This window comes from Caballeronia udeis (assembly GCF_044909315.1).
Taxonomy (GTDB): domain Bacteria; phylum Pseudomonadota; class Gammaproteobacteria; order Burkholderiales; family Burkholderiaceae; genus Caballeronia; species Caballeronia udeis_A.
The window spans coordinates 115,344-230,686 of record NZ_JBIYEB010000008.1 but is presented as its reverse complement, the minus strand read 5'-3'; the positions used below and the strand labels follow the sequence as shown (position 1 = coordinate 230,686).

The following is a 115,343-nucleotide window of genomic DNA, read 5'->3' as shown; positions in this document are numbered from 1 at the left end:
GAAATCGATACGCCCGCATGGTTGTCCCTGGCTTTCGCCGAGCGCGGGGTCCGGCGCTTCGGGCCGGGAGAGAGTAACCCGCGCATTGTCGAATATAACGGCCACACCAATCTGGCGGGCTGTGACGACAAAATCTCATGGTGCTCGTCGTTCGTGAACTGGTGCCTCGCAAAAGCCGGGCATCGCGGCACAGGATCGGCCCTTGCGCGTTCGTGGCTTGAGTGGGGCCGGGTCCTCGAGAGGCCGGCTTACGGGTGCCTCGTTGTCTTGTCCCGCGACGATCCCGCTGGCTGGACCGGGCATGTCGGCTTTTATCTTCGCCACGACGCCGAAACCATTTACCTCTTCGGCGGCAATCAGCTTGGAGAAGTACGCGAGCTTGACTACCCGTTGGAGTCGGTGCTGGGCTACCGCTGGCCTGACTAAAAGACACACGAACCAATATCCCGCTCACACGGGATCGTGACAGCACACGCAGATCTTGTTTCCGTCCGGGTCCCGAAAGTACGCACCGTAGTAATGCGGGTGATAGTGCGGCCGCAAGCCCGGTGGTCCATCGCACCGGCCTCCGTTCGACAGCGCAATGGCGTGGCAGCGATCAACGGTATCGCGGTCATGCGCCAGAAAGGCGGTCATTTGTCCGTTGCCTGGACTGGCGGCGTTTCCATCGAATGGCGTTCCGACCAGGAACAAGGGGCGCGGCGCGCCGGTTGCGACCCAGCCTGCCCAGGGTTTGTCATCGTCGCGGAATTTCAATGACAGCCTTAGCGCCTCCATGATCGGCGAGTAGAAACGGAATGCGCGATCGAAGTCGGTGACGCCTACATGGACGTGTGAAAACATCTGGCCATCCCTTCCAATGGTGAGTGAGGGCGACTGGGCGCCGTAGCATCATGACCTCGCCAGTGCCGGTTGCTGGCAAGCCGTGGCATAAGCCTACCGGGCCTTGTGGCTTTGCCTTGGCCGGCACTGCACCGGTTCAAGCACTGAGCGGCTTCGTCGTTCTCACCAGAACAGCTTCCACGCAGCCGAACGCGATCAGCGGAGCGATAGCGCCGGCAGGTCCGGCTATTTCGTAACCAATCCTCGCACAGACGTAAAGGAGGACCAGCATGCTTTGCATCATGCCTGGAGCGCCTGCTGCGCGATGCTGCGACCCATGGTGGTATCCGATCCAGAAAGCCAAACGCGTGGCGATCCAGACCACCGTGGTTGCAACGACCGCGCGCATGGCGTATCCGTTGGCGCAGTAGAACGCCAGTGCGAACAAACCTGGGATAAACAGCACCAGTTGTTCCAGCGTGTTCTGGAGATAGCGCAGGTTGATCGTCATGCGCCGTGTTGCATAACCCGACAACGGATCGATTGCCGGCGAACGCAAGCGCTCGTGCGCAACCGCTTCAATGCCTGTGAGGAAACAGAACAGGATAGCGAAACAACTGCATTTGAGAGTGAACACAAGCCGGGCGAGCGGTTCCTCCATGCCGCCAAGCGGCGGCATGAAGTAGTACACGCCAAGCCACAAGGCGATAGTGACAGGGAACGCTATTGCGATTTCCCGGATCAAGGTCGATTGGTGCCGGCGGATCTCGCCGGCACCTGCAGATTCAAGGGTTTTCTTCATGGTTGTCTCCCCGAGGCCGGGCGGCCAAAGTTAGCATAAGCACTTTTGACGGCCCGTCAACGCGGCGGAACCCGCGGTCAGGCGGCGCGGGGCTCCGGCGTTTTGGCGCCAAGCCTTCATCCGGCTGGCAATTCCGGTCAGGGATTGGATGCACACGGGAATATGTGGCTGTCGGAAAACAGCACCGGCAAGCTGCAGCTGTTCGCCAGCACGTGTTTCGAATCATGATCCGCACCCGGCACCAGCACAAGACTTTGATCCAGATTCGCCGGGTGACGCATACGCATGTAGTTCATATAGGAAACGCTGCGGCTGAGGCGGTCGGATCCCTGCAGTTCACCCTCGCAAGACCGGTCCAGTTCACTATGATTCGGGTCGTTGTCCGCCGTTCCTGCAAGGTAGACAATATCGCGCGCCGCGTACGCCGCTTCAATGGCTTTCGCGGATTGACCGCTTGCATAAGGCGGTGCGTTATCCAGTCCATAACGCCACTTCGTAACGCCGGGGCAGCTAGCCGTATCGACCGCTTTGAATCCCCCTGCAGCGGATGGCCGGAGGTGGTCGAAATAGAGAAAACTGCTGGGTTCCACCACCACGTAACGGGTATGTATTCCTAGCGCCGTCAACGCTTTCTCGCCGTGCCCGACGGCTGCGTATCGTTGCACGAGTTGCGCGCCCGCTGAATGGCCAACGAGTACAACGGACCGCAAATCCGGGTATTGGGCACGATCTGCAAAGTGGTCGAGCAGGCGATCAAGTACCTCAAATCCGCTGACGGGGATGGGCGACAGCGCCGGCGAGCCACGTGACCAGTCATGCATCTTCCAGCGCAATACGGTAGCAGGCAATCCGTGAGCCGCGATGTCCTGCGGGGTCAGGAACTGAGGGCCGACGATCAAGGTTTTCCCGGTTACTCCCGCCATCCTCGCGGCCTCAACGGTTGAGGACCAGTTCGATTTCGCATTGCGGCTTTCCCCATGCACGATGATGACAACGCGCTCCACACCCGCAGCGTTGGCATTCAGCGGAGTGGTGGAATACGCGGGAATGGTGCCTTTGCCCGACGCCGTCTCAACGTCGAATTGCTGCTCTGGCGTAGCCCGGACAGGTTTGCCCGGTCCGGTCTTGCTGTCTTTGGCCGGGCTTGGCGTGTCAGAGACCGGTGCAGAGAGCGTTGCGGGCGTGTTCGTGGCTTGAGCGTTGGCTTCGTGGGAAGTTGTCAGCCCGAGTGCGACGCTGCATGACAAGGTAAATAAAAGCGCCAGTCTCATGCGGTTCCCCGAGTGTTGAACAAATCGCGTTAAACGTAAAGGGCCGGGAAATCCGTCGCTGTAAAAAACGTCCGTAAGATCTGAGCCTCATTGCAGGCGGTGTCAGAAGCCAAGACGGGGTTGCTTGACGCGTCCGGGACAATAGGTAATCTGCACAAGGAACTTAGGCAGGCCAGGCTGCAGCTAGCCGCTGCACAGGACTTATCGCGTTACGAGTACAGATTGCCTGAGAGCGGCGCACCCTGAATAGGGGCGGCACCGTTTAGAAACAGATCAGTGATCCTGAGCATATCGATTCGGGACAATGCGATAAACGCATCGGTGTCCACCAGCCAGAAGATGCTGCTCGCGTGTGGCGATGGCATCGTCTCCTGCCACCTCCTGAAACAAGCGCAGCTCCGAGCGGCAAAACCCCTGGCACGTTCGCGCCGCGGCGCAGATCGGGCAGTGGTCTTCAATCAGCAGCCAGTCATGGCCGTCGCGTTCCACCCGCGCCATGTAACCCTCGTCGGTGCGTAGCGCCGCAAGCCGTTTCAGCCGCTCCGGCAATGTCCTGCCCGCGCGCGCAGCCGCATAGAGCGCCCGCGAGTCCGCTTCGCGCTGCGCGATCAGACGATCCATTCCGTCCTCGCCGAATATCTGCCGGATCGACCCGATCAACTGCACCGTCAGTTGCGCATGCGTGTCCGGGAACCTGCGGTTGCCCGCCTCCGTCAGCGCCCAGTTCTGACGCGGCCTTCCCACGCCCGCTATGGCCTCCTGCTGACCCTCGATCAAGCCCGACGCCGCCAGCTTCTGTACCTGCTGGCGGGCGGCCTCGGGGGTCATGTCGAACGCTTGCGCGAGGGTCGCGGTAGACGCCGGCCCCTTCGTCTTGATGAAAAACAGAATGCGATCCGCAGTCGACAAACCACTTGAGTTATCCAAGTCAATCCTTGTGTAATATAAGGCGCCCGCTTAATATGCAAGCTAATGTTTTGATAATAGGCCTAAGCGGCCCTACTGTCGAGGTTGAGGAAAGCCCATGCCTGTTGCCGATACACCCCATACCATCCCTGCTGTCCCTACAACCCATTCGACGGTCCAACCTCCCGCAGTTCAGCCGGGCACCGCAGCCTGGAGCGACTTGCTGCGAGGCGGGAACGGAGTCCTTGCGCTGGCCCTGACCGGCGGCGTGGCCCTTTACGCGGTCAATGTGCATGTTGTCTCGACCGTGTCGCCGTCGGTGGTGCGGGACATTGGCTGACTCGATTTCTATGCCTGGAACACGACCTTGTTCGAGGTGGCCTCCATCGTCGGTGCGGCGTTGTCCGTGCGGGTGCTGGCAGCGTTGGGTCCTCGCGGCTCGTATCTCGCGGCGCTGGCCGTATTTGCGCTCGGTTCGGCCATGTGCGCGGCGGCGTCCTCCATGCCCTGGATGCTTGGCGGGCGCAGCGTGCAGGGGCTGGGCGGCGGCACGCTGGGAGCCCTGAGTTACGCATTGATCAGGGTCGTGTTCGCGCCGCCGCTGTGGCCGCGTGCCGTGGCGCTGGTATCGGGAATGTGAGGCGTGGCCACGCTTTGCGGACCCGCCTTGGGGGGGCTTGTTCGCCGAAGCGGGACATTGGCGCTGGGCCTTCTGGACGTTGTTGCCGCTGTGCGTCCTGCAAGCACTGCTGGTCGCGGCGCGCCTGAAGCCGCATGCGAAAGCGCCGCCTGCGGACAGTGCGGCTCGCATTCCGGGCCCGCAAATCGCGCTGCTGGCAAGCTCGGTCATGGCCGTGGCGGCGGGGAGTTTATCGACCTCGCTGGTCTGGCAGGCGGCCGGTGTCGCGGCGGGGTTGATGCTGGGTGCAACGGCTATCGCGTGGGAGCGGCGGGCGGCAGTGCGATTGTTGCCCCGCGGCGCGACCGTACTCGGCACCGCGCTCGGCGTGGTCTATGCGAGCGTTGCGTTGTTGCTGGCGGGTACTACCACGGAAATCTTCGTGCCTTATTTCTTGCAGACGCTGCACGGCCATACGCCGCTGGCAGCGGGTTATCTTGCAGCCGCAATGGCGGGTGGATGGAGCCTTGGTGCCATGCTTTCCTCAGGTCATGAGGGCCGCGGTGCTGCCCGTTTGCTGCATGCCGGTCCAGCACTGTGCACGCTCAGCCTGCTTGCGCTATCCATCCTGATGCCGCTTGGCGCGGGGTTGCAGCCGGGCTTGCGCACGCTGCTATGTGGCCTTGCTTTAGCGGGTGTCGGGGCTGGGGTGGGTATCTGCTGGCCGCATTTGCTGACGCGCGTTTTGACATTGGCGCCGCCGGGCGAAGGAGGGACCGCATCAGCCGCGATCACGACCGTGCAGCTCTATGGCATGGCGACCGGCGCGGCCGTCGCGGGATTGGTCGCGAATGCAGCGGGGCTGCTAAGTCCCGGTGGTGTGGGTGGTGCGCAATCGGCTTCGGCATGGTTATTCGCAAGCTTCGCCGTAGCGCCTGCGCTAGTGATTTTGTTGGCGCGGCGAGTTACAAAGACGCGAGTGGCGTACGAAGCGATCTAACCAAGCTAGCGAAGCAAACCATTCGATGGATGCGCTCCAAAACCTTTCAATTCGCCTTGGTCGCGAGGTTCGCAAGGACGCCAGCGCGTTAAATGCCAATCGGCCTTTTGAATAACGGATTAAGCCTGTATAAGCATTAGGCCGCTGATTGACCGAGTGCGGATGCTGTCCTTACAGATTTTAATAAAGCAGCTTGGCAATCCAATTTGTTTGCGGTCGATCGCCTTGCCGTCTTAAGTCCGCCATTCGTTCTTTGTAAATGTCACGTCATCGTTTGCAACGGAATGTATGTAATGTGAAGTGTGTCATCCACCGGTGGCAAACCTGCGTTAGACAGTGCGTGTCTTAGGTCGAAGCTAACCTGACAAACTGATAACTACCGGAGGTTGCACCATGAAGGTAAGCTTGCGCCGCACCCAGGCAGCCGTACTTTCTGCCATTGCGTTGTTAGCGGTGGTCCCCCTGCAGGGATGGGCTCAATCCGTCCCGTCGCCTACCGCTCCCGCAGCATCTGTCATCGATCCCCCGGGCCGTGTCGCCCGTCTCAACTACTTCGACGGCAGCGTGACCATGGAGCCGGCCGGTGCAACCGACTGGGCTTATGCCGAACTGAATCGTCCGCTCACCACCGGCGATCAGTTGTGGGTGGACACTGGTGCGCGAGGCGAACTGCACGTTGGCTCTACCGCGCTGCGGTTGAGTCAGCAGACCGCGTTGAGCATCGTCGATATAGATGACAAGAACCTGCAGTTGAAGGTCACGCAGGGCACGCTGTCCACCCGCGTGAGGGCATTGCCCCCCGGGCAGACTGTTGAAATAGACACACCGAACGTCGCGATGCAGGCGTCGAGCCCGGGCGAATTTCGTGTAGACGTTGCGCCCGACGGTAGCTCGACCACGGTGACGCTGCGAAGCGGCACCGCCAATCTTTATGGCGACGGCGGTGTATTTCAGATGACCGCGGGCCAGCAGATCACGTTCACCGGAGTGAATCTCCAGCAACAAGCCGGCGGACCCGCACCCGCTCCCGATGCCTTCGACCAATGGGTCATCAGCCGCGATCGTTCGGAAGATGCTTCGGCGTCCGCACGATATGTATCGCGGGAAATTCCCGGTTACGAGGACCTGGATGCGAACGGTACGTGGCGCAGCGACCCGAACTACGGCGAAGTGTGGGTTCCGACCGTCGCGGTGACCGCGCAATGGGCGCCTTATCACCAGGGCCATTGGACGTGGATTGCGCCGTGGGGCTGGACCTGGATAGACGACGCTCCCTGGGGCTTCGCGCCGTTCCACTATGGCCGCTGGGCGTATCTGGGCAATGCCTGGGCATGGGTGCCGGGACCGGTTGTCGTCGCACAGCCGGTGTATGCGCCGGCGCTGGTGGCGTTCGTTGGCGGCGGAGGCGGAGGGCACTGGGGTGTCGACCTGGCCATTGGCGGCGCCGTAGGCGTAGGGGTAGCCTGGTTTGCATTGGGGCCGCACGAACCGTGGCATCCGGGCGCGGGTTATAGCCCGAGTTACTACAACCGGGTCAACAATGTGAACATCACGAATGTGCACAACACGACCATCGTCAACAACATCACCAACGTTCACAACACCTATATCAACCAGCGTGTGCCTGGTGCTATCACGGCCGTGCCGGCCGATACGTTCGTGCATGGCCAGCAAGTGGCGCAGGCATCGCGCAGGCTGACGCCGCAACAAATAAGCGGCGCGCAGATCGGGGCAGGCACAGCGGCTATTGCACCGGTACGCGGCAGCTTCACGGGTGGGATGCGCACCGCTTCTGTAGGCACGCCAGCGATGGCCATGCAACGTCAAGTCGTCGCCACTCGCGCACCGGCTGTTCCTGCCGCCTACCGCGACACGCTTGCCCAACACTTCGCCAGCAGCGGTGGGCGTGTTGCCGGCGCCGGTGAGCCGATCGTGCGTACGACCGTACCCGCAGCCTTCGTGCGTCCGTTGAACCACGGTGCGGCCGCGGCGCCGTCGCCGCAAGGCTATCGGCTGGTGAACCGGGCGCAAGCCCGTCCTGTCGGAGCGCAAGGTGCGCCTGCCGGGAACGTTCAAGCGAATGCTCCGCGCGAAGAAGCGCGTGCGCCGCAAGCTGTGCGTCCTGCCGAACCCGTGCAGCAGCGGGTACCCGTAGCCGCTGAAAATGGCGCGCCGCGGCCACCGGGCGAAAACGCCGGTCACGAGCCTGCTGTTCATGCAGAGCGTCCGGCTCAGAACGAGCCGCAAGCCCCCCGGCAAGAGCAAGCCATGCGCGAGCCGAACGTTCAGCAACAGCATGCCGTGCCGGAAGCCGCGCCTCGTGCAGAGGAGCACGCGCGTCCGGTCGAGCCGCCAGTCTCTCATGTGGAAAGGCCGCAGCAGCAGGAAAGACCGCAGCAGCAGGAAAGGCCGCAGCCTGCGCGTCCGCCGGCTCAGCAGGAAGCGCATCGGGCGGAGGCTCCGCGTCCGGAACCGCATCCGCCCGCACCCAAGGGTAACGAGCATCACGACGAGCATCCGAATTGAACGGATGATTTGCTGATGACCCGGCAGCCGGTTTTGTTCGCCTCAACGAGCACGACCGGCTGCCCTTCGCTATACGGAAGTTGTGAAGAGAGGCAGGCGCCAAGCGTTAACCGCCAAGCGCACTTGGCGACTGTTAGCTACCCACAGGCATCGGGTCAGTAACAGCTTGCACACAAACACCACACGCAGACCGACCAGGTTTTTTCCTGATCTCCAGTGCTAAAGGGTTTTTGTCGACCGGCCAAGCGCTGCGATAATTCCGGACTTCCTGTCAGGGTGCTCGTTCTCGCCTTGCGGGACCCGCACTAAACCCCCGTTGCCACACGAATAACCAGCCTTAATGATGGAAGCCTGAGCCATGTCGACTGAAAACGCCCCCCACGAGCATGCGGTTGAACATGCAGCGCATTCGGGTGATCCGCTATCCCGCTGGGTTGCTGTGTTCACCGCCATTCTCGCGGCGCTCGCGGGTCTCTTGCACTACGAGGAAGGGGTCTTGCAAACCCAGTCCCTGCTGTTCAAGAACGATGCCGTGCTGCTGCAAAGCAAGACCAGCGACGAATGGAACCTGTATCAGGCGCAATCGAGCAAGGGACATCTGATGGAGCTTGCCGCTGAATTGTCGGGCCCGGACAAGCAGGCGTACTACCGCGACCAGATCGCCAAATACGAGCTTAGGAAGAAGGAGATCCAGGCCAAGGCGCACGACATGGAAAAAGAGGTGGAAGAAGCCAACCTGCAATCCGAGCGCAAGGGGCATCCGCAACACATGTTCGGTCAGGCGCTCGCGTTGCTCAACGTGGCCATTTCGCTTGCGGCAATCACATCGCTCACGGGCAGCCGCAAGCTGTTTGTTGTTGCGGGCCTGGCGGGTGTCGCGGGTATCGGCGTGTCGATTCTCGGGTTCCTGAATATCTGAACCAGAGGGCTTGTCCGGCTAACTGGCGTGCGGACCAGCTAGGCGCCCGGACACGTCGCGGCGCGATGGTTCAGGCCTTCATGTTCAACGCTAAACGCTGCTTTGACCTTGTCGTCGTTTTGCGTAATACGCAGCACGTAGATGCTGTCGTAATCCGTGCTCGCCCAATGAGGCACGCTTGCCGCGTCGCCGCCGGCGTCGCTGACAATCTTGCGGGCAAGCGCCTCGATAATCTTGTGTTCCCAGGCGACTACCATCAGGCTGCTTTTGTATTGAGGTGAGAGCAGGGTCGCATTCAGGTCGTCGGTCCTGGAAAATCCAATCGATGCGTTGACGGGCAGACCAAAATAAATCGCCGTCGGTTCGATCGTCGCCAGGGGGCGGACATAGTCATACTTCGTGCCGCCATCGTTCTTTTGCCTGGCCGGATCAGGCGCAAAAATGAAGTCCGGCTTGCCGTATTTACTTTCGATGACCCGAGGCAACGCGAGCGCACGGTTCAGCCCCTGGCAACTTAGCTGACCGAGTCCGGCGGCGGGTTTTTCTCCGTGCCGGACCATGACGATCGTTTCAACCGTGTCGCCGGCGGCGCAGGCCGGTATCGATGCAAGCACGGTGACGGCGAGCACCAGCGATAGAACGCCTGACGGCGGGCGGCTGCAAGTTTTCATGAGTGGTTGGCCACGTTGCGTTTGAGCCGCGATTCTAGCAATTCCCGGCCCGGCATTTATCCGGCAACCAATCATTCGTTATCGCTTCACTGCAAGATAGGCGCGGCTAAGGGTTGGCCGGCTATGCACCCACAACCTCGATGCGAGCCACGACGCGGGACGGTCACGCACTTCAAGCCGATAAATCGAGCGTTCGCCGGCCTCTTCAGTCCCGCGAACGTTGGGACCCATCTCGCACGTATAGAAGTGTCGAAAGCCGGCTTCGCGGGCGACTTGCCGGTAGTCGTCGTCGTAAAAGCCTTGAGGCCAGCAAAGGTGGTCGGACGCTTCGCCCATGCGCGTCTCGAGCGCTGCCCGCGCAGCCAGGAGGTCGCGCCGCAACCCGGCACATTTCTCTTCGCGGTTGCGCGCAATCTTGTCCCAGCGCACATGACTGTGCGTGTGGCTATGAAATTCGAACGTCCCGGCCCGACACATTGCGTCGATCTCGGACCATCGCAAGATGGCGCGATCTGCTTCTCCGTTCTGGATAGCGAGATCACCTTCGTGATGACTGAGCAACTCAGGCAGCTCGCCGCCTGAGTGCGCGTGCACGCGCGGTGCTCCGTCGCCGGGCCAGCTCGTGACCAGGAAGCACAGTGCGGTAAAGCCGTACCGCTGCAGCACCGGATGGGCATGCACCCAGTTGTCGAGATAACCGTCGTCGAAGGTCAGCACGATCGATTTGGCCGGCAACGGCCCGCCGGCCAGATACGCGCTCAACTGCGCGGCCCCCACGGTCTGGTAACCCGCTTGCGCGAGATAAGCCATCTGTGCCGCAAAGCGTTCGGGCGAAACCGTGATCATTCCTGGCGACGTGCTGATGTGGTGATACATGAGCACAGGCACCGCACGCGCTTGCGCTTTCCCTTGCTCTCTCACGCGTGAAGCCGCCGTTCGCTGATGCCGCGCTCGTAGAAGTCGATGGTTTCGTCAGCCATGCCGTCGACCGTAAAGCTGGCGTCGGTCAGGAGACGCCCTGCAACGCCGAGTTGCACACGCAGCCTCGGGTGATCGATCAGGCGGGCAATGGCCGTTCGCAGCGCCTCGATGTCATGGGGCGGCACAAGCAGGCCGTTCACGCCGTGCGTGATCAGTTCCGGCACGCCATCGACGTTCGTGCCGATGACCGGCAAGCCCGCTGCCATGGCCTCTATATACGACTGCCCCAATGCTTCCTGATGCGTGGGCAGTACGAAGAAATCGCAGCCCCGCAGCACATTCGGAATGTCCGTGCGAAAGCCCAGCAGATGGACCCGATCGCTAATCCCGAACCCGTTGACAATATTCTTGATCTTGTCGAACCAGGGCCCGTCTCCGGCCATCACGACATGCAGGTTCGGACGTTCTATGAGCATGGGCCGGACCGCATCGATCAGATCCTCGTGGCCTTTTTTATCGCGCACGATGGCGACCATGCCCGCGATGATCGCGTCTGCACCGAGCCCGAGTTCATCACGCAACGTGGAGTGCGAAAGGGCCGGCGGCCTGACGATGCCGTCATAGATAGTTTCAACGCGGCTCTTCGATACCCCCGCTGAGATCAGGTACTCGCGCACATGCCGGCTCACTGCAATGACGCGATGCGGAATCCATGTGTAGGTGGCAAGCGAACTGATGGGCAGGGCGAGGTGGCGCGTGCGGACCACGAGCGGCGTGCCGGCGAGCCGCCCGGCGGTTCCCGCAACAATGCTGTCATGGCCGCTATGCGTGTTGAGAACGTCGAACTTGCGGCGGGTCAGCAGTGACTTGATGGCCAGCATGGACGGAACGTCCGCGCCGCCTTTCATCCTCGCGTGGTGGACGGTGAAACCTTCCTCTTTTGCACGTAGGCCGAGGCGAGCGCCGACAGGACAGACGACTTCCACGGCGTGGCCCCGGGCGCGCAATACGATCATTTCCTTGAGCGTCCTGTGCTCCTGGCCGCCCCAGCCGCCCGACGACTCGCTATGTAATATCCGCAATGCTTTCATCTGATCGCTGCTCCCCGGCAATGCGTAATCGTTCTGTAGCGCTCGTAATATATAGTAATAATCCGAGAAAAATGCAGTCGAATTCAAAAAAACTTGACAGCTGCGCAGACGTTACAAAGCCTTACGCAGCCTGTGCGCCGACAAACGGAATAGAGGCACGGGTGCAAACGTTTGCGAATTATTCGGACGTTTCTTTTGATGCCGCGATGATTGAATGGACGCTTCAAAACCACAGTTAGCCCACGTGAATTCATTCGGAGTCGGAACGAAATTCCGTTGCCTGAGGAAGCTCAAGCGCGGACTCGGCTGTAAGCCATTGAACTTAGTGTCGGAAGAGCTGTCGGCGCGCACCGCGATGTTTGCCGTAGATTCATAAAGACATATGCAGTAAATATGGCAGTAGCCTATAGAATATATTTTACATTTCGATCAACGCTTTGTAGGCTGTGCGCTTTCCTGGTCGGTCAAGTCGGGTCGGTACGCCAGGAAAATTCACTTGGGCTTCTTGGCCTGACAGGAGCGTTGAATGTTTCAAGCAAGGCCGCGTCACCTTCTATTGCGCATGTCGCTTGCAGCCCTGTGCTGCGTTTCCTGTACCCACGTCTTCGCACATGAACTGGTGCTGCATCGCTCCTCGCCGGACAGCGCCGAGGCCATGGAGGTATCGTCGGTGGGTGACGGCGTGGTGGAAGACCTGCCTTTGCAAGGCGGGGGTTTCCAGCGTGTCATGTATTCCGCTGCCAGGCGCGAAACAAAAGGCATCATCGTGATGTTTCCCGGGGGCACCGGCGAGATCGACATAGAGAAGAGCGGGCACGTCAAGAATGCGAAGAATTTCGTCGTACGCTCGGACGACCTATGGCGTGACCGGGGTTATGGCATCGTGCTGGTCGATGCGCTGGACCACCAGTCCATGCGAGGGCAGCGCAGTAGCGCCGCGTACGCAGAGGTAACGAAAAAGATCATTGAGTTTGCGTATAGGCAGGCGAATGTCCCTGTATGGGTGCTCGGTACCAGCCAAGGTTCCATTGCCGCCATGAATGCTGCATCCCATGCCGGAAGAACGCAGCTCGCCGGCCTGATCCTGACCGAGTCCGTGTCCATTCTCGGCGGTTCTCACGAAACTGTCTTCGATGCACATCCTGACGATGTCCGCGTGCCTTCGCTTGTTGTCGCAAACGAGGATGACAGATGCAAGGTCGCGCCGCCGTCCATGGCGCAGTCAATCGCGCAATCGATCCGCCGCGCTCCGACAACCGTCATGACTGTCAGCGGAGGCGAGCAACGTACCCAGGATGACTGCGGCTCACTGACCCCGCACGGCTACTACGGAATAGAAGAAAAGGTAGTCAACGGGATCGTGGACTGGATGCAGAAAACGCAAAACCGGCCTTGATTTGAAGGGGTATTGGCCACGCGCAAGGTGAACGCACGATGAGTCGTCGCGATTGCCCCGAACCGGGATCCGGGTTCCACGTTTGACTTATGATCGAGGCCTTCAAACACAAAGTTGCCGGACATGATCCCCGACGTTTCCCGTGATGACCAACCTACGTTGACCGGTCCCAGCATCGAGCTTCGTCCTCTGCAGTCATCGCATCAGGAGGCGCTGGTGGCTGCCGCGACCGATGGAGAATTGTGGACCATGAAGGTGACTGTCGTTCCCGGTCCGGAGACGGTAGGGCTATACATTGCCACTGCGCTTGCAGGCCGGCAAGCGGGCACGGTGATGCCGTTCGCTGTCGTCAAGCGTGAGACCGGGCAGGTGGTCGGCAGCACCCGGTTCTGGAAGATCGATCACGTTAATAGAAAGCTCGAAATTGGTCATTCCTGGCTGAGCGCCTCAGTGCAACGATCGGGCGTCAACACTGAAGCGAAGTACCTTCTCCTGACCCACGCGTTCGAAGCCATGAACGCTGTGCGCGTCCAATTCACAACCGACGAGCTCAACGAAAAATCCCGGGCGGCGATCCTGCGGATTGGCGCAAAGCAGGAAGGCATTGTCCGCCACGAGCGCATCATGCCCGATGGCCGCAAGCGCAACTCGGTGCGGTTCAGCATCATTGATTCCGAGTGGCCGGAGATAAAGGCATTACTGCAGCAGAAGATGCGCTTGAAATAAAACCTGACCGGCCGGCAGCAGATTATGCAGTGCAGCAAAATGCTTCGCTGTTACGCCCTGGGTCATTCCGAAAGCCATATTGAATATGAAAGGAATTAGTAGGCTTTAATTAATATAACGATAATATTCATCCGCGTCAGGTTCTCAAAATTAATATCGCAAAGTGATTCGGTTATATTTACCCAGAATATTAACAAAAGGTAACGTCATACGATTCCAATCAGTTAAATAATGATTCATTCGTTTTCGCTGGCCAAATTGAGAAGAAAATTCCGTGTTCTCGCCTCTTCTGGGATGGCGGCCGTTCAGCGCATAACGTGTGAGGAACTATTACTTATTTCCAAGTCTTTGCGAACGTTACACGGATGAAACGTTTTTTTGCGAATATAATTCGTCCATCCAAAGCGGACTGTAACTAATACCAGACCGCTGAAAGAGGATTTCCATCTCAGGCAAATTGACTGAGATGGAATTGAACGCTGCTTTCAACGCGCGAAACCTGCGCGAATGCTCCGTGGACGGATATCGCGGTGCAACATTGACGCAGCTTGTTGTTTCGAACAACCCGTTGTCTCCACGGCATGACGTCCTCAGCCAGGGTGCGCGTTCCTGCGCCCTGCGAGTAGTCACGCGCGCGGCGCCCAGGCGACCGGAAGAGGTGAGCCGAAGCACGGATGGGCGATCAGGCTTGCCGTCATCCATCAGCGCTGTACCTCGTTTCGATTACATGGGCATGATTTCTGATTCTTATAAATAGGTGTGCAAACGATTTAAACGAAACCAACAATTGTTGCGTCGCTGAAGATGCAGCGTGCGGCAGCTGACGTCCGTCCCGTAGAGGTTGACGAAACCTTCGGGCGGGGGGTAAGCACGCGCGCGGCCCAGCCGCAGCCGGACATGTGGCAGCAGGACGATGTAGCCTGGCCGGACTCCTCGAAGCAAGCCCAGTTTCCTGTCTTTGTGACCTCGTCAAGACAGGCGGGACAAATTCGCCATTAATTAGGATGACAGACTATATGAAGCGCTATTTCATGTAATTGGCTGGTTCTCCAGGCACGAGAGTCCTGGCCATCCGGGAACGCGCGGAGTCACGCGCGCGTTCGGCATTGACATGCCCAAGGGTGCCGTTCTTGCAGCGCGACAGTGATCAGCAGCATCCCCCGGTCAAATCTCTTAGCTCCACAAAAAACGCGAACGCGGGACGACTCCGGTCGATCTTGTCGATCCTCGGGGAAAACTTGTAGTAATACGACAGGGACTATGATGAAATATTTAAGACTACTTCCGATTTCGGTCGCAACGACACTTGTCTTCTTAGGTGCCGGCAACGCCCAGGCGCAAAGCAGCACCATCACTGTCAGCGGCGTGAAATACACGTTCTGCGGGAGTGAGAACGACAACTGCACGTTTTCCGGCAAGGGTTCCGTGGTGTTCGGCTCGGTTCCGCCCAACTCGCCGACGACCATGTTGACCAGCCCGCGCACCTTCACGAACGGGGTCGGCTGTTATGTCGGCGCTGTTTCGCAGACCGATCCGGCTTACGGCTATGGAAAATCGTGCTGGGTCAGCCTGGCAACGACCACGAAGCCGGTTACAACTTCGCCCGTTACAACACCCCCCGCGACCACCACTCCGGTGACCACCACTCCGGTGACCACCACTCCGGTGTCCACCACCCCGGTGACGACCGCTCCGGTAACGACTACCCCGGTAACGACTACCCCGGTGACCACATCGCCCACGACCACATCGCCGGCTACGACGACATCGACCCCGGCTGCTTCGGCCATTTCATGCGGCTCGCCTGCACAAACGGCAGGCGGCACCGCTAATGGGTTGATCAGTGCTGACACGCTGACAACCGACGGCATGCGCATCTACCCGAATAACACGGCATTCAGCGTAGCGGTCACGACCAACGCGCCGAACGCGGACACGGTCATCTGGTCGATCGCCGACGCGAACGGTGCGATCAAGACGCAGGGCAGCTTCGCCGTGAAGTCCGGTGCGCAGACCGCCACGATGTCGTGCAAGTCGACATGGTCGGGCTACGGCTCGATCACGGCCACGTTGCAATCCAATGGCGGCACGTTGCCGAACCTGGGCACGCGTCCCATGGGCATTGCAACATTCGGCGTGTTGCCCAACCTCGCGTCCGTGCTTGGCACGGTCACGTATGCGCATCAGGACCAGCATCGTTTCGGTATGCAGGGTTTCAACGACAACATCAATGCGTTGCACGACCTGGGAATTTCCTGGACCATCGACGATCGCGAAGTGTCTGCCATGGAGCCGAATGGCCCCAACACCTATACGCCGAGCGTGAGCGACCTGGACCCGTTCTACAAGCAAAACCCCGACCAGATGCGCATTGTGCGTCTTGACGGACTGCCGGCATGGGATTCGAAGACGGGTCAGTTCAACGACATGGCCTATGCGCCGTCGAACATGACCGAGTTCCAGAATTACATGGGCCGCGTGGGTACCGATACAAGCCTGATCCGTGCCGCGGTTTATCCGAACCAGCAGAGCAACTACTACCAGGTGACGTGGGAACCAGGCTGGATGGACAGCAACGCGAATTTCATCGCGATGTACAAGGCCGCTTATCAGGGCTTGCATTCGACCGATCCGAACGCCGTCGTGATGGGTCCGACCAATCCCTTCCCGGCCAATTGCCCCACCGCTTGCACGGGGGGTTACCTGCAAACCTATGGTGCACTCGGCTTGTGGAACTATGTCGATGCAATATCGACGCATGGTTACTGGAACGCAGGAACCTATCCGGCGCATCCGCCTGAATTGCAGGACTCGGATCCGAGCCCGGCTAACCAGGCCAACGCGCTCGACAACCAGGTGACCCAGCTGCGCGCCATCATGCAAGCCGGCAAGCCGAACATGAAACTGTTCGCCACCGAAGCGGGCACCAGCTACGATCCGGGCATCAACTACGGACCTACGTCACCGTCGCAGAACCAGTTGTTTGCTCAGGCGGCTGTTGGCGTGCGCTCGCACATCATCATGCTCGGCGGCGGCGCGCAGGTGACCACGCTGTTCTATGGTTCGGACTATCCGGGCGAAGTCGGCTACGGTACGTTCTTCGACCTGAACGACGCCCAGGGCGCGTACGGTGCATCGAACCTGTCACCGAAGCCCGAAGCACTGGCATTCGCCACGATGACCCGCGCACTTGACGGCACCAACACGCTTGGCCGCGTGACGGGTACTCCCGCCGGGACCTTTGCCTACGCATTCCAGCAACTCGGTAACGGCAAGGTTGTGACGGCATTGTGGGCCCACAGCAATGCGCAATGGCCGGCATCGGGCGGACTGTATAGCCAGACCTACTCGACGACCTACTCGCTTCAGGTCGACGCTGCAGGCGCATCGGGCAACGTGACGGAGATCGACGGTTACGGCAACATCAGCACGCTGCCCTATACCAACGGCCACGTGACGCTGACGCTGACTGAAGTCCCGCAATACATCGTCTCGAGCAATGCGACGGTTGCCAAGGCCAACTCCACGGTTCCGGTCGGCTACACGGGTCAGTAACCCAAGTTGCAAGCACGCTTGATGGGCAGCTGCCAGCAAGAGCCGCCCATCAGCAAAAAGCCAATGCCTCGCGGTTGAACGCGAGGCATTGGCTTTTATGGTTTCCGCTCAGGATCAGATTCAAGTTCAGGTGAGCAGGCTTTCTGCCGGCACGTAGGTAAAACCCAGGGCGCGTGCAACGGCCTTGTAAGTGACCTGTCCCTCGCACACGTTCAAGCCGGCCCGCAGATGCGGATCATGGGACAGCGCGCGCCGCCAGCCTTTGTCCGCAATCGCCAGCGCGTGCCCGATCGTCGCGTTCGTGAGAGCGAAGGTCGAGGTTCGCGCCACCGCGCCCGGCATGTTGGCCACGCAGTAATGCACGACGTTGTCTACGACGAAAGTGGGATCGGTATGCGTGGTGGGCCGGGACGTCGCGAAGCAACCACCCTGATCGATAGCGACGTCGACAACAACCGCGCCCGGCTTCATATGCGAAATCATGTCGCGGGTCACGAGCTTCGGCGCGGCGGCACCCGGAATAAGCACGCCACCGATCAGGAGATCGGCGGCGTGTGTCGAATCCTCGATCGTCTGCGCGTTCGAGCACAGCGTGGTGACGCGGTTGCCGTAGATCAGGTCCAGTGCGCGCAGACGATCGATGTTCTTGTCGATTATCGTCACGCGCGCACCCATGCCCACCGCAATCTGCAACGCGTTGGTCCCGACCACGCCGGCACCAATGATCACTACATGTGCGGGAGCAACGCCGGGCACACCGCCAAGCAGCAACGCCATCCCTCCCTTCGATTTCTCCAGATGCGCCGCACCTGCCTGGATCGACATACGGCCCGCGACTTCGCTCATGGGAGCAAGCAGAGGCAAACCGCCGCCCGGACCCGTGATGGTTTCGTAAGCAATGCATACCGCCTTGGAGCCGACCAGTGCGCGTGTCTGCTCCGGGTCAGGCGCCAGATGCAGGTACGTGTAGAGAATTTGTCCCGCGCGCAGCATCGCGCATTCGGCGGGCTGGGGCTCCTTCACCTTGATGATCATCTCGGCACCCGCGAAGACTTCCTGCGCCGTGTCGACCACCGTAGCGCCCGCAGCCTTGTAGGCATCGTCCGATAAACCGATCTCCGCGCCCGCCGCTGTCTGGACGACAACTTCGTGCCCGTGAGATACCAGCTCACGAACCCCCGCGGGCGTCAGCCCGACCCGATATTCATGGTTCTTGATTTCTTTAGGCAGACCGACATGCATGATTGACTCTCCTCCAGAGAAGGCCAGTTGCCGGCGTCCGCGGCCATGGACACCCGGGCGAACCCTTGCACGCGGATACCAGGCGTCTCCGCAGCCGCCAAGGGCGGTACTACTGCAAGCCAGGGCAGCCGCCGCCGCATTGACGGTGTCCTATGCAAGATACTTTTGCGTCTTGCCGCGACGCTACTGCTGATCCAGGATACCGCCCAGTGTGATCGCAAACCGATGTCCCAGGACGATGAATGAGCCGGGGTTTTCCATGAGACATCCGAGGCGTTTCCTGACCGCGCCGATCCGTTCGCAAGGGCGTTCGCGGCTGGCGGCGTCGAATCTTCCGACACTACGAATTGCCGGCTAATCCTGCTGAGCGGCCGTCGAACCCATGTTTTTGCTCCAGGACATTCATGGTTGAGACACCGGATTCCTGCTAGTTGAAAGCAAGGCGCGAGCCCACCCAAGGATCCAGGCTCACGGCGTCACTCTCGCGATGCCGGTACCGTCAACGCCTCGCCCGTACGCGCATGTTGTGCATGTGCAAGGAGCTTGGTGGTCCATTGCACTGCCATGGCAAGGATTGCTGCCTCGGCGAACGCAAGCGAAGCCGCTTGTCTGGGAAGCGTGAAAATAAGGCATAGGCAGAACGCGGCGAATGAAAACCGGCCAAGCACCATGCCTCGCAAAAGCGACACCACGAAGTCCGGGCCATGCGCCCGATGAGACGAGACAGAAAGCACGATCCCCAATAGCGGGAACACCGCAAGAAGACCGCTCCATTTGGGCCCAAGCGCGGACGACAGCGTGGTGACCGCGACGGTTAGCGCCGCGCCGGCAATCATGCGTCCGGTGAGATCGTTACGGCCAAGCGGTGCAACGCGGGCAATGGCGTTGCTGCGAGGGAGAAACGTTTGTCCAAATGCGACGGCGATCAGTGCGGCTGCCATAGCCCAGGCTGGCGATGCCGGCATGGAAGCCAGGGCTATTGCTGCTACAAGCCAGCTTGCCAGACCGGTCGTCAGCGCGATGGGCCAGGACCGTGACCGGCAGGTCCATGCATAGGCGAAGTTGAATGCTTCGGAGGCGAGTATGGCGGACAGCGACAAGGTCGCCGCATGCGCTCCGAAAACCGGTCCGTGAGCCAGGACCAGCAGGAACAGGATAGGCCCGGCAACAAAGGGCAATCCTGCAAGCCAGCCTGCGATAGTGGGACCCCACCATTTTCCCGACATGGAAACGACCAGGAGAAAGAAGGGGACCAGCGTCAGCTTTAGCGCGAGCATGGCAAGCCAGGCGGATTTAAAACCGGATCGTACACGAATTCGTCTTGGGCTTAGCCGGAATGGAGGCGATGTTTATTGAAGGGCCTAAGAAGCTTGGCGCGCTGACAAATTGCTGCGCTCGTGCGCTAAGCTCGGCGCCACGATAAACACACGGCTAAAGACTTGCCGCATCAAGCCGATGTGCGCAACCGGGAGCGGTTGCGCACATCGGCTTGGCGGATCGCTAGAAGAGGTGTTGAATCCCGGCGTATGCACCGGACTGGCTGTGGCCGGGGAGCGGGTTGTCGGTGGCGGTGGTATCGCCAAAGGAATTGGCGTTCAGGCCGAAGTTCGCATTGGCGCTGTTGCGGGCGGTCGCAATCTGGAAATCCAGCAAGGTGCGCTTGGTCAGGTTGTACGTGCCACCAATCGTATAGAGGGTTGCGTTGCCACCGCCATTGTTTGCATTGACGTGATACACCGCGGCAATCAACGCAGCCGCCGGCGTAGCCTGCCACGTCACGCCGCCCCATTCCTGGCTGGTGGTCGTGATGCCGCCCGACAAGACGCCGGAAGTCGAATGAGATTGCTGATAAACCACCTGGATCTTGAATTTCCCCAAGAACACGTTAATGCCGCCAAAGTATTCGCGGGAGAAATTGAAGACATCGTCCAGGGTTCCGTTAGCGGCGTCGCGCCATTCGTCGTAGATCGCGCGGATCTGGAAAACCGGCTGCGTATAGGTGAGCTGGATAGCGTCAGCGCGGCCTTGTCCGGTCGTGCCGTTGCCATTCCAGTTGGTCGCGTTGGAGAGTGCGTATTGCCCGCTGATGTCGAAGCCGGCAATGGTCGGTGATTGGTACGAGATGTTGTTGCTCGTATGATTCCAGTTACGGCCGCGAACCAGCGATGCCGACGACCAGTTGCTTTGACCAAACGGATCGAAGTCCCAGACGCCGTTCGAGAGGAAAAGCTCCTTGCCGAGCAGCACCGTACCAAAGCGGTCGTTAGCAATTCCTACCGTGGCATACCGGTCGAACAAGCCATTGTTTGAAGGGCCTTGACCAGTCATGGTGTTGAATGCGCCTTCGAGGTGGAATACGGCCTTGTTGCCTCCTCCCAGATCTTCCATGCCCTTGATGCCCCAGAGGCTCGTTCCCCAATCGCCGCTTTCCGCCCTGAAGCGGCTAGCGCTTCCGGTCGATGCGCCGGTCACGGGGTTTTGTCCCGTGGGTGCGCCGTTCACATATTCCACCCCGGCGTCTATGCGTCCATACAGGGTCACGCTGCTTTGAGCACGCGCGGCCGTGACGCCAGTAGCCAGCACCGACACCAGCGCAACGGCTGTGAGCTTGTTCATGTCTCCTCCAATAGTTCATTTGACTGCGTCGCCGCTTCACCCGGCGTTTTTATCGCGCAGCCGTCGTCATGTCCTGGGCATTTTATCCAGCTAACAACGGGTAAAAAAGCCCCGGATTTCTTGGGTAAATCCGGGGCTGGCCGTGGAGGCAGGGGTAGTACTTTCCCCCACGGAGAAAATAGTTATTAAGTTATTCAAACATCCGCTTCAGATAAATGCGTTTGAAGAGAATAGTTATTTGTTGAGATACGAACAATCTCGCATGTTGGACGGCAAGAAGCCTGACCGGTTGGCGGAGGACACAGGAACAGAGCCATGGCGGACCCGGCAATCACGCGTAGGCTTGTGCAGGTGCGCCAGGCGCGCGAGCCGCGTTGTAGAAGTCCGCCTCATAGCCGGTTTCGTCAATTCTGCAGCGGCCTTGAATGTCCCTGTTGCTGGACATCAACGGGCATTTTTCGAAGACCAGCGCGATCCAGTCAACAAACACGCGGACCTTGGGCGCCAGGTGACGATTGTGCGGATAGACCGCGGCGATAGGCATGGGACGCGGTTTCCACTGCGGCAGCACTTCAACCAGTTCGCCGGACCGCAGGTGCGGCAGCAGCATGAACTGGGGCGCCTGAACAATCCCGGCGCCCTTTACGCCGCACATCACGTAGGCTTCGGCGTCATTCACGGCCAGCGCACCCTGCATCTTGACCGCGGTCGTTGTCTGGTCGACTACAAAATTCATGTCCTTGATGCGACCCGTCCTGTTGGAGAAATACTGTACCGCCAGGTGTTGCCGCAGGTCGTCCAGATTCGCCGGCTCGCCATGACGCCCGATATAAGCGGGGCTTGCTGCCGTCAGCGTCTGAAGCTCGCCCAGGCGCCGTGCGACCAGACTCGAGTCCTCCAGCTCACCAACACGAATTGCACAATCCACTCCGTCCTGCACCAGGTCCACAGGTCTGTCTCCAAAGCCGACCATGAGGTCGATGTCGGGGAAGCGCTCGCGGAACTCGAGCAGCCGGGGCATCACGATCAACCTGCCGATGGATCCCGGCATGTCGATGCGAAGCTTGCCTCGCGGGCCCTTTCCGGAATTTGACAGGGAGTCCTCAGTTTCATCGATCTCCGCAAGAATACGGACGCAACGCTCATAGTATTCAGCGCCTTCAGGAGTCAGGTTCAACCGCCTCGTCGTGCGTTGCAGGAGGCGTACACGCAGGTGTGCCTCCAGGTTCTTGATGATCGTGGTGGTGGAGGCGTGCGGCAGGCTCAACGCATCTGCCGCACGGGAAAAACTGTTCATTTCCACGATCTTCGTGAATACCTGCATTGCCTGTAGCCGGTCCATGTTGTCTCACCTTCAGCGCTTCGCCGCTCAAGCGACAGCACGCTGTTCAAGCAGAAATGGGCAGGGTCGAAACGCGATTGTTCCGAGCGAGCGAATTGTGTTCTGGATTATAACCATTTATCAGAATTGCGCTGAAGTCCACAATCCGATCCATCGTAACTTTGGCGGAATGGCGCAAAACGCGTCACACAAAACATGCAATCGACGAGCGATCCGACGCTCAGCATCGAAGACGTATCGATCACGGGTCATGCGCAGCTCATCAAGGTGCGCAGCTATCTTCCGGCCTCGAAAGGCGCGCTCCTGCCGATCGTCATTTATTTCCACGGCGGTGGTTTTGTCCGCGGCTCGCCGGACGACGCGGAGATTGCCGCGGCGACGATTGCCCGGCATACGCAAGCGTGGGTGGTGTCGGTGGGTTACTCGCTGTCTCCCCGGTTTCCATTTCCCGCCGCGCTTGAAGATGGCTACCGCGCCACGCAATGGGCAGTGGCCAATGCGCGTGCACAAGGCGCGGATGCGAGGCGCATGGGCGTGGCGGGTCACGATGCCGGCGGCAATCTTGCGACCTGTCTTGCAGCGGTTGCGCGGGATCGCGGTGAGTTCGCCTTTGCGGCGCAGGCGCTGCTAGCGCCTCTGCTTGATCCCAGCATGACGCGGATGGCCAGCGAGGACGAGATTGTCGATCCGGATCTCGGCGCGAATGAATGTGCGCAATGTTATCGAGCCTATTTGCCCAATGCATCGCAGTGGCTGCATCCGTACGCGGCCCCCATCGAGTCGCGCCGGCTGGCGGGTTTGCCGCCGGCGCTGATCGCCAGTGCGCAACACAATCTGCTGCACGTTGAAGCCGAAAAGTATGCGGGCGAGCTGATTGCCGCCGGGGTGCCGACCGAGGTTACGCGGCATCGCAACGCTTCTCATCATGAGCTCGGGACGCATCCGGCGGCGTTAGCCGATGTCGTGGCGTTTTTCCAGAAACGGCTGCCTGTCAAAGCGCACAGACGCTAAGCTCTCCTGGTGATTCATAAAAATTCATAGCGATTTAATCGGAGCAAAAAATGTCCATCACACGTAATCGGAAATACGCTGCGCTAGGCGCAACGCTCGTCCTGGCCGGGGCAGGTGCATTGACGGTATTGCATGGCCACGGCGATTCGCCGGTCAACTCGGCGGTTGCGGCGTCCAATGCCGCACCGCCCACGGAAGTTGATGTAGCTGCGGTTGTCGCCAGGTCGGTGACGGACTATCAGAGCTATTCCGGACGTCTGGAAGCGATCGATAAAGTGGAGATCCGGCCGCTTGTGCCGGGCACCATTGTCGCGGTGCACTTCAAGGACGGTGCGTTGGTCAGGAAGGGCGACCCGCTGTTCACTATCGATCCGCGCCCTTACGTGGCGGAGGTGGATCGTGCGTCGGCGCAACTGGCTGCGGCCCAGGCGCGCAACGGCTATACCGGAACTGACGCCGCGCGTGCGGACCGCTTGCTGGTGGATAACGCCATTGCCAAGCGTGATTATGATCAGGCGCAAAACGCCGCGCGTGAAGCGCAGGCGAACTTGAAGGCCGCGCAAGCGGCGCTCGAAACCGCGAAGATCAATCTGGGTTACACGAATATTGTCGCGCCGGTATCGGGCCGCGTCTCGCGTGCCGAGATGACCGTGGGCAACATTGTCTCAACGGGTTCGAGCGCTCCGCTGCTCACCACGCTTGTATCGGTCTCGCCCATCTACGCATCGTTCGATGTCGACGAGCAAACGTATCTGCGCTATCTAAGCCACGACTCGCGGGCAAGCGTGCCGGTCTCGCTCGGACTGGCGAACGAGGACGGCTACTCGCGCGAGGGCAAGGTCGACTCGGTGGATAACCGCCTTGATACCGGCTCGGGAACGATTCGCGTAAGAGCGCGGTTCGACAATGGCGACGGCGCGTTGCTACCCGGTCTCTATGCACGCATCAAGGTGGGCGGCGGCGCTCCGCATCCTGCCGTGCTGATCGACGATGCCGCGATCGGCACCGACCAGGACAAGAAGTTCGTGATGGTCGTGGATCACGACAACCGCGCGCAGTACCGCGAGGTAACGCTGGGTACGCAGAACGATGGCCTGCGCGTGATCGTCAAGGGCCTTCAGCCCGGTGAGCGGATTGTCGTCAACGGCTTGCAGCGGGTGCGTCCGAATGAGGTCATCAAGCCGAACGCGGTGGTCATGTCCGGTACTTCCACAGCGGTCAAGGACGCTTCATAGAGCGTGTGCTTCCAGGTAGCGCCGCCAGTGCCACCCGAACGCTCATGCAGCCTCTCATGCAGACAAACAAACCATCATGAACATCTCCAGGTTTTTTATCGACCGCCCTATTTTTGCGGGCGTGTTGTCGACGATCATTCTGCTGGCCGGGGTGATCGCCATGTTCAACCTGCCGATCTCCGAGTATCCGGAAGTCGTGCCGCCTTCGGTGATCGTGAACGCCCAGTATCCGGGCGCCAATCCGAAGGTCATTGCCGAAACGGTCGCGTCGCCGCTTGAGGAGCAGATCAACGGCGTCGAGAACATGCTGTACATGCAGTCGCAAGCCAACAGCGACGGCAAGCTGACATTGACCGTTACGTTCAAGCTGGGCATGGACCCGGACAAGGCGCAGCAGCTTGTGCAGAATCGCGTCTCGCAAGCGCTGCCGCGTCTTCCCGACGACGTGCAGCGGCTCGGCGTGACGACCATCAAGTCGTCGCCGACGCTGACCATGGTCGTTCACCTGATTTCGCCCGGCGGCCGCTACGACTCCACATATTTGCGCAATTATGCGTTGATCAACGTGAAGGACCGGCTCGAACGGATCCAGGGCGTGGGGCAGGTCGACTTGTGGGGCTCAGGCGATTATTCGATGCGTGTGTGGCTCGATCCGCAGAAGGTCGCCGAGCGGGGCATGACGGCCACTGACATAGTCAACGCGATCCGCGAGCAGAACATCCAGGTGGCGGCGGGCGTAATCGGGTCGTCGCCGACCACGGCGAATGTGCCGTTGCAATTGAACATCAATACGCAAGGACGCTTGCAGACCGAAGCGCAGTTCCAGGACATCGTGCTGAAGACTTCGCCTGATGGCGCTGTCACGCATTTGCGCGATGTAGCGCGTGTGGAGCTGGCTGCGTCCGACTATGCGCGGCGTTCGCTGCTTGACAACAAGTCCGCGGTGGCCCTGACGATCTTTCAACAGCCCGGCGCGAATTCACTGCAGATATCGGATCAGGTCCGGCAGGCAATGAAGGAGATGCAAGTCGACATGCCGCCGGGCGTTGAATACTCGATCGTCTATGACCCCACGCAGTTCGTGCGCTCCAGTATTGACGCGGTGATTCATACGCTGATCGAAGCCGTTGCGCTGGTCGTGCTGGTGGTGATCGTGTTCCTGCAGACATGGCGTGCATCGATCATTCCGTTGCTTGCGGTGCCGGTGTCGATCATCGGGACATTTTCACTGCTGCTGGCGTTCGGATTTTCCATCAATGCGCTGTCGCTGTTCGGCATGGTGCTGGCGATCGGCATTGTGGTGGACGACGCGATCGTGGTGGTCGAGAACGTCGAGCGAAACATCTCGTCCGGACTTTCAGCGCGGGATGCGACCTATCAGGCCATGCAGGAGGTGAGCGGACCGATCATTGCGATCGCGCTGACCCTGGTCGCCGTGTTCGTGCCGCTCGCGTTCATGTCGGGTCTGACAGGGCAGTTCTACAAGCAGTTTGCGATGACCATCGCCATCTCCACGGTGATCTCCGCGTTCAACTCGCTGACCTTGTCGCCGGCGCTGGCAGCACTGCTCCTGAAGGGACACGATCAACCGAAGGACTGGCTGACGCGCATCATGGATCGCGTGTTCGGCGGGTTCTTCAGGCTCTTCAACAAGGTGTTTCATCGCGGCGCTGAAAACTACAGCAAGGGCGTGGCGACCTTCGTCAATCGCAAGGCGGTGATCCTGGGTATCTATCTGGTCCTGCTGGGCGGCGCGGTGCTGATGGAGAAAATTGTCCCCGGTGGTTTCGTGCCGGCGCAGGACAAGCAATATCTCATTGGCATTGTCCAGTTGCCCAACGGCGCTTCGCTCGATCGTACGGAGGACGTTGTCCGCCAGATGGGCGAGATCAGCAAGAACGTCCCGGGCGCAATTTCCGCCGTGCAGTTTCCCGGTCTGTCGATCAACGGCTTCACCAACTCGTCCAGCGCGGCCGTCGTGTTTTTCGGGTTGACGCCGTTCGATGAGCGTAAATCAGGTTCGATCACTGCCGGCGGTGTGGCAGCCGAACTCAACAAGCGGTTTTCCACGATCAAGGGCGCATTTATAGCGGTATTTCCACCGCCGCCGGTCCTGGGGCTGGGAACCTTGGGCGGCTTCAAACTGCAGATCGAGGATCACCAGGCATTGGGCTATTCGGCATTGAACGATGCGACGCAGGCGTTCATCAAACGCGCGGCGCAGACGCCGGAACTGGGACCTTCGTTCTCCAGCTATCAGATCAACGTGCCGCAACTGAATGTGGATCTGGACCGGGTCAAGGCGAAACAACTGGGGGTGTCGGTCACGGATGTGTTCAACACCATGCAGGTCTATCTCGGCTCGTTCTATGTGAACGACTTCAACAAGTTCGGCCGGGTGTACCAGGTGCGCGTGCAGGCAGATGCGCCGTTCCGTTCAAACACCGACGCGATTGGTCTGCTCAAGACCCGCAACGCCAGCGGCGAAATGGTGCCTTTGTCGTCGCTCGTCAAGGTGACGCCGACGTTCGGGCCAGAGATGGTCGTGCGCTACAACGGCTACACCGCAGCCGATATCAACGGTGGCCCCGCACCCGGTTATTCGTCCGGTCAGGCACAGGCGGCTGTCGCGCGTATCGCAGCCGAGACGCTGCCACGGGGCTTCAAGTTCGAATGGACCGATCTCACCTACCAGCAGGAATTGGCGGGCAACGCGGCGCTTGTTGTATTCCCGATCAGCGTGCTGCTCGTGTACCTGGTACTGGCTGCTTTATACGAAAGCCTGACCTTGCCGTTGGCGGTGATCCTGATCGTGCCCATGAGTATTTTCTCCGCGCTGCTGGGTGTGTGGCTGACTCACGGCGACAACAACATCTTTACGCAGATTGGCCTCATGGTGCTGGTCGGACTGTCCGCCAAGAACGCGATTCTCATTGTGGAGTTTGCACGCGAGCTGGAGATGCAGGGACGCTCCATTGTCGAAGCGGCAATTGAGGCAAGCCGCCTGCGCCTGCGTCCTATCCTGATGACGTCCATCGCTTTCATCATGGGCGTGGTGCCGCTGGTGATGTCGTCAGGCGCGGGGTCGGAAATGCGCAAAGCCATGGGCATTGCCGTGTTCTTCGGCATGCTCGGCGTGACGCTCTTCGGGCTGCTGCTTACTCCGGTGTTCTATGTGGTGCTGCGCAAGCTCGCGGGCAACGAACATGTAGTGGACAGGCATGGCTTGCATCCGCACATGCGCGGTATTGACGCATCGGTCGAGGCTTAGCGGACATTCAAGGGACATTCAATGAACATGACAAATACATGCTTGAGCAAGCGGGGTTGGGGACTGCCGGCATTGCTGCTGGTGCTGGCGGGGTGCTCGCTTGCCCCGGTGTATGAAAAGCCCGACGTGAACGCTCCGGCCGCGTTCAAGGAAACGCCGCTTCAATCGAGCGCTGCGGACGAGGGCACGTGGAAAACCGCGCAACCGTCGGATCATATTGCTCGCGGCCAATGGTGGATGATTTTCGATGACGCCACGCTGAACGATCTCGAGCAACAAGCACTGGACGCCAACCAGAACCTGAAAGCGGCGGTGGCGCGCGTGAAGGAATCGCGAGCGATTCAGCAGTCGGCCCGCTCCGGCTTGTTTCCCTCGATAGACGCGGGTTTCGGGCCAACGCGCGAAAAGGTGACTCCCGCGTCGCTGCTTGAACCTGATGGCGTCAACGTGCCGTCGCAGACGTTATGGCGTGCACAGGCCACGGCTTCCTATGAGGCAGATCTATTCGGGCGGGTGTCCGATTCAGTGAAGGCTGCCGGTGCGGATGCCGAGCAAAGCGAGGCATTGCTTCGTTCAGTGCAGTTGGCTTTGCAAGCGGACGTGGCGCAGAATTATTTCAACTTGCGTGAACTGGATTCGGAGCTTGAGGTTTATACGCGAACCGTTGCCCTCCGTGAACAAGCGCTTGAACTCGCGCAGCATCGTTTCAACGAAGGGGACATCAGCGAACTCGACGTGGCCCGGGCGCAGTCCGAACTCGCCACCGCCCGCTCCGACGCAATGACGGCGCAGCGGCTGCGTGCGTCCTCCGAGCACAGCCTTGCGGTTCTGCTGGGAAAGGCGCCGGCACAGTTCTCCATGGCGGCAAACCCGCTTGTGCCGGTGCAGATCCGCATTCCTCCCGGCTTGCCGTCTTCACTGCTGGAACGCCGGCCGGACATTGCGGCTGCTGAACGCGCGATGGCCGCGGCCAATGCGCGGATTGGCGTGGCCAAGTCCGCCTACTTCCCGTCCCTGTCGCTCACGGGCTCGGCAGGCGTTGAATCCGCCACGCTAGGCGATCTCTTCAAATGGTCAAGCCGCGCTTTCCTGCTTGGACCGCTCGCCGGGACCGCGCTCACCGTGCCTCTCTTCGATGGAGGGCGGCGCAAGGGCAACCTCGCTAACGCTCGCGCTGTGTTCGAGGAGGACGCGGCGAACTACCGGCAGCAGGTGCTGGTTGCGTTCCAGGAGGTCGAGGACAACCTGTCGGACCTGCGCATCCTGGAGACGCAGACACGCACGGAAGCAGAGGCCGTCAGCGCGTCCAATCGTGCTGCCACGATTTCCAGGACGCAGTACACGGAAGGCGCCGTCAACTATCTCGACGTGATTGATGCAGAACGCACCGCGCTTCAGACGCAGCGAGCCGCAGTGCAGTTGTCGGGTGTGCAGGCAGTCGCCACGGTTAACCTGATCCGGGCATTGGGCGGCGGCTGGGGAGTGGGGCCGGTCGATTCTGCAACCGCAAGCTCGTCCGGATCGAGCATCGCGCAGCGCTGATTGATGACACTAAGTCTGCGCCAAGGCGAGTGCTTAAGCGTGGCGATTGATCATCGCCCAAGGCGGACGGGAACCACCGTCCGCCCGCCTGAGTATTTCTTGCGCCGCTAAAGAGAATAGAATCTGCACGGGCGGAGTCTCGCTTGACGCACGAGGCCGGCAACAACCGATAGAGGCGCGCGAACGATCATCCGTTTTGCAGTCGCAGAAGATTCGCGCAAGGACCCGGGGGCATGTAACCCATTGCCTGAAGTCGCCGAACTAGCATACAGGTCGCCCTTTATCATCCGGCACCGCGACACCGCTTGACGACGATTACAGATGCCTTTCGAGGAGAAGCGTCCACAGATGGATATTAATTTTGAATGCACGATGTGCGGCAAGTGCTGCCAGAACCTCAAGCTGCCTTTGAGCGTCGACGAAGCGCTCGCATGGCTCGAGCGCGGCGGCGATGTCCAGTTTCTCTGTGAAGCCGTTCCCTGGCCCGATGAGCCGCCAGCCGACAACCTGCAGGCACAGCATAAGCGGCGCCGGTCGTTCGCTGCTTCTAGCGGCGAATTGCCCGTGCGGGTCGTCGTGGTCCTGGCGGCATCGTTCGACGGTCCGTGTCCGAACCTGCAAGCGAACATGAGTTGCGCCGTGTATGAGCAACGCCCGACTGTCTGCCGCATCTATCCTGCGGAGATCAACCCGTTCATCGAGCTGAAACCTGAGCAGAAGGAATGTCCGCCGGAAGCATGGACGCCGGACAAGCCGCTTCTGATGAGCGGGCTACGCGTGGTTGATGCCACGACGTACGAGCTGATCGCCAAATCGCGGGCGGCAGACGTTAGCGACGCGCTGACCAAAGCGCGCGCCTGCCTGGATCTGGGCATAGATGCGGCGGCGCTGGCTAACGAGGGTTTGGTGGTCTACTCTCCGCCCGGCGCCCTGACTATTGCCGCGTTGAAACGCGCTCGCGACAGCGGTGATGCGAGCGAGGATGGACTGCAGTGGAAGGTCGTGTCGAACCGTCGCGAAACGGTGGACACGCTTACGTCCATAGGCGCGGCAGGGGTCCATTATGTGAAGACGGACGCGCCGGCGTTCGATTACCTCGGCTTCTTTCCCGCGTCGCCTTGATCCTCGATCAATGCCCGGACCGATCGATCAGGATGGGTCCTGGTTCATACGCAGGCTAAAGTCCAAAGCCAAGTCCAAGTCTAAGTCGCTTCCCGGACGGCACGCAGGAACTGCTGCGTGCGCTCGTGTTGCGGTGCGCCGAAGAACTGCTGCGGCGGCGCCTGCTCAATGATCTTGCCCTGCGAAAAGAAGCACACTCGGTCCGCAAATTCCTTGGCGAATCCCATCTGGTGAGTCACCATCAGCATGGTCAGGTCGTGCTCGTGGCCGAGCTTCCGGATCACGTTCAGCACTTCGCCGCATAACTCGGGATCGAGCGCCGAGGTCACTTCGTCGAACAGCATCACTTTAGGCCGCATTGCCAACGCTCGCGCAATGGCTACGCGCTGCTGCTGCCCACCCGACAACTGCGAGGGATAGTGATTGCACTTGTCGTCAAGCCCGACCATGGACAGCAGCTCGCGGCCTCGCTCATTCGCATCGCGCTTCGACATGCCGAGCACCCGTAGCGGCGCTTCAATCGTATTTTGCAGCGCCGTCATATGCGGGAACAGGTTGAAGCTCTGGAACACCATGCCGATCTTGCGGCGCACTTCACGCACATGCCGGTCCGATGCGGGCACCAGCACGCCATTGCGGCGCATGTGCGTGAGCGGCTCGCCTTCCACTTCAATCAGACCGTCGCTTAGAGGATCAAGTGTCATCAGCACGCGCAGCAGCGTGGATTTGCCTGATCCGCTGGGTCCGATGATCGCGACCTTCTCGTTGCGGGCGACTTCCAGATCAAGCGCGTCGAGCACGGTGAGTGAGCCGTATCGTTTCGTGACGCCTGCAAAGCGCACCATTGGCTGGTTGTTGGGCGCAACGGCGTCTGCGCCAAGTGCGGGGTCTGGATCCCGTTTCATCTGCTTCTCCTGGAGTTCCATCAGCATGTCCCTGCCGGTCGTTCGGATAGAACACGCGTCATGGCAATCTCACGCGATGTTCGAGATGACGCACACCCGAGGCGAACGTCACGCTGATCAATAAAAAGAACAGGCCGGTCATGGTGATCGGTTCGAGATAGCGGAACGTTTCCGAGCCGATGTTCTTCGCCTGCTGCATCAGCTCGACCACCGTGATGGCGGACAGCACGGGCGTGTCCTTGAACATGGCGACCAGATAATTCCCGAGCGCCGGAATGACAGGGCGAATGGCCTGCGGAAGAATGACGCCGCTATACGTGCGCCACGGCGACAGCGACAATGCGCAGGCTGCTTCCCATTGTCCACGCGCCACGCCATTCAATCCGGCCCGATAAACCTCGGACACGTAGCACGCGTAATGGACCGCAATGCCGATCGTGCCCGCGGTCAGTGCGGACATCGTGAGACCGTAGAGCGGGGCCACATAGAACAGCACATAGACCTGGATCAGCAGAGGTGTACTGCGAATGAACTCGACAAAAAACCCCGTCGCCCGAGCGAGCGGCGTGATGGCGCTGCGGCGCAGGATGGCGAGTACGAGTCCCAGCACCAAAGCAATCGCAAAGCCGCCCAGCGTGATGCCGATCGTGTACATGGACGCGCGCAGCAATTCAGGCAGGATGTGCACCGCGTACTTGACGTCGAAGAAGGAATTCATTTCGCTATCCTCTGCGCGATACCGTGACTGACGCGGCGTTCGAAATGACGCATGACGGTTACAACAATCTGCGCCATGACGAAATAGATCACCAGCGTCAGCGCAAAGATCTCGGCGGTCTTGAAGGTTGCTTCGTCGAGCTGGCGCGCGCGAAAGGTCAGGTCGGAGAGTGTGATCAACGAAACCAGCGAAGTCCCCTTCAACAACTCGATCATCAGGTTCGTGGCGGGTGGCAGCGCGTTGATCATGGCTTGCGGCAGCACAATGCGCCGCATCCTGACCGACGCGGGCATATTCAACGCCAGCGCCGCTTCATATTGGCCGCCTGGAACCGAACGCAACGCACCGCGAAGGATCTCGGAGCCGTAGGCGCCGTAATGCAACCCCAGCCCGACGATGGCAACGGTGAACGGAGTCAGTTCGAGATTGAACGGCGGCAGGGGCAGCACGAAGAAAAACCAGAATAACTGCACCAGTAGCGAGGTACCGCGAAATACTTCCACGTACACGTTGCCGATCCAGCGCAAGACTCGCCACGCCGATGTGCGCAGGACAGTCGCCACACCGGCCATCACGATTGCCAGCAAGATGCCGGCCACGGCAATCTCGACGGTGACGAGCGTGCCCTTCATCAGGAGGGGCAGGAGTTCATGCAGGTCGCCCATGGCGTTCCTCGCTTAAATGCTGGCGGCGGTGCGGGCCGGCACGTGCCGGCGCGTCAAACGAAGCCGGTCAGCCGCCGCAAAGCTGCGCGGCGGTCTTGTCCGGGAGGTTGCTTTTATCGAAGCCGAACGGGGCGACCGTCTTGAGATGATCCGGCGTGCCGAGCCATGCCTTCAGTTGCTGGTTGACCGCGTCGCGCAGGTCCGTGTCGTCCGGGCGGAACGCCAGCGCGCCGTAGCCGGTGTGCTTGGGATCGTCAGTGAACTTGGGTATGGCTTCAACCGTCGGACCCGCCTTGGCCGCGAGTCCCTTCATGGTCAGCTCGGTGCCGGCGGCAGCGTCGGCGCGGCCCGCCCGCACGGCTTGCAACTGTGCGGTGGTGTCGGGTACCTGCAGCAATTGCCCGTCCTTCACCCCGGAATTGCGTGCGTAACCCAACTCGACCGAGCCCGCCATGACAGCCAGTTTCGTGTCGGGGTTCTTGCCCACGTCAGCGTAACTCTGCAGGTTCTTCGGATTGCCCTTCAAGGTCAGCAGGGTGTCCTGGATCTGGTATTGAGGATTCGCGAAGGCGACTTGCTTGCAGCGCTCAGGCGTGACGTACATGCCGGCTGCAATCACGTCGAAGCGGCCCGCGCGCAATCCGGGAATGAGCGAACCCCACTCGGTCAGGACCGCGTCGACTTTCTTGACGCCAAGCTTGGCGAACACCTTCTTCGCAATCTCGGGCGACTCGCCGGTGACGGTGCCGTCCGGCGTGGTGTACGCAAAGGGGCTTTCGTTCGCGTAGCCAATGCGCACTTCGCCGGTGCGCTGAATGCGCTGCAAGGTTGTTTCAGCGTTCGCGGCCGCTGCATGGGCTACCAACCCCGCCGCCGCAGCAATGGACAGCGCCCCCAGCATTCCAGACACTCGTTTGAGTTTCATGTCGATCCGTTTCCGTAGCGTGGTTGATCGCGCCGCATCCGCGCGGCGCCAGTGGCGAAAAATGCTCGCAAACCCTTGGTTTTATTCCGGTTTCGAGGTCGCGTTACACCGCCATGAACGCAGCATACAAAGCCATATTTTTGTTCTAATTGCTCTAGGACAATAATTTTCGCGGCGGCTTCTGCGCCACTATAAGACCTATTGAACGGAGGCAAACGTGAACGAGCGGTGGCGTGACGCGGTGGGCACGGTGCATGGCGTCGAGTCGAAATACAAACGTCTGGTGAAAGCTATCGCGGAAGATATCGAGAGCGCGGCGCTGGCGTCAGGCGCACGCTTGCCGCCGCAGCGCGAGGTCGCGGCAGACCTGGCTATCAGCGTGCAGACCGTGACGAACGCCTATAAGGAACTGGAGCGGCAAGGGCTGATCCGGTGCGAAGTCGGAAGAGGCAGCTTTGTTGCGGCACGCGTGACGGAGACCATGTCGAAGTACATGCTCGACACGGCCGAGCGCGAGGTCATCGACTTTTCGATCGCGCGGATCGTGCATACCCCGGAGCACGATGCCATGTGGCGCAAGGTGTGCGCGACCCTTGCGACGATCGACGACCAGCCGTGGATACGCGCGTTCCGGCCTATCGCGGGGTTTGAGCATCACAGGCAGGCGGGCGCCGCGTGGCTTGCCACGCTCAACATGCCGGCGAATCCCGAGACGCTGCTGGTCACGAACGGCGCCGCCCATGGCATCTTCCTCGCACTGGCGTCGTTCGTCGGTCCGGGCGATACGGTGCTGTGCGAAAGCCTGACCGACCATGGCGTGATTGGCTCGGCCAATGTACTCGGTTTCACGCTCAAGGGGCTGGAGATCGACGAATATGGCATACGTCCCGAACATTTCGAGGAGATGTGCGACGGCGAGCGCGTCAGCGCGCTGGTCTGCACCCCCACACTGAACAACCCCACGGTCGCCCTGATGCCGGATTCGCGGCGGCGCGCGATTGCTCGTATTGCCGAGCGTTATGGCGTGTACGTGATCGAGGACGACGTGTATGGCGCGTTGCCGGCCAAGGCCCAGACGCCTATCGCCAGCTTGATTCCGGAGCTGTCGTTCTACTGCACGAGCATGACGAAGTCGGTGCTGACCGGTTTGCGGACCGGGTATCTCACCATGCCGCGGCGCCTCGCGCTGCGAGCCGAAAGCGTGCTGCGCGTCAGCAGCTGGATGGCGACTTCGCCCGTGGCCGAGGTTGCCACCCGCTGGATCATGGACGGGACTGCGCAACACCTGGTCCAGGTGCAGCGAGAGCGCCTGGGCGCCCGCCAGGCGATACTGCGCGAGGTGCTCGGCCGCTATGTACTGGGGAGTCATCCGCAGGCGTTGTCGGCGTGGTTGAAGGTGCCGGACTACTGGCAAGCGGACCGCGTCACGCGCGAGTTGCGCAACCGGAAGATCGCGGTGACATCGCCCGATCCGTTCCTCGTGCGCGGCGCCGAGAGACCGAATGCAGTGCGCCTGTGCGTGGGCGCCGAAGTGAGCGACCACACGTTTAAAACCGCGCTTGAAACCATAGGCGAAGTGTTCGAGCAGTACCCTCATGTACACGACTTCAGTTGACCCGGGATCAACGCCCGGCACTTGTTGTATCGATTGAACTAGGACATTAAAAAGCGCTTTTTAGGACATTAGACTCGATCGCATCCACTTCATCATGCGATTCCGTTCATGCCCGCTCTCTCGCTTGCCGATGTCTATCGCGCGCGTCGCCGCATTGAGGGGTGTGTGACGCACACACCGCTGCTCGCATCGGCGTCGCTGTCGCGGATCGCCGGCACAGACGTCCATCTGAAGCTCGAAAGCATGCAGCCGACCGGCAGCTTCAAGCTGCGTGGCGCGACCAACGCGCTGGCCGATCTCGCTGAGCGCGGCATCATGAAGGTGGTCACAGCATCGACGGGAAATCATGGACGTGCCGTCGCCTACGCAGCGCGAACGCTCGGCATGGAGGTGGCCGTATGCATGTCGGCGCTAGTGCCGGCGAACAAGGTCGATGCTGTCAAGGCACTCGGTGCGCGTGTCGTGATAGCGGGAAAGAGTCAGGATGAAGCGCAGGTGGAGGCGTTGCGTCTTGCCGGCGAAGAAGGCTTCGCATTCGTGCCGCCTTTCGACAACCTCAATGTGATTGCAGGCCAGGCGACTATTGGCCTGGAGATCATGGAGGCGTTGCCGCACACCGCAAGCATAGTCGTGCCCTTGTCGGGCGGCGGCTTGTTCAGCGGCGTGGCGTTTGCGGCCAAGCGCATTCGTCCTGACGTTGCGATGACCGGCGCAAGCATGGAACGCGGCGCCGCGATGCACGCGAGTCTCGCGGCGCGGCGGCCCGTGCTTGTTGACGAAGTAGAGACGCTTGCGGATTCACTGGGCGGCGGCATCGGCCTGGACAACGAACATACCTTCGCACTGACACAAGAGCTTGCCGACAGCATCGTGCTTCTGGACGAAGCGTCCATAGCGCGGGGCATCGTGCATGCGTATCGCGAAGAACGGCTTGTGATCGAAGGGGCCGCGGCGGTGGGGATTGCCGCGCTGCTTGACGCACGTGTGGAGCTTAAGAGCGGTCCGGTCGTACTGGTCATAAGCGGCGCAAATATCGATATCGGGCTGCATCGCCGGCTGATCCAGGAGGCTTGACATGTCCGCCATCACACTCCTCGGCGAGGCGCAGCTACGTGCGCTCGTGCCACTCGATCTCGCAGCGATCGACCAGGTTGAATCCGCGTTTCTTTCGCTTGCGACCGAGGCGGTGGCCATGCCACCGATCCTGCGTCTCGACCTTCCTGAGCATGCCGGTGAAGTCGATGTAAAGACTGCGTGGCTGCCGCGTTTCGATAGCTTCGCCATCAAGGTCAGCCCCGGTTTCTTCAACAACCCCGCACTCGGCTTGCCGAGTCTCAACGGCCTCATGCTGGTGCTGTGCGCCCGTACGGGACTGACCGAGGCGGTACTGCTGGACAACGGCTATCTCACGGCGGTTCGTACCGCTGCGGCGGGCGCGGTTGCTGCGCGCTGGCTTGCTCGCAAGGACGCCAGGCGCGTGGCTGTCATCGGGGCGGGCGAGCAGGCACGCCTTCAGTTGGAGGCAGTGCGACTGGTCCGCGAGGTCGACCACGTCACTGTCTGGGCACGCGACATGGAGCGCGCGCACAGCTTCGCGAAGGGTACGCGGGACATCCACTGCGAGGTCGCAGCCAGTGTGCATGAAGCGCTTGCGCTCGCGGATATCGTCATCACGACTACACCCAGCCGAAGTCCGCTAATACACGCTGAAGACTTGCACCCGGGTTTGCATGTCACCGCGATGGGATCCGACGCCGAGCACAAGAATGAACTCGCACCGTCGGTTCTCGCTGCCGGGCGCTATATCTGCGACCGTCTTCAGCAAACGCGCATTCTCGGCGAGCTTCATCACGCGATCGAGGCGGGCGTGGTTGCCAAGGATGCCAACTTCGCGGAACTGGGACACGTCATTGCTGGCAGTCGCCCGGGGCGCACGCATGACCGCGACATCACGATCTGCGACCTCACAGGCACCGGGGCGCAGGACACAGCGATCGCAGTATTGGCGCTGCAACGGGCGCGTGCGCAAAACGCAGGAACCATTTTCAACAACGACGTGACGCTCTGAGAGGGGACGATGTCATTCATGACGCAACAAACACAAGAGCAAGCTAGAGGCGCACGCCTCTATTTTGAACAAAGCGAATTCGACGCGCGCATTGCCAAGACACGGCGAGCGATGCAAAAGACCGGGATCGACCTGCTGATCGTCTCCGATCCAACCAACATGAACTGGCTCACCGGCTACGACGGCTGGTCGTTCTATGTGCACCAGTGCGTGCTCCTGCCCATGGAAGGCGAACCGGTATGGTTCGGTCGTGGGCAGGATGCGAACGGCGCCAGGCGTACCGCCTTCATGCAGCACGACCAGATTGTGGGTTACCCAGATCACTACGTTCAGTCACCGGTTCGGCATCCTATGGATTATCTGTCGCGTGAAGTCATTGCAGCGCGCGGCTGGGATAAATGCCGGATTGGGGTGGAGAAGGATAACTACTACTTCAGCGCGGCGGCATACGCGTCGTTGACGCAGCATCTGCCACACGCAACATGGGTCGACGCAACTTCCCTGGTCAACTGGCAGCGCGCCGTCAAGTCGCCCCGCGAGATCGAGTACATGCGCGTTGCCGCGCGGATTGTCGAGAAGATGCACGCGCGCATTCTCGAGCGGGTCGAACCGGGCATGCGCAAGAGCGATCTTGTCGCGGAGATCTATTCGGCGGGCATCACGGGCGTGGAGGGCTATGGCGGCGACTACCCGGCGATCGTGCCTTTGCTGCCAACAGGGCCGGATGCCGCCGCACCGCACCTGACCTGGGATGACTCGGAGTTCACCTCGAATGCGGGAACGTTCTTTGAGATTGCCGGCTGCTTCAGGCGGTATCACTGCCCGCAATCGCGCACGGTCTATCTTGGCCGCCCGCCGAAACATTTCATCGATGCGGAAAAGGCCATATTGGAAGGCATAGAAGCAGGGCTCGCGGCGGCCAGGCCCGGCAATCCTTGCGAAGACATCGCCAACGCGTTTTTTGCGGTGCTGCGCAAATCGGGAATCGAGAAGGATAGCCGCTGCGGTTATCCGATCGGCGCGAGCTACCCGCCCGACTGGGGCGAACGCACGATGAGCCTGCGCCCGGGGGACAAGACGGTCCTCGAACCCGGCATGACGTTTCACTTCATGCCGGGGCTCTGGCTCGACGACTGGGGTCTGGAAATCACGGAGAGCATCCTGATTACCGGCACGGGCGTGGAGACGTTCTGCAATACGCCTCGTCAATTGTTCGTGAAGGAGTAGCAATGCGCGCGTCACCCATTACGCCGACAGTGGATTTCGCAGCCGCCGGCGAACAGCACGGGTTCCTCAAGTTGCCGTATTCCCGCGACGATTCAGCGTGGGGCGCCATCATGATTCCGATCACCGTGATCCAGCGCGGCGAGGGGCCGACCGTGCTCCTGACCGGCGGCAATCACGGCGACGAATACGAAGGGCCGATCGCGCTGTCCAAGCTTGCTTCAACGCTCAAGGCAGGCGATGTCACCGGACGCGTGATTGTTGTCCCCTTCATGAACTACCCGGCGTTCAAGGCCGGCACGCGCACCTCGTCGGTGGACTCGGGCAACCTCAACCGGAGTTTTCCCGGCAAGCCGGACGGCTCGGTCACCGAGAAGATAGCGGATTATTTCCAGCGCCATTTGCTGCCTGTCTCCGACTACGTACTCGATATTCACGCCGGTGGCCGCACGCTGGACTTCCTGCCGTTTGCAGCAATTCATGTCCTGCCTGACGCGCAACAGCAGGTGCGATGTGAAGCCGCGATGCGTGCGTTCGGCGCGCCGTACTCCATGCGGATGCTTGAACTGGATAGCGTTGGACTGTTCGATTCCGCCGTGGAAGAAGCGGGGAAAGTATTCGTCTCCACCGAACTGGGCGGCGGCGGAACGGCAACGGCTGCAAGCGTGGCGATTGCCGAGCGCGGTGTATATGGCTTCCTCGCGCATGCGGGTGTCATTGACCGGGAGGGCATATCGCCGCGCGACGACCTGCGGGGCAACAACCGCACGACGACCCTGCTGGACATGCCGGACGGCACTTGCTACACGACCAGCGAGCATAGCGGTTTACTCGAAATGTGCCGTCATTTAGGGGATTTCATTGAAGAGGGCGACGTGCTGGCTCGCGTCTACGACGCCACGCGTACCGGCGCCCCGGCAGTCGAATATGTGGCGCGCCGCAGCGGCTTGCTGGCCGCGCGGCACTTTCCGGGCCTGGTGCAGATCGGCGATACAGTCGCGGTGGTCGCCGATGTCGTGGAAGGCCATATTCCCGTGGTCATCTGACCGTGATCAAGCTCGACCGCTTCGACATCGCCATCCTGCGCATTCTCGCCCGCGATGGCCGCATCACGAAATCGCGGCTGGCCGAAGAGGTCAACCTGTCGATTTCTCCAGCGTGGGAGCGCGTGCGCAAGCTGGAGGAGAGCGGTGTCATCAAGGGATACAGGGCGGAGCTCGATTGGGTGGGCGCCATCAAGGCGAGCCGGATAGTCGTGGAAGTAACCCTGGCAAAACACACCGCGCACGACATGCGGCGCTTCGAGGAACGCGTGCTGGCCGCGCCGCAAGTGGTCCAGTGTTACGCGACGGGCGGCGGCGTGGACTATGTACTGCACGTGGTCTCGCCGGACATCGATCATTACCAGCGCTTCATCGACTCCTTGCTGATGGATGAGATCGGGATCGAACGCTATTTCACATACATCGTCACGAAGGTCGTAAAAAGCATGCCGGACAGCGTTCCCGACTGGGACTAGACGAATATCGCGAGAAGGGCTCGCAGAACAGAAAAAACGCCACGCAAGGCATATCACATCGAAAAAATCGCACGGCGGCAGGGAAGAAAATGGACGTCATACAGTGCAATCAGGAGCCTCTCATGTTGCTGGGTCATCCCGTCCTGTTCAAGTCGCTTTGTTATGTCGATGGCCGCTGGATTCATAGCGACAGCGCGTCAACCATCGCCGTGCAGAACCCCGCCGACCAGGAGGTGATCGGTCACGTGCCCATGCTGGATCGCACGCAAATAGAAGCAGCGGTTGGCGCCGCGCAGCGTGCATTCGAATCCTGGCGATGGGTGCCGCAAGAGCGCCGCAGCGCGATCCTGCTGCGCTGGCATGAACTGATCCTGCGTCATCAACACGATCTGGCCGCCATCCTCTCGATGGAACAAGGCAAGCCTTTGGCCGAATCCAAAGGGGAAATCTCGTACGCGGCCAGCTTCGTCGAGTGGTACGCCAATGAAGCAAAACGCCTCTGCGGCCGCACGATTCCCACGCATATCAATGGCGCACATCTCGGCACGGTGACGGAACCGGTCGGTGTTGCCGCGCTTATCACGCCGTGGAATTTTCCGGTTGCAATGATTACCCGCAAGGCCGCTGCCGCGCTTGCCGCGGGTTGCACGGTGATCGTCAAGCCCGCGCATGAAACGCCGTTTTCCGCGCTGGCGCTGGCGCAACTGGCGGAAGAAGCGGGTTTTCCCGCGGGCGTATTCAACGTCGTGCTGGGCGAGCCGCAAATGGCGATGGAAACCCTGGTACGCGATGTGCGCGTGCGCTCGGTCAGCTTCACCGGATCAACGCGCGTAGGCGGGCTCGTTGCGCGGGCGGCGGCCGGGTCCGGCATCAAGAAGCTTGCGCTGGAACTGGGCGGCAACGCGCCATTCATCGTGACGGAAGACGCTGATCTCGATCAGGCGGTCAAGGTGGCGGTCGGTGCGAAGTTCCAGACCTCGGGACAGGACTGTTGCGCGGCGAACCGCATCTTCGTGGCCGCGCCGTTATATGAAAACTTCGTTGATCGATACACCGATGCCGTGCGCGCGTTGAAGGTCGGTCCGGCTTTCGAGGCGGGCGTGGAGGTCGGCCCGCTGATGCATCAGGCGGCCTTCAATACCACCGCCGAGCGCGTGGCCGACGCCCGGGCGAAGGGCGCACGCATCACCACCGGCGGACAGGCGCATGCGCTCGGCGGCTGGTTCTTCGAGCCCACCGTCATGGCTGACGCCGCGCCCGGCATGCGTATCTATGATGAAGAGAACTTCGCTCCGACATCCGCCATTTCGCCGTTCAACACACTCGACGAAGTGGTTGCGAAAGCGAACGACACCGAACATGGTCTGGCTGCCTACATCTGCGCCACGCGTGTGGACACGATCTTTCAACTGGTGCGCCGGCTCGACTTCGCGATGATCTCGGTCAACGGCGTCAAGTTCACCGGCGCGCCGATCCCCTTCGGCGGCATGAAGGCGTCGGGCCTCGGCCGTGAAGGAGGATCGGAGGGTTTCGAGCCGTTCGTCGAAACCAAATATTTTTGCCTCGGCAACCTCGGCCTGCCGCTGAGCGTCTGAGCGTCACAGCGTAATTAAATTCAGGGAGTAACTCATGGCACAGCAACTCGACCAGCTGTTCAGCGAAGACCGCGCACACTTCATGCATCCTTCGACCCACGCGCACGATCACGCGAGCGGTGCGCTGCCCGGCAAGATCATCCGGGGAGCGAAAGGTATCCGGATTGAAGATCACGAGGGCAAGAGCTACATAGACGCCTTCGCGGGTCTGTATTGCGTGAACATTGGCTATGGCCGCACGGAAGTGGCCGATGCGATCTATGAGCAGGCGAAAAAGCTGGCGTACTACCACACGTACGTGGGCCATTCCACCGACACCATCATCGAGTTGTCGTCGCGGATTATCGACTGGGCGCCCGCCGGGATGAAGAAGGTCTATTACGGCATGTCCGGTTCGGATGCCAATGAAACGCAGATCAAGATTGTCTGGTACTACAACAACGTGCTGGGCCGCCCGAACAAGAAGAAGATCATTTCACGCCAGCGTGGTTATCACGGTTCGGGCATTGTCACGGGCAGCCTGACCGGTCTTCCGAGCTTCCATCAGCATTTCGATTTGCCGATCGATCGCGTGAAGCATACGGTCTGCCCGCACTGGTACCGGCAGGCGCCGGCGGGCATGAACGAAACGCAGTTTGTCGCGTATTGCGTGGAGGAACTCGAGAAGCTGATCGCGCACGAAGGCGCCGATACGATCGCTGCGTTCATAGGCGAACCGGTAATGGGGACCGGCGGTATCATCGCGCCCCCGGAGGGGTATTGGGCCGCGATCCAGCAGGTACTGAAGAAGCACGACATCCTGCTGATTTCCGATGAAGTGGTGTGCGGCTTCGGCCGGCTTGGGTCGAAGATGGGTGCGCAGCACTACGGCATGCAGCCGGACCTGATCACCGTCGCGAAGGGTCTTACGAGCGCTTATGCGCCGCTGTCAGGTGTGATCGTGGGGGAGCGGGTGTGGGACGTGATCGAGAAGGGCTCGCAGGAACATGGCCCCATGGGACACGGCTGGACTTATTCGGGCCACCCCATTTGCGCGGCCGCCGCTATTGCCAATCTGGACATTCTCGAGCGCGAGAACCTGACACAGAACGCGGCCACTGTCGGCGCTTATCTCGGGGCGCAGTTGCATGCTGCATTCGACCAGCATCCGCTGGTGGGCGAGGTGCGCCAGACCGGCATGCTGGCCGCGCTGGAATTCATGGCGGACAAGCAGGGTCGCCAGCCTTTCGACGCAGCGTTGAAGGTCGGGCCTAAGGTATCGGCAGCCGCATTGCGGCGTGGAGTAATTGCAAGGGCCATGCCGCACGGCGATATTCTCGGCTTTGCGCCGCCGCTGGTGACCACGCGGGCGGATGTCGACGAGATCGTCGGTATCGTGCGTGAAGCCGTAGATGAAATCGCCACGCAGACAATCGTCTGACGTCGCTTCACGTCACCGGACGTAGCATCCTGCGCTTTTCCGGCACTGGAAAGTCAGACCGCCCGCTTGCCGGGCGGCTTTTTTCTCTCAATCCTCCGGATTGGCGATATCGTTGGCGACTATCTGTTCGCCGCGTGCGACGGCCGCCTGGCGCGCCTCCTCTCTCGAAGGGTAAGGTCCGAGCACCGGCGCGCCCTGGAACGGGAACAACAGCCGGCCGTCGGTTTTTCTAATAACCTTTAGTGTTCCTACAAACAATCCACCGGCGTTGATCTGATAGGACGCGTACACCGCGAAGTCTTCAGGGCGCATACGTTTGCCCGATTCCCGGATTTTTGGTTGACTCATGGATAGGACCATTTTTGCTTTTTTCATGGCATTGAACGTGTTGCAATCGAATTTTTAACAGGCATGGCGGGTGTCCGGCCGCGTGCAGAGGCCGTCGATTTCTCCTGCTTCGAGAAGCCATGACATCGACTAAAGTCGCAGAGCATCCAACATTGAGCAATACGAAGTCCCGAGCGCGGCAAGGTGTTTCCGCGCGGCTTACGACGAAGGCGGGTCGCCCGGATCATCCGGCTTGCTACTATCCTTTGCCAGCGCGTCGCGGAACGCGGACAGCCGCTGCTGGTAATTTTCACCATCGCCGTAGGTCAGGAACGCTCTGGTTCTTGGCGGTGCACCGAGCATCTTTCGAGCGTGCTTGATGGGGCACCAGTACTGCTCGGTACGCGCGGCAATTTCGGTACCGTAGGCAAGCAGGCCGTTCGCGTACGCACAGTAGGCGCAGTTGAACTTCTCAATGAAGTTCAGGTAGCTGAGGTGCCACCGGTCCATCACGACATAGTCCGAGCGCCTGACCTTGTTGATCCTGTAGACGGGAAAGCAGAGGGCCTGATAAACGGTCAAGCCGAGGTCGAGGAACAGCAACGGCACGATCAGCCCATAGATGACAGGCGCGACCACGACAGTAGGCGGACGGCTCTTGACGAACCAGTTCAGCAGGCTGGTCTTTGATCGCTGGTGCGCCTCCCTGACCGACTTGTCGAATCTGATCCGTTTTCCCTCCACGCGATAGAACAGGGGTACTTCCGCTTGATGCAAAACGGCCCTGAGCTCATCTTCCAGCCCGTTTATCTGCGCCATCAATTGCCGAACCTTCTCGTCCACATTACCTCCGTGGCAGTGAATACAACGAACGGGGCCGGCCCGGCGACTCACGGCCCTCGCGAATTTTGCGAAAGCGCGGATGGTCAGCGCCAGTAAGGCACCCGCTCACATCAGCGGGGCTCAGCGCGTCCGTTGGTGAGTGCGATGGCTGCGAGGTTTCTTTCGCATCGCCTTCGCCCGGGCTAGCCTTTGCTTCGCGTCACCAGACCACGAGCAAAAATCATTCCGGACAGGCGGCAGAGCGGAGTGTGAAGGTATCGGACTGTATAAAGATGCGCCACGCCGCTGTGCCTCAGCGAAGGCGATGTGTGCACGATATCCGGGTCGTCCCGAAGGTGACCGCCCTGACGGAATCCGACATGGAGGGTGGCAGTCATCTGAGCGGCTCAAAGACCGCATAGCCAAGCTCACCAGGATTCAAGATAGCAGCCCTGGTGTGCCGGTTTTGTTTTCGCGTCTGGTGCTGCTCTTTGCCGCTTCCTGACGTGGGTGTCCTGCGCCGGATTTATCCTTCCGGCACAACAGCCGATTTCTGTTCGCGCTCAGGCAGCTTCGACGCGTGCCCGGGCGCGGAATGTCGTAGGTGACATATTGAGTCGCTTGCGAAAGACCTTGGCTAGCCGTGCACCGCTGCCCATGCCGCTGCGTCGCGCGATCTTGTCGATCGGCAGATCGCTCTCCTTCAGCAACTGGCACGTACGGTTCAGTCTGGCGCACAGCAGGTACTCGGACGGTGTCACGCCCATCTCCTCCCGGAACCGTCTCAGGAAGTTGCGCTTGCTCATTGCCACGGCCCGCGCTGCGTCGGCTACGGAGATCAGGCGATCACAGTTCGCCGCCAGCCACTTCGCAGAAGCAATGACCTTCTCGTTACCCCTTGGTGCAGGAACTGGGGACTCCCGATGAATTTGACCCATCCCGTCATCCTGCTGGAAACGCGCCGTCCAGGGTTGAAGGAATGCAGGGCTGGTGCCCGTGTCCTGCGGTACGCTGGCCGGCGTCTTGCGCTCTTCCACGGCCGCCGGGTGCGAACCGGCTTGAGGTGCAAGCAGCAACCGCACGTTATAGACTCGACCCTCCACGCCGTCCAGCGGCGGCATTTCATTGACCACGTGGAGCACGCCGGTGATCGTGTGTGGCACGCTATCCGACGTACCGTTCGCGAAGTCCTGGAAAAACACGATGCCGACTTGCGCGGTTGCAGTGGCCCAGTTGTAGTCTGGTGCACCCTCGCCCAAACCCAACAGGTGCAGATTGCGTTCAGCGTCGCCCATACAGCCTCCTTGGCAGGAAGGATTGCTTTCTATCGAGGCGGTGGGAACCTGCCGCACCGCGCTTACATACGATCTAATGGCCCTGGCTGAATTCGTTCTTTCCCTGACCGGCCTGACTTTTGCCGATCATGGGTGAAGCTGGTTTTTCCTTATCAAAAGACAATTGAAGGACTGTCTTTTAATTTAAATTTCTCTCATCCCGGAAATTAAAAATAGCGCGTATTGACGAGGAAAAAATGTAATCCGGGAGTTACCTGCGACTCAGCTGGATGAAAACAAAAGCGGTCGTAAAGATAACTACGGGATTCAAGAAACTATTCATTAATTTCCGACCGTGCGCTATCGCACATTCGATCACTCTTTCCCCTTTGCGACCGGCATTCCGGGTACCTTCCGGGCACCCCGGACCGGGCACAGCAACATTCGCGATGATTCATTTTGGCTCCGCAAGCTTTGACGGGCGGTGCAGGACGGCGGGCAACAAGGTAACCATCAGGTCACACAGACAATCCTCCGACAATCAGGGCCGCGCGTCCGCAACGGGACATCTCGCTGAAGCAGCTCGATGTCGTCAAGCGGCAGGGCAAGTCTGCTGATACAAAGCAACCTGTCATTCCCATCAATAATACATTCTTTAAAATTGGGGCTCACCAATTTAAAGATATTTGACAACTTTCTTCACAGCTTTCGTGGCCTGGATGACAAAACTGCCATCTAATTTTTGACACTTAATCTTAATAAGATTAAGAAAACGGGCAAGAAACCGGGCAAGAAGCGCGGCTATGGCAAGGCGAGGTCATGAAGGGACGTCAGCGTGCCTAAAAAGATCCGGACACCGAACGGATCGCGCAAACGTTTGACGTATACGCCGATACCCGTTGTGATATCGCAAAGGTTATGAAGACGGTACTCAAACGCCGCGTGCAGGGCTTGTCTCAAGTCGTTTATCGAAGTCGAACGTGTGCCGGTTGCATGACGATGTCTAAGCTTCTCAGCCAAGCTTCTCGCTCAAGCGCGTTGCCATCGAAATGAAAAATGGCAGCGGTTGTTCCTCACGCGCCAACATCTTGTCCGCATCGGTCAAGCCGGTTGCGCCATCATTTCGCCTGCGTATCATCAGAAGCGTCAAGCAACCTCAAAGGATTCGACTGGTGTGAATGCGAGTGCTTGCAAGGACGCGATCTTGCGCTCGTGCTCAGTGGTGGTTCTGACGGGACGATTCCAAGCAGTGTGTCAAGCAAGTGACCACCAGGCGCCAGGTGTCCTTGCACTGAACTTCCCGCACCGGATCCGCTGCCAGCCGCAAACGCGGCCAGTACCCGGGCCAGGGTAATCCGGACCGGAATCCTGTTTGGAACCTTGGCGTTGTTGTGCTCAGCGCTTATCGCACGCTGCCGGGAATCGCCTTTCAGTGTTAATCAACATGCTCAATCAAGTCATCTGGCCGGAATTCTCCAGGCGATACGGAGAAAAGGCCGACCAGACCATGCGCAAACGATATCGCCATGGAACAGCGGCGCCGTCAGGCGGCGCGACCTTGCTCTATTTCAAAGAATTGTTCTTGAAGCGCTGGGAGGCTCACGGGATTGCCTGCGTCCCCGGGTTCCTCAATCTTCTCATGATTGCCATTGCGTTCTCAGAGTCTTGGCAGGTTGGCCCGAGCTTGTGTGCCGCCGTGCCGTTCGTCTGTCCCAGTGCGTCCGGGTCAAGCAAGGGCGCCGCGTTTCTCGCCAGCAAGCAAGCCGGGATCAACGGCGCAACCGCCGCCAAGATGCTTGCACGAAGGACGATCACTTGCATATACAACTTCTACGCAACTTCCACGCCGGAGGATTCTTCGATGAGCGCACGACCATGCGAACAACATCCCTAGCATTTCAGTGAACGACCTGCGTTCCCGTGTGAAGGACGCTTCGGCTATCTGTACCGACGATTCGAACGGCGTCATGACCGGGACCCTTTCATCGTTTAACAAGGTTGCGAACAAGCATGCAGATGCGACGACTTTCTTTCAAGTTCCCTAGCGTTACGGGCCTGGTCAGTCTTGGGCTGGTGCTCAATCTGTTCCTGATGCGTCCGGCTGCGCTCGGAGAAAGCTACACATCGATGGGGATCGCGCTCTCGGTGCTGCTCACCGGTTTGCATGTGCTGCACAACATGAACAGAACGCGGTACTCCAACGCGGTGATCCGCTGGGACGTCGCGACCCTGCTTGGCTTGCTCGGATTCTACTGGCTGTACATTTGTCCGATCTCGATCGTCTTCGAGATGTCGCAGCTCGACTGGATGTTCAAGGAGTTCATCGCCACGATGGTCGTCGCGCTGGCTTATGGAGCGTTCCTCATCGACGAGGAAGCCAACCGCAGGTTTTTCAGGACGTTGTGCACGGTCATAGCCGTCCTCGGCCTGTCCAGCGTGGTGACCGTCGCGCTCTCGTCCCTGCTCGGGGGCAAGGAGTCATTGTTCCTGTTCACTGTCGACGTGAAGGGCTATACGGAAGTCACATTGCACCAGCAGACCACCACTGGCGCCGTCTACTTCCCGTTCTCCATGCTGTATGGCAACTTTGTTTCAGGCTCGGTGAAACTGGACCGCTATTGCGGGTTCTTTCGTGAGGCCGGCATCTATCAGGCAGTGGCCTGCTTTTGCCTCGCGTACGAGGCCTTCACACGGCGTTCGAAGATGGTCATGTTTGGTCTTGCAGGCGGGACGATCTGCGCTTTCTCGTCACTCGGGATCACGCTGCTCGTGATGACCATCGGCACCATCGCCTTGTTCTCGGGAGCCCGTGTTCGTACATGGCGCGTGGTGCTGACCGCGGTGATGATCGGCCTCGCTTATCCGGTGTCCATGTACACCCCTTATATTGGTCTGGAAGATAAGGCAGTGACGCATGGCTCGTCGTTGTCCGATCGCACGGATTCGATGAAACGGGGTCTTGACGATGTGCGTCGGAACCCGTTTGGCAACGGGCTCTATTCAAGCCTTGCCACGAACGACGGCATTTGCCTGATCGCCGAGTTGGGCATGATCGGCTTGTTTGGATTTGGCTGCCAGGTGCTCTTGTTGTCCGGGTTGAGGCTTGGGCCTGGGATGAACTGGAAGAAGGTCGCGGCATGTACCCCATTATTGATCACCGCGCTGATCTCGCAGCCGATTGCGGGGGCGCCGATGATGTACGTCATTGGCATGGTGTTCGTGCCGCGGATGATTCCGCGCAAAGTCAGGGAGCCGCGCAAAATTGCCGGTTTTCGCGGCTTTCGGGAATCGGTCAACCTGTTTGCCCCCTCAGCGGCGGCTCATCAGTCGGTCGAGAGCCCGATGCCTTCGCCGCCCGTGGTCAACACACCTGATGCCCTGATCACTTGACCACGTTCTGGCTGGCTGCGCTGTCCTTCGACAGGCGCAGCGGAACGGGGCAGTTTGCGATGGTGTTGCCGAACACCGTAGACGCCGCTACCGCATTGATCCCCTGCGCGAAGCCTGCCACATAGTTGCCAGTGACCGTGGTGTTGATAGTGCCGGGGTCCGGCAGCAAAATGCCGATCGTTTCGCCATGCGGAGTCGACGGGGTTGATGTAGTCGATGCAAGCGGTCCCTGCACATGATTGGCCATGATGACGGCGCGCATGGCGGGCCGCGCGTCGTGGCTCGCGCTTGGATCGACGCCGAACTGAATGCCGTTGTTGGCGGCGAGCGCAGTCACGACATTCGCACTCACCGTCACCGCGCCGCTGGCGTCCTCAATATGAAGTGTCCCGTTCGCGCTCGCCGTGTTCGACGTCACCGTATTCCCGTAGACCACCAGTTCCGTCACATGCGCCACGTTGAGCGGCAGATCGAGATGCAGGTTCCGCGGCGTGATCGTGTTGCCTTCTATCACCACGTTCGAGCACATGATGTGCGGTGTATTCACGCCGATCGTTGCATCAATGCAGGTGTTGCCGCGAATATGAATGTGTTGCGAAGGTTTGCCGAGCGGCTGCTTGCGGACGTTTTTGTCCATGCCGTCCTGGTTGTTGACCTGGATGCCGTATGAGGAGCCCTCGAACTGGTTATCGAGGACGTAGAGGCCGGTAAGACCTGTACCGAGCACCCACAGCCCGAAGATGTTCGACTGCAGCTTCGACGGTTCCGTGGTGTGCGCCGTGATGCGATTGCGAAAGAAGCGCTGGTTCGAGGCGTCATTGCAGCCGTTGACAACGCCCTGCATCGGATTGCGTCCGAGGTTGGACAGATCGAATGCGAGCTCCGTCACGAATGTATCGCTGCCGCCCCATTCGAAGGCGTAACTGTCCTTCTCGCTATTGACGGCCATGGTCAGCGTTGCGCCTTCGCCGATGGTCGAGACGTCGCGCGCATAGATGCTGCCATTGGCTCGATACCGATGACCACGTAGAAATACCGTACGACTGTTAGTGGCACGCACGTGTGCGTACATTGCATTGAACGCGGCGGTGTCGTCGCTCACGCCGTCGGCTTTGGCGCCGAACATCATGGGTGTAATGACCGGCGGTTCCCGCATGAGTACGGCGTGCGAGAACGGTGCAATTCCAGCCGTGGCGGAGGCTGCAGTGGCGAGGCGTCCCACAGTGCCGGCCGCGCTTAACAGGGCGGCGTTGATCAGCAAGCGGCGTCGCGAACGTCCTGTAGGGTTCATTGAATGACCGGTGGGAGAAGCGCGGTCCCGGAAGCGTTCGGGACGAGGTGCGAACAGGGAAACCCGATGTTAACGGATAACGGCCCCGAGCGGCCGCTTCAATCAGGACGCCGCGGCTTCGGGCAGTGCCGACAGTTGCGTGACGGGGGACAGGACGATCACCCCTAACTGGATCGCGAAGGCCGCGCTCGACATCAGCAGGCACGCGCCCACGCCACTCTGCGTCGCGAGGGCAGCGCCCAGCAGCGCGCCGACGGGACGTGCTCCATAGGTGGCGGTGCTCATGATGGCCGACACCCTGCCGAGCATGGCGTGGGGTGTGATCGCCTGGCGCAATGTGGTTGATCCGATCGTCCACAGCACAGGACCGGCGCCGAGCAAAAAGAAGCTCACGCAGGCCATCCATACGTGCGGCAAAAATAGTGTGGCGCTCATCAGCACCGATGCCAGGAAACCAGACAGCGGGCCGATCACGAGCGTCCGGCCGAAGGAAATCCGCCGGGACACTTCAGGCCCCGCCAGCGCACCGGCCACCATGCCCGTTCCATAGGCCGCGAGACTCACGCCGATCACCCATGACGACATATGCAGATGGCGGGCCGCGTAAGCCACGTAGACCGCTTGCAAGACGAAATACCCGAGGTTGAAGAAAACCGCGGTAAGGAGAATGGGGCGAAGCAGCGGGTCGCGGAATACGAAGGCCGCACCCTCGCGTACTTCGGCGAGGAAATGGCGCCCGGTCCCGGGCGGATGCGCCGAGATGGGCAACGCACGCAGCAGCGCGACGGCGAGGGCCGACAGCATGGTCGCCAACGCGTAGGCCCAGCCGGCCCCCACGGATCCTACGATCACCCCGCCTATGGCCGGACCCGCCGAGTACGCCACGCTTCTTGCCAGCTCGATACGGCCGTTTGCCGCCGGCAACGCGGCGCGGGGCACGAGAGAGGGAACGAGCGAAGGCGCGGCGACGCTGTAAGCGACCGTTCCCGCCGCGCCGATAAAACCGCAGACAGCGAGCATCGGCAGGGTGAGGAGGTGGGCTCCGATCAGCACGAGGATCGTGATCATTGCCAGTACGCGAACGGCTTCCGCGCTTGCCATCAGTCCGCGTCTGGAGTGACGGTCGGCATAGACGCCCATTGGTAACGAGAGCAGCAGGAAGGGGAGGGTCTGGGCGGTTTGCAGCAGGCCGGTTTGCGCGGCGCTTGCGCCTAGCAGGAACACTGCAACGAGCGGCGCGGCAGCAAGACTGATCTGTTCGGCGGACTGCGCCAGCAGGTTCGACCACGCCAGACGATGGAATGCGGGCGGTAAGGAAATGCGCTGGTTTGGCGAAGGATGCATGACGTGAGGCTCCTTGGGAGGTGGCCTGATCATCATGCTGTGCCAAGGCGCGCGATACGCCCCGGATCTTGCGCTTACGTTCAGCTACGCCTGGGCCCGGCCGGCGGTCGCAAACCAGACGCCCCCTCAGGCATAGATAATCTCGATCCCGTTGCCCTTGATCCAGTCGACGTATTTCTGTTCCAGCCCGGTGTCCGTGATCAGGTAGTCGATCTTCTCGATAGCGCCGAACGTCGCGAACTCGCGCTTGCCGAATTTCTTCGAATCGGCGAGCAGATAGACGGATCTCGCCGCGTCGATCATCGCCCGCTTCACATGCAAGTCGATGAAGTCCGGATATGAAATACCCGCTTCCATGGAGACGCCGCCGGCCGCGAGAAACAGCTTGTCGACGAACATGCCTTCGAAGAACGCCGACGCTTTCTCACCCGACACCGCAATGGTCTCCGCCTTGAAAATGCCGCCTGTCAGCATGACCCGGTTCGTCGGTTCCCCGCCGAGGATGATGGCGATGTTGAGCGCGTTCGTGACAATGCGCAGGTTCTGCCGCTCCGACAAGGTTCGCGCCAGTTCCGTGGTCGTGGCGCCGCAGTCGAGAATGACCGAGTCGCCGTTTGATATGAACCCTGCCGCCTTGCGGCCGATCCTGGCCTTCTCCTCGCTGGTGGGGAGGATCCCGGCGTCATAGGCGTCCAGCAAGGCCTTGGGCTGCCGCGACGCCAGACGGACGTTGCCATGCACGCGTTCAACCCGGCCGCCTTTCTGCAGTTCATCGACATCCTTGCGGATCGTCGGCATCGAGACGCCCAATTCGCTGGAAAGCTCCGACAGCTTCACCAGTTTCATCGCTTGCACTATCTCGAAGATTTTTTCTGTTCTAGTCCGCTGATCCATGGCTGCTTTCCCTGCGAAGCCGTCTGAGACGCACGCTGCGTCGACCCGCCTATTGTGCCTGATCCCTTCGATCCGAAAGTCTGCCTGCGTGTTTTCCCGAGTCCTTGTATTTTTCATTGATTTTCGATAGAAAGTAAAAGAAACTTAAAGCAAGCAAAAGAGAAGTTCAAGGAGCAGGGAATGGAAAACCCGTACCAGGAATCCGGCGAGGCGTTGCACCGGAGAGCCCAGGAAATCCGCAAGAAGATTTGCGTCATGAACTCGGCCGCCAGGAGCGGCCATACCGGCGGCGACATGTCCGAAGCGGACATTCTCGCGGCGCTCTATTTCCACGTGCTGCGCTACGAAGTGAAGGAGGGTGGATTGGTAAGCTGGTTCGATCAGTTCATCCTCAGCAAGGGTCATGGCGTGGGCGGGCTGTATGCGTGTTTTGCTGAACTCGGCTGGTTGCCGGAGCGTGAGCTTCTCACCTACCTGAAAGATGATTCGCGTCTTCCAGGCCACCCAGTCAGGCAGAAACTACCAAATTGGGTCACGGTGAATACCGGTGGACTCGGTCATGGACTTCCGATCGCCGCAGGTCTTGCGATGGCCAAGCAACGTCATGCCGCAAGCAAAGGCGACTCGGCCGGGCGGGTTTTCGTACTGACCGGCGACGGTGAACTGGAAGAAGGATCGAACTGGGAAGCGGCTATGTCGGCGGCGCATTTCGAGCTGTCGAACCTCGTCGTGATCGTGGATCGCAACCGTCTGCAACTGGCGGATTTCACCCACAACATCATGGACCTCGAGCCACTCGACGATAAATTCAGGGCTTTCGGTTTCGAAGTTCATGACGTGAACGGTAATGAAGTCGATAAGATTTGGAAACTAATAGAAAGTCTGGATCACGTGAACAGAAAGCCGAAAGTGATCATCGCGAACACGATCAAGGGACGCGGCGTCTCGTTCATGGAGAACGTACCGGCATGGCATCACAAGTTCCCGGACGAAGATCAATTGAAGCAGGCGTTGCGGGAGCTTGAAGATGCGTGAGTACGGTGATTTGCGCGACGGCGCGGTGGGCGCGATCGGTCGTCTGACGGAAGCGGGCAAGGACATCATCGTGATGGTCGCCGACTCCACGTCGACCTCGAAAATCGGTGCGTTCATGAAGGCGTATCCGGACCGTGTGGTGAACGTGGGGATCGCGGAGCAGAACATGGTCGGGATGGCGGCCGGCCTGGCGCTCGGCGGCCATACGGTCTTCACCGCCAACGCGGCGCCATTCCTGGTGGGGCGCGCCAACGAGCAGGTCAAGAACGATATCTGCTATAGCGCGACCAACGTCAAGATGCTCGGGCTTAACGCAGGCGTGGCGTATGGACCATTAGCCTCGACTCACCACGCGATCGACGACATCTCGGTCATGAGCGGCTTCGGTACGGTCCAGATCTTCGCCCCTTGCGATGAAGTAGAGACGGCACAGGTGATCGAGTATGCGGCGTCTATCGACGGGCCGGTTTATATCCGCCTCGACAACGCCAAGTTTCCCATTGTTCACGACGCGCAATACCGCTTCAAGCCGGGCCGCCCGGACGTGCTGATTGAAGGCAAGGGAGTGGTGGTGATCGCGCTCGGCTCGGTAGTGGGTGAAGCGCTCGAGGCTTGCGAGGCGCTGAAGGGCGAGGACGGGATCGAGCCGACGCTGATCAATCTTTCTTCGCTGCGCCCGCTCGACCAGGACGCGCTCGCGGCCATCATCGAACGGCATGACGCCGTGGTGACGGTGGAAGAACACTCGTTGCATGGGGGCATTGGCGCGACTGTCGCGGTGCTGCTGGCGCGCAGACGCCTGTCGAAATCGCTGAATATGCTTGGCATCAGTGAAGGCGAGTTTGCGCACTACGGCACTCGCAAGGGCATTCGAAAACACTATCGCATCGACGCAGCAGGCATTGCGCAGACGGTGCGGTCTCTCTACACAAAGTAATACTTGCTGGCACAGGACGGAGATACGGCATGAGCATTCAATACGATATGTCGCTGCGCCACGGCGTCGACTTCGATTTTCGTCTCGACGGGAAAGTCGCGGTAGTGACCGGCGGCCTGGGCGGTATTGCAATGGCGACGAACGCCGCGCTGATCGGCAAGGGCGCGCGCGTCGCCATTCTTTATCCGGCCTTCGAGGAAGCACGCGTGCCTGCCGCCATAGAGGAACTTGGCTCGTCCAACGCCGTGGCGTTTGCATGCGACGTCACGCAGGAAGCGGAAGTGGAAGCGGCCATTGCCGCTGCACACAGGCATCTCGGCGATCTTCATCTGCTGGTCAATGCCGCAGGCTGCATCACCCTCACACGCGCCGAAGACATTGGCTTTGAAGAATGGCAACGGCAAATCGCGGTCAACCTGACGGGGCCGTTTCTTTGCGCGAAGCACTTCGCAAGGCACGTCCTCGCAAGCGGCCACGGCGGGAAGATTGTCAACATCGCTTCGCAGGCGGCGACCGTCGCTATTGACCAGCATTGTGCGTATACGTCGGCCAAGGCGGGCTTGATCGGCATGACCAAGGTGCTTGCGAAGGAATGGGCCGGCCGCGGCATCACGGTCAATACCGTCTCGCCGACCGTCGTTCTTACACCCATGGGCGCGGCTGCCTGGGAAGGAGAAAAGGGCGAAGCGATGAAGAAAACGATACCCGTCGGCCGCTTTGCGTACACCGACGAGATAGCCGCAGCCATCTTGTTCCTGCTGTCCAACGGCTCGGACATGATCACGGGCGCCGACATCATGATCGACGGTGGTTACACCATCTGTTGACGCGCTGACACCGGAATCAAGCGGCTGAAGACCGCATCCTCAGTAAAACCTGCTTGGTAAAACCTGCCTAATAAAACTTGAATCAGGAGACAACAACATGTGGAAAAAACTTGCCTTGTCCGCAGCCGTGGCTGCTTCGTTCGGCCTGCTGGTCATGCCGCTCGGCGCGCAAGCCGCGAGCAAGGGCACCATCGCGATTCTCGTCAACGCGCTCGACAACCCGTACTACGCGGCTGAAGCGAAAGGTGCGGACACCGAAGCGAAGAAGCTCGGCTACGACACCATTGTCCTGTCGCATGGCGAAGACGTGAACAAGCAGAATGAACTGGTCAACCTGGTGATCGGCAAGGGCGTGAAGGGCATCGTGCTCGACAACGCCGATTCGAACAGCAGCGTGGCGACAGTGCGGACCGCGAAGGACAAGCACGTACCGGTCGCGCTGATCAACCGCGAGATTCCGAAGGACGGCCTGGCAATCGCGCAGTTGAGCCACAATAATCTCCAGGCAGGCACGGAAGTCGCGCAACGCTTTGTCGAAACGATCGGTGAGAAGGGCGAATACGTTGAACTGACCTGCAACCTGGCGGACAAGAATTGCGTGACGCGCTCGCAAGCGTTCCACCAGGTACTCGATCAATACCCCGACCTGAAGATGGTCGCGCGCCAGGATGCGAAGGGCGCGTTGCTGCCGGGCAAGCAGGCAATGGACTCCATCCTCCAGGAGCATCCGAATGTCAAGGGGGTGATTGCCGGCAACGGCCCGGTCGCGCTTGGAGCGATCGCTTCGCTGGAGTCGGCCGGGCACAAGGACGTGGTGGTGATGGGTATTGACGGCAGTAACGACGAGCGTGATTCCATCCTGGCCGGCAAGCTCAAGGCGACGGTCATGCTGCAGGCGCAGGGCATTGCGATCCACGGCGTGGATCTGCTCGACAAATACCTCACGACGGGTAAGACCGGTGAGCAGGAGCGCCAGTTGTTCCGCGGCATCCTGATCACGAAGGCCAACGCTTCGAAGGTGAACGACTTCTACTACACCAAGTAAGCAGTGAGTAGTCAGCGTGCGATTGCCGTTGCGGTTGCGGTTGGACAGATCCGCATCGGCATTCGCACGAAGTCTGTTTGAAGTGAGGATGCCATGTTTTATCGAATTCCCGCGCTGCGTACGCTGCTTTTGCCGATCATCCTCGGCCTGGGCCTCACGCTGGCGCTTGCAGGCTGCCACGTAGTCACTGACACCGAACTGGCGGCAATCCGCAGCCAGGGGCAGCACCACGGACCGGATCCGGTGCAGGTCTTCAACAGTCAACTCGTCCCTTATGCCGACAAGAACGCGAAGCCGGCCGCGCTGGTGGTCGGCGCGCTGACGCAGAATTTCGATAGCGCCTGCAAGCAGTACGGCTTTCGCCAGAGCGACGCGTTCCCCTGCAATTTCTGGATCCGGGTGCAGGGCAAGGTGACGCGTATAGACGATTCGTCGCGAGTGGGCAAAGCGTACGTGGAACTCACGCAGGCATCCGGCGGTGAACCGGTGGATATCGTCTTGCAGATGGGGCCGGTGATTGTTGGCACGGGAGTGCGGGACGGCTTCCCGGGCATCAGGTACAGCGACTTCGACGACCAGACCAAGTTTGCCGCGTTCGGACAGGAAATCAACAAACTCGTGGTGGCGCGCGTGCAGCATTCGCTCAAGCTCAAGGTAGGCGACGCCGTCGACGTGGCTGCTGTCTACAGTAGCTGGAGTGAACCCGCGGGTGAGATTCGCGCGATACCGGTGGCCTGGAAATGAACCTCAATCCCGTGCATGTGATCGAGACGAAGGGTCTCTCGAAGACCTATCCCGGCACCGCCGCGCTGGTCGATGTGAACTACAAGGTGCAGCGCGGCAAGGTCAACGTACTGATCGGCGAGAACGGCGCGGGTAAGTCCACGCTGATGAAATTGCTGGCCGGAGCGGAAGTGGCGAGCGCCGGCGAGATCTGGATCGACGACAAGCGCGTGCATATCACCGATGTGCGCAGCGCCGAGCGTCATGGCGTTGGCATCATCTTCCAGGAACTGAATCTCTTCCCCGAGATGACGGTGGCGGAGAACATCTACGCCGGTAATGAACTGACGAGTTCCGGCGTGATCCGCAGCAAGGCCGAGAACCATCAGGCAAAAATCCTGCTGGAGCGCCTGCAGATTCCGATCGACCCGCGCACCCGGCTCGGCAATCTCTATGTGGGTCAGCAGCAACTGGTCGAGATCGCCAAGGCCCTGTCCAAGCACATCAAGGTGCTGATCATGGACGAGCCTACGTCTGCGCTTTCCAAGACCGAAGTCGAAATACTCTTCAAGATCATCCGCCAGTTGAAGGAGCAGGGTGTCACGGTGATCTATATCTCGCACCGGCTGGAAGAGATCATGGCGATCGGCGATTGCATCACGGTGTTGCGCAACGGCCGGCTCGTGGCCGAGGACGAGATCGCCAACGTGGACATTCCGTGGATCATTGAAGCAATGGTGGGGTCGTCGAAGAAGCGCTTCGCATTCGCCCAGCATGCGCTTGGCGAAGAAGTCCTGAAGGTGACGGACCTGGCGCTCAAGCGCTCGAACGGTATCTATGCGCTCGATCACGTGTCGTTCAGCGTTTGCGCGGGCGAGGTGGTCGGTATCTATGGTTTGATGGGCGCGGGGCGCACGGAGTTGCTCGAAGCGCTGCTCGGCGCGCAGCGGCTTGCCATCGGGCAGATCGAACTGGCAGGCAAGCGTATAGAGCGGCACAACATTCCCCAGCGCATTGACGCGGGCATTGCGCTCGTTCCCGAAGACCGGCAGAAGCAGGGCATGGTGCAGCTCATGAGCATTCTGGAAAACATGACGCTGTCCAGTCTCGGCAAATTTACGCGGCGTTTTGCTTTCGGTGCGCTCGGCCGCGCGAAGCAGGTCGATGCCGCCAACGACGTGATCAAGCGCCTTGCCATCAAGGCCAGTTCCGTCGATGCCCCCATCACGTCGCTGTCCGGCGGCAACATGCAAAAGGTTGTCATCGGCAAAGCATTGCTGACATCGCCCAAGGTCTTGCTGATGGACGAGCCGACCCGAGGGATCGACGTCGGCGCCAAAGAGGATGTCTACAAGACCATCAGCGTGCTGGCCCAATCGGGCATTGCCGTGGTTTATGCAACGTCGGAACTCGATGAAGCAATGGCCGTCTCCAACCGCGTCTTCGTGATGGCGAGCGGTAAGCTCACCGCCATCATGGGACGCGCCGAATTCGATAGCGAACGGATCGTGCGCGCGTCGACGCCCGCCACGGCCATCGTCTGAAGCGACTGAGGTTCAATCCATGACAACGCCCCGCAGCGCAGATAGTTCCGTGCAATCACTGCCCGCCAAGCCCGATCGCGAAGCCGCCTACTGGGCCTCGCGCGTGACCGTCAGTATCCTGAAGCTGCGCATTTTCATTGCGCTGTTTGCGATCGTGATCGTGTTCTCGCTCGCCACCGACAACTTCCTGTCGACCGGCAACATACTGATCATGGCAAAACACGTGACGGTGGTCGCCATTCTTTCCATAGGCATGACCCTGGTGATCCTGACCGGGGGAATCGATCTGTCCGTTGGGTCCATCGTCGGGATCAGCGGTATGGCGGCAGGTTATCTGCTGCTCGAGGGCATAAAGATCGGCCATCACATCGTGTTCTTCAATCCGTTCGGCGTGGCGGTGCTCGCCTGCGTGCTCGGCGCATTGATCGGCGCGGTCAACGGGTACCTGATCACCGTGCTCAACGTTGCACCGTTCATTGCGACGCTCGGCATGTTGTATGTCATTCGCGGCGCCGCGCTGCTGGTCAACAACGGCAGTACCTATGCCGATCTTGAAGGCAACGCGGCCCTGGGCAATACCGGTTTTGAATTCATCGGCAACGGGACGATCCTCGGGTTATCCATGCCGGTCTGGATACTGATCGTGCTGGCGGCCGTCACTATCTTCGTGGCTCGCAAGACACCGCTCGGACGACGTATCTATGCGATTGGCGGCAATGAACAGGCGGCGCGTTTCTCGGGCATCCGCACGAATCGCGTGAAGCTGTTCGTTTATATGTTCTCCGGATTCTGTGCCGCTATTGTTGGCCTCGTGATCACCGCGCAGTTGCAGACTGCGCACCCGTTGACCGGACAGACCTTCGAGCTGAACGCAATCGCCGCGGTGGTGCTCGGCGGCACGGCATTGGCGGGAGGCCGGGGCACGGTATCCGGTTCGGTGATCGGTGCGTGTGTGATCAGCATTCTGGGCGACGGCATGGTGATGTGCGGCATCAGCGACTTCTGGCAGATGGTCATCAAGGGGCTCGTGATCATCTTCGCGGTGGTGATCGACCAGTTGCAGCAGCGGCTGCAGTCGCGCATGGTTTCACTGACGGCATAAGCGCGCCTGAAGTGGTGAGGAGATTCAGTAGATTCAGCGCGTTCATCGGGAAAGAGTATGCAAGACACGCAATACGTATTGGCGATCGACCAGGGCACGAGCGGCACCAAGGCGCTTCTCTTCGACGCGCACGGCAAGGTGCATTCGCGCGGTTTCACGGCCGTGCCCTGCACGCATCCGCGCGCAGGTTTTGTCGAGCAGGATGCAGAGGCTTTGTATCGATCGGTGTTGAGTGCGGTCGCGCAATGCGTGGACAGGTTCGAGGGCGATAAGAACCGTATCGGCGGCGTCGCCATTTCAAGTCAGCGCGAAACCGTTGTGCTGTGGAGCGAAGACGGGCACGCCATTGTTCCCGTCGTGTCGTGGCAATGTCAGCGCTCGCTTGCGATCTGCGAGCGTTTGCGCGGGCAGGGCATGGCCGGAGTGATCGCCGACAAAACGGGCCTGCTGATCGACCCGTATTTCTCGGGCACGAAACTCATCTGGCTGAATGAGAACGACGCGCGGGTCAGCTCTCGCATTGCTTCGGGATCGGCCATGTTCGGCACGGTCGATAGCTGGTTGCTGTACAGGCTGACCGGCGGCGCGTCGTACCTCACCGACTATACAAATGCATCGCGCACGATGCTGATGAACCTGCATACGCTCGAATGGGATCGCGAGTTGATCACGCGGTTCGGTCTTGACGGATTGAGATTGCCTGGGCTGCGGCCGTCGGCATCGGACTTCGGGGCGACCGACTTTGAGGGCCTGCTGGCGAAACCCGTGCCGGTCGTCGCCATGATTGGCGACTCGCATGCTGCAGCCGTGGGTGAGGGCTGCTTGCGGCCGGGGCTCGCGAAAGCGACCATGGGAACGGGCTCTTCGCTGATGATGAACGTTGGTTCCAAACCGCAAGCGCCCGCGCACGGACTGGTTTCCACGCTCTGTTTCGCGACTGCCGGGCGGGTGGACTACGCGATGGAAGGCATCATCATCAGTGCTGGATCGACCCCTGCATGGCTCAAGGAGAAGCTTGGCCTCTTCAGCGACTTCGCCGCAGCCGAGCAGGCATTCACCGACTATGACAACGGTGGCGTCTTCCTGATTCCCGCGTTCTCCGGCATTGGCTGCCCGCACTGGAAATACCCGGGCGGTGCGCAGATTGTCGGACTCAATTTTTCCACGTCGTGGCCGCACGTTGCGCGTGCGGCGTATGAATCAATCGTCTATCAGATCAAGGACGTCATCACCGTCATGGAGCAGTCGGCGCAGGTAGAACTGGTCGAACTTTTCCTCGACGGTGGACTTGTGCAGCGGCCGTTCCTCTTGCAGTACCTCGCCGATACCCTCAACCGCCCCGTCAGCACCCTCGCGATGAGCGAGATCTCGGCAGCGGGCGCGGCGGCGCTGGGGGCGCTGCAACTGGGGCTGATCGGTACCCTGGACGCGGGCCAGACCGAGCGCCCGGTACTGCGGCGCGTCGAACCTGGTGCCGGGGTGAAGCAGGCGGCACTGAATCATTCGCAATGGCTGCGCTGGATCGAGCGGCTTTGATCAACCCTATTCGAGAAGGAGCAGACGTGAGCCAGAGCTTGAAGCGGTTCGAGAACAAAGTGGTTGTGGTAACGGGAGGCAGCCGCGGTATCGGCTTGGGAATAGCGGAGCGTTTCGCGCAGGAAGGCGCGAAGGTGTGCGTGTCGGCGAATGAAAAGAGCGTCTTCGACGCCGCCGCGCAACTGCGTGAATCGGGCTATGACGCGATCGCCGTGGAGACGGACGTCACCGACAAAACGCAGGTCAAGGCGCTTTACGAGGAAGTGGCGGCGAAGCTGGGCGAAGTCGATGTATCGATCCAGAACGCGGGCGTGATCACCATCGCGAAGTTGCCGGACCTGAGCGAGGCGGATTGGGACAAGGTGCTCGCGGTGAATACGAAAGGGGTATTCCTGTGCTGTCAGGAAGCCGCGGGGCGCATGCTGCGGGCGGGTAAGGCCGGCCGCCTGATCAATACGGCGTCCGGTCAGGCAAGGCAGGGTTTTGTGTACACGCCGCATTACGCTGCCAGCAAGTTCGGTGTGCTTGGCATTACCCAAAGCCTTGCCAAGGAACTGGCGCCCACGGGCATTACCGTCAATGCATTCTGCCCGGGCATTATCACGACCGACATGTGGTCCTACAACGACGAAGCATGGGGCAAGCTGCTAGGCGACTACAAGCCGGGTGAGCTGATGGCGGAATGGGTGAAGAACATTCCAATGGGGCGAGCGGGAACAGGCGCGGACGTGGCGGGGCTGGTAACGTTTCTGGCCTCCGACGATGCTTCCTATATCACCGGACAGACCGTCAACGTGGACGGCGGGATGTTCATGTCCTGAGTGCCCGGTTGTCGAGTGTGCTGCTGTTCCAGGAAGCGCCGCGGGGCCCTGTCAGGCCGCGTAGCGCTTTTCGCGTTTTGGCTGGCGCTGCCTTAGTTACCTGACGTTCGCGAGCGCTGCAACCTTGCGGATTGTATCGGCGCAAGCGGTTGCAGCTTCAACGCCTTTCACGACGAAATGCTCGCGGAAGAACTTCGTGTGTTCTTCGCCCGAGTGGAAGTGATGCGGCGTCAATACAGCGGACAAGACCGGCGTGCCCGTTTCCAGTTGCACCTGCATCAAGCCGGTGATGACAGCCTGCGCGACGAATTCGTGCCGGTAGATGCCACCGTCCACCACGAGCCCTGCCGCAACAATAGCCGCGTAGCCGCCGCGTTGAGCGAGCAGCTTCGCGTGCAGCGGGATTTCGAAGGCGCCGGCGACTTCGTAGAGATCGACGTCATCGCGACTGAACCCCTGTGCCTGGATGGCGTCGAGGAACGACGCTTTGCATTGGTCGACAATGTCGCGATGCCAGCACGATTGAATGAACGCGATACGTGCACGCGGCCTGGCTGCCGGACTAACGGCGGGATTGCTTTGGAGAGGTGTGGAGAGCGTCATAAATGTAAGCCTGTTTGTGTGAACAGGGCGAAGGACGGCATGGTCCCCAAGCGCAAATGCAGCAAATGCAGCAAATGCTTTCGCGCAAGAGGACACACGCCGTCCCGTTCTCTTTCATCCGGACTATGACCGTCGGCCCCGGGATCAAACCGGGTCTGCTGACCTTTGTGTTTCGCCATGCCTTCAGAGGAAAACCCCGTGCAAAACACAAAGCGCTCGCGGGCTACGCGCAGAAGCTGTGCGCGATTACCGCCGGTGGGGAGTTTCACCCCGCCCCGAGAACTTGTTCGTAGTGAACGGAACGTAAATTATCACGATTCTTAAAACCGCGCCGATACCCAGCGATGGCCATGGGGTCTCTTCCAGGCCATCGCCACGGACGGACACTGCTTAAACCTTCCCGCGCCAGGGCACCAACCGCCGCTCCAGTGCGCGCATACCGAGATCGAAAGTCCACGCGATCAATCCGATCAACACGATGCCCATCACCACGACATCGGTTCTGAGAAAGCTCGATGCGTTCAGCACCATTTGCCCAAGTCCGGCCGTTGCCGCCACCATCTCGGCCGCGACAAGCGTTGTCCACCCAAACCCGATAGCGATCCGCAAGCCTGTCAGGATCTCGGGCAACGCGGCGGGCAGAACGACAAAACGTACGACCTGCGCAAAGCTTCCGCCAAGTGAATACGCTGCGTTCACCTGCTCCGCGGTAGCGCTCCGGGCACCTGCCCGTGCCGCCATTGCAATGGGTGCGAAGCAGGCGAGATAGATCACGATCAGCTTCGCGGTTTCATCGATACCGAACCAGATCACGACCAGCGGTAAATAGGCGAGCGGCGGCAGCGGCCGGTAGAACTCCAACGGCGGATCGAGCAGGCCCCGCGCGATGCGGCTGACCCCCATCAGGATGCCGACAGGCACAGCCGTCACGCTGGCTAGCGCGAACGCGCCGAATACGCGGATGACGCTCCACAGTAAATGCTCGGACAGCGGCAGACCGCCTTGAATACGGCCATTCCATGCGTCGATGAATGCGCTCCACACCGCTTGCGGCGAGGGCAGGAACAGTGGCGCCACCCAATGAAATGACGTTGCCGCCCACCATAGCGCGGCAATGGCGGCCACCGACAGCACGCTCAGGACTGCAGTCGGACCTTCGCCCGGAAGGCCACGCCTTGGCTTGCGGCGGCGCTTTGCCTGAGACACGGTCACAGCAGGCGGCAGCGAGTCGATCGAACTCATCAACCCACCTCCTGCAGCGTAACGTGCGATCCGTCATGCAGTCGCCGAACCAGCCGCTCGCGCCATTCAATGAACGCGGGCGACGACTTCACCGCGCGTGCGTCGCGCGATTCGAGAAATTGCCGCGCAAACGGCAACGCGTGGCTTTCGGCAATGCGGCCGGGACCCGGCGTCATCAGGACCAGCCGCGTTGCGAGGAACAGCGCTTCTTCCACGCTATGCGTGATGAAGAAAATGGTCTTGCGGGTGCGGCCCCAGACATCGAGCACGAGTTCCTGCATGGTCTCGCGGGTGAGCGCGTCGAGCGCGCCCATCGGTTCATCCATCAGCAGCACCTGCGGATCGCTCGCAAGCGCGCGTGCAATCCCCACGCGTTGCTGCATGCCGCCCGAAAGCGCATACACCCGCGCGTTCGCGTGCTTTTCCAGGCCAACCAGGGCCAGCGTTTCGCGCGCTATCTCACGACGCTGCGTCCGCCCGACGCCCTGAAAACGAAGTCCGAGCGCGACGTTGTCAATCACATTCAGCCAGGGCATCAGCGCATATTTCTGAAACACGACGCCGCGTTCGGCGCCGGGCCCGGCAATCAACTCACCATTCAGACGCGCCTCGCCGGCAGTCGGATCGATGAAACCTGCGAGGCAGTTCAGCAAGGTTGTCTTGCCGCATCCGGAGGCGCCGAGCGCGACCACGAACTCGCCGCTGTCGATCTGCAGGTCGACGCCCTCCAGTGCAGCCGTTGTCGCGCCCTCATAGGTCACGCCGAGGCCGCGAATGTCCAGCGTGCTCATCGCGATGCTTGCTGTACGAAGCGTGGGTCGACGCCAACCGAATAATCGGGCAGCACGTTCTGGATCGTGCCTTGCGTCTTCAGGAAGGCCGCAGTGGCGGCCAACGACTTCGCGGCACCAGACAGAGCACCGCCGCCAAGCCAGGCCGGTGAAGCCTGCTCGGTGAGGGTCGGGAAGGCATAAAGCGCAAGACTTGCAGGCACGTCGGCAGCGGTCGCCCCCGATTCCTGCGCCACGTCCTGGACTTCCTTCGACCCGGCTGTCCAGGCAGTTTTGTTGTCGCGATACTCCGCGTCGGTAGCGGCGAGCACCTTGACCAGGCCCGTGACGAATGCACCGTTATCCTGCGCGAACTTGCGGCTGACGGCGAAACCGTCGAAGGTCGCCTTGCCGGTTTCCTTCGCGACTTCACCTGATGTAATCAGCACCTTGCCGTTCTTCTTGACCTTCGCCAGCACCGGGTCCCAGATATAGGTGGCGTCGATATCACCGCGTTCCCACGCCGCGGCCACTTCAGGCGGCCGCAAGTTCAGGATCTTTACCGTCGACGGATCGACCCCGGCGTTTTGCAACGCGACCAGCGCATGGAAGTGAGAGGTGGAGACGAACGGCAGGCCGATCTTCTTGCCCTTGAGATCAGTTATCCTGGTCACGCCCGAGCCGTCGCGGGCAACGAGCGCTTCAGCGTCATTGATGTTGTCGAGGATCCAGAACAGGGAAATGTCCACGCCTTGCGAGAGGCCGGCCGCGATCGGGCTGGAACCGGCTTCACCCAGCTGGATCGACCCGGATGCGAGCGCGCGGATCACATCGGCGCCGCTGCCGAGCTTGCGATACGTCACCTTGTAGCCCGTCGCTTTCTCGACTGCGCCGCTTACCTGGGCGTAACGCCACGGTACGACCATGTCCTGGTAACCGATCACGACTTCGCGTGACTGCGCATGAGCGGCGCTCGCGGCCACGGCGAAGAGTGCAACGCCGGCGCACGCGCGCAGGGAGGAGAGAAAGCGTTTCATCGGAAGCCCCGGTTCAAGTGTGTCTTGTGGAAGGGTTTCGACTATAAGCAATCCGCGCTCAAGCAGTTAGAAGCATTCGTGCGTTGCAAATGACGTTGCTCAAGCGTTGCTTTGCACGTTGTGCCGGAAGTATCGAGCCCGCTTTTTATGCGGTCCTCAGCCGCTTTTCAAATGTGCGCGTGAGCCACGAAATGGGATAGCAGTAGGCGAAGAAGATCACGAGCGTCGCAATGTACGTCAGCACGGTAAAGCTGCTGCGTGCAACTGTACTGCTGGCAATCTGCGCGGTGTCCAGCAGGTCGTGGATGCCGACCAGCGACGACAGCGCGGTGCCCATGGTGATGATGGCGTACACGTTCATCCACGGCGGCAACATACGGCGCACGCATTGCGGCACGACAATTTTCAGCAGGATCTGCCGGCGGGAGAACGCCAGCGAAGCGGCGGCTTCCCACTGCGCGGAAGGGATGGACGCCACCGCGCCGCGAAATACTTCCGCTATGTTTGCGCTCGCCGGCAGGGCGAGCCCAAGCGTCACTTTGAGCCAGTCGGGAAACGGCACAATGGTGCCGAACACATGGATCTCGAAGGGAAAGACATAGGTGGTGAAATAGATCAGCACAAGCCACGGCGCATTGCGAAACGCGACAATCCACATTCTTGCCAGCCGCCCCGCGAATGATTTCGACATCGCGAGCGCGCCCGCAAGCAGCCCGAGCACCGTCCCAATGAAAATCGCGCCAATGCTGATCAGCACGTTCATGGCGAAGCCGTGGAGCAGCGCCGGCGTCCATTCAACGAAGCGTGCCAGCGTCTCGCCACGCGAGCCGGCATCGGGCGCGAGCGACCACAACGCGGCGCCGGCCGCGAGCACGCCGACCACGCCATAAATGCCCGGTGGCAAGCGCGTGATGGCGAGCTTGCCTGCGGTGGAAGCGGAATCAGTAGCCATAGCCGGGAACCCTGTAACGACGTTCGAGCCAGCGGCCGGCTAGCGTGACCAGCCACGTGAGCACGCCGAAGAACGCGAGAATCAGCAGCATCAACGCCAGCACATTGTCGCGCTGGGTCCAGATCATGATGGACTGGTAGGTGACGTCCCCCACCGCGATAGCCGATGCCACCGCCGACGCTTTCACCAGTTCCACCATGTTGTTGACGAGCGCCGGCAGCGCCGCGCGCAACGCGAGCGGCAGCTCGATGCGCCAGAAACGGGTGGCACGGCTGAGCCCAAGCGAAGCCGCACCTTCCAGCGTTTGAGAAGGCAGTGCGTCGAAGCCGGCACGCAGCGCTTCCGCGTGAAATGCCGCCTTGTGCAGCGACAATACGAGCACGACCCAGAAGAAGGGCTTGAACGGGTTATCAATACCGCGCGCATGCAGCCATTGCGTGATCAGCATGTTCAGCACGAGAAACGCGCAGTAGAGCTGCACCAGCGTGGGGGTATTGCGGGTGACTTCGATGAAACCGTGCGCCAGCCCGGAGACCAGCCGGCTGCGGCCGCGCAGTGCGAGCAGCAGCACGAGCCCGGCAACGGCGCTGGCCGTCATGGTCGAGACAATGATCTCGATACTGACGCCCAGGCCCTGCACGAAGGGCACGCGCTCGTAGTCGTCGAGCAGGAAACGGTAGTCAAGCCCAAGACGCGCTGTCGCCGTGATGAAGCCGTGCAGCAGCGTGTCCATGCTAGTTCTCCGCAGACAATTGACGATGCCACTCGGCCAGCGCGGGCGAGGGCGGGTTGAGACCGTTCTTCGCTTCGGTCGCGATAAACCAGCCGTTGCGATGCAGGTCACGCACGAACGTATCCAGCTTCGCGGCGGTATCGTGCTCGCCCTGACGCACCCAGATCACCGACGGTGCCGGCTCTATCTCCGGTTGCAGTGCACGGTAGTCACGCCACTCCGGGTCGCTCTGCAATAACGGATAAAGCAGCGGTGCGGCGTCATGAACGGCGGCGACGCAACTCCCGCCGCGCAACGCGAGCAACGACTGGGACGAGCCTGGGAAGGCCCTCGGAATCGCGCCGTAGCGTTCCACTATGAGGCGAATATAACTACTGCCTTGCGAGATGCACACCGGCTTGCCGCGCAAGTCTTCCCAGCGCGTAATACCACTGGTCTTAAGGGTGATTGCCGTGCCGCCGACCCGGTAGTAGGGCGTCGCTACGTGGTCCAGGATCTCACCGCGCTGGGCGTTGTATTCCATGTTCGCGATCAGGATGTCGACCTTGCCCTGCTGAAGAAACTGAACCCGCGTGGAAGGCAGCACGGACACGAGTTGCACCTTCGCACCCAATCTTTTACCGAGTTCGTTGGCCAGGTCTACATTGAAACCGCGGGGTTGCTGGGTCGCGGGATCGAGTGAACCGAACGGACTGCCGCCGATCATCACTCCCACCGTGAGTTCATGGCGGGAGTTGATTTTGTCGAGGGTGGCGTCCGCGTGTGCGGTAAAGGACGCGGTCATGGCCGATGCCAGCGCAATGGGGGCAATCAGGCGGCGGAGGTTCGTCAGGATCATGGAGATGAAAACGGCAGGAGAGCCGGACAGAATAGGTAATCGCCGGCGCATCGCCAAGGAAGCGAATCTGCTAAGCAAATCACCGGGTGGTGGTTTAAGGCTCCAAAAAAACGCATGCAGGAGTTTGGTGCATCTTTAGCAAGCGGGCTGCTATCGATTCGAGGAATGCTTGGTTATCGAAAAGGGGCATGGTTCTTAAAATCTTCGCTCCAGCATGCTTTCGTGCGCTTTGGAAGGAAACCCGCGATGACACACTTGATGCTTTTGAAACGTGCGGTCAGCGCTCCTGTTCCCTGTTAACAACACCTGAGGAGGTCGCATGAATCGACTAGCGCTCGCGCTCGACCCGCTTCAAGATGCTTCGGCGACGGCGCATGCACCGTCGCGCCAGGGCGGCGCCGCGAGTGCCGACCCCGTGCTGGTTTCATTGCGCGATGTCCACCTCTCCTACGGCCCGGTGCATGTGCTCAAGGGTATCGACCTGAGCGTGCGGCGAGGCGAAGCCGTCTCCATCATCGGGCCTTCGGGCTCGGGCAAGTCAACGCTTTTGCGTGTCATCAACGGCCTGATTGCGCCGCAGCAGGGCGACGTGCACGTCGACGGAATCGATGTCCGCGCGCAGCGCACCGACGCGCAGAAGATCGCGCTGCGCAAGCGCATCGGCTTTGTGTTCCAGCAGTACAACCTATTTCCGCACCTGAACGTGCTCGCCAACCTGACCATTGCACCCATGAGCGTGCTCGGGCGCTCTCGCGCCGAAGCCGAGCACGACGCGCACGCGCTGCTCGCGAAGGTGCGTCTGGCAGACAAGGCCCGTGCGTATCCGGGTGAATTGTCCGGAGGCCAGCAGCAGCGTGTCGCGATTGCACGAACGCTTGCGATGCGGCCCGACCTCATTCTCTTCGACGAAGTGACCTCCGCGCTCGATCCGGAAACGGTGGGCGAAGTGCTGACGGTGATTGGCGAATTGGTGGACGACGGCCAGACCTGTGTGCTGGTCACGCATGAAATGCGTTTCGCCGAAGAGGTTAGCGACGAAGTGTTTTTCACCGAGGCCGGCGTGATTGTCGAGCACGGCGCGCCGTCGCAGATTTTCAGCGCCCCGGAGAATGAACGCACGCGCCTGTTCCTGCAACGGGCACGCGGCGAGGACCGGCGTGCACTGCGCAAACGCTCGCGAAGCGGTGCGGCCCTGGCTTTGGCCACTCCCTGATTCCCGCAAAACCATTACGAACCTATCCTGACATGACCACAACCCCCACACCCGATCAAATTGGCGAACGCCAGGCCGCTGTTACCGCATTGCTGGACCATGTACGTCATATTGTGGAGAAGCAGGGCGTGACGCGCGCCGCGCTCGGTGCCATCAGCAATCACCTGCAGGCGCTTGCCGTGGACCACGCCGGGTTGTTCTCCGCCGCAGATTTCCCGCCGCCGCAAGCGGGCAGCGGGGACACGTCGACGCGATACCGGTTGAATCCCGGCGAGGACGGGTTCGCGCTGTATCTCAACTCGCTGCTGCCCGGCAAGACCACGATTCCGCATAACCACGATACATGGGCGGTCATTGCGGCACTCGAGGGCGAGGAGCTGAATCGTGTCTATAACCGTACAGACGACGGTGCCGACCCCGAGCGCGCCACGCTCGATCTCGACCGTGAAGTGGTGGTGCGTCCGGGCACACCGATCGCGTTTCTGCCCGAAGACATTCACAGCATCCATGTAACGGGTGAAAGACCCACGCTGCATTTCCATCTCTACGGGCGGCCGCTGGAAACACTTTCCGGCCGGCTCGGCTATGAACTCGATACAGGACGTGCGGTGCGCTACAACACAACTCACATGCATCGCGGCACGCAGGCGGTTGGCTGATGACGTCCCCTGCGCAGCGCAAAGCGACGCGTCTGATGCGCGCCGGTGCGCCGGCGTTTATTGATGGCACTGCACCGGTCAATGTGCCGGTCGAGCGCACGAGCACAGTGCGTTTCGAGAGCACGTCGAGTCAGGCGGCGCTGCATAAACGGCGTGAGGCAGGGGAGGCGGTCAGCACCTATGGACGGCATGGCACGCAAACGCACCGGGCGCTGGAAGCGGCCATCGGCGAACTGGAAGGAGCGCGTGACGTGCTGCTTGCCCCGTCAGGTCTGTCCGCAATCTCGTTGGTGTTCATCGGCTTGTTGTCGCCGGGCGATCATGTGCTCATGCACGACGGCGTTTATGGGCCCGTGCGTGAACGGATCGAACCGCTGCTTACGCGGCTCGGTGTCGCCTTCAGCTATTTCAGTGCGGCGGACGGCTTGCCGCATCAGCTGCTTCAAGCCAACACGCGCCTGATCTATGCAGAGTCGCCGAGTTCGTTCCTGTACGAGATCGTGGATCTCCCGGCGCTTGCGGACTTCGCTCACGAACAAGGGGTCTTGCTCGCCGCCGACAACACGTGGGGCGCGGGCTTGCTCCATCAACCGCTGGCGCTGGGCGCGGATATCTCCATCCAGGCCCTCACCAAGTATCTGGGCGGACATTCGGACCTGATGCAGGGCGCGGTATCGACCGTTGATGCCGCAATCGGGCAGCGCTTGAGAGAGGCTCACGACGCACTGGGCTTAAGCGTCAGCGCCGACGACGCCTACCTTGCATTGCGCGGCATCCGTACGCTGCCCGTACGCCTCGCGCAACACGCGCGCGGCGCGTTTGCCGTGGCGTCCTATCTGCAACGCGTACGCCAGGTCACACGCGTTTTCCATCCGGCGTTGGCCACGGATCCCGGACACGCATTGTGGTCGCGTGATTTCCACGGCGCGAACGGGCTGGTCTCGTTCGCCTTGCGTGATGCCGATACCAGCCTCGCAGCCGCTTTCATCGACGCGTTGCAGCTATTCAGCCTTGGCGCGTCATGGGGCGGTTATGAAAGCCTCGCGCTGATCGCTCCGCCGCGGCGCTTGCGCACGCATAGCTACTGGCAGGGACAGGAAGCCGTGATCCGGTTGCATGTCGGGCTGGAAGACGCGGACGATCTCATCCTCGACCTCGCACAAGCATTTCGCAGCGTGCTGTCCTGAATCGCTGTTCACCTCTCATTGCGACCCTGCTCAAATGACCTCAATCCGAAACGATGTGGATGATGTGGCTTTCGTCGATGCCTCCACTGTCCGCGCATGGCTCAATGACGAAGCCGAAATCGCCTTGCTCGATGTCCGCGAAGCCGGGCAATTCGGCGAAGGGCATCCGTTCTTCGCGACCCCGTTGCCCTACAGCCGGCTGGAAATAGATGCGCCGCGACTGGTGCCGGGACCCGGCACGCGGATCGTCCTGCTTGACGATGGCGAATACGCCGGTCGCGCAAGTATTGCGGTACTCGCGGCACGGCGCCTGAGCGCGCTCGGTTACACCAAGGTGTCCGTGCTGCGCGATGGCGCACGCGGCTGGCTGGCGGCGGGTTATACGCTGTTCAAAGGCGTGAACCTGCCATCGAAGACCTTTGGCGAACTCGTCGAACAAGCGCAGGGAACGCCGCATCTTTCGCCGGAGGAGCTTGCGGTTCTGATCGAAGAAGGACGGGCTCATGCGTTGTTCGATGGACGCACGCTCGACGAACATCGAAAGATGACGATCCCCGGCGCGGTTCCCGTGCCGAACGGAGAACTGGCATACCGGATCGGAACGCTTGTAGCCGACCCGGCCACGCCGATCGTGATTCATTGCGCCGGCCGCACGCGCAGCATCATTGGTGCGCAGACCTTGCGCAATCTGGGTGTGCCGAATCCGGTGATTGCGCTGGAGAATGGCACGCAAGGCTGGGCGCTTGCGCGGCTCAAGCTTGAACATGGCAGCGAGCGCCGCTACCCGGATATCCTGAACGAAGCGTCGGTTGCCGAGGCGCGCACGCGTGCGGCTACGCTAGCTGCGCGCTTTGACGTTGCGACGCTCGACGCTTCGGCTGCGCAGGAATGGCTTGATGATCCGGACCGGACGACCTTTCTGATCGATGTCCGCACGCCGGAAGAGTTTGCGCGCGACGGTCTGCCGAGCGCCATCCATGCGCCGGGAGGGCAATTGGTGCAGGCGACTGACCAGACCATTGGCGTACGGCGTGCCCGCGTGCTGCTGGTTGATTACGACGGCGTACGTGCTCCCGTGATTGCTACGTGGCTCGTGCAACTCGGATTTGAAGCCGCGTTGGTCGATGCCCCCAATGCAACTACGCTACACGTCGGCAAGCGGATTGCACCGGTGCAATCGCCCTTGCCGCTGCTCGATACTGTAGCCTTGCGCGAGGCGGCGACGGGCCATGTGCTGCTGCTCGATTTGCGATCGAGCGCGGCTTACCGGCGGGAACATGCTGCTGGTGCGCACTGGTCGATTCGTCCGCAACTCGCCAGCACGCTGGCGGCGCTCAAGGCCGCACCGGGCGACACGCTGCTGTTATTCGCAGATGAACCGGCGGTTGCGAACATTGCGGCAACCGACCTGCGCGAGTGGGGTTTCACCTCGCTGTATCTCGCGGCCAACGGAATCGACACCTGGAAAAAAGCGGGCTTGCCCGTGGTATCGACGCCCGATCTTCCTGCCGATGCAGCGCGTATCGACTACCTGTTTTTTGTTCACGACCGCCACGATGGCAACCTCGACGCCGCCCGCCGGTATCTCGATTGGGAGACGGGTCTGATCGCGCAGTGCGCGCCGGACGAGCTCGCTGTTTTCCGTATCGATACACCCGCTACAGAAAGTCCCAGCCGATGAAATTTCGCTTCACCACCTTATTGAGCTTTACTCTGACTGCGCTTGCACTCTCGCAAGGCGCTCACGCCGACGCCACCCTCGACCGGATCAAGTCACGCGGCACGCTGACGGTCGGGGTCGTGCTCGACGGCAACTACGGTTCACTCGATCCGGAGACTCGCAAGCCCGTCGGCTACAACGTCGAACTTGCCCAGGACCTTGCTAAACGCCTCGGCGTAAAGTTTGAAGCCGTGGAAGTCACACCGCCGAACCGCGTGCAATTCCTTCAGCAAGGCAAGGTTGATGCGCTGATCGCGAGCATGCAATACACCAGGGAGCGCGACGAGATACTGAGTTATGTGCCCACGCCGTTCGAGGAGATCGGCGGCTCGGCCATGGTTCACAAGGGGGCGGGTATTCACAACTGGAGCGATCTGCGCGGCAAGCCGGTTTGCGTTTCGCAAGGGAGCAACTACACGCGCCCGCTGATTGAACAATACGGGGCACAGGTCAAGGGTTTCAAGGGCATGCCCGAAGCGCTGCTGGCGTTGCGCGGCGGGACGTGCGTGGCGTCGGTTCATGTGACCCCTGGCATTCAGGCGCGGCTCGCCAGCACTTCGGGCGAATGGCAGGACTACGAGTCCCCCATCGCTGACCAACTGATTCCATCGCCTTCGGTAATTTGGGTGCGCAAGGGCGAGACAGACACGGTCGCGGCTTTCGACAAGATTGTGAAGGAGTGGCACCGGAGCGGTTTTCTCATCGATGAGGGCAACAAGTGGCATATGCCGCCCTCGAAGCAATTGCTCGCGTGGCATCAGGAGTATTCGTCGAAATGAGTGAAGGGCCAAGGGCCGGTCGTGCCGCACCGGCCTTTCAAACCCGCTTAGAACCTGGCCCGAATGCCGCTGAAGATGGCGACTTGCCGGTTGGTCGATGACGCTGTTCCCGCATCCGCAATAGCGGCGATCTTGCTATAGCCGCTACCTACACGCGTAGAGGCATCGCCGGAGGCCAGCTGGTACACGCCTGACAGATACAACTCGGTCCGCTTCGAGAGCGCGTAGTCCAGGCCCAGCGTGAACTGATGCCAACGCGGCTTGAGCGTGGCGCCGCTGGTTCCCGGCAGTCCGTTGGCGCGGCCGTCTGTGAATGTGTACACGCCGATCAGCGTGGTGGCGCTCGTCAACAGGTAGCGCAGGTTGGCGTCGTAGTTGTTGAACTTGCGCGAAGAGCCGTCGTTGTAGTCGAGTTGCGTATGGCTGAACGCGAAGCCCGCAGTGGCCTTGCCGATTGCATAGTTTGCTCCGCCCACTGCTATCTGTTGGCGTGCTACGCCGCCGTTGAGGCCGTAGAAGAGCGCGCCGCTGTAGTCGTCCCCTGTGGTCGTGGTCGCACCGCCCACAGCGCCGCTGGTATTCGACGTACTGTCCGGATGGTTCAGCACGACATACCCGGCGCCTGCCGAAAGCGGACCCGCTACGTAGTTCGCTGACACGCCCCACGCGCGGTTATTGCTGAAGCCCTGGCCGGTGCCGTTGTTTGCCTGGTTGCTGAACGCGTACAGCGTATCGAGCGTAAATCCGGAGAATGAGTCGCTGCGGAACTTGACGGCGTTGTTGACGCGGAAGGTTTGGTTCAGGTTGTCGTTGTCGCCTACGTGCGTCGCGGGGGACCAGAAGCCTGAGCCCGCATATTGCGCGACGAGATCGGCCAGCGGCTCGTACTGGCGTCCTAGCGTGACTGTGCCTATGCCGGTCTTGGTCAGGCCCACGAACGCTTGCCGGCCAAACTCGCGGCCGCCTTGCCCCAGTGTGCCGTCGTTAGGGCGAAAGCCGTTCTCCAACGTGAAGACCGCGGCAAGGCCGCCGCCCAGGTCTTCGGTGCCCTTGAGGCCCCACCGGCTGCCGCTCAGCTTGCCGCTGGTCTGCTGGATGTTCTTTGCGCCCTTCTGGTTGTTGGTGTAAGCAATCCCGGCATCGACTATTCCATATAGCGTGACCGAGTTCTGCGCCTGCGACATTCCAGGCGCTATAACCAGCATTCCGGCGGCGCTCGCGAGTACGGCTCGTTTCATTGTTGTCCTCTTGTTCCAAGTGTTTTTAAGGAATTTTTCGGACCCGATATTAGGGTTTGGCGACACTGGAACGAACGATGAATTTAAACTTCGTAATGCAGATGATCGTGATTTGTAATGTACTGACGAGGTAATTTGAAAATAAGATGTAAGCGCTGTTTCCCTGGTCGATGTGTTCCGCAAAATGCGTCTAAGCAAAGTTGAATTGCTTGGTTGCCAGCACGCGTGTCCCTTTTCAATATCTCGACCATCTCTCTCTTTCCTGATCGACCTCACGCAATGACAATCACCTCCAATCCCGATGCAACGGCCCTCGAAGCGCTGCGCCTGTCAGGTCCCGACCCGGATAACTGGGTGCCGGACCGGGCGGGTATCGACCACAACGTAGTGATCGTCGGTGGTGGACAGACCGGCGCCGCATTCGCTTTCGCGCTGCGGCGCGCGGGTATTGGCAAGGTGTCGGTGATCGATGCGGCAACTGACGAAGCGGGTGCCGGCGTATGGCTTAACCGGGCGCGCATGAACAAACTGCGTACGCCGAAGACGCTCGTAGGGCCGGAGCTCAGCATCGCGGGATTGAGCTTTCAGACATGGTTCGAAGCGCGTTGGGGAGCGGCGGCGTATGCGGATATCGACCGGATTCCCCGCGCGCGCTGGGCCGAATATCTCGGGTGGTATCGCCACTTCCTGAAGATCCCGATTCGCTACGGCACGCGTCTCGCGCGGATAGAACCGGTGGACTCGCACTTCCGTTTGCGTCTGCTGAACGCTACGGGCGACGAGCATGTAGAGACGGCACGCAAGGTCATCCTGTGCAACGGAGTCGCCGGCAACGGCGCCGCGCAGGTACCGCCTGTGTTGCACGAGAACCTGCCGCGCACGCTTTACGCGCATACCTCGGAGGCCATCGATTTCAAGGCGCTGCGGGATAAGACGGTAGCGGTGATCGGCGGTGCGGCGTCCGCCTTCGACGCGGCCGCGACGGCACTGGAAGCGGGCGCCGCGCAGGTGCATCTCTTTGTGCGTCGTGACGCGGTTCCCGCCGTGCCTATTACGCGTACCCGAGCGTATCCGGGTGCGTACGACAACTACCCGCAGTTGCCGGACGCTTTGCGCTGGCGTCAGGCGTTGCGCTTCCGGAAGGCAGGCTCCACGCCACCGGTCGATGCCGTTGAACGCGTGACGAAGCATCCGAACTTCCATCTGCATCTTGGCGCGGCCTGGAGCCACGCCAGCGTGGAGGGTGGGCGTATTGCCGCGCGGCTGGGCAACGAGCAGTTCCAGTTCGACTTTGCCATCGCGGGTACGGGCTACCTTGTCGACCCGGTTGTGCGGCCCGAACTCTCAGCGGTATCGAAGGACATTCTCTTGTGGCGCGACCGGTACGTTCCTGAGGATCACGAGCGCGACGACTATCTCGGCGCTCATCCGTATCTTGGCGCGGCGCACGAATATCTGGAGAAAGTCCCCGGAACGGCGCCTCATCTGGCGAACCTGCACGTGTACAACCCCGCGGGTCTTGTCAGCTTCGGCGTGCCGGTAGGCGACGTGCCAAGCATGAAGCGCGATATCCCGGCGGTGGTGAGCCGGATCAGCCGCGATCTTTTCCTCGCCGATCTCGATCGTCACGAGGTGCGCCTGAACGGCGACGTGCCTCCGGATTTCAACGAAACGCTCTATGCGCATAGCGTGTGGCAAGGCGAGAAGGCCGGCATCGCCTGAACAAATCATGCAATCGATAAAGCGCGTGAGCTCATAAACATATCGAAAACGAATAATTGTTAAGAGACCGAAGCGTCGCTAGTCTTGGTGTTTGTAGCGACGTAACGCGCTGTGGAAACCCGGGCTCCCATGCTGTGCATGGAGCTTCTTTCAACGTAACGAGGGCCTTCCCCATCATGTCCGGCACTCCTCATTTCGATTCAGCCTCCGGACACCCCGGCGTGGGCTTCCAGCCGCAAGCGGCGGGCATCCGGACGCAACCGGCCCGCGGGAGCGCGGCGTCTTCGCGCGGGACGGGCAGGAACCTGCTGCCGGCGTGGCTGGCCGCGCTCGCGTGGCTTGTGAGCGCTGGTCTCACGCACTGGTGGCCTGACGCCGATGACTGGCCCTACACCGGTCATCTCCTGGTCCTCAAGCTGGTGCTCGCAGTGACCGCGCTGCTGATAGGCGGGACGGCGCGCAGAAGCCTCCTGGTGCGTCAGCTCGATGGCTCTCCATCACGCGCCGAACGATGGCTCGCGGCCATGCCCTGGCTCGTCGCGCTCGCAGTGGGCGTGACGGCCTGGGAAGTACTCACTGCGAAACTCGAATGGCTGCCCCGGCCGTTCTTTGCTCCGCCGCAATCGCTGATCGCCGTTTTTTTCGATGATTTCCCGCGTCTTGGTTCAAGCATCGCCCATTCATTCGGATTGCTTGCTTACGGTTATGTGATCGGAGCCGTGGTGGGTTTTGTGACGGGAGTTGGCATCGGCTGGTCGCGGGTGGTGGGGTACTGGCTGCATCCGGTATTGAGACTGATCGGTCCATTGCCTGCTACCGCCTGGTTGCCGCTGGCGTTCTTTTTCTTTCCGTCGAGCTTCAGCGCGAGTGTGTTCCTGATTGCGCTCGCCACCGGCTTCCCCGTGGCCGTGCTCACGTGGTCGGGCGTGGCGGGAGTCAACAGCGCGTTCTACGACATCGCCCGCACATTGGGCGCACGGCCCGGCTTCCTGATCCTGAAGGTCGCGATACCGGCCGCGTTGCCGTCCGTGTTCGTCGGGCTTTTCATGGGACTGGGCGCGTCGTTTTCCGTGCTGATCGTGGCGGAGATGATGGGCGTCAAAGCCGGGCTCGGCTGGTATTTGCAATGGGCGCAGGGATGGGCGGCTTATTCGAACATGTACGCCGCGTTGCTGGTGATGGCGCTGATGTGTTCCGGGCTGATCACACTGCTGTTCCGCTTTAGAGACCGGTTACTCGCCTGGCAGAAGGGGTTGTTGAAATGGTAAGCACGCAAGGCATCGCGCAAGCAGCGCAGCCGGCATTCAAAGCCGCGGCAACCGATGCGCGTATCGACGTCAGCGACGTCAGCCACCGGTTCTCGCTGCACGGCGCAGCGCTGCCGGTTCTCGATGACGTCAGCTTTTCGGTCGCCCCGGGTGAGTTCGTCGCGTTGCTCGGGCCGAGCGGTTGCGGCAAGTCGACCTTGCTCAGGCTGGTTGCCGGACTCGATACCCCGGCGGTTGGCACGGTGTCGTCGAACGGGGTCGCCATACGCGGTCCGGACCCGTCGCGGGTCGTGGTGTTCCAGGACCCGACCTTGTATCCGTGGCGCACGGTACGCGCCAATGTTGGTCTTGGTCCGGAGGCGCAGCGAAGGCGCAGGCGGTTTTCGTGGAGCAGGAACCGGTCGGTCGAGGCTCTACCGGCAGGGGAGCGTTCGGCGGAACAACGCATCGACGCCGCGTTGCAACTGGTCGGCCTGACCGACTTCGAAGCGGCGTATCCGCATCAGTTGTCCGGCGGCATGGCACAGCGTGTTGCGCTGGCGCGCGCGCTTGTCAACGATCCCGAATTGCTTGTACTCGATGAGCCCTTCGGCAAACTGGACTCTCTTACGCGGCTGCGTATGCAGGGAGAGCTGGTGAAGTTGTGGCTGGATGCGCGCTTCTCCGTCCTGCTGGTGACACACGATGTGGAAGAGGCGCTGTTCCTCGCGAACCGGGTGATTGTTTTCAGCGAGCGGCCGGCGCGGGTGACGGCGGAAGTGCGCAATGACGCGCCGTATCCGCGCCATCGCGACGACCCCAAGCTGGTTGAACTCAGGCGCGAAGTGCTTGCGTTACTCGGTCTGGTTGCTTGAGGCGGCAGGTGCATTGGCAACTGAGTCACCCGACCGGAACACGTAGACAAGCCAACAATAACGAACGACCCGTGGAGAATGTTTGATGAATCGTCCTGATGCCGATGGTGGCGAGCGCGCCCCCGTGCCGGAGAATATTTCGCGCCGTGCGTGGCTGCGCAAGACTGCGTGGACCGCTGGGGCGGCAGCACTTGGCGGGGCGTCGTTTGGCCTTGCCGGACTGCCTGCGCGTGCCGACGACAGCACGTTGAAACAGTTGAAGTTGTCGTGGAATGCCGGATCGATTTGTACGGCGCCGGTGCCGGTGGCGGTGAAGCAAGGCTTCTTTGCCAAGCGTGGCCTGGACGTCGAGCTGATCAACTTCGCCGGGTCGACGGATCAACTGCTCGAAGCCATTGCGACCGGCAAGTCGGATGCCGGTGTTGGCATGGCGCTGCGGTGGATCAAGCCGCTGGAACAGGGCTTCGACGTCAAGCTCACTGCCGGCATTCACGGCGGCTGCATGCGCCTGCTCGCGACGCGCAGTTCGGGAATTGTCGATCTGCCGGGCTTGCGCGGCAAGATAGTGGGCGTGAGTGACATGGCCAGCCCTACCAAGAACTTCTTTTCCATCACGCTGAAGAAGATCGGCATTGATCCGGATAGCGAGGTTCGCTGGCGGCAGTACCCTGCCAACCTGCTGGGCGAGGCATTGAAGAAGGGCGAGGTTCACGCGATTGCGGACGGAGACCCGACCATCTGGCTGCTGCGCGAATCGGATCATTTGTACGAGGTCTCCAATAACCTGTGCGGCGAGTATCAGACGCGGGTGTGCTGCGTGCTTGGTGTGCGTGGGACGCTGGTGAGGAAGGATCGTGCGGCGGCCCAGGCGTTGACGCAGGCTTTGCTCGACGCAACGGAATGGACTGCGAACCATCCCGCGGAAGCGGCGACGATCTTTGCGAAGTACGCGCCGCAAGCGGACGTGGCGCAGTTGACGGCCATGCTCAAGAGCCATACGGACCATCATCATCCGACCGGCGACGCGTTCAAGAAGGAAATCGCGCTGTACGCGGATGATTTGAAGACCGTGGGCGTGTTGAACGGCAGCACGGATTCGGCCCACTTCGCAAACCGCGTGTTCTCGGATGTGCTGGTTTAGAGCAGGTTTTTTTGCTCCCGATGGCGGAGGGCCTTGGTTCATTCCTGGGTGTTAGCGGGCGGAGGTCTGTGCGCCAAGTACCACATATCCAAGCCCGCTCACGCGCTACATCGAACCCCAAGCACCGCCAAACATGTCCGAGCGCTTACCACAGGCCCCGCTACGCTGTCGCAAATAAAAGCACGAGACACGGGGGGCCTTGCTTTAATCGTTTGGCGGCCCATCCTTTGATTCGGGGTCTTCTGTTACCACGATAAGCGGGCTTAGCCGGTGTTGACGCGTTGCCAACAGCTTGAACGCGACCCCGCCGATTAGCCGCGCGAATTCGTCGTCAAGCCTGAACCCAATATCATTCAACGGCCAGTCCATTACAAGCGCCTTGTTCATCATCGGCAGGACGGCCGCGCGATCTACGGTACGAGTCGTGATTTTTTGACCGTCTTCATCGTAAGCAATCAGCACACAAACCGCATTTTTTTCACTCATCACAAAATCCCCTTTCCGGTTACGCAACGCGCCAAGCGTTGTGAAGCTCGATCCGAACACATACCCCAAGATGATTTTTGCATCGAGTAGTAGGCGCTACACTCAGCCATATCCAGGTTGTATTGAAACATGCATTCCGCTTCCTCGGCGGGGGTCAAAAAGACCCCTGCGATGGTCTCACTCACTTGTGACGCCGCGCTCTTGACGTACTCAAACGGCGCGGCGTTGCCCAGCGGCGGTGTCGCGCTGCGACCGTTTGTTACTTCGCCAAGGTCGAATCGTGGATTCTGTGCTGGTATCGAGGACGCGACCGACGCGAGCAAGGCCGATGCAGCGCGGGCGGCTCTGTTTCTCGCGGCTGCTTCTGCCATCGTTTCGATTGGTTTTGGAATGCCGGCCTTACTCAAACTCGCGGTGCGCTGGCGCTTCTCTATTGCCAAGTCTCTGCGCGCCGCTCGGCGTGATATTGCTTCCTCCATGCCTCATAGTCCAGCGGTGGCGCGGATCGTCTTTGCTCGCGCAATGGTGGGTCAAGCGTAAAACCGCCGTTCTCGAAAACGTCAGTGGTCGCGCCGTTTTCTTCGGAAACAATCACCGCGCCATCTCGCACGTAAGCGAGCAATGTTTGAAGCGTCTCCCGTGCGGGCTTCGGGTTCCTCGAATACCACGAAAACCCCTTCTGCAAGAACGATTCGACGCGCGCCACCAGCGCCGCGTTCGATTCCCAAACGACCATATCGGCGTGCATCAACATAGCGCGTCCGGCGTTGCTTTTCTCGGCGTTATCGGTGAAGCTTCGCCCCTTGCACAGCACGTACCGATAGCCGTTGTAGCGTGTCAATTCGGCTGTCATCCTTTCGTGTCTCCCTTGATTGCAACGGATCCCCGCTAACGCATTTTTCCGCGCACTCATCTCAATAAAGCGGCGGGTGCGCGGTCGATATCGTTCAGAGGGTTTGCAGAAACGCTTGGAAGCGCCGCTCGCGAATTATTTTGTGATCCTTAATAAATGAGACCACTCGTCCCGATCACTAACACCGAAATCGGCAAGCCGGCACGGACCTCAACCACCACGCCGCAAGCCGCATCCGACTGCCACGAGCAACAACAGACTCTAAACCTTCACCCCCCGCACGAGCCTGGCCAGAAGCCGGACCAAAGGCTCGAACAACTCCGCCGATGTATTCCCATACCCAAGCACGAGGCCGTTGTCCTCGGGCTTGGGCTGCAGCGCAAAACTGGATAACGGAGCGGGCGCCATACCATGCTGCCGAGCTGCATCGGCAATCTCGCGGTCGGGGTAACACGCCGGCAGCCGTACCGTGAGGTGCAAGCCGCAATACCCGCCTTCAATCACATGCATCATTGGCAAGTGCCGGGTCAGCGCTTCTCTCAACGCGTACTGCCGGTCGCGGTACAAACGCCGCATGCGACCCAGATGCCGGCTGAACTGGCCGCTCTCAATGAACTCGGCCAGTGCAAGCTGTTCATGACGGTGACCGCCTCGCAACATGTCGTCCAGAGGCGCGCGCATCTGCGCCACCAGTGTTTCCGGCAGCACAAGAAACCCCAGGCGTAACGACGGAAACATCGTCTTGCTGAACGTGCCCACGTACAGCACGGGCGCCTGCGCCACCAAACCCTGCATGGCGCCAATAGGCTCGCCCGCGTGGCGGAATTCGCTGTCGTAGTCGTCTTCGATGATCCACGTCCCATGGTGCTGTGCCTTCGCGATCAGCTCAAGGCGCCGCGCGACGGTCAGCACCGCGCCCGCGGGATACTGATGCGAAGGCGTGGTGTAGATCAGCCGCGGCGGCTGCGTTTTCCAGCCGTTTTCATCGGCGATCAGGCCATCGGCATCAACGCGCATGGGCACGATGTGCAGGTCGCCCGCGCGCATTGCAGCCTTCGCTCCGCGATAACCCGGATCTTCGATCCACGCCGTATCGCCGGCATTGGTCAGCAAACGCACGCACAGCGACAGCGCTTCCTGCGCACCTTCGGTGATGACGACCTGTGCCGGATCGCATCGCACCCCCCGGGCGATGCCCAGATGCCGGGCAATGGACGCACGCAGCGCCGGCTCACCCGGAGGATCGCCATAACCGAGAGCCGACGGCCCAGCGTTTCGAATCGCACGGTCGATCGCACGGCGCCACGCGGCCAGCGGGAAATGCGACAAGGCCGGCACACCAGGGCGCAATGCGGCGTTCCCGTCGGCGGCCGGCGCGGAGGCTTGAATGCGCGTCAGCCGCTGCGAGGTGGCCGGCGCCGCAGGCGCCTGGCGCTTGCCGTGCGGTGGCGCCGGGCGCGACAGAGTCGCTACCCGGGTGCCTTGCCGGTCAGGTTGCACATAGCCCTCTGCCGCCAGCAGGTCGTAGGCGGCGGTCACGGTGTTACGGGAAATCGACAGCGCCTCAGCCAGCGCGCGCGAACCGGGCAGGCGGCTGCCCGGCGCGAGGTGGCCGCCGAGGATTGCTTCCTTGAAGCGATGGTGCAACTGGCGTTGCATGGGCGCCGCGCCGGGCCCTTTGGCGAGCGGCGCTTCGAGCAGGGTCTGCGGCACGGGCGAGGAAGCAGCGGTAGTCATGCGCATCATGAGCGGAATGGGGAAGTGCACGCCAGCAAGCGGAGCCGCGAGCGTGGAGCCATGAAAAATATGGAATGTGGCACTTTTTAAGGTTCCATGATGCGCGTACGTTAGCACATGCTTCGCTTGCGTTTTGCGTGAACCCCTGCTTTATGTCCCACCCTGTGCCCCCGCCCCATGCTGCAAGGAACCGTTATGCCCAGCACCCTGAATCAGTATCAGCAACCCGTTGGCGAGTCCATGCCCCACTGGACCGCGCGCGTGCATCCGCCGCGCGATCCCATCGAAGGGCAGTATTGCCGGCTGGAGCCGCTCGAGCCGCACCACGCAGTGGACCTCTTCGCCGTCTTTAGCGAAGCCCCGGATGGCCGCGACTGGACCTACATGCCGGTCGGCCCGTTCGACGACGCCGCGAGCTATCGCGAGTATGTCGAACGGGCCGCGGTGAGTCCCGACCCCCAGCACTATGCGGTCATCGACCTGAAGAGGGGAACTGCAACCGGCACCCTCGCGCTGATGCGGATCGACCGGGGCAATGGCGTGATTGAAGTGGGCAACGTGGCGTTCTCGCCGCTGCTCAAACGCACGCCGATCTCAACGGAAGCCCAATACCTGTTGATGAAATATGCATTCGACGAACTCGGCTACCGCCGTTACGAATGGAAGTGCGATGCATTGAACGCACCTTCGCGGCAAGCGGCGGCGCGGCTCGGTTTCCAGTTCGAAGGCATCTTCCGGCAAGCCGTGCTCTACAAGGGGCGAACACGGGATACCGCGTGGTTTTCCGTCATCGACGCCGAATGGCCCACCGTACGCGCCGCATTCGAACAATGGCTCGCGCCGGAGAACTTCGATCCGGAAGGGCAGCAGCGCAAGTCGCTGACCGGCCTGCGCGCTCAGCTCTCCCAGGCAGGCTAGGCCGGGTTTTTCTACTGCGGCTTTTGCGGGTTCCCGTTTGTAATCTTTGTTGGTATCGTGCGCGGTGACCTGGCGGCCCGTTTTAAACGGGACGCCAGGTCACCGCTGCACCAGCGCTCTCTCGCTCCCCTCATTTATTCAGCAACGGACATTCAAACAATGAAATTCGATCGTCTAGCTCAGTCGCTTCTCGCGGCGGCGCTCGCCCTTTGCTATGCCGGGGCCCAGGCCGCTTCACAAGCCCCCGTCGCCGCCGAGAACGGCATGGTCGTCACAGCCCAGCATCTCGCCACGCGCATTGGCGTCGACGTGCTCAAGGACGGCGGCAACGCAGTCGATGCGGCCGTTGCTGTCGGCTATGCACTCGCCGTGGTTTACCCTGCGGCTGGCAATATCGGCGGTGGCGGTTTCATGACGATCCAGCTCGCCGACGGCCGCCGGACCTTCCTCGACTTCCGCGAAAAAGCGCCGCTGGCGGCGACCGCGAACATGTACCTGGACAAGGACGGCAACGTGATCCCGGGCCTGAGCACCAAGGGCTACCTGGCGGTCGGCGTGCCGGGTACGGTATCCGGCATGGAAATGGCGCTGATGAAATACGGCACGATGAAGCGCGCCGATCTCATCGCCCCGGCGATCAAATATGCTCAGGAAGGCTTCGTGCTCGACCAGGGCGACGTTGATATCCTCGGGACCGCCACGGAAGACTTCAAGAAGGACCCGAACGGCTCCGGCTCGATCTTCCTGAACCACGGCGAACCGTTCCAGGTGGGCCAGCGGCTCGTGCAAAAGGACCTGGCGAAGACCCTGCGCGAGATCAGCACCAAGGGTCCCGACGGCTTCTATAAAGGCTGGGTAGCCAATGCGCTGGTTTCATCGACGCAAGCCGGCAAGGGCATCATCACGCAGGCCGATCTGGACCAGTACAAGACGCGCGAACTCGCGCCGGTCGAGTGCGATTATCGCGGTTACCACGTGGTCTCGGCGCCGCCGCCGAGCTCGGGGGGAGTCGCTATCTGCGAAATCATGAATATCCTCGAGGGTTATCCGATGCAAAGCCTCGGCTTCCGTTCAGCCCAGGCCATGCAGTACCAGATCGAGGCAATGCGCCACGCTTATGTGGACCGCAACAGCTATCTGGGTGACCCCGATTTCGTGAAGAACCCGCTGGACCGTCTGCTCGACAAGGACTACGCGGCCAAGATCCGGGCTGCAATCGATCCGCACAAGGCGGGGGTGTCGCAGGAAATCAAGCCGGGCGTGGCTCCTCATGAAGGCACGAACACGACGCACTATTCGATCGTCGACAAATGGGGCAACGCGGTTTCGGTGACCTATACGCTCAATGACTGGTTCGGCTCGGGCGTGATGGCGAACAAGACGGGCGTGATGCTCAACGACGAGATGGACGACTTCACCTCGAAGGTCGGTGTGCCGAACATGTACGGGCTGGTGCAGGGCGAGGCCAACGCTATTGGCCCGGGCCGGCGCCCGTTGTCGTCCATGAGCCCGACGATTGTCACGAAGGACGGCAAGACCGTGATGGTGGTTGGTACGCCGGGCGGCAGCCGCATCATTACCGCTACGCTTCTGACCATGCTTAACGTGATCGACTACGGCATGAACATTCAGGAAGCCGTGGATGCACCGCGTTTTCATCAGCAATGGCTGCCGGAAACGACGAATCTCGAACGCTTCACGCTGAGCCCCGACACGCAGAAGATCCTGGAAGGATGGGGTCAGAAGTTCTCGGGTCCGCAACCGGCCAACCACGTAGCGGCAATTCTGGTGGGTGCGCCGTCGCTGGGTGGCAAGCCGGTCGGCAAGAATCGTTTCTATGGCGCGAACGATCCGCGTCGTAACTCGGGACTCGCGCTCGGCTATTGATGGTTTGATGCACACGAAGACGTGCCGGCGAGTGTTTTATTATCGCCGGCACGGTTTGCGCCTCAAGGCGTCGCGGCTACCGGCCGCGACGCCTTTTTACCCTTCAGTCACTCGCTGCTGGTCCACTCCACGTCCGCACCGACCGAGCGCAGGTTTTCCACGAAGCGCGGGTGTGCACGGCGGATCGGAAGTGCATTGATGATCTCCGAACGCCCCTTGATGCTCGCCGCGACCATCAGCAGCGCGATCGCCACGCGGATGATGTACGGGCTCTCCACTTTCGCGGGACTCAACGGCAGGCCGCCGAACGTGATCAGCCGGTGCGGGTCCGACAGGAACACGTGCGCGCCGAACTTCGACAATTCGACCGACCACCCCATTGCGCCGTCATAGACCTTGTTCCAGAACATGGCGCTGCCTTCGGCTTTCACGCCGAGCGCAATGAAAATGGGCAGCAGGTCGACCGGCAGATATGGCCAGGGCGCGGCTTCCACCTTGGTGAGAATGTTCTGCGTGAACGGCCGGCGCACGCGCAATGGACCGTCCTGGAACGCGCGGGACCAGCCGTCCTTATGCTCCACATTTACGCCGAACTTCGCGAAGGTCCTGTCGATTAACGGGAACTGGTCGGGGGCGGTATTCCTCACCGCGATGTTGCCGCCGGTGATTGCCCCGAGCGCGAGGAAGGTCGCGATTTCGTGGAAGTCCTCGCTAAAGCGAAACTCGCCGCCGCTCAGCTTGCGGCCGCCCGTGACGCTCAGACGCGACGTGCCAATGCCATCGATTTCCACGCCTAGCAGCGCGAGGAAGCGGCAAAACTCCTGCACGTGCGGTTCCGATGCCGCGTTGACCAGCGTCGACGTACCGTTCGCCGCCGCCGCGCAAAGCGCAAAGTTCTCGGTGGTAGTGACCGAGGCATAGTCCAGCCAGTGATGATTCGCCGTCATCTGGGTAGCGGCTCGCACGATCAGCGAGTCGGTCGTGCGTTCGACCTTAGCGCCAAAACGCTCGAATACCTCTACATGGGGGTCGATTTCGCGAACCCCCAGCGTGCAGCCCTTGACGTCGTTCTCCAGCCGCGCCACGCCGAAACGCGCGAGCAAGGGTGGCACGAGCATGATGGAAGAGCGCATTTCCTCGGGCAGATGATGCGCGACGGGGTCGAAGGTCGTTGCGTGATGATGCAGCTCGAGGATGCCGGTGGAAAAGTCCATCGACACGTTGCTGCCGAGCGTACGGAAAATTTCGAGGATCTTTTTGACGTCGGTGATTTCAGGGACGCCGATAAGGCGCAGCGGCTGATCAGTCAGCAGCGTGGCGCAAAGGATGGGGAGGACAGCGTTTTTATTGGCGGACGGCGTGATCTCCCCGCGTAGGGGAACGCCGCCATGTACGATCAGATTCGACATGTTCGCAAGAGGCTCGTGGAAGAAGCGAGGGAATAATGATGCCACCGTGCAGGGCGCATAGGTGGCGGGTGTGGCTAATTTAGCACGGCGCCAAGGGGCGCGATCCATTGGGCCTGGCGCTTGCCGCAAGAGACTCCAGCCTAGAATTTATAATCAAGGCCGACGGAAACCCCCATGATTCTTCCTCCCGCATAGCAGAAGGGTGCGCCCTGCGAGATCGAACTGCCGTCGTGGCAGTCTGCCGTTACCGCTCGCCCCCCTGCGCCGAGATCGTAGTGAGCCAGGGCCTGGTTGATCGTGATGGCGTAATCGGCATAAACGGTGGTGTGTTTGTCCACGGCATGCCTGTACATGGCCGTGAACATATTGGCTCCGTTCGACGGGTTGGCGTTCCCCAGGACACCAGGATCCGCCGGCGCGGTATTGTGCTGGCCAGGATCGCCCGGCGTCGAGTTCGCATAAGCCCACCCGATGCTGGCACTGTCCTTCGGTGTGAACTCCTGCGTCAGCGCGAGCCAGAAGCCATTGCGGCTGCGCTCGTTCTGAATCTGCAGATAGGCGGGAACGTTCCTGCGCAATACTTCGTAGATTGCGCTCAAGGTCGTTTTGGTGGCCAGGGTATATTGCGCGCCGACTTTGAACGCCCATTCGTTACCAATATCGTTCGGGTCGGTGCCGTCGGGTGATGCCAATGCTGCAGGGCTTGTTGTGACATCGCTGGAGCGGTTCACACCCTGGTGCAATTCGTAGGCGGTGGTGAAATAAAGCGGGCCGTTTGTATATGCGAGGTTCGCGCTATATGCCGAGCCGTAACCGCCGTCGTTACAGGCGATCGGCGTACCGCCGCTTCCGGGAACATCGCCTCCCGTACAGCTCGATTCCCCCGCAGCCTGAACCGAATTTTCATAACCACGGTTCTGGCCGGGCGACACCAATGCGTTGAAGTTCCAGCCGTGGAACGTGGGCGATTCATACCAGATTGCATGGTCAAGCCGCGTGCCGAATTCGACGCGATTGTCCCCGCCGGTGTTGCCCATGATCGCGGAGTAGTCTCCGATTGTCCCCGAGAAAGGATTCATGCGTGCTGTGGACGTCTTGTATGGGGCGTCCGTCTTGCCGATCTTCAATGCGCCCCAGGACGTGGACGCAATACCAATGAAGCTGTTGCGCGATGTCAGCGCTCCCTTGACGCTTGAATCCTGCGCGGAATTCGAATTTGCCGTGCCGGCCGTCGCCGAGATATCCAGTTGTGTCTCCAGCTGATAGACAAACGCGAGACTCTTATCCGATCCAAACGGCTGTTTGCCGCGTACGCCAACGTAAGAAAGGTTGGTGGAGATATCAGGTTGCCAGCCCAGGTGACCCGCTGGAAAAACTCGTTCGCCGCCTGGTGTCGTGTATTCGCTTTTGAGACCCTTCGTGAGGTAATCCACCGAGAGATCAAGGTTTCCATAAAATTCCATGTTGCCGAGCGCCGCGAGCAGAGACCGCAAACGTGGCGGCATGCTGGCGCCCCACGAGTTAGATCCGTCATCTGCCGATGCTGTCTGGGTGCCCGTTGGCGCCGCCGTAGCGCCGGCTGCCACAGAAGACGTGTTTGGAATAGTTGACGCGGTTGCCGGGCGAGATGCCCCAGTGTCGGTAGCGGTAGCGGACCGGGCCTGTCGGGCGGAAAGCTCGTCCAGTTTTCTTGTCAGCGCGTCCATTTGTTGGCGCAACAATTGGATTTGTCTTGCCTGGTCGTCCGCGGGAAGCGCCTGCGCGAGCGCTTTCTCCGAAAGGCCTCCGCTGCCGGTGGCAAGGAGAATGATTGGCGCGGCCGCCAGAAGTGAATTGCGTCTATTCTTCATTGTCGTCTCAAATTAATAGTTATGCTTATTAAAATATTTACTTGGCTTCGTGACGCTAAAACCTCCTCGAAGGATCAGGTGTCAGATTGATTCAGCGGGACGTTTCCAAACCGGATTTCCAAGCTGGATACATCGATCGGGTCACGCAAGGAACGCATGGCCCAGGCAGTGCGTGGACGTTCCAATTCATCTCGATGGGAATGACATCGGGATGAATTGAAATCAGTTCGTAAATATTACGATTCCCGAAGTAAATGTGAAGGTAAGGAAATTTTTAGGATAGTTAAATGAATTTATGGTAACCATACCCAATGGTGAATCTGTATTGCGTGGAGGAGGCCCGGTGTGTAAGCGGAACTAATCTGATATTATTTGTTAAAAGATTTGGAATGCTATTAAAATGAATATGAAGGAGAGCGCTAAGTATCAGCTAAGAAGACACTAAGTATCGGCTAAGTATTGTAGGTGATTTAAACCGACGCAAGCCACGGGGCGGGTAGTGGATTTTATGAAAATCACCTGACGCGGATGCATGAGGACATGCATCCGCAGGGAAGTGTCAGGCATCGAGCGATGTGTTGCGGAGACCTCGACGCTCGACTCGATTGCGCAGCTGGCCCGCGACCAGGGCACCAACGACCAGTGACACATAGAGCGTCAGGAGATCGTGACGCCAGGCATCCAGCGCGACCTGGTGTGCAAGCAGCTTGGGATCGGGCGCTGGAAGGATCGGACGCATCTTCTCGACGGTCCGGGTCATGTGAAGAAAACCGGCCGCAGACAGCAGCGGCAATCCAGCGAGCACCGCGATCAGCGCGGGCTTTGCGCGGCGCACGGGATCGTAGTGGCCAAACCGTATCCAGAGTCCGAGGCTACCATGTACCCAGCCCGGCGCGAGCAGCGCAAGTTGCAAGCCCTGAGTGCCGCTTGAGATCAGCGTGACCACGATCTTTTCATAGTCCGGTTCGAAGCCGTAGAGCGAGGCAGCAAGGCGGGTCGCAACCACATGGCGGATGAGCAGGAGAGGCAGGCTGAGTCCCGCCCAGATGCGGATCCATTCGGTAGCCGGCAGCACCCAGCGGCGGCGTCCGTAGATTGTGCGCAGCGCCAGCGAAAAATGAAGCGCGGCCGAACCATAGAGCAAGATCGTGCCGGGCGTGCTGTGCCACAGCCTGATGGCAAGCGTGAGACCGTGTCCCGCCAGGTCCAGCGACCAGATTCCGAGCGCGTGATTGACCAGATGGAGGAAAAGATAGGTCAGCAGCACCACGCCTGAGCCAATCTGCGCATGACGCAAAATTGATTGCATCTCCATTCCTCTTGATGTCGAACGCGGACAGGGTTTCATTAAACAACGACTTCATCCAGACGTGCAGGGATCAGCAAAAAATATTCACGCGCACGGGTGTATATCCGACCTGACAGTAATACCCGCGGCCGTGCGGTTTTATTCCCGCTCGCCGGAAATCGATAAAAAGAGGTGCCTTGAGATTGACGGAGCGACGGGGTAACGGGGTGACGGGAATAAACCGCACTTGACCGTAGTTATATGAGTGTGCGTCTGACTGATTTATCCAGGACCTTGAAATCCTTGAATTATCTCCGACGCAACAATCCGATGCATTCAATTCAGTGAATATGATCGGCATTCCTAAGTTAATGAAATGGAGATTGTCATGAAATACCTCACGTTAGCTGTTACTGGCGCGCTGATCGCCGTCGCTTCGCAGGCGTATGCAGGAGAGTACGACACGGCCAAGGGGACCCCGGGCGATAACAGCACCATGGCGTCCCAAGCGGATTCGGTGCCCGCGCAGCCGGCAGCACCCATGAAGAGCAACGCTGCGCCCGTTGGGAAGACCCGCGCGGAGGTCTACGATGAACTGATGCGCGCCAAGCAGGATGGCTCGCTCGACCGCTTGAACGCGCTTTACGGCGGTGGCTGAGCCCACGTTCCCGGCAGGTCGGGCACGATGCACCCAGCCTTTTGCCGGGTACAAGGCCCGTGGAATATTCCGGTATGCGGATGAGCGCCGTGGTGTTTGTCGGCACCAGCCAGCAGTATCGGCATGAAGGAGACGGAGATGAACATAGCCGAGAAGTCCCTGCATTACCTCGTCGAAAAATGGCTGGCGCCCACCCCTGCGATGCGCATCCACGTGGTTCAATTCGGCCGCATGAGTCTGGACAACAGACGCTACGTGCGCATCGAGGCCTCGGCGCCAACGGGCTTACGCGCAATCTTTTTCTTTCGCCACGATGACGGTAACTGGTGCGTGTTCCCTCCTGCTATCTCACGGCCGGCAATGATGAGTTATCGGCTTGCAGCGTAAGAAGAGGATGGAAGATCATTCGATAAAGCGAGCGAGGCGGCGTGTGTGGATCATCAGGAAATCTCACGCATACCGCCCTGATCCGGAGAGGATTTAGCCAGGCCAGGCACCAACCGTGTGATTTTTCACGAGCCTTGCCGCGTCCGGTCCAGCAATACCGCCATACGGGTGCGGGCGAATGCGGGGTCGATCGGGAGATCGTCGAAGAGCAGGCGATAGATGAGCGGTGCGACCACCTGATCCATCACCGCGTGCACATCGGGCGGCGTTTCGCCTCGTTCGGCCGCCCGGTCCAGGATCATCCGGATCTGCGAGCGCGTGATGGCCGCGCACTGACAGGCGGGGCCGCGGGGATCGTTGCTTGCCAGCACGTCGCGTGTCATGGCGCGGCCGGGCGCCGACGACATCTCTTCCTGATACCCCTGCGCCCACGCTTCCAGATCGCTTCGCAGCGTGCCCGTGTCGGCCGGGCCGTTATCCGGATGAAAACGCTGCAGGGCGACATCGGCGAGAAGGCTCGGCAGGTCACCCCAGCGGCGGTAGATAGTCGACGGCGTTACCCCCGCGCGTGCCGCGACTTGCGGCACGGTGAGCTCCTCGCGCGGCATTTCATCCAGCAATGTCCTGACTGCCTGATGCACGGACTCCTGCACCCGCGCGCTCCGTCCACCGGGTCGCAACCCTTCTCTTGCTGCCATTGCCTGTCTCTCTCCGCCTTGTTCGTTCGTATCGATGAAACTCGTTAAAGCTAAAAATTTGCATTAACGAAGAACAACGCGCACAATTCACTAAAGCAATTATTTTGCGTTTATTTCCCGGAGTGTGCAATGGCTGTCAATACCGCCCCTCGTTTCACCCCTGACAGGACACGCCACGCGCTGCCGCTTTATGCGGTCATCGCGGCCATGTTTTTTGGCGCGTCGAGCGCGCCGACACCGCTTTACCGGCTGTATCAGGAGGCTTGGGGGTTCTCGTCGGCCACGTTGACGCTGGTATTTGCCGTCTACGCATTCAGCCTTCTGGTCGCGCTGCTGACGACGGGGTCGCTCTCCGATCACATTGGCCGGCGTCCGGCGATCATGGGTGGCGTGGCGCTCGAGGTCGTGGCCATGCTGGTTTTTGCCTGCGCCCACAGCGTCCAGATGCTGATCCTGGCGCGTGTGCTCCAGGGTTTTGCGACTGGTACGGCCACGAGCGCGCTGGGCGCGGCGATCCTGGATGCAAGCCGCACGCGCGGTGCGCTGGTCAACACGCTTTCGCCGATGCTCGGCATGGGGGTGGGCGCGCTTGGCACGAGCTTGCTGGTCGACTATGCGCCCGCGCCCATGCGGCTTGTGTACGTGTTGCTGGCCGTGGGGTTCGTGCTTCAGGCAGGGGGCGTGTGGATGCTGCCGGAGACGGTGAGCCGCAGTCCGGGGACGCTCGCTTCGCTGGTGCCGCGCGTGCGGGTGCCTCGTGCTGCGCGGGCGCCGATGTTGCGCATCGCACCGGTCAACGTTGCGGTATGGGCACTGGGCGGGTTCTACCTGTCGCTGGGGCCGACGCTGGCGCGTGCCGTGACAGGCGACAACGACGTCATGACGGGCGGCTGGGTCGTGTTCGCTTTGACGGGCGGCGGCCTGGGTGCCGTGCTGCTGTTGCGCGCGTTGAGCACGCCCCGGTTGCTGATGACGGGCGCGGTGGTGCTTGCGGCCGGATTGCTGGTGACGCTGGCCGGGGTGCACGCGGGCAACGCCGCGATCTTTTTTACCGGAACCATCCTGGCGGGCATGGGCTTTGGCTCGGCGTTTCAGGGCGCATTGCGCTCGGTCTTGCCGCTGGCCGAAGCGCACGAACGAGCGGGGCTGATGGCGGCGTTCTACGTGCTGAGTTATCTGGCGTTCAGCGTGCCGGCGATCATCGCGGGGACCATGGCCCATGTCGTCGGTTTGCGTCTGACTACCGATGTATACGGCATCACGATGGTGGCGCTGGCGGGGATGACCGCTGTCGCCAGTTCGCTGGAAAGCCGCCGGCGGATGGTCGGCGGGTGACGGGCTACCGCTCCCGATGCATCATCTGCGCGCGCGTCCGGGACTGAACCAATAGGCGAGTGCTCCAACAGTGAGCGGCACCGCGGTCACGACAAACAGCCTTGAATAAAGGTCCGCATTCGACACGCCCGTCAGTCGTGCCTCCTCTGCTATCGAGCCGAAGATGCTACTTGCCAGCGCCACACCCAAGAATACGAGGCTGTTCAACAAGCCCAATCCAAGCCCCAACTTGCCCGGCGCGATGATCGCCCGTGCCTGCGACATGACCAGCGGATGAATGCAGCCTACGGACAACAACAGGCAGATCGCAGCAATGCTGATAACCGGGCTTCGCTGCGGCATCGCCGCAAGCACGAGCGCCGCGAAGACGCCGGTCACCTGCCAGCAGAGAGACAACTGCTTGGGAGACCATCGCCGTATCAGGACCGGGATGCAGAACGATGCGCCTATGCCCGCAATACTCGTGACGGTCATTGCATTGCCGCGCGCGATGACGTCGAAACCGAATACGTCGGCCAGATACGGTCCGCCCCAGGACGTGCGAAATGTTCCGCCCACCGACATCGCCAGGCAAACCGGCATCAACGTCCACAATCCGCTCGTGCGGGCGGGAGTGATTACCGCTCCTGCCGAGGGTTGCGATTGCGGCACGTCAGGCGAAGGCTTTTCGTCTCGTCGACGCACGAAGAAGACAACGCCGAGCGTTGCCAGCAGCATCAGCATGGCCGACAACGCCATGATGGGACGCCAGCCAAAATTTGCTGTCGCCCAGCTTAACGGGAACGCCGCCAGCAGTCCTCCGGACATGCCAATAGCGCTCGCGGTGGTGATCGAGCGGACATCGCGCGGCCCCGCGCCATGACGCAGAACATGATTGAGCAGTCCCATGAAGACCGGCGCGCAACCCAGTCCGATCCCGGCCTGCGCGATGATGGCGAGACGCGGGTCGGTCGTGACCGACACAATCCCGGCGCTCAGCGTGCCCACACTCATCAGGACTGCTGTGGGATAACGCACGCCGTACCGGTCGAACATGAATCCAACCGGAATCTGTGCGGCGGCGAAGACAAGAAAGAACGCTCCGGAGAACCAGCCGAACATCTGAGGAGTGAAATGAAAATCCCCGATGAGCTGTGTCGAAATAACGGCCACATAGCTGCGGTAAAACTGGCTCAATACATAGCTGAACGTCAGCGCCCACAAACCGTAGTCGATTGATCGACCGGACGCGCGGTCAAGCGAAATTCCCGGAACATCGGTCATCGGCTCAACGCGAAAGCGATCGCTTATGCGTTGTAGCCGCTGTACTCACCAGATCCGGGCTGGTAAGGTGCATGGCCTGGCCACTGTCCTTCATGATCTCGCGCGGGGTCAGTCCGAGCAGCCGGTTCATCCAGTGCGCCATGTGGCTCTGATGGGAAAAGCCCGTTTCCAGTGCTACCTGGGCGGTACTAAGCTTGCCTTGCAACAGCAACGCCTTCGCGCGTTCAACGCGGCGCTGCACCACGTATCGATGCACCGGCACGCCAAGCGTCTCGCGAAACAGCACCTTGAAATGCGGCACGCTGAGCCGGGCCAGCGCGGCGAGTTCATCGAGCGTCAGCCGCTGGTCCAGATTGCTTTCAATGAAATCGATCACGCTCGTAGCCGTTCGCGGCGCCAACGTACGCCTCTTGCCTTCGAGGGTGGCAATGCTGGCGCCGGCGCCATTGCCGGCCAGCCGGACCACCATGGCTGTGCAGAGGCTTTCTGCAAAGAGCGGATCGGACGCGTCGCCGGCGTCGAGTTCCGCCTGCAGCGCCCACGCCAGATGCTGAAAACGCGGATCGCGCATTTGCAGTTGCGGACGGATCTCGGTAACGCCCGATTTCAGTTCCAGCTGTTCCAGCGTCTTGCGCGCGAACGACTCGCTGATCCAGATGCTGAGGATCTTGCAATCCGATTCGTCGGTCCATTGGCCTTCGAGTCCTGCGGGGATTACGTCGGCGTCGCCATGCGCCTGAACGCGTGCATAGCGACGTTGCTCGCACATGCAGCGCGCCATCACCGGCGGGCCGACATGCACGCCGATGCGGTGATGCGCCATGGCCGGAATCCTGTGCGTGCCCGCCGAAATACCGAGCAGCGCCGCACCGAAGCCGTTCCAGCCTCGACCGCTGCTGGAGCGCAAATTGACGCGGGAGCCCGAAAGCGGCATGGGCAATGGTGTCACGGCATTCATGGCAGGTCCTCGCTGAGCTGCAAGCGGATATTGTGCTGGGTTTTTCGCCAAGCTGCTCAATGTTGTAAAGGGGCGGCGCCGTGAGCCCAACGGTCTTGCGGCGGCGCCGCAAAACCGTCATCCGTATCTGCGCATGTCGATCCGTCCCTGCGCGCCAGGAACGTTCAAGCTCCCTACGATAACGACATCCAGACCAACAAGGAGTCGAATGTGTTCGTGATATTCGGAGCATCAGGCAAAGTAGGGCGCGTGAGCGCCGCGTCGCTTCGCAACGCAGGGCATGCGGTCAGGGCCGTGGTACGAAACGAAGCCCAGGGCGAGCAACTCGCGCGGATGGGCTGCGAGATCGCGCTTGCCGATCTGACGAACCCGGCATCGGTTGCAAGAGCCATAGAGGGTGCGGATGCAGTACAGATCCTGTGTCCGGTCCCGATGGGTGACGCACAGCCCGGCAGCACGATGCGTCGCATGATTGAAGTCGCAGCCGATGCACTGCGCGCCAATCCGCCCCCTCATGTACTCGCGCTGTCCGACTATGGCGCGGAGCTGGATGAGGGTTCAGGCATCACCCTGCTCTTCCATGTCCTTGAAAAACAGTTGCAGGCAGCGGTTCAGAACCTGACATTGTTGCGCGCGGCGGAACATATGCAGAACTGGGCACGCGTGATACCTGTTGCACTGGCAACGGGTAAGTTGCCGAGCCTGCATCATCCGTTGAGCAAACGCTTTCCGACAGTCGCGGCGCAGGACGTGGGGCAGCTCGCGGCAGACCTCTTGCCCGGGGAGCCGCGCGGGATAGTCAGCATTGAAGGTCTGCGGCGAGTCGCGGCGCTCGATGTCGCCCGCGCACTCAGCAATGCGAGCGGGCGCGAGATCAGTGCACATGAAGTACCGCGCAACGAATGGCCCGCCATGCTGCTGCGCGCCGGCCTTGGCGCAGACCATGCACAGCTCATTATCGATCTCTACGATACCCACAACGCGGGCCGCATTGACGTGGAAGAAGGAGTAGGCGAGCGCCGTTTCGGGACCACCGAATTCGCCGAGGTCACGGCTTCGATGCTGCCTGACAACGCAGCGGTGGTTAACTAGATGCGCCGTTCAACCTGGAAGAGCGCGACGCACTTCCGATCTTCGCCGATGGCATCCGCAACTCATGCACGCTGGATTACGCGTGCATGGCTGCTCGTTATCATCGGCCTTGCCGGACTCGTTGGCGGCTACCGGTTCCAGCGCGTATTAACCGCACTTCCCGATAGCAACGACGACTTCATTTTCTTCTGATTATTTGAGGCCCGCACGCCTCGCTCACAGGTCCAGTACGACGGTTGACTCTTCACCCGAACCCATCCTCGCGGGGATTGCGCTGCATATCAACGCATGTCCCGCCGGGATGTCCCCTTCGCACGGCACGGGATATGTCACATCTCCCGACAGCACCCGCGTCGCGCACGTACCGCATACGCCGGACCGGCAATTCGATGCAACCGCGACGCCGTTCGCTTCCGCAAAATCCAGCAGGCTTCCGTCTTCCGGGGACCATTGCACGTCGCGATGCGTACGCATGAATACGACCTTCGATGACCGCTCAGGATCGCGGGGAGCAACAGGTTTAGCGACAGTCAATGCCGGCGCAGCGCTTGCTGTCCGCTTGACACTCGCCGGTCCGAACGCCTCGAAACGAATCCGGTCGTCGGCTATGTTGAGCGAACGCAAGCCGCTGTACATGTCCTGCATGAACGCGCCGGGGCCGCACAGGTAAAAATCGTAATCGCCAAACGGCAACACGCTCTTGAGGTACGCAATATCAACCCGTCCGGCGGATGACTGCGCTCCGTGAGTAACATCACCCTGGCTCGCGCGCAGATGCACCGAGAGATTCGAATGCGCTTGCTCAGCCGCCTTAAGTTCGTCGGCGAACGGATGTTCTTCGGACCGGCGAGCACCGTGGATGAAATGAATGTGCTCGGGCTGTGCACGCCCGCTCTCGCCGGCGAGCAAGCTGTTCAGCATGGCGATCATCGGCGTAATGCCAATGCCGGCAGATAGCAGGACCACCGCGCGGCCACTTGTACGTTCAAGTACGAAGGCCCCGCCCGGCGCCTTGGCCTCGATCTCCATTCCTGCCTCGACGTGCTCATGCAGCCAGGTCGACGCCGCACCCTCGCGCTTTACCGTGATCCGATAGTGGCGGTCATTGTGGGCATCGGAGAGGGTATAGGTTCTTGTCAACGGCGCTGCGAGCCCTGGAACGTGCAACCGGATCGGCAGGAACTGGCCGGGCTCGTAAGCAGGAAGCGTCGATCCGTCAGCGGCTTGAAAATAAAACGACCGCACGCCGGGGGCTTCCTCGCTGACCTTGGTGACCTTCAACTTGCGCCACGCGTTCGTTGCCGCTTGCGTGATCTTCGGCTCATTCCAGCTTCCGAGCTTCGCAAGTTGCGGTGCATATTGCACGCCCGACCAGCGCATGGGCAACGCGCGCGCCGTGCGACGCACTTCACGCACACGCCACCGGATCAAGCGTTCGGCGCCGTCGAATGAATCGAGTTCCGGCCCTTCCCAAATGATCTCGGCATCCACGGCCAGATACAGCAGATCCCCGCTGTCGAAGTCGATCACGAGCAAGCCCGCGCGCGGATCGTGCATCAGGTTGCCGATGGTATTGAAGAACAGATTGCCGCTGAAATCCGGCGTGGTCAGCGTGTTGTCATCGTCGATGCGAATAAACCCCGGCTTGCCGCCACGATGCGATACGTCGGCACCACGTCCCATTCCCGCTTCGCTCGATGTGTTCGCACTGGCGACGAAGAACGTATCCGCCCGCGCAAGCAGCGCGCGGTCGGCATCGTTCAGACGATTCGAAACAACCGGCGGTTCCGACCGTGCTTGCGACCCTGCTTCCGACCCTTCTCCCACGCCACATTCGACAGGCGTACGGCTCTGGATGTACTTGGAGCAATTGCCGAAGCTCTGGCTTACCGCAACCGTGATCGCCTCGCCGTCGATGGCGGTGATGACACCATTCACACGATTGCGCCGGCGGGTGGCGGGCTGAATGCCGAGTCCACCGATGACCGATCCGACCTGCCACGTTTGGCCAAGGGGATCGCCTGCCAGACTACGTCCGGCTATACGCAGCGTGTGTTCATCCGGTGTCGAGATAAAACCCGGCGCGCCGGTTCGCAACGTGGCCCACGGCTGCCCCGTTTCGTCCACTCCACCGAGCACCATGAACGGCTGTTCCGCAAAGAACCTGCGATGCTGCTCGGGCATGTAGTCGCGAATCCCGCGACGCGCGTCGACATTCATCCGCTCGCGGACCCCCGCACGTTCCTGCGCGGCGAGTTCACCGGCATGGAACGGTGATTCCACAGCACGCCAGCCCGAAGGCGGCGCGGCAACAGGAGCGGGTGCGATAGCGGACATGATGTTCTCGATAGGGAACAGGAGCGTGTGCTGCAGGGAGTGTTACGTGGCCTCGGCGAGCAAACCCGCCTTGGTCACGGGCATTGGCACGAAACGCGGCAGCGCCTCGACGCGCTTCAGCCACGCACGCAAATGCGGGTACGGTTCCAACGAGATGCCGCCTTCGGGCGCATGAGCGATGTACGAATAGGCGGCGATATCCGCGATGGTCGGCGTCTGCCCGACCGCGAACGGCTTGTCGCGGAACTCGGGATCGATAACCGCGAAGAGGTCTTCCGCCATCTTCCTGGCTGTCTCGTAGTCCTTCGGTGCACCGAACACCGTGACCAGTCGCGCGGCACAAGGGCCATACGCAATCTTTCCGGCCGCCAAAGACAACCAGCGTTGCACGGCCGCCGCGCTGACAGGATCGTCCGGCAGCCACGACGCATCGCCGTACTTGCGGGCGAGATAGACAAGGATTGCGTTGGAGTCGGTCACGACAATATCGCCGTCTTCTATCACCGGTACTTCGCCGAACGGGTTCAGTGCCAGATGCGCCGGCTTGCGGTTATCCCCGGCTTTCATGTCGAGTTCGATCGTGATGAACGGCAGATCGAGTAGCGTCAGGAAAAGCTTCGCCCGATGCCCATGCCCGGACAGCAGCGTGGTGTGGAGGCGTATGGGCTGGAGAGGCTTGGGTAGTGTAGGCATGATGGACTCTGAAAGGTTTGAACCGGTGTTCCGATGAAGTCAGCATATAGCTCTGCACCACGCACGAGAAGACGGATAATGATGGTTAGACAATCCTCTTAAAGTGGACAATCCCATGACAAGCCTGAGCGCTGTTAACCTTAACCGGCTGGTGGTTTTCGCGGCGGTGGTCGAGGCGGGTTCGCTGACGGCCGCGGCTGACCGTCTCGGGATCGCGAAGACCATGGTCAGCACGCATATGCAGCGTCTGGAGGCCGAGGTCGGCGCGACCCTGCTCGTGCGCACCACGCGCCGGGTCAGCGTGACGGAGGCGGGCAGGACGTTCTACGAAGCAAGCCGGCAGATCCTGAGCGCGGCCGAGGATGCTATTTCCGCATTGGCGCAAGAGTCGGGCGTACTGCGGGGAACGCTGCGGGTCGCCACGCCTATCGACTATGGAGCGAGTGTCGTGGCGCCCACGCTCGTCGCGCTGCAGCAACGCCATCCGGAGCTCAGGATTGAACTCGTCTCGGCCGACCGTCAGGTGGATCTGGTTGCAGAAGGGGTGGATGTCGCAATCCGGCTTGGCCGGCTGGCGGACTCGAGTCACCGCGCGGTGAAGGTGGGCGGTTTCGTCAAATGGCTCGTCGCGAGTCCCGGATTTGTCGCCCGGTGGGGCAGACCGGCTACGCTTGAAGCGGTTGCGAAATTGCCCTTCGTCGCCATGTCCGCTTTACAGAAGCCGCTGGTTGCTCCGCTCGAAAGCACGCGCGGCGGGAAGCGGACCGTGCGCTTCAGTGCGGGTTTTTTCGCCGACACCGCTCCTACGTGCCGCGCAGCAACGCTGGCCGGCGGCGGCGTGGCTTACCTGACGAATTTCTCTATCGGAGAGGATGTGGCGGCGGGACGGCTGGTGCGGTTGCTGCCGGCGTGGTCATCGCCGCCCGCGGGCATTCACGCTATCTTTCCGTCGGCACGTTATCCGGCGCCGAAGGTGCGCGTGTTCATCGATGCGCTCAAGGCTCATCTCGAGGCGCAAGGAGGTTAGGCCTATACACCCTATGCCGAAGCCGGAGCATGCGCTTTGGTTGAGTGTTCCAGCGCTTACACCTTTCCTGGTCCCGCGCCAATCTGCCAGACGTAGATGGGTTCTTTCTGGTTGATCGACCAGTCGCCAACAAGTTTGGCCTTGTACACGATCGGGTTATGCGACGAGACCGCGCGTGCATTGCGCCAATGACGATCAAGCGCCTTGCCCCCGCCAATAGCCGATGCACCCAGCGCGTCGAAAAGATGAGTCGAGGCACGCAACGCAAGCTCTGTTACCGCGATCTGTCCTTTAGCCGACTCTATTTCAGCCTCGATATTGAAGCGTTTTTCAGCGTCGATATCATCGGCAAAATGCGCTTCATACGCCCGCTGCGCAGGTTCCGTTGCGCGCAACGCGATGGCTTCCGCGGCATACGCCCAGGCCGCAATCTCGCCGACCACTTGCTGGATCTGAACGTCCTGGCTGACACGCGGCGCATTGCCGTGGCTATAGATACGCTTGCGTGCACGTACTTCGGCTGCCGCGTCGAGCTCAGCCGCCCGGGCGATGCCGGCCAGCGTCGCCAGATGGAATAGTTGATAGAACGCTGTCTGATATTCAAAGCGCCGCGCGAAGTCAACAATATGACCCGGTTCCACCACCGCGTCCTTGAACACCGTGGTGCCGCTGCCCGTGGTGCGCTGACCGAAACCGTCCCAGTCGTCGCTTAACGTCACGCCTGGCTGCTTCGCAGCCACCGCGACAATCACGTCGCTGCCGTCTTCAGCGCGCTGCGCGTAAACGTCGACCCAGTCCGCGAAAATGCTCCCCGTGCTGTAGTACTTCTCGCCGTTCAGGACCCAGCGTTCCCCTTGCCTGGCTACTTTGGTGATGACACTGCCCAACGCCACATTGCCAACTTCTGTCCACGCATTGCCGAACAGGTCGCCGTGTACGAAGCGCGCGAACCACTGGTCGCGTTCAGCGCTGGCCGGTGCGTTGACTATGTCTTCGACGAAAGCGAAGTGACCACGTAGTGCCTGCGGAAGATTTGAATCGGCGGCGCCGAGTTCGATCAGCAAACGGAACAATTGCTTGATGGAGACGCCTGCACCGCCATGCGATACCGGCACACGCAGCGCGCCAAAACCTGCCTGCTTGAGCTCCGCGATCTGGTCGTAGGGCAGGGTCCTTTGCTGGTCGCGTTCAACGGCACCAGCGGCAATGCGTTCGAAGATGGGCCTGAAGCGGCTGGCGACACTGTCGTAATCCGCTCCAACCGATAGCGCGACAGGCGGCAGTTGTGTCATGTTGAAAATCCTTTGGTGCGATTGAAGAGCCGTTGAGGGCAAGCTGGCGCGAGCGTGCAGGTTTCTCAATCTAGCCCATCGGCTCCGCCCGCGTTAGATCGTTTTGCGCAATGCTTATCGATCCAGCGCGCATCGCGGCCGCCGCCTGACAGTGTTTTTTGCCGGGGCCTTTGTTTCGGCGTCGAGTTGCGTTATTACTGCTTGTTCAAGCCGGCCGCTGCGCGGTCAATTGATGAGTATTCCTTTTCATACCGGCATTGCCTGACTCGATACCTCGCTGCGACTGAATCATTTTGAGCCCCGGATCAGCCCCGGACGGTCGGTTGTGCTCCTCTGATACCGCGTGTTTTTATCCAGTTGACGCGTAGATATTGCATGCTAGAATCATCCTCAATTAAAACATACATTCCATAATTGAGGAATATAAAGCGGGAGGCATTTCGATGAACATTCGCTCCGGTTTCGGTGCAGGCGCTTTGTAGCGGCCGGTGCGGATATCGTGTTGCCTCGGCACGAAGGTCAGCAAGCAAGGCATTGCCGGTGCGATGGCCGACTCGAACAATGGCAGCAGCGCGACCCAGCAACAATACGCGCCCATGAGCCCGTTTATCTGCCGCTCCGGCGCGAAGCATTGAGTCAGTGGATCAAACCTTCAAGACGTGAACCGTATGCGAGACGGTTATCTCTGTTGCGGCGCTCGCATTCACTTGGGGCTGTCAGTCATTATCCAGGAGGCAAGCAATGAGTAAAGGTCGAAATCTCGGAGTTCACGCATCGCAGTCGCGACGTGGCTGGCTCAAAAGCGTGAGCGCGCTGGCAGCCATGTCGGCCATGGGTTCGCTCGCGGCAACCCGCTCCGCTCTGGCGGCGGGTGGGGCGAGCGCCGCCACTAAAGCGCGTACGGGTGAGCCGCTATTCGCCTACGTCGGCACCTACACGCCGAACGGCCTTGGCATTCATCGCTTCCAGGTGGACCCGAACACCGGCAAGCTTGATCCGCTTGAGCCGCTGCGTGGCATCGAGAATCCGAGCTGCCTCGTTGTCGACCGGCAACAGCGTTTCCTGTTTGCCGTGAGCGAGGTGAAGAACTACAACGGCACCACGAACGGTTCGGTCAGCAGCTATGCAATCGAACACGGCACCGGTTCGTTGCATCTGATCAACACGGTCAACTCGCAAGGCGCAGGACCGGTTTATCTGAGCTTGCATCCGAACGGCCGCTTCCTGCTAGTCGCGAACTACAACAGCGGAAGCATCGCGGTTTTTCCGGTGGCGAGCGACGGGGTGTTGGGCGAGGCCTGTTCCGTGCAACAGCCGCAGGCGCCCGCCGGTGCGCAACACGCGGCAGAAGGCGTGCCCGGAAGCTTCGCGGTGAGCGACCACGACGGTTCGCATGCGCACAATATCGTGTCTTCGCCGGATGGGCGATTTGTGATTTCGACTGACCTCGGTGTCGATCGCACCTATATCTGGAAGTTCGATGAAACCACGGGTGCGCTGTCGCCGAACGACCCGCCGTTTGTTGCCTCGTCGGCAGGCGCGGGGCCGCGGCATGTGGTGTTTCATCCGAGCGGCCGTTACCTGTACGAAGTCACCGAGGAAGCGTCGACCCTCGTCTGCTACGCGTATGACCGTGCCCGCGGTGTGCTGACGCAGTTGCAATCAGTCTCGACGTTGCCAGCCGCTTACCAGGGCACGAGCTTCGCATCCGAACTCCTGCTTTCACATGACGGCCGCTTTATCTATGTGGCGAACCGTCTGCATGACACGATCGTGCAGTTTCGCGTGGGTACGGACGGGCGTCTGACGCGCATTGGCGAAACGCCGACCGGTGGCGATTATCCCCGGGTGATCAAGCTTGATCCGTCGGGCCGGTTCCTGTATTCACTGAACCAACGCAGCGATCACATCGCGATCTTTGCTGTCGATGCCCCCACTGGCAAGCTGCGATTTACAGGGACCTACGTGGCGGTTGGCAGCCCGTCGGATATTGCTTTCGCGTCTCCGGCCATCACAGGAAAGTAGCAGGCAACGCGCCGTCCGGACGGGAGCTCTCTCAGCTTCGGCACCTCCGTCATGCAAGGCCCGGCGGCGCGCGGGCAACGCGGGTGGAAGGCACAACCGGACGGCAGACGCGTGGGCGAGGGTATCTCTCCCTCGATCTTCGACAGCCTGATGCGAGCACCTGGATCCGGTACTGGAGAGGAGTCCCGGAGAACCCGGCTGTACGGATGCGCCGGCGCGTCCAGTAACGGGCGCGTCGGACCGCTCTCGACAATGCGTCCCAGGTACATGACGCTGACTGTGTCGCAGAACTGGCGTACCACGCCCAGGTCGTGCGAGACAAAGACGAACGACAGTCCGCGTTCCTTGCGCAATCTCGCGAGCAGATGAAGGATCTGCGCTTGTACCGATACGTCGAGCGCAGAGACGGGCTCGTCGGCAATGATCAACTCGGGGTCGAGCACCAGCGCGCGAGCAATGCCGATGCGCTGACGTTGACCGCCCGAGAACTCGTGCGGGTAACGGTCGAGTACATCGACCGGCAGGCCAACGTCGAGCAAGGTTTCGGTGACCTTGCTCGCGATCGCGAGGGCGTCGCCCTGGCCGTGCACACGCAACGGTTCCTCGAGCGTCTGACGCACCGTGCGGCGTGGATTGAGCGATGCGTAGGGGTCTTGAAACACGATCTGGATGCGTTGGCGCAGCGTACGCATTTGCGCCGCGCCGGCGCGGCGAAGATCGATACCATCGAACACGATGGAACCGGAATCGGGTTCGATCAGGCGCAACAACGTGCGCGCAACCGTCGATTTTCCGCAACCGGATTCCCCGACCAGACCCATCGAGCAGCCTCGCTCCACGGTGAACGACACCTCATTCACTGCTCGCACCACTTGATGCGGCGCACCGAACCGCCCGCCGCCGCTGGCGAAATGCTTGACGAGATTTTCTACGCGCAGGAGTTCACTCATAGCGAGGTTTTCAGGTTCATTCGCAATTGTTCCAGCCGTACAGGACAACGAACCATATGGCCGGTTGCGCCGCCCGGGACGTGCTGCAGGACCGGGTGATCGCGTTCGCATTGCGGCTGGCGGGACGGGCAGCGCGGCGCGAATGCGCACCCGGGCGGCATCGCTGCGAGCGTGGGCGCCTGGCCCGGGATAGCCCGGAACTCGTCGGTATCGAGATCAACCCGCGGCATCGCGCGCAGCAGCGCTTGCGTATAGGGATGCGTGGGCTGTGCGAACAGCGCATTGACGTCGGCCACTTCGACCACTTCGCCTGCGTACATGACTGCCACGCGGTCCGCGATTTGCGCGACGACGCCCAGGTTATGCGTGATGAACAGGATCGACATGCCATGCGCCGCCTGCAACTGGGCCAGCAGCGCCAGTATCTGCGCCTGTATGGTGACGTCCAGCGCGGTGGTCGGTTCGTCGGCCACCAGCAGTTTGGGTTTGCACGCCAGCGCCATTGCGATCATCACGCGTTGGCGCATGCCACCCGAGAACTGGTGCGGATAATCGTCGAGACGATTGTCCGCACCAGGAATACCGACTTCCCGCAACGCCTCCAGTGCCTGCCGGCGTGCATCGGCATATGAGATGGCATGGTGCTGGCGTACGGCTTCGACAATCTGGTCGCCGACCGTCATTGTCGGGTTCAACGAGGTCATCGGTTCCTGGAAAATCATGGCGATGTCGTTGCCGCGCACGTGCGACATCTGCGCTTCCGACAACGTCGACAACTCGCGGCCCGCGAGCAGTATGTGGCCGCCGGCGTGACGCGAGCCGGCACCCGGCAGCAACTTCAGGATGGATAGCGCGGTAACGCTCTTGCCGCTGCCAGACTCGCCGACGAGCGCCACCGTCTCGTTGCGAGCCACGGATAACGACACTCCGCGCACAGCGGCATGCCATTGTTTGCGAATGCGGAATTCAGTGCGCAGTTCGCGAATCTCAAGAACGGCGGGATCATCTTGCGTCATCGTCTGTGTCATCGCTTCTCTCCGCGCAGTTTGGGATCGAGCGCGTCGCGCAAGGCGTCGCCCAGCAGGTTCAGGGCCAGTACCGTGAGCAGGATGGCCACGCAGGGGAACACGATCAGCCACCAGGCGTCCAGGATATTGTTGAAGCCTTCCCGTATCATGCTGCCCCAGGTCGCAACCGGCGGCGGCACGCCAAGGCCGATGAAGCTGAGCGAGGCTTCGGTGCGGATCGCCGCGGCCATCCACAACGAGGCCAGCACGATCACGTCCGAGGCCATGTTGGGCAGGATATGCACCCCCATCAGGCGCAGCGGTCCGAAACCCAGGGCCCGGCCCGCCTCTATGAAATCGCGTTGCTTGAGTGCGATTGTCGGCGCGCGCGCAATCCGCACGAACGGCGCGATTTCAGTGATCGCGATTGCCACGATCAGATTCTCGAGACTGGCGCCGAGCATGGCCGCCACCATCAGGCCGAGCAACAGTGTGGGAAACGAGAGCAGTACATCAACCAGGCCCATCACCAGTTGATCGAACCAGCCGCCCAGGTAGCCTGCCAGTATGCCGAGCGACGAACCTATGACCATGGCGATCAGGACCGCGAGAAAACCGACCAGCAGCGATATGCGGGAGCCGTAGATCAGGCGCGAGAGCACATCGCGGCCATAGCTGTCGGTGCCCAGCCAGAAATCAGCCGATGGCGGATCCAGCCGGTAAGCGATGTTCTGCTGAAGCGGATCGTGGGGCGCGAGCCAGGGCGCGAAAACTGCCGCCAGCACGATGACCAGCAGCATCGTCACGCCAATCCAGGCGACGCGGTTGCTTAGGAGTGCGTGCCATAGACTGTCTGGCGGGGCAGCGGGCGTGGTGGGCGGGGACGGAGGCGCGAGCGTGCTCATTTGTATTTCACTCGAGGGTCGACCCACCCGTAGGCAAGGTCGGTCAACAGGTTCACGACGATCACGCAAGTGGCGAACACAATCATCAGCCCTTGCAGCAGGGTATAGTCGCGCGCGTTCAACGCACCCAGGATCAACTTGCCCAGGCCGGGCCGGTTGAAGACGATTTCGGTCAGGACCGAGTTGCCGATCAGCGTGCCGAAATACAGCCCGACCACCGTGAGGATCGGAATCAGCGCATTGCGCAGCCCGTGGCGCAAGATCAGCTGGCTCGGGCGCAGCCCTTTGGCGCGGGCCGTGCGGATATAGTCTTCGCTGAGCACGCTCAACATCGACGAGCGGGCGACCCGCGTGACGTAGGCTGTCATGATAAGACCCAGGTTGAAGGCCGGCAGCACCAGGCCACGCCATTGGCTCCACGGGTTACCCGACGTCGTGCTGCCAATCACCGGGAACCAGTTCAGCTCGATGGCGAACACCAGCAGCATCAGGATCCCGGACACGAATGCGGGAAACGAAAGACCCGCCAGCGAGAACAACCGGCTCACGTAGTCGGGCCAGGCATCGCGCCGCAGCGCGGCCCAGATTCCGAGCGGCAGACCGAGGCCGATGCCAATGACAATGGAGGCGAAGGTCAACTGCAGGGTCCACGGCAGTACCTCCGCGACCTCTCGCAGAACGCTCTGGCCGTTCGACAATGAGTAGCCGAAATTGCCCCTCAGCGCGTCACCCAGAAAATTCAGGTACTGCGTATGAAGCGGGAGGTTCAGGCCTAGCTGGGTGCGGAGCGCCGCGAGCGCTGAAGCACTGGCCTGGTCGCCGAGCATGGCGGCAGCCGGGTCACCCGGTACCAGCCGCACCAGCACGAATACCGCGGTCAGCATGGCCAGCAGCGTGGGAATGGCGAGCAGCAGGCGTTTGATGGTGTAGCGCATCATGCTGCGACCTCCGCTGGTGGCGAGGCCATCAAGCGTTGTGCGTTCAGGGCGCCAATGGCGCGCCGGGTCGAACCGCTGACGATCAGATCAGTCAGCGCAGCGCCTACGACGGGCACCAACTGAAAACCATGGCCTGAATAACCGAACGCATGGAAGACCCCCGGCGCATTCACCGCGGGCCCGACGACGGGTAGCATGTCCCTTGTTTTTGCTTCAAGCCCCGACCAGACACGCACGATGCGAATATCGCGTACGCAGGGGAACAGATCGGTTGCCGCCCGAGCGCCTTTGGAGAGAACACCCATTCGCACAGCCGAGCTTTCGGCGTTCAGGTCGGGGATTCCCTGCAAACCGCCGCCGATGACGAGCGTGCCCTGATCCGACTGCTTGAAAGAGAGGGAGCGCCCCATGATCCCTACCACGGGTTCAATCATGGGGGCCAGCCGTTCCGAGACGATCATCATGGAAGCCTTGGTATCAAGTGGAATGTCATCGCCCACCATCGCCGCGATGCGCCCGGACCAGGCGCCCGCCGCATTGACCACGAACGGCACGACGAGGGTGCTGGTTTGTCCATGCGCCTGAGCGCTACCCCGTTCGCCGTCGGCGACTGCGGAGCTCTCCATCTCGATGGACCAATCCTGGCCATGCCGCGCGATGCCCCGCACGCCGCATCCTTCGCGGATCACAACGCCGGCAGCCTGCGCGCTGCGCCGGAAGGCTGCCAGGGTGCGGTGCGGATCCGCCGCGCCGTCGCGCGGTGCAATCGATGCGCCGATGCAATGTGCGCTGATCGCCGGGACACGTCTGCGGAGTTCGCGGACATCGATGATTGCTTCGTGCGTATAGCCCAGGCCCTTCAACCTGGCAACGCGCTCTTCGAGTTCTGACAAGCTCCCCGGATGTTCCGCCACGCAGATCTGGCCATGTGCGTGGAAGCCGCATTCATCGTCGACGAGTGAAGCGATGTTGTGCCACATCTCCATCGATTCGAGCGCGAGGTCCAGTTCGCCAAGATCACGGTTCAGCGTGCGCACGCCCGCGGCGGACGCGCCTGACGCATGCCTGCCGACCCACGCCCGTTCGAGCACGATCACGCGTTTGCCCGCGCGGCCGAGGTGCAGGGCGGCCGACAGGCCGTGCAGGCCGCCGCCGATCACGGCGACATCGAAGACGGCGCCGCTCATGGTGTGTCGCCTCCGCTGTCCAGGGACGCCAACTCGCCAAGGGTCAATGGCTTGAGCGGCGGCCGGATGCGGTAGAAGCCGATTTCCCCGACCGGCTTCCCATGCGCCTCGGCGAGAATGTTCGCGACCGTATAGCCGCACTGCCGGCCCTGGCACGGTCCCATTCCCGCACGCGTAAACGCCTTGATCTGATTCGGGCCCGGCTGGCCGATTTTCGCGGCCGCGCGGATCTGGCCGGCGGTCAACTCCTCGCAACGGCACACCATCGTGTCGTCCGCCGGCGAGAACAGTTCCGCGCGAGGCGGGTACATGGCGTCGAGCAGCGGGCGGATCGACAGTTCCGTTGCCAGCCGCCGGCGCATGGGACCGGCGAGGTTTCTCGCCGCATCGTCCTGCAACTTGCCGGCGCGCATTGCGATACCCAGAGCGGCCAGTTCGCCGCGTGTGCAGGCGGCACGCGCGCCACCAATGCCCGCGCCATCGCCGGCCAGGAAAATCCCGGGCTTGCTTGTCTGGCCCCACGCGTCGAGCGTCGGCGTGAGGCAGCGCTGAGCGGCGTTCCAGACGTGCTCGCAACCGAGGGCCTGGGTCATATGGATCGACGGCACCACGCCTTCGTGTATCAGCAGGAGGTCGGCCGCGACGCGTTGCGGCTGTCCGCCGGCGGTTTGATAAACGAGCTGCTCCATGCGCTGGCCGCCTTCCGCGCGCAGTTGCGTAACGCCGCGGATGATGGGAAAACCTGCGCGCCGCAACTCGCGTGCCCAGCTCAGGCCTTTGAGTATGTCTTTCCACGCGTGGCGCGCACTCACCGCGTGCGGCAGGGCGCGCCGCCAACCATCGGCGGGCGCGGTGTCCAGCCAACCGGCAATGCTGCCGCCGGCGCGCAGCAACTGCACCATGTAAAGCAGGACGAGGGGCCCGCTGCCCGCGATCCATGCCGGGTTTTGCGGAATCTCGCGCGCGGTCTTCAGGAGGATCTGAGCCGCGCCCACCGTCAGCACGCCGGGCAAGGTCCAGCCGGGAAACGGAGCGGGGCGTTCTTGCGCGCCCGTGGCCAGCAGCACGTTGGCGGCTTGCACGCATTCCGCCTTGTGCCCGCGGCTCATGAAGACCTGCCAGCCGGGCTCGATCTGCCACACCTGGGTGCCGGGCTCGTACACGGCGCCACTTGCCCGGAATGCTTGCGCGAGCGGCAGGCCGGCGGCATATTCGTCGCCCAGTAATTTGCCGGTACGGGTGCCGGCCCGGGTTTCAACCGCGCGCCAGATCTGGCCGCCCGGAGCGGGCTGATCGTCCACCACCAGCACGCTCAAGCCCAGGCCGCGAGCCCGCAACGCCGCGCTCATGCCGGCAGGGCCCGCACCGATGATCAGCAAGTCGACCGCGCGGCTCATGGTGAAACTCCGTCTGGCATGCCGTCGTGAGGTTCAATATCGCCGGCAACAACGTCTTCCGATAACGCCATCGTGAGTGCGCGCCGGCCGTGCTGGCGCTCCACTTGCATGCCCTCGCGCACTTGCACGAGACAGGTCTGCGTGGATGCCACGCCATCGACGCTGGCCAGGCACTCGAAGCACACGCCCATCATGCAATACGGCGTGCGCGGGCTGCCGCTCACCGGGGTGGTGCGCGAGAACGGCGGATCCAGCCGCAGCAGGACCGCAGCAATGCTGTCGCCCGGTTCGGCGCTCACCGTCTGTCCGTCGATCGTCAAGGTCACAGCGGGGACTGTCGCCCCGGGGTCATGCAGTTTGCGAAACATCGAAGCGTCCATGGTGAAAAACTTGCAGTTCGGCCGGAACAAGCGCTCGCGCGAATGCGGCCGCAAGCGGCCCCGCATGAAACGCGGCGAGCGTAATGCCGGAGTGACAAAGGGCGATCCATGCACCGGGCTGGTCGACGGAACCCGCATAAACCGGGTAGCCGTCCGGCGTCATGATGCGCAGGCACGACCAGTGCCGCACCAGCAGCGCCTGCCCCAACGCGGGCAAGATACGTGAAGCGTGACGGCTCATGCGGGCTGCGGCGGCGGTCGTCGTGCTCAGGTCGAAGCCGACTTCCTCCTGGGTGACGCCGACCATTACCGTGCCTTCGGCGGTCTGCCGAATACCGCTGGCCGGCAAGGGGAGAATGGGCGCCAGGCGCTCGGTGACCAGGAGTTGCCCGCGTTGCGCCCGCAGCGGCACGTCCAGTCCGATCATGCGGCCCAGCGCCGGCGAGCCCAGTCCGGCGGCCACGATCACCTGAGCCGCCTCGAAGCGCTGGGCCCCGACGTGTACCTCGAAGCCGCCGCCGGTGCGCTGCGCGATGCACGAAACCGCGCTGTTGGTGCGCAGATGTCCGCCGCGCAATTGAAGACCGCGCTGCAGCGCGGCCAGCAGGCGGAGCGGGTTGACGTGGCCATCTGTGGACCCGTAACTCGCGCCGCTGACTTCGGGCCCGAACCGGACATTGGGCAAGAGACGCTGCAGGGCGGCGCGATCGAGCATTTCAGTGCAGCGTTCTTGCCCCGGCAACTCTTCGGCCCAGCGCGCCAGCTTCTCGGCACGTTGATCCCATTGCGCTTGGCCAAGACAGAAATGCAGGCCGCCGTCGGCGCGGTAGTCCAGTTCGATGCCGGTTTCGGCAGTCAGTTCACGAGCGAAGGCAGGCCACAAAACGACGCTTTGGCGCGACAGCTTCTGGTAGGCCGGCTCGCCCAGGCCCTTGCCCTGCACCCACACCAGTCCGAAGTTCGCCTTCGCCGCGCGCAAGTCGCCGTCCGCGCCGTCCAGCGCCAGCACGCGCAGCCCGCGGCCGGCCAGACCGTAGGCGATCGCGGTACCGACCACGCCGGCGCCCGCGATGATCACGTCGTAGCTTTGCTTCGGTAATTTCTTATCCGTACTCCTATTGATTGTCATTGCGGTACCGGAAAAATGAGCGGCCGCGCGTCAATGTTTGTTATGCTCGAACGCGCATCGGTATCGGTTGGTCGGCCTATTTCCAAGGGGCAGGGCATGAAGCGGCAACTCAATTTGCGCCAGATCGAAGCGTTCAAGGCAGTCATAGAACAGGGCACGGTCAGCCGCGCTGCGGAAGTCCTGTTCGTCTCGCAGCCGGCAGTGAGCAAACTGCTGGCGCACCTCGAAGAGGAGACGGGGCTGGCCCTGTTCGAGCGCGTCCGCGGCAAGCTGGCGCCGACCCGCCACGGCATGCGCCTGTATGCGGAAATCGATCGCATCTTCGCCGGCGTGCGGCAGGTCGAGCAGGCCGTCGACTCGCTGCGCCGCGACGAACAGCGGCATCTCACGGTGGGCGTATTGCCCGCCTTGTCGGGTTCATTCATCCGGCGCGTGGTCATGAATTTCCTGAAGGTCCATCCCGATGTACGCGTGTCCATAGAGACGCGCAGCTCGCAGTTCGTGGCCGACTGGCTGATCACACGGCAGATCGATGTCGGCCTGGTCAGCGGCCTGGTGGACAATCCGTACATCGATAGCGAGTCGCTCATGGAACATCCCCTGATCTGCGCGTTGCCGCCCGCGCATCCGTTATGCAAGAAAAAAATCATTCGTCCGCAGGACCTCGACGACGCTCCGTTCATCACGTTCTCGGCCAAGAGCCAGACTCGCCAGATGGTCGAAGCAATGTTCCAGCGCCATGCAGTGCGACTGAACGTGGTGCTTGAAACCGGCACTGCGCCGACCGTTTGCGAATTCATTGCCGCGGGTCTCGGTGTGTCGTTGATTCATCCTCTGTTCGCCGACGGCTCGCAGGACCGGATGGTGCTGCGCCGCTTCAAGCCGGACATGGCCTTCGATTTCCGACTCTGCCGGATGCCGGCATCGCGCAATGCCGGTCTCGTCGATACATTTATTGAAGGCGCGCGTCTCGTGGCCGCACAGGTCTCGGCCGAATTGCTCAGTGACCAGTAAGCGACGTCGTCTCGGTGATAGGCGGTGCGAGGTTCAGTGACCCCTTCAAGTCATACCCATATACGACCTTGTTGCTGTGAACCCAGACTTGTAACAAGCCGAACAACGGCACCGAACAGACGTCGTCGTGAATCTTCTGCTGCGCGCTTTTCCACAAAGCCAGTTGCTTTTGCGGGTCTGGCTCCACGCGCGCCGCACGGATGTCGGCGTCCGCGATCGAGCAGTGCGAGAAGTTCGACATCGCTGTCGGAGAATTCACCGCCGCGGCTGAATCGTAGAATTCACTCAGGTAGGCATCGGCGGTGGGAAAGCGTGCCGCGCCGTAGAACACCAGCGCGCTCAGGTCCTTGCGGCTTTGCGCCTGATAGGTCGAGTGATCGATTACTTCCATGGTCAGTTTGATCCCGGCCTTGGCCAGCTGCGACTGGACGATTTCCATGATCGGTTCCTGCTCCGAGATATTCGACACGACCGACTTGATGGTGATGCCATTCGGAAAACCGGCTTCGGTCAGCAGCTTGCGGGCATCCGCGACGTTGTATGGATAACCGCCGCTCGAACAGTCCTCGCCCAGGTAGCCGGGAGGGACTGCCGAGCAACCCTTGGTGGCCACATCCGCGCCGACGTAATGCATGATCTCGTCGACGTTGATCGACTCGGCCAGCGCTTGCCGGACCTTGATGTTATCGAGCGGCTTGATCGTGCGATTGATGAACAGGGTGCGGAATTCGCCGGGTCTGAAGATATCGACATTCGTCCCGCTGCGTTTGCGGGCGCGCTCCACCCAGCGTTGTTCGCGCTTGCCGGCAATGATGTCGAGCTCGCCCGAGTTGAAGGCCAGTTCACGATCGCTGTCCGACGGGATCATCCGGTAGGTAATGCCCGCGAGCTTCGGTTTGCCGCGGAAATACTGGTCGTTCGCAACGAGTTGCACGTATTGCTGCGTGACATGCTTGCTGAAGGCGAAGGGCCCGGTACCGACGGGATTATTGCCGAACTGGTTACCGTATTTCTCCGCCGCTTTCATGCTGACGATATTGCCGCCGTGGTAGTTCGATACACGCCCGAGGAAGGTGGCGTCGGGGTACTTCAATGCGATGCGCACGGTGTACGGGTCCGTGGCCTCGACCTTGTCGATCACGGCAAAGTTTGCCGCGAAGCTCGACCTCTTGGGATCCGCGGCGCGCTGCAGCGAATAGACGACATCCGCGGAAGTCAGCTCGCCCCAGTCGCCATGAAACTTGACGCCATGGCGCAGATGAAACGTCCACACCTTGCTGTCCTTCGACACCTCCCAGCTTTCGGCCAGGTCGGCTTCGAGCGACTTGGGATCGGCGCTGCCGGGGGCGAAGCGGACAAGACCATTGAAGATCTCGGCAACCACCCCGACATCGTTGGTCGACGTGGCGCGATCCGGATCCAGCGTCACGTTGTCTTCGGCGCCCGAACTGACGCGGATAACCGGACGTGGATCGGTCTGCGCCTGCGAGGCGGCGGGCACGCATAAGCCCGCGGTAGCCAGCGCCACGACCAGCGTGGACAAGATTCGGTTGCTCAAGTGTTAGCCCTCGATCGAGATGTGTTGTTTCAGCGGTGACGCTAAGGTGAAGTCGTCAAATTTGGCTGTCAAAGTCCGATATTGGCGTGGCGTATTCGAAAGAGTTATAGACCGGGGTAATCCCTTATCGTCGGGCAATGCCGGTCCAGCGGCGCCCGGATGCGTAGGCGTGCAGCGCGGCAAAGCCTCAAGCGCAATGGCCAAGGCAAGCGTTTTTCAGGTTCAAGACAAATCGACGTGACTTTTTACTCAATCTGAGTACGGACTGTTATGACTGAATTTTCCGTTAAATACGGGTAGATGCAGGCCGTGAAATTAGAATATGGCGCGAAAATTAAACTGGATAATCGTTTTTTTTGGGTTGATGATAGTGTTTTGTTATGAACTATCTTGAATGAAACTACGACAACTTGAGGCATTCCGTGCCGTGATGCTTTGTGCGACCGTCACGCGGGCTAGCGAGATGCTTCATATCTCTCAGCCGGCGACAACACGCTTGCTGGCCGACCTGGAAATTTCCTTGGGGTTTGCACTGTTCAAGCGGGAAAAGAAACGTC

At 61.0% G+C, this 115,343-nt stretch carries 99 protein-coding genes, 2 pseudogenes and 1 riboswitch (2 of these 102 cut by a window edge); of the genes and pseudogenes, 50 read left to right on the top strand and 51 right to left on the bottom strand.

Annotation, left to right across the window (positions count from 1 at the left end):
* Positions 1-426, top strand: partial view of an NlpC/P60 family protein gene (locus tag ABH944_RS15805; protein WP_404607444.1) — the 3' portion only. 9 nt of this gene lie to the left of the window's left edge; only the last 426 of its 435 coding nucleotides appear in the window; its start codon lies off the left edge, out of view; its stop codon occupies positions 424-426.
* A 24-nt stretch (positions 427-450) separates the two neighbouring features.
* On the opposite strand, the gene ABH944_RS15800 is transcribed toward ABH944_RS15805, so the two are convergent.
* The 4 genes from ABH944_RS15800 to ABH944_RS15785 form a co-directional block, all read right to left on the bottom strand.
* Positions 451-843 (bottom strand): VOC family protein, encoded by a 393-nt coding sequence (locus ABH944_RS15800; protein WP_404607446.1) that lies wholly within the window; start codon positions 841-843, stop codon positions 451-453.
* Positions 844-979: 136 nt separating this feature from the next.
* Positions 980-1,624, bottom strand: coding sequence for an MAPEG family protein (locus ABH944_RS15795; RefSeq protein WP_404607447.1), 645 nt, complete (start codon positions 1,622-1,624; stop codon positions 980-982).
* Between the two features lie 137 nt (positions 1,625-1,761).
* Positions 1,762-2,895, bottom strand: coding sequence for an alpha/beta fold hydrolase (locus tag ABH944_RS15790; protein ID WP_404607449.1), 1,134 nt, complete (start codon positions 2,893-2,895; stop codon positions 1,762-1,764).
* A 273-nt stretch (positions 2,896-3,168) separates the two neighbouring features.
* Positions 3,169-3,822 carry a helix-turn-helix transcriptional regulator gene (locus ABH944_RS15785; protein WP_404607450.1) on the bottom strand — a complete coding sequence of 218 codons (654 nt, stop codon included), beginning with the start codon at positions 3,820-3,822 and terminating at the stop codon, positions 3,169-3,171.
* A gap of 97 nt (positions 3,823-3,919) precedes the next feature.
* Here ABH944_RS15785 and ABH944_RS15780 point away from each other — a divergent pair.
* The 3 genes and pseudogenes from ABH944_RS15780 to ABH944_RS15770 all read left to right on the top strand — a co-directional run bounded on the left by ABH944_RS15780 (position 3,920) and on the right by ABH944_RS15770 (position 8,865).
* A pseudogene (locus ABH944_RS15780) lies at positions 3,920-5,420 on the top strand (MFS transporter).
* Between the two features lie 393 nt (positions 5,421-5,813).
* Positions 5,814-7,946 carry a DUF6600 domain-containing protein gene (locus ABH944_RS15775; protein ID WP_404607451.1) on the top strand — a complete coding sequence of 711 codons (2,133 nt, stop codon included), beginning with the start codon at positions 5,814-5,816 and terminating at the stop codon, positions 7,944-7,946.
* Between the two features lie 358 nt (positions 7,947-8,304).
* A complete protein-coding gene (locus tag ABH944_RS15770; RefSeq protein ID WP_404607453.1) occupies positions 8,305-8,865 on the top strand; it encodes a DUF4337 domain-containing protein in 561 nt (186 codons plus the stop codon).
* A gap of 38 nt (positions 8,866-8,903) precedes the next feature.
* Here the strand turns inward: ABH944_RS15770 and ABH944_RS15765 are convergent, their stop codons facing one another.
* The 3 genes from ABH944_RS15765 to ABH944_RS15755 all read right to left on the bottom strand — a co-directional run bounded on the left by ABH944_RS15765 (position 8,904) and on the right by ABH944_RS15755 (position 11,548).
* A complete protein-coding gene (locus tag ABH944_RS15765; protein ID WP_404607454.1) occupies positions 8,904-9,536 on the bottom strand; it encodes a histidine phosphatase family protein in 633 nt (210 codons plus the stop codon).
* Positions 9,537-9,614: 78 nt separating this feature from the next.
* Entirely contained in the window at positions 9,615-10,412 is a 798-nt protein-coding gene (locus tag ABH944_RS15760) for a polysaccharide deacetylase family protein (RefSeq protein ID WP_404607455.1), read from the bottom strand.
* A gap of 41 nt (positions 10,413-10,453) precedes the next feature.
* A complete protein-coding gene (locus tag ABH944_RS15755; protein ID WP_404607457.1) occupies positions 10,454-11,548 on the bottom strand; it encodes a glycosyltransferase family 4 protein in 1,095 nt (364 codons plus the stop codon).
* A gap of 526 nt (positions 11,549-12,074) precedes the next feature.
* Here ABH944_RS15755 and ABH944_RS15750 point away from each other — a divergent pair.
* From ABH944_RS15750 to ABH944_RS15740, 3 genes are all read left to right on the top strand, one after another.
* Positions 12,075-12,944, top strand: coding sequence for an alpha/beta hydrolase (locus tag ABH944_RS15750; protein WP_404607459.1), 870 nt, complete (start codon positions 12,075-12,077; stop codon positions 12,942-12,944).
* Positions 12,945-13,067: 123 nt separating this feature from the next.
* Positions 13,068-13,670 carry a GNAT family N-acetyltransferase gene (locus ABH944_RS15745; RefSeq protein WP_404607461.1) on the top strand — a complete coding sequence of 201 codons (603 nt, stop codon included), beginning with the start codon at positions 13,068-13,070 and terminating at the stop codon, positions 13,668-13,670.
* Positions 13,671-14,930: 1,260 nt separating this feature from the next.
* Positions 14,931-17,225: a glycoside hydrolase family protein gene (locus ABH944_RS15740; RefSeq protein WP_404607463.1), complete on the top strand. Its 2,295-nt coding sequence runs from the start codon at positions 14,931-14,933 to the stop codon at positions 17,223-17,225.
* 126 nt (positions 17,226-17,351) lie between these two features.
* On the opposite strand, the gene ald is transcribed toward ABH944_RS15740, so the two are convergent.
* The 4 genes from ald to ABH944_RS15720 form a co-directional block, all read right to left on the bottom strand.
* Positions 17,352-18,467 (bottom strand): alanine dehydrogenase, encoded by a 1,116-nt coding sequence (gene ald, locus ABH944_RS15735; protein WP_404607464.1) that lies wholly within the window; start codon positions 18,465-18,467, stop codon positions 17,352-17,354.
* 476 nt (positions 18,468-18,943) lie between these two features.
* Positions 18,944-19,744 (bottom strand): hypothetical protein, encoded by an 801-nt coding sequence (locus ABH944_RS15730; protein WP_404607465.1) that lies wholly within the window; start codon positions 19,742-19,744, stop codon positions 18,944-18,946.
* A 223-nt stretch (positions 19,745-19,967) separates the two neighbouring features.
* Complete coding sequence (locus ABH944_RS15725) at positions 19,968-21,083, bottom strand: porin (protein ID WP_404607466.1); 1,116 nt, start codon at positions 21,081-21,083, stop codon at positions 19,968-19,970.
* Positions 21,084-21,414: 331 nt separating this feature from the next.
* Positions 21,415-22,425 (bottom strand): LysR family transcriptional regulator, encoded by a 1,011-nt coding sequence (locus ABH944_RS15720; RefSeq protein ID WP_404607468.1) that lies wholly within the window; start codon positions 22,423-22,425, stop codon positions 21,415-21,417.
* Between the two features lie 195 nt (positions 22,426-22,620).
* Here ABH944_RS15720 and ABH944_RS15715 point away from each other — a divergent pair, with 195 nt between their 5' ends.
* The 5 genes from ABH944_RS15715 (at position 22,621) to ABH944_RS15695 (ending at position 30,606) form a co-directional block, all read left to right on the top strand.
* Entirely contained in the window at positions 22,621-23,436 is an 816-nt protein-coding gene (locus ABH944_RS15715; RefSeq protein ID WP_404607469.1) for an alpha/beta hydrolase, read from the top strand.
* Positions 23,437-23,486: 50 nt separating this feature from the next.
* Positions 23,487-24,671, top strand: a complete 1,185-nt coding sequence (locus tag ABH944_RS15710) for an efflux RND transporter periplasmic adaptor subunit (protein WP_404607471.1) — start codon at positions 23,487-23,489, stop codon at positions 24,669-24,671.
* Between the two features lie 76 nt (positions 24,672-24,747).
* Positions 24,748-27,942, top strand: a complete 3,195-nt coding sequence (locus ABH944_RS15705) for an efflux RND transporter permease subunit (RefSeq protein ID WP_404607473.1) — start codon at positions 24,748-24,750, stop codon at positions 27,940-27,942.
* A gap of 21 nt (positions 27,943-27,963) precedes the next feature.
* Positions 27,964-29,484, top strand: coding sequence for an efflux transporter outer membrane subunit (locus tag ABH944_RS15700; RefSeq protein ID WP_404607475.1), 1,521 nt, complete (start codon positions 27,964-27,966; stop codon positions 29,482-29,484).
* A 348-nt stretch (positions 29,485-29,832) separates the two neighbouring features.
* Complete coding sequence (locus ABH944_RS15695) at positions 29,833-30,606, top strand: YkgJ family cysteine cluster protein (protein ID WP_404607477.1); 774 nt, start codon at positions 29,833-29,835, stop codon at positions 30,604-30,606.
* 80 nt (positions 30,607-30,686) lie between these two features.
* Here the strand turns inward: ABH944_RS15695 and ehuA are convergent, their stop codons facing one another.
* The 4 genes from ehuA to ehuB form a co-directional block, all read right to left on the bottom strand.
* Positions 30,687-31,511, bottom strand: coding sequence for an ectoine/hydroxyectoine ABC transporter ATP-binding protein EhuA (gene ehuA / locus ABH944_RS15690; RefSeq protein ID WP_404607478.1), 825 nt, complete (start codon positions 31,509-31,511; stop codon positions 30,687-30,689).
* Positions 31,512-31,569: 58 nt separating this feature from the next.
* A complete protein-coding gene (ehuD, locus tag ABH944_RS15685; RefSeq protein ID WP_404607479.1) occupies positions 31,570-32,229 on the bottom strand; it encodes an ectoine/hydroxyectoine ABC transporter permease subunit EhuD in 660 nt (219 codons plus the stop codon).
* Entirely contained in the window at positions 32,226-32,894 is a 669-nt protein-coding gene (gene ehuC, locus ABH944_RS15680; protein ID WP_097271409.1) for an ectoine/hydroxyectoine ABC transporter permease subunit EhuC, read from the bottom strand. Before ehuC ends, ehuD begins: the two co-directional genes overlap by 4 nt.
* Positions 32,895-32,961: 67 nt before the next feature.
* A complete protein-coding gene (gene ehuB, locus ABH944_RS15675; protein WP_404607480.1) occupies positions 32,962-33,819 on the bottom strand; it encodes an ectoine/hydroxyectoine ABC transporter substrate-binding protein EhuB in 858 nt (285 codons plus the stop codon).
* Between the two features lie 217 nt (positions 33,820-34,036).
* On the opposite strand from ehuB, the gene ehuR reads away from it, so the two are divergent.
* The 8 genes from ehuR (at position 34,037) to ABH944_RS15635 (ending at position 43,260) form a co-directional block, all read left to right on the top strand.
* A complete protein-coding gene (gene ehuR, locus ABH944_RS15670) occupies positions 34,037-35,434 on the top strand; it encodes a MocR-like ectoine utilization transcription factor EhuR (protein ID WP_404607481.1) in 1,398 nt (465 codons plus the stop codon).
* A gap of 108 nt (positions 35,435-35,542) precedes the next feature.
* Positions 35,543-36,508, top strand: coding sequence for a hydroxyectoine utilization dehydratase EutB (eutB, locus tag ABH944_RS15665; protein ID WP_404607482.1), 966 nt, complete (start codon positions 35,543-35,545; stop codon positions 36,506-36,508).
* Between the two features lies 1 nt (position 36,509).
* Positions 36,510-37,502, top strand: coding sequence for a cyclodeaminase (locus ABH944_RS15660; RefSeq protein ID WP_404607484.1), 993 nt, complete (start codon positions 36,510-36,512; stop codon positions 37,500-37,502).
* A gap of 9 nt (positions 37,503-37,511) precedes the next feature.
* A complete protein-coding gene (doeA, locus tag ABH944_RS15655) occupies positions 37,512-38,729 on the top strand; it encodes an ectoine hydrolase DoeA (RefSeq protein ID WP_404607485.1) in 1,218 nt (405 codons plus the stop codon).
* A 2-nt stretch (positions 38,730-38,731) separates the two neighbouring features.
* Positions 38,732-39,772, top strand: coding sequence for a N(2)-acetyl-L-2,4-diaminobutanoate deacetylase DoeB (gene doeB, locus ABH944_RS15650; protein ID WP_404607486.1), 1,041 nt, complete (start codon positions 38,732-38,734; stop codon positions 39,770-39,772).
* Between the two features lie 5 nt (positions 39,773-39,777).
* Entirely contained in the window at positions 39,778-40,245 is a 468-nt protein-coding gene (locus ABH944_RS15645; protein ID WP_097275067.1) for an Lrp/AsnC family transcriptional regulator, read from the top strand.
* A 122-nt stretch (positions 40,246-40,367) separates the two neighbouring features.
* Complete coding sequence (locus tag ABH944_RS15640) at positions 40,368-41,840, top strand: NAD-dependent succinate-semialdehyde dehydrogenase (RefSeq protein WP_404607487.1); 1,473 nt, start codon at positions 40,368-40,370, stop codon at positions 41,838-41,840.
* A gap of 34 nt (positions 41,841-41,874) precedes the next feature.
* Positions 41,875-43,260: an aspartate aminotransferase family protein gene (locus ABH944_RS15635; protein ID WP_404607489.1), complete on the top strand. Its 1,386-nt coding sequence runs from the start codon at positions 41,875-41,877 to the stop codon at positions 43,258-43,260.
* 87 nt (positions 43,261-43,347) lie between these two features.
* Here the strand turns inward: ABH944_RS15635 and ABH944_RS15630 are convergent, their stop codons facing one another.
* The 3 genes and pseudogenes from ABH944_RS15630 to ABH944_RS15620 all read right to left on the bottom strand — a co-directional run.
* A complete protein-coding gene (locus ABH944_RS15630; protein WP_404607490.1) occupies positions 43,348-43,635 on the bottom strand; it encodes a DUF6723 family protein in 288 nt (95 codons plus the stop codon).
* A 171-nt stretch (positions 43,636-43,806) separates the two neighbouring features.
* Positions 43,807-44,430 (bottom strand): ACT domain-containing protein, encoded by a 624-nt coding sequence (locus ABH944_RS15625; protein WP_404607491.1) that lies wholly within the window; start codon positions 44,428-44,430, stop codon positions 43,807-43,809.
* Between the two features lie 542 nt (positions 44,431-44,972).
* A pseudogene (locus tag ABH944_RS15620) lies at positions 44,973-45,323 on the bottom strand (helix-turn-helix domain-containing protein); the annotation flags it as partial.
* A gap of 2,376 nt (positions 45,324-47,699) precedes the next feature.
* Here ABH944_RS15620 and ABH944_RS15615 point away from each other — a divergent pair.
* Positions 47,700-49,073: a hypothetical protein gene (locus ABH944_RS15615; RefSeq protein ID WP_404607492.1), complete on the top strand. Its 1,374-nt coding sequence runs from the start codon at positions 47,700-47,702 to the stop codon at positions 49,071-49,073.
* Here ABH944_RS15615 and ABH944_RS15610 read toward each other — a convergent pair.
* From ABH944_RS15610 to ABH944_RS15600, 3 genes are all read right to left on the bottom strand, one after another.
* A complete protein-coding gene (locus ABH944_RS15610) occupies positions 49,066-50,364 on the bottom strand; it encodes a hypothetical protein (protein ID WP_404607494.1) in 1,299 nt (432 codons plus the stop codon). The two genes, ABH944_RS15615 and ABH944_RS15610, sit on opposite strands and share 8 nt — an antisense overlap.
* A gap of 102 nt (positions 50,365-50,466) precedes the next feature.
* Entirely contained in the window at positions 50,467-51,708 is a 1,242-nt protein-coding gene (locus ABH944_RS15605; protein ID WP_404607495.1) for an MFS transporter, read from the bottom strand.
* 126 nt (positions 51,709-51,834) lie between these two features.
* On the bottom strand, positions 51,835-52,602 hold the full coding sequence (locus ABH944_RS15600) for a DeoR/GlpR family DNA-binding transcription regulator (protein ID WP_404607497.1): 768 nt from the start codon (positions 52,600-52,602) through the stop codon (positions 51,835-51,837).
* A gap of 180 nt (positions 52,603-52,782) precedes the next feature.
* On the opposite strand from ABH944_RS15600, the gene ABH944_RS15595 reads away from it, so the two are divergent.
* The 9 genes from ABH944_RS15595 (at position 52,783) to ABH944_RS15555 (ending at position 62,172) form a co-directional block, all read left to right on the top strand.
* Positions 52,783-53,637, top strand: a complete 855-nt coding sequence (locus tag ABH944_RS15595; protein WP_404607498.1) for a transketolase — start codon at positions 52,783-52,785, stop codon at positions 53,635-53,637.
* Positions 53,630-54,574: a transketolase family protein gene (locus ABH944_RS15590; RefSeq protein ID WP_404607499.1), complete on the top strand. Its 945-nt coding sequence runs from the start codon at positions 53,630-53,632 to the stop codon at positions 54,572-54,574. Before ABH944_RS15595 ends, ABH944_RS15590 begins: the two co-directional genes overlap by 8 nt.
* Positions 54,575-54,603: 29 nt before the next feature.
* Entirely contained in the window at positions 54,604-55,401 is a 798-nt protein-coding gene (locus ABH944_RS15585; protein WP_404607501.1) for a GolD/DthD family dehydrogenase, read from the top strand.
* 97 nt (positions 55,402-55,498) lie between these two features.
* Entirely contained in the window at positions 55,499-56,446 is a 948-nt protein-coding gene (locus ABH944_RS15580; RefSeq protein WP_404607503.1) for a D-ribose ABC transporter substrate-binding protein, read from the top strand.
* A 93-nt stretch (positions 56,447-56,539) separates the two neighbouring features.
* Positions 56,540-57,190, top strand: coding sequence for a DUF2291 family protein (locus ABH944_RS15575; RefSeq protein WP_404607505.1), 651 nt, complete (start codon positions 56,540-56,542; stop codon positions 57,188-57,190).
* On the top strand, positions 57,187-58,713 hold the full coding sequence (locus ABH944_RS15570; RefSeq protein WP_404607506.1) for a sugar ABC transporter ATP-binding protein: 1,527 nt from the start codon (positions 57,187-57,189) through the stop codon (positions 58,711-58,713). The genes ABH944_RS15575 and ABH944_RS15570 overlap by 4 nt, the downstream gene beginning before the upstream one ends.
* Positions 58,714-58,732: 19 nt before the next feature.
* Positions 58,733-59,815, top strand: coding sequence for an ABC transporter permease (locus tag ABH944_RS15565; protein WP_404659413.1), 1,083 nt, complete (start codon positions 58,733-58,735; stop codon positions 59,813-59,815).
* A gap of 57 nt (positions 59,816-59,872) precedes the next feature.
* Positions 59,873-61,351, top strand: a complete 1,479-nt coding sequence (locus ABH944_RS15560) for an FGGY-family carbohydrate kinase (protein WP_404607510.1) — start codon at positions 59,873-59,875, stop codon at positions 61,349-61,351.
* A 26-nt stretch (positions 61,352-61,377) separates the two neighbouring features.
* Positions 61,378-62,172, top strand: a complete 795-nt coding sequence (locus tag ABH944_RS15555) for a glucose 1-dehydrogenase (protein WP_404607512.1) — start codon at positions 61,378-61,380, stop codon at positions 62,170-62,172.
* A 96-nt stretch (positions 62,173-62,268) separates the two neighbouring features.
* Here the strand turns inward: ABH944_RS15555 and ABH944_RS15550 are convergent, their stop codons facing one another.
* The 7 genes from ABH944_RS15550 to ABH944_RS15520 all read right to left on the bottom strand — a co-directional run bounded on the left by ABH944_RS15550 (position 62,269) and on the right by ABH944_RS15520 (position 68,347).
* Positions 62,269-62,775 (bottom strand): 6,7-dimethyl-8-ribityllumazine synthase, encoded by a 507-nt coding sequence (locus ABH944_RS15550; RefSeq protein ID WP_404607514.1) that lies wholly within the window; start codon positions 62,773-62,775, stop codon positions 62,269-62,271.
* A 102-nt stretch (positions 62,776-62,877) separates the two neighbouring features.
* A riboswitch (FMN riboswitch) is annotated at positions 62,878-63,062 on the bottom strand.
* Between the two features lie 103 nt (positions 63,063-63,165).
* Positions 63,166-64,017: an ABC transporter permease subunit gene (locus tag ABH944_RS15545; RefSeq protein WP_404607515.1), complete on the bottom strand. Its 852-nt coding sequence runs from the start codon at positions 64,015-64,017 to the stop codon at positions 63,166-63,168.
* Positions 64,017-64,808 carry a taurine ABC transporter ATP-binding protein gene (locus tag ABH944_RS15540; RefSeq protein WP_404607517.1) on the bottom strand — a complete coding sequence of 264 codons (792 nt, stop codon included), beginning with the start codon at positions 64,806-64,808 and terminating at the stop codon, positions 64,017-64,019. Before ABH944_RS15540 ends, ABH944_RS15545 begins: the two co-directional genes overlap by 1 nt.
* The gene (tauA, locus tag ABH944_RS15535) at positions 64,805-65,824 is read right to left on the bottom strand and encodes a taurine ABC transporter substrate-binding protein (RefSeq protein ID WP_404607518.1); all 1,020 of its coding nucleotides are present in this window, start codon (positions 65,822-65,824) and stop codon (positions 64,805-64,807) included. Before tauA ends, ABH944_RS15540 begins: the two co-directional genes overlap by 4 nt.
* Before the next feature lie 145 nt (positions 65,825-65,969).
* Positions 65,970-66,776: an amino acid ABC transporter permease gene (locus tag ABH944_RS15530; protein ID WP_404607520.1), complete on the bottom strand. Its 807-nt coding sequence runs from the start codon at positions 66,774-66,776 to the stop codon at positions 65,970-65,972.
* Positions 66,766-67,509, bottom strand: a complete 744-nt coding sequence (locus ABH944_RS15525; protein WP_404607521.1) for an ABC transporter permease subunit — start codon at positions 67,507-67,509, stop codon at positions 66,766-66,768. Before ABH944_RS15525 ends, ABH944_RS15530 begins: the two co-directional genes overlap by 11 nt.
* A 1-nt stretch (position 67,510) precedes the next feature.
* The gene (locus tag ABH944_RS15520) at positions 67,511-68,347 is read right to left on the bottom strand and encodes a transporter substrate-binding domain-containing protein (protein WP_404607523.1); all 837 of its coding nucleotides are present in this window, start codon (positions 68,345-68,347) and stop codon (positions 67,511-67,513) included.
* A gap of 319 nt (positions 68,348-68,666) precedes the next feature.
* On the opposite strand from ABH944_RS15520, the gene ABH944_RS15515 reads away from it, so the two are divergent.
* The 5 genes from ABH944_RS15515 to ABH944_RS15495 are packed head-to-tail and all read left to right on the top strand — an operon-like array spanning position 68,667 to position 73,905.
* Positions 68,667-69,560, top strand: a complete 894-nt coding sequence (locus tag ABH944_RS15515) for an amino acid ABC transporter ATP-binding protein (protein ID WP_404607524.1) — start codon at positions 68,667-68,669, stop codon at positions 69,558-69,560.
* Between the two features lie 32 nt (positions 69,561-69,592).
* Positions 69,593-70,219, top strand: coding sequence for a cysteine dioxygenase family protein (locus ABH944_RS15510; RefSeq protein ID WP_404607526.1), 627 nt, complete (start codon positions 69,593-69,595; stop codon positions 70,217-70,219).
* Positions 70,219-71,406 (top strand): cystathionine beta-lyase, encoded by a 1,188-nt coding sequence (gene metC / locus ABH944_RS15505; protein ID WP_404607528.1) that lies wholly within the window; start codon positions 70,219-70,221, stop codon positions 71,404-71,406. The genes ABH944_RS15510 and metC overlap by 1 nt, the downstream gene beginning before the upstream one ends.
* Positions 71,407-71,440: 34 nt before the next feature.
* A complete protein-coding gene (locus ABH944_RS15500; RefSeq protein ID WP_404607529.1) occupies positions 71,441-73,087 on the top strand; it encodes a rhodanese-like domain-containing protein in 1,647 nt (548 codons plus the stop codon).
* Positions 73,084-73,905, top strand: a complete 822-nt coding sequence (locus ABH944_RS15495) for a transporter substrate-binding domain-containing protein (RefSeq protein ID WP_404607531.1) — start codon at positions 73,084-73,086, stop codon at positions 73,903-73,905. The genes ABH944_RS15500 and ABH944_RS15495 overlap by 4 nt, the downstream gene beginning before the upstream one ends.
* Before the next feature lie 47 nt (positions 73,906-73,952).
* On the opposite strand, the gene ABH944_RS15490 is transcribed toward ABH944_RS15495, so the two are convergent.
* Positions 73,953-75,143, bottom strand: coding sequence for a porin (locus ABH944_RS15490; protein ID WP_404607533.1), 1,191 nt, complete (start codon positions 75,141-75,143; stop codon positions 73,953-73,955).
* Positions 75,144-75,422: 279 nt separating this feature from the next.
* Between ABH944_RS15490 and ABH944_RS15485 the strand changes: the two genes are divergently transcribed.
* The 4 genes from ABH944_RS15485 (at position 75,423) to ABH944_RS15470 (ending at position 80,128) form a co-directional block, all read left to right on the top strand.
* Entirely contained in the window at positions 75,423-76,865 is a 1,443-nt protein-coding gene (locus tag ABH944_RS15485; protein ID WP_404607535.1) for an NAD(P)-binding domain-containing protein, read from the top strand.
* 176 nt (positions 76,866-77,041) lie between these two features.
* The gene (locus ABH944_RS15480) at positions 77,042-78,133 is read left to right on the top strand and encodes an ABC transporter permease (RefSeq protein WP_404607537.1); all 1,092 of its coding nucleotides are present in this window, start codon (positions 77,042-77,044) and stop codon (positions 78,131-78,133) included.
* Entirely contained in the window at positions 78,127-78,987 is an 861-nt protein-coding gene (locus ABH944_RS15475) for an ABC transporter ATP-binding protein (RefSeq protein ID WP_404607538.1), read from the top strand. Before ABH944_RS15480 ends, ABH944_RS15475 begins: the two co-directional genes overlap by 7 nt.
* Positions 78,988-79,072: 85 nt before the next feature.
* Positions 79,073-80,128, top strand: a complete 1,056-nt coding sequence (locus ABH944_RS15470) for an ABC transporter substrate-binding protein (protein ID WP_404607540.1) — start codon at positions 79,073-79,075, stop codon at positions 80,126-80,128.
* 204 nt (positions 80,129-80,332) lie between these two features.
* Here ABH944_RS15470 and ABH944_RS15465 read toward each other — a convergent pair whose 3' ends face one another.
* From ABH944_RS15465 to pdxR, 4 genes are all read right to left on the bottom strand, one after another.
* The gene (locus tag ABH944_RS15465) at positions 80,333-80,614 is read right to left on the bottom strand and encodes a hypothetical protein (protein WP_404607542.1); all 282 of its coding nucleotides are present in this window, start codon (positions 80,612-80,614) and stop codon (positions 80,333-80,335) included.
* The gene (locus ABH944_RS15460) at positions 80,614-81,054 is read right to left on the bottom strand and encodes a hypothetical protein (protein WP_404607544.1); all 441 of its coding nucleotides are present in this window, start codon (positions 81,052-81,054) and stop codon (positions 80,614-80,616) included. The genes ABH944_RS15465 and ABH944_RS15460 overlap by 1 nt, the downstream gene beginning before the upstream one ends.
* On the bottom strand, positions 81,045-81,467 hold the full coding sequence (locus tag ABH944_RS15455) for a hypothetical protein (protein WP_404607545.1): 423 nt from the start codon (positions 81,465-81,467) through the stop codon (positions 81,045-81,047). The genes ABH944_RS15460 and ABH944_RS15455 overlap by 10 nt, the downstream gene beginning before the upstream one ends.
* Before the next feature lie 261 nt (positions 81,468-81,728).
* Positions 81,729-83,210 (bottom strand): MocR-like pyridoxine biosynthesis transcription factor PdxR, encoded by a 1,482-nt coding sequence (gene pdxR, locus ABH944_RS15450; RefSeq protein ID WP_404607739.1) that lies wholly within the window; start codon positions 83,208-83,210, stop codon positions 81,729-81,731.
* Positions 83,211-83,399: 189 nt separating this feature from the next.
* Between pdxR and ABH944_RS15445 the strand changes: the two genes are divergently transcribed.
* Positions 83,400-84,122: a GNAT family N-acetyltransferase gene (locus tag ABH944_RS15445; RefSeq protein ID WP_404607547.1), complete on the top strand. Its 723-nt coding sequence runs from the start codon at positions 83,400-83,402 to the stop codon at positions 84,120-84,122.
* 264 nt (positions 84,123-84,386) lie between these two features.
* On the top strand, positions 84,387-86,009 hold the full coding sequence (ggt, locus tag ABH944_RS15440) for a gamma-glutamyltransferase (protein WP_404607740.1): 1,623 nt from the start codon (positions 84,387-84,389) through the stop codon (positions 86,007-86,009).
* A gap of 107 nt (positions 86,010-86,116) precedes the next feature.
* Here the strand turns inward: ggt and ABH944_RS15435 are convergent, their stop codons facing one another.
* The 3 genes from ABH944_RS15435 to ABH944_RS15425 all read right to left on the bottom strand — a co-directional run bounded on the left by ABH944_RS15435 (position 86,117) and on the right by ABH944_RS15425 (position 90,577).
* The gene (locus ABH944_RS15435; protein ID WP_404607548.1) at positions 86,117-87,418 is read right to left on the bottom strand and encodes a UDP-N-acetylglucosamine 1-carboxyvinyltransferase; all 1,302 of its coding nucleotides are present in this window, start codon (positions 87,416-87,418) and stop codon (positions 86,117-86,119) included.
* A 140-nt stretch (positions 87,419-87,558) separates the two neighbouring features.
* Positions 87,559-89,268: a porin gene (locus ABH944_RS15430; RefSeq protein ID WP_472975133.1), complete on the bottom strand. Its 1,710-nt coding sequence runs from the start codon at positions 89,266-89,268 to the stop codon at positions 87,559-87,561.
* Positions 89,269-89,827: 559 nt separating this feature from the next.
* Positions 89,828-90,577: a hypothetical protein gene (locus tag ABH944_RS15425; RefSeq protein ID WP_404607552.1), complete on the bottom strand. Its 750-nt coding sequence runs from the start codon at positions 90,575-90,577 to the stop codon at positions 89,828-89,830.
* A gap of 367 nt (positions 90,578-90,944) precedes the next feature.
* Here ABH944_RS15425 and ABH944_RS15420 point away from each other — a divergent pair, with 367 nt between their 5' ends.
* Positions 90,945-91,214, top strand: coding sequence for a DUF4148 domain-containing protein (locus tag ABH944_RS15420; protein ID WP_404607553.1), 270 nt, complete (start codon positions 90,945-90,947; stop codon positions 91,212-91,214).
* Positions 91,215-91,352: 138 nt separating this feature from the next.
* Positions 91,353-91,601, top strand: a complete 249-nt coding sequence (locus tag ABH944_RS15415; protein ID WP_404607555.1) for a hypothetical protein — start codon at positions 91,353-91,355, stop codon at positions 91,599-91,601.
* Between the two features lie 125 nt (positions 91,602-91,726).
* On the opposite strand, the gene ABH944_RS15410 is transcribed toward ABH944_RS15415, so the two are convergent.
* Complete coding sequence (locus ABH944_RS15410) at positions 91,727-92,299, bottom strand: TetR/AcrR family transcriptional regulator (RefSeq protein WP_404607557.1); 573 nt, start codon at positions 92,297-92,299, stop codon at positions 91,727-91,729.
* Positions 92,300-92,428: 129 nt separating this feature from the next.
* Between ABH944_RS15410 and ABH944_RS15405 the strand changes: the two genes are divergently transcribed.
* Positions 92,429-93,634: an MFS transporter gene (locus tag ABH944_RS15405; protein ID WP_404607558.1), complete on the top strand. Its 1,206-nt coding sequence runs from the start codon at positions 92,429-92,431 to the stop codon at positions 93,632-93,634.
* Positions 93,635-93,655: 21 nt separating this feature from the next.
* On the opposite strand, the gene ABH944_RS15400 is transcribed toward ABH944_RS15405, so the two are convergent.
* A complete protein-coding gene (locus tag ABH944_RS15400) occupies positions 93,656-94,897 on the bottom strand; it encodes an MFS transporter (RefSeq protein WP_404607560.1) in 1,242 nt (413 codons plus the stop codon).
* A 4-nt stretch (positions 94,898-94,901) separates the two neighbouring features.
* Entirely contained in the window at positions 94,902-95,855 is a 954-nt protein-coding gene (locus tag ABH944_RS15395; protein ID WP_404607562.1) for a helix-turn-helix domain-containing protein, read from the bottom strand.
* Positions 95,856-96,065: 210 nt separating this feature from the next.
* On the opposite strand from ABH944_RS15395, the gene ABH944_RS15390 reads away from it, so the two are divergent.
* A complete protein-coding gene (locus tag ABH944_RS15390; protein WP_404607564.1) occupies positions 96,066-96,947 on the top strand; it encodes an NAD(P)H-binding protein in 882 nt (293 codons plus the stop codon).
* A 48-nt stretch (positions 96,948-96,995) separates the two neighbouring features.
* Positions 96,996-97,139, top strand: a complete 144-nt coding sequence (locus ABH944_RS15385) for a hypothetical protein (RefSeq protein WP_404607565.1) — start codon at positions 96,996-96,998, stop codon at positions 97,137-97,139.
* A gap of 24 nt (positions 97,140-97,163) precedes the next feature.
* Here ABH944_RS15385 and ABH944_RS15380 read toward each other — a convergent pair whose 3' ends face one another.
* Positions 97,164-99,284 carry a 2Fe-2S iron-sulfur cluster-binding protein gene (locus tag ABH944_RS15380; RefSeq protein WP_404607567.1) on the bottom strand — a complete coding sequence of 707 codons (2,121 nt, stop codon included), beginning with the start codon at positions 99,282-99,284 and terminating at the stop codon, positions 97,164-97,166.
* A gap of 42 nt (positions 99,285-99,326) precedes the next feature.
* Positions 99,327-99,977 (bottom strand): glutathione S-transferase family protein, encoded by a 651-nt coding sequence (locus ABH944_RS15375; protein ID WP_404607568.1) that lies wholly within the window; start codon positions 99,975-99,977, stop codon positions 99,327-99,329.
* A gap of 115 nt (positions 99,978-100,092) precedes the next feature.
* Between ABH944_RS15375 and ABH944_RS15370 the strand changes: the two genes are divergently transcribed.
* Complete coding sequence (locus ABH944_RS15370; RefSeq protein ID WP_404607570.1) at positions 100,093-101,004, top strand: LysR family transcriptional regulator; 912 nt, start codon at positions 100,093-100,095, stop codon at positions 101,002-101,004.
* A 56-nt stretch (positions 101,005-101,060) separates the two neighbouring features.
* Here the strand turns inward: ABH944_RS15370 and ABH944_RS15365 are convergent, their stop codons facing one another.
* Positions 101,061-102,296, bottom strand: a complete 1,236-nt coding sequence (locus tag ABH944_RS15365) for an acyl-CoA dehydrogenase family protein (protein WP_404607571.1) — start codon at positions 102,294-102,296, stop codon at positions 101,061-101,063.
* Positions 102,297-103,037: 741 nt separating this feature from the next.
* Between ABH944_RS15365 and ABH944_RS15360 the strand changes: the two genes are divergently transcribed.
* Complete coding sequence (locus ABH944_RS15360; protein WP_404607572.1) at positions 103,038-104,321, top strand: lactonase family protein; 1,284 nt, start codon at positions 103,038-103,040, stop codon at positions 104,319-104,321.
* Here the strand turns inward: ABH944_RS15360 and ABH944_RS15355 are convergent.
* From ABH944_RS15355 to ABH944_RS15320, 8 genes are read right to left on the bottom strand one after another with little or no spacing between them, the layout of a single operon-like run.
* Positions 104,258-105,271, bottom strand: coding sequence for an ABC transporter ATP-binding protein (locus ABH944_RS15355; RefSeq protein WP_404607574.1), 1,014 nt, complete (start codon positions 105,269-105,271; stop codon positions 104,258-104,260). The two genes, ABH944_RS15360 and ABH944_RS15355, sit on opposite strands and share 64 nt — an antisense overlap.
* Positions 105,268-106,299, bottom strand: coding sequence for an ABC transporter ATP-binding protein (locus ABH944_RS15350; RefSeq protein ID WP_404607576.1), 1,032 nt, complete (start codon positions 106,297-106,299; stop codon positions 105,268-105,270). Before ABH944_RS15350 ends, ABH944_RS15355 begins: the two co-directional genes overlap by 4 nt.
* A complete protein-coding gene (locus tag ABH944_RS15345) occupies positions 106,296-107,183 on the bottom strand; it encodes an ABC transporter permease (protein WP_404607578.1) in 888 nt (295 codons plus the stop codon). The genes ABH944_RS15350 and ABH944_RS15345 overlap by 4 nt, the downstream gene beginning before the upstream one ends.
* Complete coding sequence (locus tag ABH944_RS15340; protein WP_404607580.1) at positions 107,180-108,121, bottom strand: ABC transporter permease; 942 nt, start codon at positions 108,119-108,121, stop codon at positions 107,180-107,182. Before ABH944_RS15340 ends, ABH944_RS15345 begins: the two co-directional genes overlap by 4 nt.
* Positions 108,118-109,308: an NAD(P)/FAD-dependent oxidoreductase gene (locus tag ABH944_RS15335; RefSeq protein ID WP_404607582.1), complete on the bottom strand. Its 1,191-nt coding sequence runs from the start codon at positions 109,306-109,308 to the stop codon at positions 108,118-108,120. Before ABH944_RS15335 ends, ABH944_RS15340 begins: the two co-directional genes overlap by 4 nt.
* Positions 109,305-110,705 (bottom strand): FAD-dependent oxidoreductase, encoded by a 1,401-nt coding sequence (locus tag ABH944_RS15330; RefSeq protein ID WP_404607584.1) that lies wholly within the window; start codon positions 110,703-110,705, stop codon positions 109,305-109,307. The genes ABH944_RS15335 and ABH944_RS15330 overlap by 4 nt, the downstream gene beginning before the upstream one ends.
* Positions 110,702-111,073, bottom strand: a complete 372-nt coding sequence (locus ABH944_RS15325; RefSeq protein ID WP_404607586.1) for a (2Fe-2S)-binding protein — start codon at positions 111,071-111,073, stop codon at positions 110,702-110,704. Before ABH944_RS15325 ends, ABH944_RS15330 begins: the two co-directional genes overlap by 4 nt.
* Positions 111,054-112,214, bottom strand: coding sequence for an NAD(P)/FAD-dependent oxidoreductase (locus ABH944_RS15320; RefSeq protein WP_404607588.1), 1,161 nt, complete (start codon positions 112,212-112,214; stop codon positions 111,054-111,056). The genes ABH944_RS15325 and ABH944_RS15320 overlap by 20 nt, the downstream gene beginning before the upstream one ends.
* A 96-nt stretch (positions 112,215-112,310) precedes the next feature.
* Between ABH944_RS15320 and ABH944_RS15315 the strand changes: the two genes are divergently transcribed.
* Entirely contained in the window at positions 112,311-113,228 is a 918-nt protein-coding gene (locus tag ABH944_RS15315; RefSeq protein ID WP_404607590.1) for a LysR substrate-binding domain-containing protein, read from the top strand.
* On the opposite strand, the gene ABH944_RS15310 is transcribed toward ABH944_RS15315, so the two are convergent.
* Positions 113,215-114,786 (bottom strand): ABC transporter substrate-binding protein, encoded by a 1,572-nt coding sequence (locus ABH944_RS15310; RefSeq protein WP_404607592.1) that lies wholly within the window; start codon positions 114,784-114,786, stop codon positions 113,215-113,217. The two genes, ABH944_RS15315 and ABH944_RS15310, sit on opposite strands and share 14 nt — an antisense overlap.
* A 394-nt stretch (positions 114,787-115,180) precedes the next feature.
* Here ABH944_RS15310 and ABH944_RS15305 point away from each other — a divergent pair, with 394 nt between their 5' ends.
* Positions 115,181-115,343, top strand: partial view of a LysR substrate-binding domain-containing protein gene (locus ABH944_RS15305; RefSeq protein ID WP_404607594.1) — the beginning only. 746 nt of this gene lie beyond the right edge of the window; 163 of the gene's 909 nt are visible here — the first part of the coding sequence; its start codon is at positions 115,181-115,183; its stop codon lies beyond the right edge, outside the window.

Bases quoted from the DNA above. Each gene is read 5' to 3' on its own strand.
- ABH944_RS15800 (WP_404607446.1), bottom strand. From the start codon at position 843: ATGTTTTCACACGTCCATGTAGGCGTCACCGACTTCGATCGCGCATTC.
- ABH944_RS15795 (WP_404607447.1), bottom strand. From the start codon at position 1,624: ATGAAGAAAACCCTTGAATCTGCAGGTGCCGGCGAGATCCGCCGGCAC.
- ABH944_RS15790 (WP_404607449.1), bottom strand. From the start codon at position 2,895: ATGAGACTGGCGCTTTTATTTACCTTGTCATGCAGCGTCGCACTCGGG.
- ABH944_RS15775 (WP_404607451.1), top strand. From the start codon at position 5,814: ATGAAGGTAAGCTTGCGCCGCACCCAGGCAGCCGTACTTTCTGCCATT.
- ABH944_RS15770 (WP_404607453.1), top strand. From the start codon at position 8,305: ATGTCGACTGAAAACGCCCCCCACGAGCATGCGGTTGAACATGCAGCG.
- ABH944_RS15765 (WP_404607454.1), bottom strand. From the start codon at position 9,536: ATGAAAACTTGCAGCCGCCCGCCGTCAGGCGTTCTATCGCTGGTGCTC.
- ABH944_RS15760 (WP_404607455.1), bottom strand. From the start codon at position 10,412: ATGTATCACCACATCAGCACGTCGCCAGGAATGATCACGGTTTCGCCC.
- ABH944_RS15755 (WP_404607457.1), bottom strand. From the start codon at position 11,548: ATGAAAGCATTGCGGATATTACATAGCGAGTCGTCGGGCGGCTGGGGC.
- ABH944_RS15750 (WP_404607459.1), top strand. From the start codon at position 12,075: ATGTTTCAAGCAAGGCCGCGTCACCTTCTATTGCGCATGTCGCTTGCA.
- ABH944_RS15745 (WP_404607461.1), top strand. From the start codon at position 13,068: ATGATCCCCGACGTTTCCCGTGATGACCAACCTACGTTGACCGGTCCC.
- ABH944_RS15740 (WP_404607463.1), top strand. From the start codon at position 14,931: ATGATGAAATATTTAAGACTACTTCCGATTTCGGTCGCAACGACACTT.
- ald (WP_404607464.1), bottom strand. From the start codon at position 18,467: ATGCATGTCGGTCTGCCTAAAGAAATCAAGAACCATGAATATCGGGTC.
- ABH944_RS15730 (WP_404607465.1), bottom strand. From the start codon at position 19,744: ATGCTCGCGCTAAAGCTGACGCTGGTCCCCTTCTTTCTCCTGGTCGTT.
- ABH944_RS15725 (WP_404607466.1), bottom strand. From the start codon at position 21,083: ATGAACAAGCTCACAGCCGTTGCGCTGGTGTCGGTGCTGGCTACTGGC.
- ABH944_RS15720 (WP_404607468.1), bottom strand. From the start codon at position 22,425: ATGGACCGGCTACAGGCAATGCAGGTATTCACGAAGATCGTGGAAATG.
- ABH944_RS15715 (WP_404607469.1), top strand. From the start codon at position 22,621: ATGCAATCGACGAGCGATCCGACGCTCAGCATCGAAGACGTATCGATC.
- ABH944_RS15710 (WP_404607471.1), top strand. From the start codon at position 23,487: ATGTCCATCACACGTAATCGGAAATACGCTGCGCTAGGCGCAACGCTC.
- ABH944_RS15705 (WP_404607473.1), top strand. From the start codon at position 24,748: ATGAACATCTCCAGGTTTTTTATCGACCGCCCTATTTTTGCGGGCGTG.
- ABH944_RS15700 (WP_404607475.1), top strand. From the start codon at position 27,964: ATGAACATGACAAATACATGCTTGAGCAAGCGGGGTTGGGGACTGCCG.
- ABH944_RS15695 (WP_404607477.1), top strand. From the start codon at position 29,833: ATGGATATTAATTTTGAATGCACGATGTGCGGCAAGTGCTGCCAGAAC.
- ehuA (WP_404607478.1), bottom strand. From the start codon at position 31,511: ATGAAACGGGATCCAGACCCCGCACTTGGCGCAGACGCCGTTGCGCCC.
- ehuD (WP_404607479.1), bottom strand. From the start codon at position 32,229: ATGAATTCCTTCTTCGACGTCAAGTACGCGGTGCACATCCTGCCTGAA.
- ehuC (WP_097271409.1), bottom strand. From the start codon at position 32,894: ATGGGCGACCTGCATGAACTCCTGCCCCTCCTGATGAAGGGCACGCTC.
- ehuB (WP_404607480.1), bottom strand. From the start codon at position 33,819: ATGAAACTCAAACGAGTGTCTGGAATGCTGGGGGCGCTGTCCATTGCT.
- eutB (WP_404607482.1), top strand. From the start codon at position 35,543: ATGCCCGCTCTCTCGCTTGCCGATGTCTATCGCGCGCGTCGCCGCATT.
- ABH944_RS15660 (WP_404607484.1), top strand. From the start codon at position 36,510: ATGTCCGCCATCACACTCCTCGGCGAGGCGCAGCTACGTGCGCTCGTG.
- doeA (WP_404607485.1), top strand. From the start codon at position 37,512: ATGTCATTCATGACGCAACAAACACAAGAGCAAGCTAGAGGCGCACGC.
- doeB (WP_404607486.1), top strand. From the start codon at position 38,732: ATGCGCGCGTCACCCATTACGCCGACAGTGGATTTCGCAGCCGCCGGC.
- ABH944_RS15640 (WP_404607487.1), top strand. From the start codon at position 40,368: ATGTTGCTGGGTCATCCCGTCCTGTTCAAGTCGCTTTGTTATGTCGAT.
- ABH944_RS15635 (WP_404607489.1), top strand. From the start codon at position 41,875: ATGGCACAGCAACTCGACCAGCTGTTCAGCGAAGACCGCGCACACTTC.
- ABH944_RS15630 (WP_404607490.1), bottom strand. From the start codon at position 43,635: ATGAAAAAAGCAAAAATGGTCCTATCCATGAGTCAACCAAAAATCCGG.
- ABH944_RS15615 (WP_404607492.1), top strand. From the start codon at position 47,700: ATGCGACGACTTTCTTTCAAGTTCCCTAGCGTTACGGGCCTGGTCAGT.
- ABH944_RS15610 (WP_404607494.1), bottom strand. From the start codon at position 50,364: ATGAACCCTACAGGACGTTCGCGACGCCGCTTGCTGATCAACGCCGCC.
- ABH944_RS15605 (WP_404607495.1), bottom strand. From the start codon at position 51,708: ATGCATCCTTCGCCAAACCAGCGCATTTCCTTACCGCCCGCATTCCAT.
- ABH944_RS15600 (WP_404607497.1), bottom strand. From the start codon at position 52,602: ATGGATCAGCGGACTAGAACAGAAAAAATCTTCGAGATAGTGCAAGCG.
- ABH944_RS15595 (WP_404607498.1), top strand. From the start codon at position 52,783: ATGGAAAACCCGTACCAGGAATCCGGCGAGGCGTTGCACCGGAGAGCC.
- ABH944_RS15590 (WP_404607499.1), top strand. From the start codon at position 53,630: ATGCGTGAGTACGGTGATTTGCGCGACGGCGCGGTGGGCGCGATCGGT.
- ABH944_RS15585 (WP_404607501.1), top strand. From the start codon at position 54,604: ATGAGCATTCAATACGATATGTCGCTGCGCCACGGCGTCGACTTCGAT.
- ABH944_RS15580 (WP_404607503.1), top strand. From the start codon at position 55,499: ATGTGGAAAAAACTTGCCTTGTCCGCAGCCGTGGCTGCTTCGTTCGGC.
- ABH944_RS15575 (WP_404607505.1), top strand. From the start codon at position 56,540: ATGTTTTATCGAATTCCCGCGCTGCGTACGCTGCTTTTGCCGATCATC.
- ABH944_RS15570 (WP_404607506.1), top strand. From the start codon at position 57,187: ATGAACCTCAATCCCGTGCATGTGATCGAGACGAAGGGTCTCTCGAAG.
- ABH944_RS15565 (WP_404659413.1), top strand. From the start codon at position 58,733: ATGACAACGCCCCGCAGCGCAGATAGTTCCGTGCAATCACTGCCCGCC.
- ABH944_RS15560 (WP_404607510.1), top strand. From the start codon at position 59,873: ATGCAAGACACGCAATACGTATTGGCGATCGACCAGGGCACGAGCGGC.
- ABH944_RS15550 (WP_404607514.1), bottom strand. From the start codon at position 62,775: ATGACGCTCTCCACACCTCTCCAAAGCAATCCCGCCGTTAGTCCGGCA.
- ABH944_RS15545 (WP_404607515.1), bottom strand. From the start codon at position 64,017: ATGAGTTCGATCGACTCGCTGCCGCCTGCTGTGACCGTGTCTCAGGCA.
- ABH944_RS15540 (WP_404607517.1), bottom strand. From the start codon at position 64,808: ATGAGCACGCTGGACATTCGCGGCCTCGGCGTGACCTATGAGGGCGCG.
- tauA (WP_404607518.1), bottom strand. From the start codon at position 65,824: ATGAAACGCTTTCTCTCCTCCCTGCGCGCGTGCGCCGGCGTTGCACTC.
- ABH944_RS15530 (WP_404607520.1), bottom strand. From the start codon at position 66,776: ATGGCTACTGATTCCGCTTCCACCGCAGGCAAGCTCGCCATCACGCGC.
- ABH944_RS15525 (WP_404607521.1), bottom strand. From the start codon at position 67,509: ATGGACACGCTGCTGCACGGCTTCATCACGGCGACAGCGCGTCTTGGG.
- ABH944_RS15520 (WP_404607523.1), bottom strand. From the start codon at position 68,347: ATGATCCTGACGAACCTCCGCCGCCTGATTGCCCCCATTGCGCTGGCA.
- ABH944_RS15515 (WP_404607524.1), top strand. From the start codon at position 68,667: ATGAATCGACTAGCGCTCGCGCTCGACCCGCTTCAAGATGCTTCGGCG.
- ABH944_RS15510 (WP_404607526.1), top strand. From the start codon at position 69,593: ATGACCACAACCCCCACACCCGATCAAATTGGCGAACGCCAGGCCGCT.
- metC (WP_404607528.1), top strand. From the start codon at position 70,219: ATGACGTCCCCTGCGCAGCGCAAAGCGACGCGTCTGATGCGCGCCGGT.
- ABH944_RS15500 (WP_404607529.1), top strand. From the start codon at position 71,441: ATGACCTCAATCCGAAACGATGTGGATGATGTGGCTTTCGTCGATGCC.
- ABH944_RS15495 (WP_404607531.1), top strand. From the start codon at position 73,084: ATGAAATTTCGCTTCACCACCTTATTGAGCTTTACTCTGACTGCGCTT.
- ABH944_RS15490 (WP_404607533.1), bottom strand. From the start codon at position 75,143: ATGAAACGAGCCGTACTCGCGAGCGCCGCCGGAATGCTGGTTATAGCG.
- ABH944_RS15485 (WP_404607535.1), top strand. From the start codon at position 75,423: ATGACAATCACCTCCAATCCCGATGCAACGGCCCTCGAAGCGCTGCGC.
- ABH944_RS15480 (WP_404607537.1), top strand. From the start codon at position 77,042: ATGTCCGGCACTCCTCATTTCGATTCAGCCTCCGGACACCCCGGCGTG.
- ABH944_RS15475 (WP_404607538.1), top strand. From the start codon at position 78,127: ATGGTAAGCACGCAAGGCATCGCGCAAGCAGCGCAGCCGGCATTCAAA.
- ABH944_RS15470 (WP_404607540.1), top strand. From the start codon at position 79,073: ATGAATCGTCCTGATGCCGATGGTGGCGAGCGCGCCCCCGTGCCGGAG.
- ABH944_RS15465 (WP_404607542.1), bottom strand. From the start codon at position 80,614: ATGAGTGAAAAAAATGCGGTTTGTGTGCTGATTGCTTACGATGAAGAC.
- ABH944_RS15455 (WP_404607545.1), bottom strand. From the start codon at position 81,467: ATGACAGCCGAATTGACACGCTACAACGGCTATCGGTACGTGCTGTGC.
- pdxR (WP_404607739.1), bottom strand. From the start codon at position 83,210: ATGCGCATGACTACCGCTGCTTCCTCGCCCGTGCCGCAGACCCTGCTC.
- ABH944_RS15445 (WP_404607547.1), top strand. From the start codon at position 83,400: ATGCCCAGCACCCTGAATCAGTATCAGCAACCCGTTGGCGAGTCCATG.
- ggt (WP_404607740.1), top strand. From the start codon at position 84,387: ATGGTCGTCACAGCCCAGCATCTCGCCACGCGCATTGGCGTCGACGTG.
- ABH944_RS15435 (WP_404607548.1), bottom strand. From the start codon at position 87,418: ATGTCGAATCTGATCGTACATGGCGGCGTTCCCCTACGCGGGGAGATC.
- ABH944_RS15430 (WP_472975133.1), bottom strand. From the start codon at position 89,268: ATGAAGAATAGACGCAATTCACTTCTGGCGGCCGCGCCAATCATTCTC.
- ABH944_RS15425 (WP_404607552.1), bottom strand. From the start codon at position 90,577: ATGCAATCAATTTTGCGTCATGCGCAGATTGGCTCAGGCGTGGTGCTG.
- ABH944_RS15420 (WP_404607553.1), top strand. From the start codon at position 90,945: ATGAAATACCTCACGTTAGCTGTTACTGGCGCGCTGATCGCCGTCGCT.
- ABH944_RS15415 (WP_404607555.1), top strand. From the start codon at position 91,353: ATGAACATAGCCGAGAAGTCCCTGCATTACCTCGTCGAAAAATGGCTG.
- ABH944_RS15410 (WP_404607557.1), bottom strand. From the start codon at position 92,299: ATGGCAGCAAGAGAAGGGTTGCGACCCGGTGGACGGAGCGCGCGGGTG.
- ABH944_RS15405 (WP_404607558.1), top strand. From the start codon at position 92,429: ATGGCTGTCAATACCGCCCCTCGTTTCACCCCTGACAGGACACGCCAC.
- ABH944_RS15400 (WP_404607560.1), bottom strand. From the start codon at position 94,897: ATGACCGATGTTCCGGGAATTTCGCTTGACCGCGCGTCCGGTCGATCA.
- ABH944_RS15395 (WP_404607562.1), bottom strand. From the start codon at position 95,855: ATGAATGCCGTGACACCATTGCCCATGCCGCTTTCGGGCTCCCGCGTC.
- ABH944_RS15385 (WP_404607565.1), top strand. From the start codon at position 96,996: ATGGCATCCGCAACTCATGCACGCTGGATTACGCGTGCATGGCTGCTC.
- ABH944_RS15380 (WP_404607567.1), bottom strand. From the start codon at position 99,284: ATGTCCGCTATCGCACCCGCTCCTGTTGCCGCGCCGCCTTCGGGCTGG.
- ABH944_RS15375 (WP_404607568.1), bottom strand. From the start codon at position 99,977: ATGCCTACACTACCCAAGCCTCTCCAGCCCATACGCCTCCACACCACG.
- ABH944_RS15370 (WP_404607570.1), top strand. From the start codon at position 100,093: ATGACAAGCCTGAGCGCTGTTAACCTTAACCGGCTGGTGGTTTTCGCG.
- ABH944_RS15365 (WP_404607571.1), bottom strand. From the start codon at position 102,296: ATGACACAACTGCCGCCTGTCGCGCTATCGGTTGGAGCGGATTACGAC.
- ABH944_RS15360 (WP_404607572.1), top strand. From the start codon at position 103,038: ATGAGTAAAGGTCGAAATCTCGGAGTTCACGCATCGCAGTCGCGACGT.
- ABH944_RS15355 (WP_404607574.1), bottom strand. From the start codon at position 105,271: ATGAGTGAACTCCTGCGCGTAGAAAATCTCGTCAAGCATTTCGCCAGC.
- ABH944_RS15350 (WP_404607576.1), bottom strand. From the start codon at position 106,299: ATGACACAGACGATGACGCAAGATGATCCCGCCGTTCTTGAGATTCGC.
- ABH944_RS15345 (WP_404607578.1), bottom strand. From the start codon at position 107,183: ATGAGCACGCTCGCGCCTCCGTCCCCGCCCACCACGCCCGCTGCCCCG.
- ABH944_RS15340 (WP_404607580.1), bottom strand. From the start codon at position 108,121: ATGATGCGCTACACCATCAAACGCCTGCTGCTCGCCATTCCCACGCTG.
- ABH944_RS15335 (WP_404607582.1), bottom strand. From the start codon at position 109,308: ATGAGCGGCGCCGTCTTCGATGTCGCCGTGATCGGCGGCGGCCTGCAC.
- ABH944_RS15330 (WP_404607584.1), bottom strand. From the start codon at position 110,705: ATGAGCCGCGCGGTCGACTTGCTGATCATCGGTGCGGGCCCTGCCGGC.
- ABH944_RS15325 (WP_404607586.1), bottom strand. From the start codon at position 111,073: ATGTTTCGCAAACTGCATGACCCCGGGGCGACAGTCCCCGCTGTGACC.
- ABH944_RS15320 (WP_404607588.1), bottom strand. From the start codon at position 112,214: ATGACAATCAATAGGAGTACGGATAAGAAATTACCGAAGCAAAGCTAC.
- ABH944_RS15315 (WP_404607590.1), top strand. From the start codon at position 112,311: ATGAAGCGGCAACTCAATTTGCGCCAGATCGAAGCGTTCAAGGCAGTC.